Genomic DNA, 100,473 nt, shown 5'->3' with positions numbered 1-100,473 from the left:
GAGCCATTTGGGCGGCAGGGTGTGCGGGGGCCGTTTGGGGGTGGCAACCACGAACCCGGGGGGGGGGGGGGGGGGCGGGGGGGGGGGGGGCCCCCCCCCCCCCCCCCCCCCCCGCGGATTCGGATGCGGGGGCGCGGCCGCGCCCTCGCGGATTCGGATGCGCGCAACGGATTCGGATGCCGAGGGGCCGCGTGTCCGATGAGGGTGCGCCGATCCGCATCCGTTCGCTGCCGACGTGAGGGAGTTTCCGCACCCGATCCAGGAACCCCGGTAAGCTGGAAGCCCTCCCACAGAGATTCAGGGGTTTCTCCATGCCTTCTTCACTCTCGCGCCGCGCGCTCACCGCGGCCGCCGTCGCCACGGTCGCCGCTCTGTCCCTCTCGTCGTGCGCCGGGTCCGACCCCGCCGCGTCGGGTGACGGCGAGATCGTCTGGGCGATCGAGGGCGCCAACCTCTCGGCCGGCAAGATGGACCCGCAGACCAGCCAGCTCGACGTCACCGCGATGGTGCAGCGAGCCGTGCTCGACTCGCTCGTGTACCAGGAGGCCGACGGCTCGTTCTCGCCGTGGCTGGCCGAGTCGTGGGACGTCGAGGACGGCGGCGCCAGCTACCTCTTCCGCCTGCGCACCGGTGTGACCTTCCACGACGGCACCCCCTTCGACGCCCAGGCCGTCAAAGCCAACTTCGACCGCATCGTCGACCCCGACACGGCCTCGGCGCAAGCCGCGAGCATGCTCGGCGGCGAGCTGTACGCCGGCACCGACGTCGTCGACGAGCACACCGTCCGCGTGCGCTTCACCCAGCCGTACGCGCCCTTCCTGCAGGCCGCGAGTACGGCCCTGCTCGGCTTCTACTCGCCCGCGGTGCTCGAGACCCGGGCCGATCAGCTCGCCGCCGGCGGACCCGACGTGACCGTCGGCACCGGCCCGTTCGAGCTCACCGAGTACACGCCCGACCAGGACATCGTGTACACCCGTAACGACGACTACACCTGGGGCCCCGACGGCTCCGGCGCGCCGTCGTTCAAGACGCTGCGCGTCGACATCCTGCCCGAGGCCTCGGTGCGCGTGGGCGCCCTCGCGAGCGGACAGGCCGACGTCGTCACCAACCTGCCGCCGAACCTGGTGGAGCAGGTGCCCGCCGACGACACGGTCGAGTCGATCGCCTACCCGGGCCTGCCGTACTCGCTGTTCCTCAACGAGAAGTACGGCGTCTTCGCCGACGAGAAGGTGCGCCAGGCGTTCACCCGCGCGATCGACGTCGACACCGCCGTGCAGGAGATCTTCTTCGGCCAGTACCCCCGCGCGTGGAGCATCCTGGGCGCGACCACGCCCGGCTACGACGCGAGCCTCGAGAACAGCTGGCCCTTCGACCGAGCGGCCGCCGACGCCCTGCTCGACGAGGCCGGCTGGACGGGACGGGATGCCGACGGCATCCGCACCAAGGACGGCCAGCGCCTCACAGCCCGCTGGATTGCGTGGACCCCCGTGCCCGACGACCGCGCCGCGCTCGCCAACGCCGTCCAGAGCGACCTCAGGGCGGTCGGCTTCGACCTGCAGCGCGAGGTGCTGGAGCCCGGCGCCTACAACGAGCAGTACGGCCCCAAGACCTACGACGTCACCGACTGGGGTTTCTCGGGCGTCGACGCCGACCTGCTGCGCAGCCACCTGGCCACCGACGGCTTCCAGAACGCCTCGCAGGTGAGCGACCCGGCGATCGACGCGCTCCTGGAGCAGGGCGCCTCGACCACCGACGCCGCCGCGCGCAACGACGTCTACGCGCAGGTGCAGCAGTGGAACGCCGAGCACGCCGCGATCGTCCCGCTGTACAGCCCCACGCTCATCAGCGCCGTTCGTCCCGACGTCTCGGGACTGACGTTCGACCTGTACGGCCGCCCGCTGTTCGCCACCGCCTCGGTCGGCTGAGCACGGACCCCCGGATGCCACGCTCCCGCCCTCGCGCGATCCTTACGCGCCTCGGCGGGGTCGTGGCATCCGTCGTCCTCGTCCTGTGGGGGGCGGCGACCCTGGCGTTCGCGGCGTTCCGCATCATCCCGGGCGACCCGGTCGAGGTGATGCTCGGGCCGCAGGCGCAGGTGAGCGAGGCCGTCAAGGCCGGGATTCGCAGCGATCTCGGGCTGGATCGTCCGGTGCTGGAGCAGTACACCACGTTCCTCGCTCGGCTGCTCCGCGGCGACCTGGGGGAGTCCTACCAGCTGCGCCAGCCCGTGGTCGAGGTGATCGGTCGGCAGCTCGGGCCCACTCTGCAGCTCTCGGCGCTCGCCCTGGTGATCGCCGTGGTGCTGGCACTGGTGTCGGTGCTGGTCGTGCGCGGCCGGACCGGGCGGGCCGTGGCATCCGGGATCGAACTCGTCGTGCTGTCGTCGCCGGTGTTCTGGACGGGGCTGGTGCTGCTGAGTGTGTTTTCGTTCCAGCTCGGATGGTTCCCGGTGTCGGGCGGACGCGGTGCCGCGGCCATCGTCCTGCCCGCGGTGACCCTTTCGCTCCCGGTCGCGGCGCTGCTGTCGCAGGTGCTGCGCGACGGCGTCGAGGCGGCCGAGCGCGAACCGTTCCTGCTGACGGTCCGCGCCCGCGGCGCGGCGCCGCTGCGCGAGAGCGTGCACCACACGCTGCGCCACGCCGGAGTCGGCGGGCTGACGCTCGCCGCCTATCTCGTCGGGTCGCTCCTGGGCGGGGCGGTGCTCGTCGAGACCGTCTTCGCCCGGCCCGGGATCGGACGCGTGACCCTCACGGCCATCACCGATCGCGACCTGCCGGTCATCACGGGCGTGATCCTGCTGAGCGCCCTCGTGTTCGTCGTGGTCAACACGATCGTCGATTTGATCGTCCCCCTGATCGACCCCCGATTGCGCCGCGCGCGACCCGCCCTCGCGGCCCGGACGGGGGTGCCCGCGTGAGCACCGCCGTGGCCACGCGAGGACGTACCGGCCGGGTCGTCGCCCTGTCGGCCGCCGGAGCGGTGCTGTTCGCCGTGGCCCTGGCCGCCGTCGCCCCGGGACTGCTCGCCACCCACGACCCGCTGGTCACCGACGTGCGGGCGACATTGGAGCCGCCGAGCGCGGCGCACCTGTTCGGCACCGATCAGAGCGGACGCGACGTCTACTCGCGGGTCGTCCACGGTGCGGCTCGCTCGGTGGGGATCGGCCTGCTCGCGACCGGCCTGGCCCTCGTCGTCGGTGTCGTCGCCGGTTCGGTGTCGGCCGTCGCCCCCCGGTTCGTGGATGCCGCGGCCATGCGCGTCGTCGACGTGCTGCTGGCGTTTCCGGAGTTCCTCGTCGCCCTGCTGGTGGTGGCGGTGCTCGGCCCGGGACCGGTCAACGTGGCTCTCGCGGTGACAATCGCGGCGGTTCCGGTGTACGTGCGCTCGGCGAGGGCGCAGACCCGATCGCTGGCGGCCGCGGAGCACGTCGAGGCGACGCGGATCACCGGGGTGCCGGCGTTCGTGGTCCACCTTCGACACGCGCTGCCGGGGGTGGTCGGTGCGGTGAGCGTCCTGGCCACGATCGGCGTGGGCACGAGCATCCTCGCGGCCGCCGGGCTCAGCTTCCTCGGGCTCGGGCCCACCGAACCCACACCCGAGTGGGGCCTCATGCTCTCGGCCGGACGCAATCTGCTGCTCCAGGCGCCGTGGGTGGCGCTCTTCCCCGGCCTGGCCATCACGGCGACCGTGGTGAGCGTCAGCGTGGTCGGACGCATCCTGCGCGCGCGGTCCGAGGAGCGCGGCGCATGAGCGGCGAAAGGCCACCGCAGAGCGAGGGGACGACGTCGGGCGGTGGGAGCCGGGACGGCGTCCGCGTGCGCGGTCTGCGCATCGACGGACCCGACGGCCCGCTCGTGCGCGACCTCGACCTCGACGTCCGCCCGGGGGAGTGCGTCGCGATCGTCGGCGAGTCGGGCGCGGGCAAGTCCCTCACCGCCCGCGCGCTGCTGGGCCTGACCCCCGCGTCGACGCCGGTCACCGCCGAGGTCCTGCACATCGACGGCGTCGACGTCGGCCGACTCACCGCGCGACGCTGGCGCGCGCTCCGGGGGCGCCGGATCGCCCTCGTCTCGCAAGACGCCCTCGTCTCGCTGGACCCGCTGCGTCGGGTCGGCGCCGAGGTGGCGGAACCGATCCACATCCATGAACCGTCCGTGCGCGGTGCGACGCTCGCCGGCCGCGTGCGCGCGATCCTCGAGCGTGTCGCGCTGCCGGAACCCGACGCCCGCGCTCGTCAATACCCGCACGAGCTGTCGGGGGGACTCCGCCAGCGCGCGCTGATCGCCTCGGCGCTCGCGGCGGATCCGGCCGTCCTGGTCGCCGACGAACCGACGACGGCTCTGGATGCCACGGTCCAGGCGCGTGTGCTCGCGCTCCTGCGTCGCATCGCCGACGACGGCGTCGCGGTGCTCTTCATCAGCCACGACCTCGCCGCGGTCGCCCGCGTCGCGGACCGGGTGGTGGTGATGCGCGAGGGGCGGGTCGTCGAGACCGGACCCACGGCCGAGCTGCTGGCATCCCCCCGAGATCCGTACACGCGCGAGCTGGTCGCGGCGGTCTCGCACGAGCCCCTGCGGCGACCGCCGCGGTCGGGGCCGCCGTTGGTGACCGGTGAACGGCTCGTCAAGACGTTCGGCGAACGGCGCGCGGTCGACGCGGTGTCCTTCGCCGTGCATCGGGGCCGCACTCTCGCCGTGGTGGGGGAGTCGGGGTCGGGCAAGACCACCCTCGCCCGGATCATCGTGGGCGTCACCGCGCCCGACGAGGGCACCGTGACCTTCGACGGAGAGACATGGAGCCCCCGCACGGCGCGCGGCGCGGCGCGGCGACGGGTGCAGCTCGTGCAGCAGAACCCCTGGGGCGCGCTGGATCCGCGGTGGAGCGTGGGGCGAACGCTCTCCGAGGCGCTCGCGGCCGGGGGCGTCGGCCGCGCGGCTCGCCGCGACGCGGCCGTGGCCCTGCTCGATGAGGTGGGGCTGTCGCCCGCCTTCGCCCGGCGCCGCCCGGCCCAGTTGTCGGGCGGACAGCGTCAGCGGGTGGCGATCGCCCGGGCGTTGGCGGTCGCGCCCGACCTGCTCGTACTCGACGAGCCGGTGTCGGCCCTCGACGCCTCGGTGCGCGCGCGCATCCTCGACCGCCTGCGCGATCTTCAGCGACGCCGCGACCTGGCGATGGTGTTCGTCACCCACGACCTCGAGGTGGTCGCGGGCATCGCCGACGACGTGATCGTGATGAAGGACGGGCGCGTCGTGGACTCGGGCACCGTGTCGTGCGTGTTCGCCGCCCCGCGGCATCCGTTCACCCGGGAACTGCTGGCCGCGGCGGGCCTCGGTCCCGCCCGCGCCTGAGCCCCCGGGCCGCGTCCGCCCCTCCGCATCCGTCGAGTGTCCAGAACACGCCGCGCCCGCGCCGGAGCGCACGGCGTGTCGTGGACACTCGACGGCCCGCACGCGGTGCGCGCGCCGACGGCGTGTCCTGGACACTCGACGGCCCGCGCGCGGTGCGCGCGCCTCGCGTAGACTGGACCCATCAGCACCGATCCGGCCATCACCGGGGAGCTCGCAGAAGAACAGGGTCTCGGCCCCCAGTAGAACTGCGCGGGGCAGGCCCGTCACAGCCGCAGTGAGAGCGGTGTCTTCGCGAGAGGGCGCAATGCAGGGTGGTACCGCGGTCCGCATGGATCGTCCCGGCGAGTGAACCTCGACCCGCGGAGTGACATGACCTATCCACGCCCCTCATCCTTCGGCCCGGCCGCCGACGCCGGCGCTGCGGCATCCGTCGTCCCGAGCCCTCGCTTCCCGGCGATCGAGAACGACACCCTGGAGTTCTGGAAGACCGACGACACCTTCCGCGCGTCGATCGCCAACCGCGACGGCGCCGAGGAGTGGGTCTTCTACGACGGCCCGCCGTTCGCCAACGGCCTGCCGCACTACGGCCACCTTCTCACCGGCTACGCCAAGGACGTGTTCCCGCGCTTCCAGACCATGCGCGGCAAGAAGGTCGACCGCGTCTTCGGGTGGGACACCCACGGCCTGCCCGCCGAGCTCGAGGCGATGAAGCAGCTCGGGATCACCGAGAAGGACGAGATCGAGGCCATGGGGGTCGCGACCTTCAACGCCAAGGCCCGCGAGTCGGTGCTCGAGTACACCCGCGAGTGGCAGGACTACGTCACCCGCCAGGCCCGCTGGGTCGACTTCGAGCGCGGCTACAAGACCCTCGACACCACCTACATGGAGAGCGTCCTGTGGGCATTCAAGACCCTGCACGACAAGGGTCTCGCCTACGAGGGCTACCGCGTGCTGCCGTACTGCTGGCGTGACGAGACCCCCCTGTCGACCCACGAGCTGCGCATGGACGACGACGTCTACAAGATGCGCCAGGACCCCTCGGTCACCGTGACGTTCCCGCTGGTCGGCGCCAAAGCCGAGGCTCTCGGCCTCACCGGCGTCCGGGCGCTCGCGTGGACGACGACGCCGTGGACGCTGCCCACGAACCTCGCCCTCGCGGTGGGTCCCGGCATCCGGTACGCGGTCGTCGAGGGCGGACCGAACGGCGCGGCCGATGTGCACACGACCCCCGACGGCACGCCCGACGAGGCCTTCGAAGCCGTCGCGCATCGCTACCTGCTGGCCGAGGATCTGCTGCCCGGCTACGCCAAAGACCTCGGATACGAGAGCCCGGATGCCGCCCGCGCGGCCGTGCAGACCACGATCCTGGGCGCGGAGCTCGAGGGCGTGTCCTACGACCGCCTCTTCGACTACTACGCCGACGCCGAGGTGTGGGGCACGCAGGACGCCTGGAAGATCCTGGTCGACGACTACGTCACCGTCTCGGACGGCACGGGCATCGTGCACCAGGCCCCGGCCTACGGTGAGGACGACAAGCGTCTCGCGGATGCCGCAGGGCTGCCGACGATCATCTCGCTCGACGACGGCGGACGGTTCCTCTCGGCGGTCACCGATGTGGCGGGGGAGTTGTGGCTCGACGCGAACCGTCCGCTCATCCGCCTGCTGAAGCAGGCCGGGCGCCTCGTGCGTGAAGCGTCGTACGAGCACTCGTACCCGCACTGCTGGCGCTGCCGGAACCCTCTCATCTACAAGGCCGTGTCGAGCTGGTTCGTGCGCGTGACCGACATCAAAGACGACCTGCTGGCGAACAATCAGCAGATCACCTGGGTGCCCGAGAACGTCAAAGAGGGCCAGTTCGGCAAGTGGCTCGAGGGCGCACGCGACTGGTCGATCAGCCGCAACCGCTACTGGGGCTCGCCGATCCCAGTGTGGAAGAGCGACGATCCGGACCACCCGCGCGTCGACGTCTACGGCTCGCTCGCCGAGATGGAGGCCGATTTCGGTCGCCTGCCGCGGAACGCCGACGGCGAGGTCGACCTCCACCGCCCCTACATCGACGACCTCACCCGGCCGAACCCCGACGACCCGACGGGGAAGTCGACGATGCGCCGCATCGAAGACGTCCTCGACGTCTGGTTCGATTCGGGCTCGATGCCCTTCGCCCAGGTGCACTACCCGTTCGAGAACCACGAATGGTTCGACGAGCATGCGCCGGCGGACTTCATCGTCGAGTACATCGGACAGACGCGCGGCTGGTTCTACGTCATGCACGTGCTCTCGACCGCGCTGTTCGACCGCCCGGCGTACACCGGAGTGTCGTGCCACGGCATCGTGCTCGGCAACGACGGGCAGAAGATGTCGAAGTCGCTGCGCAACTACCCGGACGTCCGCGAGGTGTTCGATCGCGACGGCTCGGATGCCATGCGGTGGTTCCTCATGTCGAGCTCGGTGCTGCGCGGGGGCAACCTCGTCGTGACCGAAGAGGGCATCCGCTCGGGCGTGCGCGAGTTCCTCCTGCCGCTGTGGAACGCGTGGTACTTCTTCGCGACGTACGCGAACGCGTCCGGCGACGGCTACACCGCCGAGTGGCGCACCGACTCGACCGACGTGCTCGACCGGTACATCCTGGCGTTGACCGGCGACCTCGTGCGCAACGTCGCCGCCGATCTCGAGGGCCTCGACTCCACGACCGCGGCCGAGCGCCTGCGCGACTTCGCTGAGGTGCTGACCAACTGGTACATCCGGCGTTCGCGCGACCGCTTCTGGGTGGGCGTGACCGACGACCCGACCAGCCGCGAGGCCTTCGACACGCTCTACACGGTGCTCGAGACGCTCACGCGCGTCGCAGCTCCCCTGCTGCCGCTGGTCACCGAGCGCGTGTGGCAGGGCCTCACGGGTGGCCGCAGCGTCCACCTGACCGACTGGCCCGACGCCTCGGCGTTCCCCGCCGCCGCCGACATCCGCACCGCGATGGACACCGTCCGCGAGGTCTCGAGCGTCGCGAACGCCCTGCGCAAGCGCGAGGGCAAGCGTGTGCGCCTGCCCCTGCCGCGGCTGACGGTGGTTTCCCCGGATGCCGCGGGCCTGGCGCAGTTCGACGACATCGTCCGAGAAGAGCTCAACGTCAAGGGCGTCGAGCAGGTCGCCCTGCAGGACGGCACGGCCGCCGCGTTCGGCATCACCCACCGCCTGTCCGTCAACGCCCGTGCCGCGGGCCCGCGCCTCGGCAAGCAGGTGCAGCAGGCGATCAAGGCCGCGCGCGAGGGCGACTGGAGCGAGGTCGACGGACGCGTCGTCGCGGGCGGCATCTCCCTCGAACCCGCCGAGTACGACCTCGTCGTCGAAACCGCGGGTCGCCCCGAGGGCGAGGCGCTGGCCGTGCTCTCGTCGGGTGGCTTCGTCCTGCTCGACACGGTGACCACCCCCGAGCTCGAGGCCGAGGGCCTCGCGCGCGACATGATCCGCGGCATCCAGGACACCCGCAAGGCCGCCGGCTTCGACGTGAGCGACCGGATCGCCCTGACCCTCACGTTCGACGACGCCGCCGACGCGGCGGCGGTGGCCCAGGCGTTCGACGTCGCGGGCGTGGCATCCGAGACCCTCGCCGAAGGCGTCGTGCTCGCGAGCCGCACCGAGCGGCTCATCGAGCGCGGGACCGTCGGCGAGCCCGAGTACGAGAACGTCCTCACCGCCCAGACCTACGCGAACATCGGCGCCGTCACGGTGGCCGTCGCCCGGATCGGAGCCCGCGCATGAGCGACCGCAGCAGAGCGGATGCCGTCTACGCGGCGCTGCTGGAACGCCAGGGCGAGCAGTGGGTGCAGCCGCGGGTCGAGCGCACGCGCCGCGTGCTCGAGCTGCTCGCCGACCCGCAGCGCACCTATCGCGTCATCCACGTCACCGGCACCAACGGCAAGACCTCGACCAGCCGCATGATCGAAAGCCTGCTGCGGGCGATGGGGCTGCGGACGGGCCTGTTCACCAGCCCTCACCTCGAGCGCTTCACCGAGCGGATCCTCATCGACGGAGAACCCGTGGCCGATGCCGCGATCGCCGACGCGTGGGACGAGATCCAGCCGTTCGTCGACATGGTGGACGCTGAGCTGTCGGCATCCGGCGAAGCGTCTCTGACCTTCTTCGAGCTGCTCACGGTGCTCGCGTTCGTGGTCGCCGCGGATGCGCCGATCGACGTTCTCGTGCTCGAGGTCGGCATGGGCGGCGAGTGGGATTCCACGAACACCGCCGACGGGGACGTCGCGGTGTTCACACCCATCGACATCGACCACGCCGACCGCCTGGGCTCGACCATCGCCGAGATCGCGACGGTCAAGGCCGGCATCATCAAGCCGGGTGCCGCGGTCGTATCGGCCGCCCAGCCCGACGACGCCCTGCGCGCGATCCGCGCCCGCGCCGAGAAAGAGGGCGCAACCGTGGCCGTGGCCGGCGACGGTTTCGCCCTCGAGGCGCAGACCCTCGCGGTGGGCGGGCAGCAGCTCGACCTCCGCGGGGTCGCCGGGTCGTACCGCGAGGTGTACCTGCCGATGTACGGCGCCCACCAGGGCGCGAACGCCGCTCTCGCGGTCGCCGCGGTCGAGTCGCTCATCGGCGGGGGCACGCAGCCCCTCGCCGCCGACATCGTCGCCGACGGCCTCGGCAACGCCACCTCACCGGGACGCCTGCAGCTCGTCGGTACGGCTCCCACGGTGTTCGTGGATGCCGCGCACAATCCGCACGGTGCGCGGGCCCTCGTCGCCGCCCTCGACGAGTCGTTCGACATCGACGAGTGGGGCGCCGTGGTCGGCATCCTCGACGGGAAGGATGCCGCGGGCATCATGACCGAACTCGTCCCCGGCGTCGCCCGCGTGTTCGCCACCGCCCCTGACAGCGACCGGGCGACGGATCCCGATACGATCGCCGACGTCGCCGAGGCGGCCGAGCTGCCCGTGACGGTGCACCCGACCCTCGAGGACGCCGCCGACGCCGCACGATCGTGGGCGGCGGAATCCGACCGCCGTGCCGTGGTCATCGCCGGTTCCGTGGTGCTCGCCGGTGAGGCGCTGCGTCTGTCGGACCTCGAGGACTGGAAGTCGGGGTGGCAGGCGTGAGCCCCCGCGAGCCCCGGGCTCCCCGGCCCCGTCGCGCGCGCGGCGCGCAGGAGTCCCTCGGTGCCGTGGTGCTCGGCTTCGAGTCGATCGTCGTCTTCCTCGGCGGTCTCGTCGTCTACGGCCTCAAGGTGCTCCCCGCGGGGATCGAGCCGTGGTGGGGCATCGTCGGTGGCGTCGTGATGGCCGTGGCGATGGTCGCGGTGTCGGGGCTGTTGCGGCATCGCTGGGCGCTGTTCGCCGGATGGGCTCTGCAGGTCGTGCTGCTGCTCGGTGGACTCCTCGTCCCGGCGCTCGCGGTGGTCGCCGTCATTTTCGGTGGCATGTGGGCGTATGCGACGATCAAAGGAGCGGCGCTCGACCGACGCAACGCCCGGCTCGCCGCAGACCCCGACCTCTCGAACGGAGAATGACCCATGGCCACCGAAGAGACCCTCGTCCTGGTCAAGCCCGACGGCGTCGCCCGCGGACTGACCGGTACGATCCTGGCGCGCATCGAAGCGAAGGGGTATGCGCTCGTCGACATCCGCCTCGTCGAGCCCGACCGCGAGACCCTTGCTCGCCACTACGCCGAGCACGAGGGCAAGCCGTTCTACGAGCCGCTGCTGGAGTTCATGCTGTCGGGCCCGTCCGTCGCGATCCGCCTCGCGGGAAACCGCGTCATCGAGGGCTTCCGCTCCCTGGCGGGCACGACCGACCCGACCACCGCCGCCCCCGGCACGATCCGCGGCGACTTCGGCCGCGACTGGGGCGTCAAGGTGCAGCAGAACCTCGTCCACGGTTCGGACAGCGTCGAGTCGGCCGAGCGCGAGCTGGCCATCTGGTTCGCCTGATCCGGATCTTCCGAACAGGATGCCGTGAGGCCGTCGTCCCCTCGGGGGCGGCGGCCTTCATCGTCCGCGCCTGCGCGGCGGGGCGGTCGCGTGCGCAACCTCCGCGATGCGCGTAACCTCCGCGGCATCCGCCGTGATCGGGCTGCGGTTGTGCACATCGCGGAGTTCGTGCCCAGCGCGGGGAGGGCGGTCGCGTGCGCAACCTCTGTGATGTGCGTAACCTCCGCGGCATCCGCCGTGTTCGGGCTGAGGTTGTGCACATCGCGGAGTTCGTGCCCAGCGCGGGGAGGGCGGTCGCGTGCGCAACCTCTGTGATGTGCGTAACCTCCGCGGCAACCGCCGTGTTCGGGCTGCGGTTGTGCACATCGCGGAGCTTGTACGCAGCGCGGGGCGGCCGCGTAACAACCTCCGCGATGTGCGTAACCTCCGCGGTATCCGGCGTCATCGGGCGGAGGTGATGCACATCGCGGAGCCTGTGCCCGGCGCGGGGGAGAGGCAGTCGTGCGCGGGGCCTGCGCGGCATCCGCGGTGTGCGGATCGCTCGCGATGAACGGCTCAGAACTGCGCGAGCACGTCCAGACGCACCTGTGCGAGCACGGCGACGACGACGAAAGCCGCGAGGGTCATGAGCGGAACCCACACCATCAGACGGTCGGCGACTTCGCGTACGCGCGTTCCGGGGATGACGCCCTCACGCAGCACATGCAACGTCACGACGAAGAACGAGGGGATGACGACCGACCACGTCACCAAGCACCACGGGCACAGCGTGGCCAGGACGAAGATGCTCTGTGCGATCAACCAGATCACGAAGGTGAGCGCGCCCGCGAAGCCGAGCCAGAACAGGGCCCAGAACCACTTCGCGAACCGCGCGCCGGCCAGGAGGGCCATTCCGACCACGATGGGAGCGATCCAGGCTCCGAGGCCGATGATCGGGTTCGGGAAGCCGAACACGCTGCCCTGCGCCGACTGCAGATTCGTCGAGCACTGCACCAGCACGCTGAAGTCACAGGATGCCGCGGCCCCGGGGTTCTGCAACTGGTGGAAGCGCTCCATGGTCAGCGAGAACGCTGCGATCCACCCCACGACGCCCGCGAAGATCAACCAGATCGCGACGACGACCGGGCGGCGAGGTATGACGGTTTCGCTCATGCCTCGATTCTTTCACCGGGCTGCTATGCGGTCGCTCGATACGCGCTCGACGACATGTTCGACGTCCCTGCGACCGCGACGACAGTTCCAAGGCTCCGATTACCTCGCCGCCCGCTCGGAATTGCGGTGGCCAGGATGACGGAGGCTGCGCCGGAGTCCTATGACGAGTGTCCGACCCGGTTCATTCTCGTGTCGTGAAGACGCTGTGGTCGACGACATCCCCCATGAAGACTTCGGAGCCCGGCGGCGCACCTTTATGCGTCCGCACATACTGTGCCTCCCATTCAGCCACCGATTTTGTATACAGGGCGTTGTTGTGCGCATCTACAGGACTCGGCGTCCCCGGCAGAAGAACACGGTGCACGTTGGCGGGAGTTGAGTCGAACACATTGCCGTCGAGCGCAGGAACGAGATCTGTCACGTGCTGGAACGCATAGACCGGAATGTTCGAGGGAATGTCGAATGAGTCGATCGGGGAACCATTCGTCACGACACCGACTGTGTTGTACGGGAAAGTTCTGTCAGAAGCGAGGTTGGCCGCCATGATTCCGCCCTGGCTGAAGCCCGTGAGGACGACATCACTACCGCGTGGAATTCCGGCATCGCTCATGGCCTCGAGAACGGCGCGCTCGTAAACCGTACGGGCTGCGGCATTGTCCATCATCAACGCGACGTTGGAGTCGCGATCGTTTACCGCTCCCGTGTCTGGCCCCAGTTGCCAATCCTGTGTCGACGGGAGTGAAACGATCCACCGTTCACCTCCATCCGCGCCTCGAATCTTCTTGATGTCTATCGTGGTTGCGTCAGCTACCCCCATTGCATCCGTCGTTCCGTTCACCGAAACCAGATCGGAAAGCGAAGCGACCCTGGTCAGCGATTGCGACGTTGCCCATGCCTGCTGCTGCTCGATGGTGAGGCTCCCCGGATCTAATTCCTCGACGTCCGTCGAGCGTTGCAGGAAGTTCTGCGCCGCACCTCCGAGAACAAAACCTGCCGCGCCGCCCAGCGGACCGAGAACTGCGACGCCGAGGATCGCGTTACCGGCAGGCAGCACCTGCGCGACGAGGGTCTGCAACCGTCGGAGTACGGCATCGATCACGGGGATGAGCTGGGAGAGCAGCTCTGCGAGGCGGTACATGGCCTCGATGAGGTTCAGTACGAGGCGGCCGGCAGCCTCTACGACGTCGCTAGCTGTGCGGGCGAAGTCACGGACACGGTCGGCCATCTCGAAAGGATCGAGGGTGAAGGTGAGCACGTGCTCAGAGAGTCGACCGAGCTGCACCAAGGTGTCGCAGAGAAAGGAACGCGTCGCCTCGACAACTGCGGACCCGAGTCGGAGCGCTGCCCCCGTCGCGTCAGCCCACTGGGTGGCATCTTCAACGACGACGGCGAGGTCCTGGTGTCGCTCCCGTAGTGCACGAATCATCCGTCCGTCGAGATCGTGCAGGTTCGCACGCGCGTGAGTGATCGTCTCCGACAGAGCGCCGAGGGTGCGAGCCGCGTCCTCCCAGCGTTGAGCGGCGGCCAGCGTCGTCGCGGGCTCGCCTGTGAGTTGATTCAGCCAGTCGTGGAGCGGTTGTACGTACTGCATGAGGAGCCCGGCCATCCCCGGCATGCTCGTGCAGGGATGGGCGGTCGGCCCGACAGTCGGCAGGCCATCGGCCCAGGAGCCGCTGGCGAGTTGTGCGCTCGCTGACGAAAGAGCGGTCACTCGTCAGCCCCGGAGAAGAGGCTGGTCGCGTCCTCTTCGACGGTTGAAAAACTCGTGAGCGCCGTTTTTGTCCCCTCGGCGATGTGGTCCGTAAGCATCTGCGCCGTGGCCAGCATCTCGCGGGAGCCATCCGAGACTACGTTGGCGAGGGGGATGACGATAGCCCTATTGAGGACGCCCAACGCGTGCCCCGGCAGCTCCTGCGGTACGGTTCTGGCGGCCGCCGCGAAGTCTGCGGACGCCTCACGGAGGAGCGAAATTTGTTTGCGCAGCACCTCTCCGTTGATCTCGATGTGCTGGTTCGCTCCCGTCATTCGGAGTCCTCCCGAGCAATCTGTTCTGCCTCTCGCATAGTGATGCTCCCGTCGGAACGCGGATCCGCCCCGAGCCCCGCGAGAGCGCGGTCAGTGCTGATGAACTCGTACTGGCCGAATCCGAGCGCCAGCTTGAAATAGGCAGTGTTGACGGACCTGCCCTCCAACGCAACGGCGATGACTTTCTGTACGAACTGCGAAGACACGTCGTCGGTCGGCACCACGCTGTCTTCTACTCGCCCCCCGACGACGAGCGTCTCGGAGAAGCCGTCCAAGGTGGTGCCCGCGAACGCCTCCGTGATCCCCAGATCGGCCGCCTCCAGCGCGGCGGGAATCTCCGTCTCGTACGAATCATCGTGGAACGGCAACTGGCTGCAGCCCGAGACGACGCTCACGGCGACCGCGATGCCGATCACACCGGCGAAACGAGCACGCCGCATCATGCCGTCGCCCCCAATGCCCGCGCTCCGGCGAGGTCCGCCTCGCCGTATGCGGTGGCCATATCTTCCAGTGCGTCGCTCATGCGTGAAAGGAGCGCGGTTCGACGCACCAGGCGCTCGCCCAGCTGCGCCTGCGCCCGCGCAAAGCCTGCTGGGCGTCGCCGCTCCACTGCAAGCTGAGCGTCGCGGATTCGCGCACGAGAGTGCCGACCAGAGCCTCGATCTCGCCGCCTGCCGCCTTGATGCCGGCCGCTGCCGTCGAGAGTCGGTATGGCGTGACTTCGAGATGTTCGATCATTCGCTTCGCCTTCCTTGCCTGGAATGTGCGTACTCGTCGTCGAGACGCTGCCGGGTGGCGGCGACGAGAGGCGACGTTTCGCCGAGGCTTTGCGTCATCCGCCGCAACGCGACGTCAGCCGCATTACGCTGTGCCACTCGTACCGTGTCGGTCACGAGGCGGGACAGGGTCCGGGCGTCGTGGGAGAGTGCGGCTTGAGCGATCTCTACGCGTTCGACGCGTCCGCCCGCGGTGGCGATGACGCGAACCTCTTGCGCCGAGGACACGGCCGTCGCCGTCGCCGTCCTCACGTCGCCGGCCATCCGCGCGGCGTCTTCGGATCGCTCCCTGGCCTGCTCGACCTGCGCGCGCACGCGGGCTCGCGCCCCTTCGAGCGCGGTGAGCGCGTCATCGGACGAGGTCATGGGGCCCCCTTCGTCGTCAGCTCGACCCTACCGACACCCTCCGCACGCACCGCAGCGCCTGTGGATGACGAACGTGCGAGTGCCGCCGTGGCGTTCGCGGCGGTTCGTGCGATAATGAAGGCTGATGTGACCGCGGCCGCGCCGCAGGAACATCACCCAGAAGACTTCGGGCGATGACCGCCCTTCGCAGCCCGAGCCGCAGGCCGGCTGCAGACCGAATGAGTTCGCGGCCCCGCCGGGTGCGGCGCCGCATGAGATTTCGTCGGGCGACGCGCGGTGTCGCCCGCCAGGGAGTACCTGCAGATGGCCGAATCAACCGACGATCAGAATCAGACCGACGAGGCGACGACGTCTCCCGCGACCGAGGCCCCTTCCACCGAGGCCGCTCCCACGGTCGACGAAGAAGAAGAAGCGGTCCAGGATGCCGCTGACGCGGCCGCCGTCGACACGGAGACCCCCGCGGTTCTCGGCGTCGACGACACCTCCGCTTCGGACGAGCTCGGTACCGATGCCCAGGACGCGACAGCCCAGCCCGCCGAGGCCGCCCAGCCCGCAACGGGCGCCGAGGACGGCACCGCCGAGCAGCCCGCCGTCGTCGCGGAAGACGCCGCGACCCCGCCCGCCGTGGGCACGCAGGACGGCACCGCCGAGCAGACCGCCGCCGATGACCAGGCCACCGAGGCGGCGACCCCCGTCGCCGACGCCGAGGGGTCGGCATCCGCTGACTCTCCCGACGCCGCGATGCAGGGTGCTCCCCGCGACGCAGAGCCGGTGAAGCCGGAGCGGCCCACCGCGGTCTCGCTGGGCCTGCTGCCCGAGAACTTCGTGTCGGCCGTGTCGACGGCGCTGCACTTCTACGCCCCCGAGCTCCCGCCCCTGCCCGCCCGTGACGAGGCCTGGGACCGCGACGACCGCGATGACGAGGGGCCGGCCGAGCGCGGTTCGGTCAACGCCCGCCGACGCAATCGCCGCCGCGGCGCAGTCAACGCCCCCGCCGACGAGCCCGCCGAGACCCCCGCCGCGCCCGTGCGCCAGCGTGCGGTCGAGGTGATCACCGAGCCGCAGCGCATCAAGGGATCCACCCGCCTCGAGGCCAAGAAACAGCGTCGCCGCGACGGTCGCGAGGCCGGACGCCGTCGCCCCGTCGTGACCGAGGCCGAGTTCCTCGCGCGTCGCGAGGCCGTCGACCGGGTCATGGTCGTGCGCTCCAAGAGCGGTCGCATCCAGATCGCGGTGCTCGAGGACAACGTGCTCGTCGAGCACTACGTCGCCCGCAACCAGGACGCGTCGCTCATCGGCAACGTCTACCTCGGTCGCGTGCAGAACGTCCTGCCGAGCATGGAGGCCGCGTTCGTCGACATCGGTCGAGGCCGCAACGCCGTGCTGTACTCGGGCGAGGTCGACTGGGACGGCGTCGAGACGAACAACCAGCCGCGCCGCATCGAGCTGGCGCTGAAGTCGGGCGACCGCGTGCTGGTGCAGGTCACCAAGGACCCCGTGGGCCACAAGGGCGCGCGTCTGACCAGCCAGATCTCGCTGCCCGGCCGCTACCTGGTCTATGTGCCCAACGGCACCATGAACGGGATCTCGCGCAAGCTGCCCGACACCGAGCGCGCCCGCCTGAAGAAGATCCTCAAAGAGGTCCTGCCCGAGTCCTCCGGCGTCATCGTCCGCACGGCGGCCGAAGGGGCCACCGAGGAGCAGCTGACCCTCGACGTGCAGCGCCTCACCTCGCAGTGGGAGCACGTGTCGAGCCAGGTCAAGACCATCCAGGCCCCCGCACTGCTGCACTCCGAGCCCGACCTGCTGGTCAAGATCGTCCGCGACGTCTTCAACGAGGACTTCACGCGCATGCTCATCCAGGGCGACGAGGCGCTGCAGACCATCTCGAGCTACCTCAAGGGCGTCGCGCCCGACCTGCTCGAGCGCGTCGAGAAGTACGAGGGCGATCAGGATCCGTTCGACGCCTTCCGCGTCACCGAGCAGATCGAGAAGGCGCTGGACCGCAAGGTGTGGCTGCCCTCCGGCGGTTCGCTCGTCATCGACCGCACCGAGGCGATGACCGTCGTCGACGTCAACACCGGCAAGTTCGTCGGCTCGGGCGGCAACCTCGAAGAGACCGTCACCAAGAACAACCTCGAGGCCGCCGAAGAGATCGTCCGTCAGCTGCGTCTGCGCGACATCGGCGGCATCATCGTGGTCGACTTCATCGACATGGTGCTCGAATCCAACCGCGATCTCGTGCTGCGACGTCTGATCGAGTGCCTGAGCCGTGACCGGACGAAGCACCAGGTCGCCGAGGTGACCTCGCTCGGCCTCGTGCAGATGACGCGCAAGAAGCTCGGCCTGGGCCTGCTCGAGACGTTCAGCGAGGCGTGCGAGGTGTGCGCCGGTCGCGGTGTGATCGTGCACCACGACCCGGTCGTGCGTCACCGCACCACGGGCGCGTCGAACGGCAACGGCGGATCGAACGGCAACGGCTCGTCGAACCGGCGCGGTCGCGGCGGCAACGGCGGGTCCAACGGCAACGGCCCTGCGAACACCAACGGCGGATCGCCCGGGGCCGCGGGCGGCACCGGGGGAGCGGCGGCGCCGGCCGGCGGCACCCACGTGATCACCGAGGGCGTCAAATCCGCGCTGGCGCAGATCGCGGCATCCACCGTCAAGCCGACCCTCGACGACCCCGCCGTCGTCGAGGCCGCGGTCGCGGCGTCGGTGGAGGCCGTCCTCGAGGCGAAGTCCGAGGCGACCGAGACGCCGGCACCGGCGCGCGAGAAGCGTCCGCGCAAGAAGCGCGAGCCGAAGGCTCCGCGCACCGAGAAGGACGCCCTGCTCGAGTCCGTGCTCGAAGCGCTGCCCGAGCCCAAGGCTCCGGGTCAGGGACGATCGCGTCGACGCGTGACCACCGCCGCGCTCACCGGGACCCCGGTGAACGCGCAGCCCCCGACCGAGGCCTGAGCCCCGTCGTCATCCGTGAGGGGTCGTCTCTCGTCGCCGTGTACTGCTCCCGGCGACCGAGGACGACCCCTCGTGCGTGTCCGCGGTCAGCGGATGCCGGGGGCGGTCTCAGACGTCGGAGCGGGAGCGTCGTTGTCGAGCCGTGATGCGCAGTCCCGAGGCCCGCAGGCGTCGGACGAGCTCTTTGCCGCCCACGTGCTCGGCGCCGGCGGCCACGAGCTCGGCGTGCCGCTCGTCCGGGACGTCGTAGTGGTCGAGGTCGAAGGCGCGACGGGGGATGCCGGCTGCCGCGGCGAAGGCGTGGAGCTCGGCCAGATCGGTGTCGCTGACCAGGTGCGCCCACAGACGTCCGTGCGCGGGCCACTGCGGATCGTCGATGAGAATGGCCATGTCTCGATCGTACGGTCGACACGCGGGGCGAAGCTTTTGCCGGATGTCCGCCGGTGAGCTAAACTTGACCCTTGGTGCGTCGCGTCCGCTCGCTTTCGAGCGTGACCCCGCAGACGATTGTCCGCTGGATCGCACCGAGACTTGGGTCAACAGACCCTCCCGACGTCATCAGACAACCGGAGCCCCGCGCTCCCGAACGAAACAGGTGTGAAGTGGTTTACGCAGTTGTGCGCGCCGGCGGCCGCCAGGAGAAGGTCCAGGTCGGCACGATCGTCGTGCTCGACCGCCAGAAGGCGAAGATCGGCGAGAGCATTCAGCTGCCCGCCGTGCTGTTCGTCGACGGCGACGCGGTCACGACCGACGCCGACAAGCTCGCGAAGGTCTCGGTCACGGCCGAGGTGCTCGGCGAGGAGCGCGGTCCGAAGATCGTGATCCAGAAGTTCAAGAACAAGACCGGCTACAAGAAGCGCCAGGGCCACCGCCAGGACCTCACGCGCGTCAAGATCACCGGCATCAAGTAAGAGCCAGGAGACGCAGAGATGGCACACAAAAAGGGCGCAAGCTCCACCCGTAACGGTCGTGACTCCAACGCACAGCGCCTCGGCGTGAAGCGTTTCGGTGGCCAGGCCGTCCTCGCCGGCGAGATCATCGTCCGCCAGCGCGGCACGCACTTCCACCCCGGCGCCAACGTCGGTCGCGGTGGCGACGACACGCTGTTCGCCCTCGCCGCCGGCGCGGTCGAGTTCGGCAACAAGGGCGGCCGCAAGGTCGTCAACATCGTCGCCGCAGCAGCGGAGTAATCCACGGCGCTCCGGCGCTCTCGAGGGGGTGGGCACTGCCTGCCCCCTCTTTCTTTTCCCTCGTCGGTGCTCCCGACCCTTTCCGGAAGGACCCGTCATGGTCACCTTCGTCGACCGCGTGACCCTGCACCTGCGTGCAGGTAAGGGCGGCAACGGCTGCGTCTCGGTGCGCCGTGAGAAGTTCAAGCCCCTGGCCGGCCCCGACGGCGGGAACGGCGGCAGCGGCGGCGACGTGGTGCTCGTGGCGGACCCGCAGGTGACCACCCTGCTGTCCTACCACCACTCGCCGCACCGCTCCGCGGGCAACGGCGGCTTCGGCATGGGCGACCACCGCTCGGGTGCCCTCGGCGAGGACCAGGAGTTGCCCGTCCCGCTCGGGACGGTCGTGAAGGACGCCGACGGCAACGTCCTGGTCGACATGCTCACCCCCGGGATGCGATTCGTCGCGGCCCCGGGTGGGCTCGGCGGCCTGGGCAACGCGGCCCTGGCATCGCCCAAGCGCAAGGCCCCCGGTTTCGCGCTGCTGGGGACCCCCGGTTGGGAGGGCGACGTCGTCCTCGAGCTCAAGACCGTCGCCGATGTCGCGCTGGTCGGCTTCCCGTCCGCCGGGAAGTCGAGCCTCATCGCGGCGGTGTCCGCCGCGCGTCCCAAGATCGCCGACTACCCGTTCACGACGCTGCACCCGAACCTGGGCGTCGTCCAGGCCGGTGACGCGCGGTACACGATCGCCGACGTCCCCGGCCTGATCGAGGGGGCCAGCGAGGGCAAGGGCCTGGGGCTGGAGTTCCTGCGCCACGTTGAGCGCTGCACGGCGCTCGTCCACGTCCTGGACTGCGCGACCTTGGACCCGGGTCGCGATCCCGTGACCGACCTCGACGTGATCCTGGCCGAGCTGGCCGCCTATCCGGTGCCCGAGGGCCAGATCCCGCTCCTGGAGCGTCCCCAGATCATCGCCCTCAACAAGGTCGACGTCCCCGAGGCGCACGAACTCGCCGACTTCGTCCGTCCCGATCTCGAGGCACGGGGCTTCCGCGTCTTCGAGATCTCGACCGTCAGCCGCGCGGGGCTGCGAGAGCTCACCTTCGCGCTCGGCGAGATCGTCGAGCAGCACCGTCTCACCACGATCGACCAGGCGCCGGCCGAGAAGGTCGTCATCCGTCCGCGCGGCGCCGAGAAGGACTTCACGATCAAGGTCGAGGGCGGCACCTACGGCCCGGTCTACCGCGTCCTCGGCGACAAGCCGGTCAAGTGGGTGCAGCAGACCGACTTCCAGAACGAAGAGGCCGTGGGCTACCTGGCGGACCGCCTCGCTCGTCTGGGCGTCGAGAACGGCCTGTTCGCGGCCGGTGCGGTGGCCGGCGCCACCGTCGTGATCGGTCCCGGGGACGGCATCGTCTTCGACTGGGAGCCGACCCTCTCGTCCGCCGCCGAGCTCATGACCGCCCCGCGCGGAACAGACCCGCGCTTGCTGCAGAGCAACCGCCGCACGACGAACGAGCGTCGCGAGCGCTATCACGAGCGTATGGATGCCAAGGCCGACGCGCGCGCCGAGCTCGAGGCCGAGCGCCTCTCGGCGCGTGCCGCGGGGATCGGCGCCGACGGCGACTCGTCCGCCGCGGCCGGTGACGGTGCGGACACCGAGGAGGTCCGGTGACCGCGACGACGCGCGCCGACATCCCCGGCGCCGCCCGCGTCGTGGTGAAGGTCGGTTCGTCATCGATCAGCGGTGACGGCGCGCATCGCATCGACACCATCGTCGAAGCCCTGTCGCACGCGCGCGGAAGGGGCACCGAGGTGGTGCTGGTGTCATCCGGCGCCATCGCGACCGCCCTGCCCCTGCTCGATCTCGAGGGTCGCCCGCACGACCTCGCCACCCAGCAGGCCGCCGCCGCTGTGGGGCAGAACGTCCTGATGTGGCGGTATCAAACCTCGCTCGATCGGTTCGGTCTTCTCGCCGGCCAGGTGCTGCTGACGGCCGGCGACCTCGAGAACGCCACGCACCGCTCCAACGCGCGCCGTGCCATGGAGAGACTGCTGGGTCTCGGCATCCTGCCCATCGTCAACGAGAACGACACCGTCGCAACCCACGAGATCCGCTTCGGCGACAACGACCGGCTGGCGGCACTCGTGGCGCAACTGATCGGCGCCGACGCCCTGGTGCTCCTGAGCGACATCGAGACGCTCTTCACCCGTCCCCCGAGCGAGCCGGGTGCCCGCCCCATCCACGACGTGGCCTGGGGGGACGACCTGGGTGGCTTCCAGTTCGGTGCGGGTGTCGTCAACGGCGTGGGCACCGGGGGAGCGGCGACCAAGGCCTCGGCGGCCAAGCTCGCCTCGACCGCGGGCGTGGGCGTCCTGGTCACCAGCGCCGACCTCGTGGCATCCGCTCTGGACGGCGCGGCGGTGGGCACCTGGTTCGCCCCCCATCCCGACCCCGTCACCCTCACCACGGGCCCCGTGGGCGCCGTGGGCACGCCGGTACACTGAGCCCATGACCGTGATCGCCGCCTCCGTCGACGAGCGCCTGCGTCTGGCCAAGGACGCCGCCCGTGAGATCGCGCTGCTCGACGCCGCCCGCAAGGCCGAGGTCCTCGACGCGATCGCCGACGCGCTGGTCGCCCGCACCGACGAGATCGTCTTCGCCAACGCCGACGATCTCGAACGCGGTCGGACGGATGCCATCGGCGACGCGCTGCTGGACCGCCTGCGCCTCGACGCACCGCGTGTGGCGTCGCTGGCCGCGGCGGTCCGCGACGTCGCCCGACTGCCCGACCCAGTCGGTCGCGTGCTCGACGAGCGGACGCTGGCCAACGGACTGCGGATGCAGAAGATCGCCGTCCCGTTCGGGGTCGTCGGCTCGATCTACGAGGCGCGCCCCAACGTGACGGTCGACATCGCCTCGCTCGCGCTGCGCTCGGGAAACGCCGTCGTGCTGCGCGGCGGATCGGCGGCCCAGAGCACGAACGCGGTCCTCGTCGACGTCATGCGCGGGGCTCTCACGGCACAGGGCGTCGATTCCGAAGCCATCCAGACCGTCGACGACTTCGGCCGCGCCGGAGCGCGTGCGCTGATGAACGCGCGGGGACTCGTCGACGTCCTCGTCCCTCGCGGCAGCGCCGGGCTGATCGAGACGGTCGTCACCGAGTCCACGGTCCCCGTGATCGAGACGGGGGCCGGGGTCGTGCACGTCTTCCTCGACGCCTCGGCCCGGGCCGACTGGGCGCGCGACATCGTGCTGAACGCCAAGGTGCAGCGCCCGAGCGTGTGCAACGCCGTCGAGACTGTACTGGTCCACCGCGCCGCAGCCGACCGGCTGCTGCCGGAGCTGTTGGCATCCCTCGCCGACGCCGGTGTCACCGTCCACGGCGACGAGAGCACGCGCGCCCACGACGAGCGGGTGGTCGCGGCGACCGACGAGGACTGGGCGAGCGAGTACGGCACCCTCGACCTGGCCGTGCGGGTCGTCGACCATCTCGACGAGGCGCTGGCGCATATCCGCCGGTTCTCGACCCACCACACCGAGTCCATCGTGACGGCCGACCCGGTCGCCGCAGAACGCTTCCTCGCCGAAGTGGACTCCGCCGTCGTCCTCGTCAACGCCTCGACGCGCTTCACCGATGGAGGCGAGTTCGGCTTCGGCGCCGAGGTCGGCATCTCCACCCAGAAATTGCACGCCCGCGGACCCATGGGCCTCGCCGAGCTGACGAGCACCAAGTGGCTCGGGCGCGGCGACGGCCAGGTCCGCGCCTGACCGCCTAAAATGAAGATGCGCTCTGCGCACCCCTCTCGAACGGAGCACTGATGACTTTCGCCTCACTTCTCGCCCTCGCCGCCGAAGAAGGCGGACACCACGGCGGCAACGTGCAGGCCGAGACCTTCGTGTACGGCGTCATCGCGTTCGTGGTCTTCGTCGTGCTGAGCCTGGTGACCCTGTCGTACCGCAACGTGGCCAACCGCCACGCGCACAAGGCCGAGGCGTACACCCAGAAGCACGGGACGCCCACCCCCGAGGCGCACGGCCACTGAGGCCCACCGTATGTCGGTGACGCGCGCCCCTCGCATCGGGGTCATGGGTGGGACGTTCGATCCCATCCATCACGGTCACCTGGTCGCGGCGTCCGAGGTGGCGCAATCGTTCGATCTCGATGAGGTCGTCTTCGTTCCCACGGGACGCCCGTGGCAGAAGGATGACGTCACCGAGAGCGAGCACCGGTACCTCATGACGGTCGTGGCGACGGCATCCAATCCGCAGTTCACCGTGAGCCGCGTCGACATCGATCGCGCGGGACCCACGTACACGATCGACACCCTCCGCGACCTGCAGGAGCAGCGCCCCGATGCACAGCTGTTCTTCATCACCGGGGCCGACGCCGTCGCGCAGATCCTCGGGTGGCGCGATCATCAGGAGCTGTGGGACCTCGCGCACTTCGTCGCGGTGTCGCGCCCCGGACACGTGTTGACGACCGAAGGACTGCCGTCGAAGAACGTGAGCCAACTGGAGATCCCGGCGCTGTCGATCTCGTCCACAGACTGCCGCGCGCGCGTGCGCCGAGGACACCCCGTGTGGTACCTCGTGCCCGACGGCGTCGTGCAGTACATCGCGAAGCACCACCTCTACCGGAGCCAGGCATGAGCACTTCCGAGAACCCCGAGACCCCTCCGCTGACCCGGCGTCAGCTCCGTGAGCTGCGCCAGACCGGCTCGACCCCGATCATCACCCCGGAGCACGAGGCCGAGGCGCGGGACGCCGCGGCCCGATCCGAGGGGGAGGAAGCGCCCGCGGCCATCGAGCCCGAGTCCGCCGCACCCGAGGACGCTCCCACGGACTCGGCGCCCGAGCCGGCCGTCCGCGATGACGAGACCGTCGCCCCCGACGTCGAGCCTGCGATCGGCGGGCCGGCGATCGGCGAGCCCGAAGAGCCGGACGCGACCGCAGCCGGCGCCTCGACGGCCATCGAGCCCGCGGAACCGCAGAAGGCCGTCGCGGATGAGGCACCCCTCCCCGTGAGCGGCCCGCCCGCGGTGTCCGAGCCCGCGCTGCGGCCCTCGGTTTTCGATGACTACGACGCGAGCGCGGACTTCGGCGTGTCGGGCCTCACCCGGCGTCAGGTGCGCGCGCAGGAGAAGATCCGCACCGCCGCCGTGCCGATCATCAGCCCCGATCTGCTGCCGTCCTCGTCGCACACGGCGGCCCCCGCTCCGCGGAGCGCGGAAGCCGACGCCGAGAGCCTCCCTCCGATCTTCCGTCCCGCGGTGTCCGAGACGGCCGAGAACGCCGTCACCGACCGGGCCGAGACCCCCGCGCCGTCGGTGGTCAATCCCGCTCTGGGGTCCGAGCTGCTGGAGGGCGCCGCCCCCGAGGTGTCGCTGCCGGACTCCTTCGACCAGCTGCTGGCCCGTCAGACCGGATCCACCGGCGCCGTGACCACCCCCAACGCGCTCATCCTGTCGCAGACCCCCACCGGCGTCCCGCTCGTCGGACCGGTCACCGCGACGGGCGAGATCATGATCACCGGTACGTTCGAGCTCCCCGAGGGGCTCGGGTCGGTCGGTCACGCACCCGGCACCACCGACGGCCGCGACGCCGACGCGGTGCTCCTCGACGGCGAGCTCCCGCCCGCCTCGTCCCCCACGCCGATCGCCGCCAGCGCCGCGATCAGCACCGTCAAGCAACCGGGCGAGATCATCCGCCCGCCGGCGCCCGAGAAGGGGAGCAAGCTCCTCGTCGGCCTCATCATCACGACCGGCGCCCTCGCGCTGGCGGTGGCCGTCACCCTCGTGCTCGCCTTCACGACAGGAGTCTTCCGATGACAGCCACCGACAACGGCCGCGAGATGGCGCAGATCGCCGCGATCGCCGCCGACGCGAAGGGCGGCGACGACATCGTCGCCCTCGATGTGTCCGAGCCCCTTCCGCTCGTCGACATCTTCCTCCTCGTGACGGGGCGCAACGAGCGCAACGTCGCGGCGATCGCCGACGAGATCGAAGAGAAGCTGCTCGAGGCGGGTCACAAGCGCCTCCGCCGCGAGGGACGTCAGGAGTCTCGCTGGGTGCTGCTCGACTTCGGAGACCTCGTCGTGCACGTGTTCCACGAGGAGGAGCGCGTGTACTACGGTCTCGAGCGCCTGTGGAAGGACTGCCCGGTCGTCCCGATGGAGCTGCCCACCCCGGCCAACGCCGCGGAGTAGTCACCACGTATCCCCACCGCACCCTGTTCATCGCACAGGGGGCGGTTTCGTTCGTGCCCGCGGCGCCCGTGCCGCGCGCCGTCGGTGCGCCCGGTCGTCGTGCGGCTTGCGCGCCGACCGACGGTTCGCTTCGCGGCGGAGGCCAGGTCGATGTCCGCCCGTCAACATGAGGAGATTCTCATCATGTAAGCGCTTGCATCCGCTGCGCTTTCCCCGATACGGTCGGCCGAAGTCCCATCCGCACATCGCCGTGCCACCCCCCCCTCTGGAGCCCCGTGTCGAAGTCGACCTCCTCCCGTGTCCGCCGCGTCTTGGCCGCCTTCACCGGCGCCACGCTCGTCCTCATCGGGAGTGTCGCGCTGACGCCCGCCGCGACGGCCGCCGCATCGCCCGAGCAGGGACGGACCGTCGCCCTCGTCGGCTCGCTCCAGTCGGAGCTCGGCTGTGCTGACGACTGGCAGCCGGACTGCGCGGCCACCGAGCTGTCCCTCACCGACGCCGAGGGCGTGTACGTCGCCGAGTTCGAGGTCCCCGCGGGCACCTACGAGTACAAGGTCGCGTTCGACGACGCGTGGGACGAGGCCTACGGGCTGAACGGCGGCCCCGACAACATCCCCCTGACCGTCGCCGGCCCCGCCACCCTGCGTTTCACCTTCGACGACTCCGTCGACCGGGTGGGTCTCGAGGCGCTCAGCCTCCGCGGCGGCCACGAGGAAGCGGATGACGCGCTCGTGGCGTCGCCGGTGCGGCAGCCGGGCAGCGAAGAGCAGTTCTACTTCGTCATGACCGATCGGTTCGCCAACGGCGACGCCGCGAACGACAGCGGCGGATACACCGGAGATCGCATGGCAACGGGTTCGGACCCGACCGACAAGGGGTTCTTTCACGGCGGAGACATCGCAGGTCTCCGCTCGAACCTCGACTACATCGAGGGCCTCGGCACCAGTGCGATCTGGCTGACCCCGAGCTTCGCCAACCGCCCGGTACAGGGTGAGGGCGAAAACGCGAGCGCCGGCTACCACGGCTACTGGGTGACCGACTTCACCCGCATCGACCCGCATCTCGGCACGAACGAGGAGCTCGAGGCGCTCATCGCCGAGGCGCACGACCGTGGCATCAAGGTGTACTTCGACATCATCACCAACCACACCGCCGACGTCATCTCGTACGAGGAGGGCCGGTACTCGTACATCGATCAGGCCACCTCGCCCTATCTCGACGCCACCGGCACCGCCTTCACCCCCGATGATTACGCGGGCGGCGACACCTTTCCCGAGCTCGACCCCGCGACATCCTTCCCCTACATCCCTGTCATCGCTGAGGCGGATCAAGACGCCAAGACTCCCGCATGGCTCAACGACCCCACGCTCTACCACAACCGTGGCGACTCGACCTGGTCGGGTGAGTCGGTCACCTACGGGGACTTCTCGGGTCTCGACGACCTGATGACCGAGCACCCCACCGTCGTCGACGGCTTCGTGCAGGTGTACCAGGACTGGATCGATCTGGGCATCGACGGTTTCCGCATCGACACCGCCAAGCACGTCAACTTCGAGTTCTGGGAGACCTGGTCGACGCAGGTGCTCGACTACGCGCATGCGCAGGGTAAGCCCGACTTCTTCATGTTCGGCGAGGTGTACGACGCCGATCCGGTGAAGCTCTCGCCGTACGTCCGCGATACCGATATGAACAGCGTGCTCGACTTCGCCTTCCAGTCCTCGGCGATCAGCTTCGCCGCCGGCAACAGCGCGAAGGGCCTGCAGAACCTGTACGCCGGCGACGACCGGTACACCACGCCCGACAGCTCCGCGGCGGCCCTGCCGACCTTCCTCGGCAACCACGACATGGGCCGGGTCGGATATTTCCTGAAAGGCACGAATGACGCGCTGAAACGCGACTTCCTGGCCCACGAGCTGATGTTCCTCGGGCGAGGCCAGCCGGTGGTCTACTACGGTGACGAGCAGGGCTTCGCCGGCGCCGATCCCGGCAATGACAAGAGCGCCCGCCAGAGTCTGTTCGCCAGCCAGGTCGCCGAGTACCAGGAGCAGACGCTCCTCACCGGCGAGAAGGCGGGCTCGGTCGACCGCTTCGACACCGACGCTCCCCTCTACACCCATATCGCCGGCCTGTCGCAGCTGCGCGCCGACCACCCGGCGCTGGTGACCGGTGCGCAGATCGAGCGCCACGCCGACAGCGGCTCGGGCGTCTACGCCTTCTCACGCGTCGACCGCGAAGAGAAGATCGAGTACCTCGTGGCACTGAACAACACGGCGGCCGACAAGACGGTGGAACTGACGACCCTGACCGCGGATGCCTCGTTCACCCCGATCTACGGCGCCGACCAGGGGCTGTCCACCGATGCCGCCTCGGCGACCTCGGTCACCGTGCCCGCGCTGTCGGCTGTGGTGTACCGCGCCGACACGACCGTGACCGCCCCCGGCACGGCGACGGACATCTCGGTCTCGGCGCCGGCTCCGGGCGCGGCGCTCTCGGGTCAGGTGGCGATCGGAGCGGATGTCGCCGACGCGACCTGGCAGGAGACGAGTTTCTCGTGGCGCGTGGTCGGGTCGGAGGAGTGGACGGCGTTGGGCACGGCTGAGGACACCGAGCCCCGCGTCTTCCACGACGTCCGGGGCCTCGCCGCCGGCACGCTCGTGGAGTATCGCGCGGTCAGCGTCGATGCCGCCGGCCAGCGCGCTGCGGCCTCGACCTATGCTTCCGTCGGCAACGCCGTGACCCTCGAGGGAGAAGAGGAGCCCGAGTCGCCGATCGACATGGTGACCGTTCCCGGCAGCCTCAACTCCGAGATGGGATGCGCGGGCGACTGGGCGCCCGGATGCGAGGCGGCGAAGCTGACCCTCGGTGCCGACGGCATCTGGAGCGGCACCTTCGACATCCCCGCCGGCGAATACGAGTACAAGGCCGCCATCAACGGGGCGTGGGAGGTGAACTACGGCGCGAACGGCGTGCTCGACGGACCGAACATCGCCATCTCGCACGCCGGCGGACCGATCTCGTTCTACTTCGACCCGCGCTCGAACATCGTGCAGTCGACGGCCGAGGGGCCCATCGTGACCGTGCCGGGAGCGATGCAGGACGAGCTCGGGTGCGCCGGAGACTGGGCGCCGGACTGCCTGGCCACCCTGATGGCCGACGGCGACCGCGACGGCGTGTACGAGTTCGCGACCGACCAGATCCCCTCCGGCGCCTACGAGGCGAAGGTCGCCCACGGGCTCAGTTGGGACGAGAACTACGGTGTCGGCGGTGCACCCGGCGGCGGCAACTACAGCTTCAGCGCCGCCGACGACGAACTGATCGTCTTCCGCTACACGCTCGACACGCACGTGCTCGAGATCCAGGTGAGCAACCCGCCGATGGCGGGCACCGGTGAGCTCCGGGCGCACTGGATCGATGAGAACACTCTCGCCTGGCCTCGCGACCTCGGGACCGACCCCGAGGACGCGAGCTGGCAGCTGCACGCCTCACCCGAGGCATCCCTCGTCCTCGAAGACGAGGAGATCGTCGGCGGAGACGCGCTCGATCTCGCGGTCATCGCCGGCGGACTGACCGATGAGCAGCGGGCGCGGTTCCCGGCCCTGGCCGACTTCGTGGCACTCGAGGTGCCGGACGCCGACGCAGCAGCGCTGCTCCGGGGGCAGCTGATGGTGTCGCAGCGCGGTTCCGACGATCGTCTCACCGCCTTCACCGGCGTGCAGATCCCCGGCGTGCTCGACGACCTCTATGCGGCCGCCGTCGCCGACTTCGACCTCGGCGTCAGCTTCGACGCAGACCTGCCGACCTTCCGCCTCTGGGCGCCCACCGCCCAGCGCGCGGCACTTCTGACGTGGGAGGCCGGCGGTGACCCCGCCGGCGCGGAGCGCCACGAGGCGGTGTGGGACGCGGCATCCGGAATCTGGGCCGTCGAGGACGGCGGCGCCCTCGCCGGCGTCGAGTACCTCTGGGAGGTCCTCGTCTACGCCCCGTCGACCGGGGCGATCGAGACCAATCGGGTCACCGACCCCTATGCGGTCGCACTGACTTCGAACTCGACCGCATCGGTCGCCGTCGACCTGGGCGAGGAGCAGTGGCGTCCGGACGCGTGGGAAGAGACCTCGACACCCGTGATCGACCGCCCGGTCGACCGCACGATCTACGAACTGCACGTGCGCGACTTCTCGATCGGCGACGAGTCGGTTCCCGAGGAGGAACGCGGGACCTACCGGGCCTTCACGCGTGAGAGCGCGGGCACCGCCCAGTTGCGCGAGCTCGCCGACGCCGGTATCAACACCGTGCACCTCCTTCCGACCTTCGACATCGCCACCATCGAAGAGGACCGCTCCCTGCAGGCCCAGCCCGATTGCGACCTCGGGGCGTACGGACCGGCCGACACGGCGCAGCAGGCCTGCGTCCAGGCGGTTGCCGACGCGGACGGGTTCAACTGGGGCTACGACCCGTACCACTTCTCCAGCCCGGAAGGCTCGTACGCCGTCGACGCCGAGGGCGGCGCGCGCGTGCACGAGTTCCGCGAGATGGTCGGGGCGCTCCACGGAATGGGCCTGCAGGTCGTTCTCGACCAGGTGTTCAACCACACCGCTCAGGCAGGGCAGGGCGAGAAGTCGGTGCTCGACAAGGTCGTGCCCGGCTACTACCACCGCCTGAACCTGGCGGGGGGAGTGGAGACCTCCACCTGCTGCCAGAACGTCGCGACCGAGCACGAGCTCGCCGAGAAGCTGATGGTCGACTCGGTGGTGCTGTGGGCCACCGAGTACAAGGTCGACGGGTTCCGCTTCGACCTCATGGGTCACCACTCCAAGGCCACCATGCTCGCTGTGCGGGCCGCTCTCGATGAGCTGACCCTGGAGGAGGACGGCGTGGACGGCTCGGCCGTCTACCTGTACGGCGAGGGATGGAACTTCGGCGAGGTGGCGAACAACGCCCTGTTCGAGCAGGCGACGCAGGGGCAGCTCGGGGGCACCGGCATCGGCACCTTCAGCGACCGACTGCGCGACGCCGTCCACGGCGGCAGCCCCGTCGCGGGCGAAACGGTGCAGCAGCAGGGATTCGGCACGGGCCTCGGAACCGACCCGAACGGGGCTCCGATCAACGGCACGCCGGACGAGGCGCTCGCCGACCTGGGGCTGCAGACCGATCTCGTGAAGCTCGGACTCGCGGGAAACCTGCGCGACTTCACGTTCACCGACCACTCGGGTGCCGTGAAGGCCGGTGACGAACTCGACTACCGTGGCTCGCCCGCAGGCTACGCCGAACAGCCCGACGAGATCATCTCCTACGTCGACGCCCACGACAACGAGACCCTCTACGATCTGTCGGTGCTGAAGCTCCCTGCCGACACCGCGATGGCCGACCGCGTGCGCATGAACACCCTCTCGCTGGCGACCACCGCGTTCGCGCAGACGCCGTCGTTGTGGCACGCCGGCACCGAGCTGCTCCGCTCGAAGTCGCTCGACCGCAACAGCTACAACTCCGGTGACTGGTTCAACCGCATCGACTGGACCGGGCAGAAGTCGACCTTCGGCTCCGGCCTGCCGCCTGCGGCCGACAACGAGGACAAGTGGGCGATCATGACGCCGCTCCTCTCCGATCCGGCTCTGAAGCCTGCCGCGGCCGACATCGCCGCCGCCGAGGCATCCGCACTGGACCTGCTGCGGACGCGCGAGGATGTCGACCTGTTGCGCCTCGGATCGGCGGCGCTCATTCAGGAGAAGGTGTCGTTCCCGGGTAGTGGGCCGCAGGCGCCGGCCGGTCTGCTGGTGATGCTCATCGACGACCTGCTGGGCGAGGACGTCGATCCGGAGCTCAGTGGTGCGTTGGTGGTCTTCAACGTGTCACCGGACGCGGTCTCGCAGACGCTGCCCGAGCTCGAGGGGCGGTCGTTCGCCCTCGCGCCGACGTTGGCCGGCGGCGCCGACGAGGTGGTCAAGACCACGACCCTGGATGCCGCGACCGGCGCCTTGACCGTGCCGGCGCGGTCGGTGGCGGTGCTCGTCGAGGGGCAGGCGGGCGACGGCTCGGGGGAGGAGCCCCTCCCCGGCGACGGCTCGGGTGGTGGCTCGGGTGACGGCTCGGGCGGTGACTCGGGTGGTGGCTCGGGTGACGGCTCGAGTGGTGGCGCGGGTGAGCAACCGGGGAACGGTTCGGGCGGTCAGCCCGGTGCCGGCTCCGGCGACGGATCGGATGCCAGTGGCACGACGTCCGGCGGATCGTCGTCCGGCCGGGGTGTGCTCGGGGCGACCGGTGCGGAGCTGCCCATCGGTTTCGCCGTCACCGCGGGTCTTCTTCTGCTCGTCGGTGCGCTGCTGCTCGGTCTTCGCCGTCGGGCGGCGCGGCGAAGCTGATCCACGCTCGACGCCGACGTCGGGGTTGCGCAGCTTCTCTCGAGAAGCCCCGTGCAACCCCGACGGACGTCGCTGCGATGAGCGCGTGCAGACCGCGGCCACACGGTGATCGGGAGCATGAGGTCGATGACGAGGACGACAGTCCCCACAAGCCTGGGGCCTGGCATCTCGAAAGCTCCCGCGGTCTGATCCGGCGACCTCAGGGAGTGGCACGTCGTCCCCGTCCGACGGACACCCGGGAACGAAGAAAGCCCCCGCCGAAGCGGGGGCTTTCTGTCTGGGTGGACCTGAGGGGACTCGAACCCCTGACCCCCTGCATGCCATGCAGGTGCGCTACCAGCTGCGCCACAGGCCCGTATTCTTTTTCACCGCCCCGTTCGAGGCAACTCCATGAGCTTACAACACAGATCGCGGGGGTGAAAAATCGGCGCCCTCGGGCGTGTCGTCGACCGGTGTCACCGCGTCGATCAGGCGCCGTCGGAGAGTCTGTCCGCGCGCGCTCAACGCTCGCTGTCGGGCGACGTAGAGGGCTTTGCCCTCGGGGGTCTCGATGGGCACCGCGCCGTATCCCCACGCCGTGAGGTCGTAGGGCGAGGCCTCCATATCGAGCGTGCGGATGTCACGGGCCAGCTCGAACGCGTCGAGAAGCACCGGCCCTGGAACGAGCGGACCCAGCTTCACCGCCCACTTGTAGACGTCCATGCCCGCGTGCAGGCAGCCGGGCTGCTCACGCTCGACCTGGTCGTCGCGGCGCAACGGCAAGCGGTTGAGCGGCGCGGCCTCGGGTGTGAAGAAGCGGAACGCGTCGAAGTGGGTGCAGGTCAGCTGGTGGGCGTCGACGACGGCGTCGGTGCCGTCGCGGCCCAGCCGCAGCGGCACGGCATGGCGTACGTCGTCGACGCGATAGGCCATGGCCCACTCGTGCAGCCCGAAGCAGCCGAACTGCGCCGGTCGCGCGGCCGTGGCACGCAGCAGGTTCAGGATGCCGCGGAACATCGACCCCCGCTCACAGCGGAAGGCCGCGGCATCCACCGCCACCCCGTCGTCCGTGGCCCGGTACCAGCGCCAGGCGGCGCGCTCGGGGGCGTCACGCAGAAGGACCCCCGGGCCCGGATGCCAACGGCGCAGGATCGCGGGCTTGTACGAGTAGTAGGTGAAGAGGAAGTCCTCGACCGGATGCTTCTCGGCGCGGCTCGCGCGGGCGCGGTGAGCGGCCGTCAGCGCGTCTGCGCGTTCCGCGTGCGCGGTGGCCTGCGGCATCCATTCGCTCCGGTCGAGGGCGGCACCCTCGACGGTGAGGCTCACTCGACGGGCTCGATCAGGTCGGGGGAGTCGTTGCGCACGTTGCCCACCGCCGCCGAGACGACGTGGTCTTCGAGGGTCTCGGCGACGTCGGGGGCGGCATCGATCGCCGCGTCGAGCACATCGCCGACGTTCTCGGTGGTCGGATCGAGCCACGCGTCGGCGAAGTCGGGATCCATGAACAGCGGCATGCGGTCGTGGATCGAGCCGAGGCGGCCGATCGCGTCCCGCGTGAGGATGGTGCAGCTCAGCACCCAGCGGGACGGGTCGTCGTCGGCGCGGGCGGGATCCTTCCACCACTCGTAGAGCCCCGCGAAGAACAGCGGCGATCCGTCGGCGGGATGGATGTAGTGCGGTGTCTTGCCGGCGTCGGTGGTCTTCCACTCGTAGTACCCGGATGCCGGGATGACCGCCCGCCGCTTGATGAGGGCGTTGCGGAACATCGGCTTGTCCTCGATCTCTTCGGACCGCGCGTTGAAAGCGCGAGCGCCGATCTTGACGTCTTTCGCCCACCCGGGGATCAGGCCCCAGCGGGCGACCTCGAGACGGCGGACGGGCGGCTCGCTCTTGATCGAGTCGAGAACGATCCCCACCGAAGAGGTGGGCGCGATGTTGTACGAGGGCGGCGGCAGCTCGTCGGCCTCGACGTCGACGCGCAGCACCCCCACGAGCTCACTGGCCACGTTGGCTACGACGAATCGACCGCACATACCTCCACCGTACGCGTCACCTCCGACATCGGGCCGCGCGCCCGTCCGGCCGCGCACGACCTCCGTGATGTGCACAACCTCTGTCACCGGGCGCGGGATGCCCCTGACCCTGCGCCCATCGCGGAGGATACGCGCGGCGCCCGGCGTCCCGGCATCCGGATCAGACGTCAGTGGAGATGACGCCCGCGCCGCGCAGTCGCTCCAGGAGCCCCGCGCCGTCCGAGGCCGTGACCCACGGCACCTCGGCGGCGGAGTGATCGTCGACGACGGTGCGACCACCGGCCAGCACGGCCTCGGCCGGCAGCAGCCGACGGATGGCGACGGCTGCGACGCTCTCGGGGTGCTCGATGGCGAACCCGGTGTAGATCGCGTCGTCGTGCTGACCGTCGTCGCCGACCAGCAGCCACTTCACGCCCGGGAACTCGGCCGCGATGCGCCGTAGGTTCTGCTCCTTGTGGTCGCGGCCGCTGCGGAACCATCGATCGTGCGTCGGGCCCCAGTCGGTGAGCAGGAACGACCCCGCCGGGAAAAGGTGGCGGCGCATGAAGCGCGTGAGGGTGGGGGCGACGTTCCACGCACCCGTGGACAGGTAGATCACCGGGGTGCCCGGGTGCTCCCGCGTCAGCCGCTCGAGCATCACGGCCATGCCCGGTACGGGCTGTCGCGCGTGCTCGTCCACGACGAAGGAGTTCCACGCGGCCAGGAGCGGACGGGGGAGGGCGGTGACCATGACGGTGTCGTCGATGTCGCTGACGACACCGAAGCGCACGTCGGAGCCGACGACGAACACGCGCGTCTCGGCCGGCTCGCTGCCCTCGACCGACATGGTGATGCTCTGCCAGCCGGCAGCGAGGGATGCCGGGAGCGTGGCATCGATCACGCCACCGCGGTCCGCGGTGACACGGTGCGTGACCCCGTCGACGACGATGGTGACGTGCGCGAAACCCACCGGGACCGCGGCGAAACTGCGCCAGCCGCGCAGGCTTGCGAACTCGCCCGTGGAGGTGCGCTTGATGGGCGGGGCGATGAGGACGCGCCCGAGGACCCGCACCCACTCCTCGGTGCCGTACCCGGGGAAGCCGGTGACGACCGGGCGCAGCCCGCGGGCGCGCGCACGCTTCTCACGCCACCGATGGAAGCGTCGCTCCAGACGAGCGAACCAGAGGACTTTGGCGCGAGGTGAGCGAGGCATCCCGCTCAGTCTTTCACGTCACCGTCCGTGCGTTCGAGGGTGGGCGCGTCTTCGGTCAGATGACGGCGTTCCGCGCGCTCCAGCAGCTTCTTGCCCGCGAAGACCAAACCGAGGAAGACGACCAGGATCGCGACGAAGACGTACCCGGCGTAATGGATCTGATCCGCGAGCTCGCGATAGGTGCCCGCGGCGGTCGCGGCGACGGTGATGTACAGCCCCGCCCACACCAGGCACGCGGGAGTGGTCCACGCGATGAAACGCCGGTAGCGGTATCCGCTCATCCCGACGGTCAAGGGCACCAGCGAGTGCAGGACGGGCAGGAAACGCGAGAGGAAGATCGCCGGTCCGCCGCGCCGCCGCAGGTAGCGGTCCGCGCGCTCCCAGTTGCGCTCGCCCAGCTTCTGGCCCAGCCTCGAGGCGCGGATGCGCGGACCGAAGTAGCGCCCGAGCCAGAACCCCAGGCTCTCGCCCAGCAACGCCCCGACGACCACGGCCGCGCCGAGCACGACGCCCTCGAGCGGAGAGGCGATCGCCGTCCCCGCGACGATCACCATCGTGTCGCCCGGAACGATCAGCCCCACGAGGACGCTGGTCTCGAGCATGACCGCGATCCCCGCGATCACCGTGCGCAGCACGGGGTCGACGTTCTGGACGACGTCGAGCAGCCAGGTGAGGATCTCGTTCACCTCTGCAAGCCTAGGGGCGCGGGCCTCGGCCTAGCCTGGGAGCGTGCCGCACTCCGCCTCTCCGTTCACCCTGCCCCGGTGGATCGATCCCGAAGCGGCGTTCCTGCACCTGTTCGCCGACTCCCCGCATGCCTTCTGGCTCGACGCCGGAGTCGACGCGGACACCGGCTGGAGCTGGATCGGAGAGGGCCGTCCCGACGCGGCGGCGTCACCGCTGCACCGGGATGCCACCGCCCCGACGACCGCGCAGGAGGCCGGACCCTTCCGCGGCGGTTGGGTCGGCTGGCGCACGTACGAGAGCGAGACCACATTCCTCCGCGTCGAGCGCTTCCTCGCGTTCGACCACGCCTCGCGCCGGGTGTTCGCGTTCGGCGACGCCGCGCTGGCGGCACGTGCACTCGATGCCCCGTTCGCTCCCGCGGTGGCGGAGCCCGTCCGGCGGGGCACGGCATCCGCCCGCATCTCACCCGCGGGTTACACCGAATCGATCGCGGCGTGCCGGGACGCGATCCGCGAGGGCTTCGCCTATCAGCTGTGTCTGACCACGCGCTTCACCGTCGCGGGCGCCTTCGACGCGGTCGAGGTGTTCCGGCGCCTGCGGCGCGCGTCCGGCTCGCACCACGCCGGGTTCATCCGCACGGGCGACGTCGCGCTGGCCAGCGCGTCTCCCGAGCGCTTCCTCGAGGTGCGCGACGGGCGCGTGCACACCCACCCGATCAAGGGCACCCGCCCGCGCTCGCAGGATCCGGCCGTCGACGCCGCGCTCGTCGAGGACCTGCGGACGGATGCCAAGGAACGCGCCGAGAACGTCATGATCGTCGACCTGATGCGCAACGACCTCTCGCGCGTATGCGAACCGTCGAGCGTCGGCGTCGACCGTCTGCTCGAGGTGGAGACCTACCCGCACGTGCACCAGCTCGTCAGCGAGGTGTCGGGACGGTTGGTGCCGGGGACGACGGTGGGCGACCTGCTCGCGGCGACCTTTCCCGCGGGCAGCATGACCGGCGCGCCCAAGGAGTCGGCGATGCAGATCCTCGCGGAGCTCGAGGGCGAACCCCGTGGGGTGTACGCGGGCGCATTCGGCTGGGTCGGCGACGACGGCGCCGCGGATCTGGCGATGGTCATCCGCAGCGTCGTCATCGAGGCGGATGCCGCCTGGGTCGGCGCGGGCGGCGGCATCACCTGGCGGTCGGTCGCGGCATCCGAGGTCGCCGAGGTCGGTATCAAGGCGCGGGCGCCGCTGGCCGCCCTGGGCGCCGAGGTACCGCCCGGGTGGTGACGGCGGCGTCCGATAGCCTGGGAGACGGCCCTCGCGGCCTTCCCGACTTCACGATTGGCTTCATCCGTGTCTGAGAACACCGCATCAGACCCCCGCGAGGGGGGCTTCGACACCCACGCCATCCAGGCCAAGTGGCAGCAGGCGTGGGCCGAGAAAGACCCGTTCCGCGCCGGGGGAGACGACGACACGCGCCCCCGCAAGTACGTGCTCGCGATGTTCCCGTACCCCTCGGGCGACCTGCACATGGGCCACGCCGAGAACTACCTCTACTCCGACATCGTCGCGCGGTTCTGGCGCCACCGTGGCTACAACGTTCTGAACCCCATCGGCTGGGACTCGTTCGGCCTGCCCGCCGAGAACGCCGCCATCAAGCGCGGCGCCGACCCCGTGGCCTGGACCTACGCGAACATCGCCCAGCAGAAGGACAGCCTGAAGGACTACGGCGTCTCGTTCGACTGGAGCCGCGTGCTGCACACGAGCGACCCCGAGTACTACCACTGGAACCAGTGGCTGTTCCAGAAGCTGTACGAGAAGGGCCTGGCCTACCGCAAGGACGCCCTGGTCAACTGGGATCCGGTGGATCAGACCGTGCTCGCCAACGAGCAGGTGCTGCCCGACGGCACCAGCGAGCGCAGCGGCGCCGTCGTGGTCAAGAAGAAGCTGACCCAGTGGTTCCTGCGCATCACCGACTACGCCGACCGCCTGCTCGACGACCTCAACCAGCTCGAGGGCTTCTGGCCGAGCAAGGTCATCCAGATGCAGCGCAACTGGATCGGCCGCTCCGTCGGCGCCGACATCGAGTTCGAGATCGAGGGTCGGGCCGACAAGATCACGGTCTTCTCCACCCGCCCCGACACCCTGCACGGCGCGACGTTCTTCGTCGTCGCGCCCGAATCCGAGCTGGCGGGCGAGCTCGCGGCATCCGCGGATCCCGGGGTGCGCGAGAAGTTCGAGGCGTACCTCGCGCAGGTGCAGCGCGCCACCGACATCGAGCGTCAGTCCACCGACCGCCCCAAGACGGGCGTGTTCCTGGGCCACCACGCGATCAACCCGATCAACGGCGAGAAGCTGCCGATCTGGGCGGCCGACTACGTGCTGGCCGACTACGGTCACGGCGCCGTCATGGCCGTGCCCGCCCACGACCAGCGCGACCTCGACTTCGCCCGCGCCTTCGACCTGCCGGTCACGGTCGTCGTCGACACCAACGCTCCCATCACCGGCGCCATCCCTGTGATCGAACTGGATGCCGACGGCGTGCCGATCGACCCGCTGGGCGACGTCGACGACCTCGACCCCGCCAAGACGGGGATCGCGCTGACCGGCGACGGCCGCATGATCAACTCCGGTTCGCTGAACGGTCTGAGCAAGCGCCACGCCATCGCCCGCATGATCGAGGAGCTCGAGGCCAAGGGCGTCGGCCGCGCGGCCAAGACCTACCGCCTGCGCGACTGGCTGATCTCGCGCCAGCGCTACTGGGGCACGCCCATCCCCATGCTGCACGGCGAAGACGGCTCGATCACGCCGGTCCCCGCCGACCAGCTGCCCGTGCGTCTGCCGTCGGTCGACGGCCTCGACCTCAAGCCCAAGGGCACCTCGCCCCTGGGCGCGGCGACCGACTGGGTGCAGGTCACCGACCCCGAGACGGGCGAGACCCTGCGCCGCGACCCCGACACCATGGACACCTTCGTCGACAGCTCGTGGTACTGGCTGCGCTTCCTCTCGCCGAACAACGAGACCGAGGCGTTCCCGGCGCGCGAGGCGGCCAAGTGGGGTCCGGTCGACTTCTACATCGGCGGCGTCGAGCACGCGATCCTGCACCTGCTGTACGCGCGGTTCATCACCAAGGCGCTGTTCGACATGGGGCTGGTGGAGTTCACCGAACCTTTCTCGAGCCTCATCAACCAGGGCATGGTCATCCTCGACGGCGCGAAGATGTCGAAGAGCAAGGGCAACGTCGTGCTCTTCCAGGAAGAGCTCAACGCCCACGGGGCCGACGCCCTGCGCGTCGCCCTCGCGTTCGCCGGTCCGGTGGAGGACGACAAGGACTGGAGCGACGTCTCGACCACGGGGGCGGCGAAGTTCCTGGCCCGCGCCCTGCGCATCGCCCACGACGTCGACAGCGAGACCGACGTGGTGTGGGCCGAGGGCGACAAGAGCCTGCGCCGGGTGACGCACCGCCTGCTGGCCGAGGCGCCGAACCTCGTCGAGCAGACCAAGTTCAACGTCGTCGTCGCGCGCCTGATGGAGCTGGTCAACGCCACTCGCAAGGCCATCGACGGAAAGGCCGGGGCGAGCGACCCCGCCGTGCGCGAGGCGGCCGAGGTCATCGCGATGACCCTCGACCTGTTCGCCCCGCACACCGCCGAAGAGATGTGGCAGACGCTGGGGTACGACGGCTTCGTGGGCCTGGTCACCTGGCGTCAGGCCGACCCGACGCTGCTGGTCGAAGACAGCGTCACCGCGGTCGTGCAGATCGACGGCAAGGTGCGCGGCACCCTCGAGGTGTCGGCCAAGATCGGCGCCGACGAGCTCGAGGCCCTCGCCCGCGGCGACGAAAAGGTGCGCCGCGCGCTGGGCGATCGCGAGATTGTGCGCGCGGTCGTGCGGCCCCCGAAGGTGGTCAGCTTCTCGACGAAGTGATCGTCGATCCCGGATGCCACGTCCTCGCCCACTTCTGGAGCGGTGCGGCGTGGCATCCGGCGTTTCCGGACGCAGGGTCAGGCGACGGCGCGCGCGTAGGTCTTGCCGTCGGCCGTGCGGGTGAGCAGTCCGGCGTCGCCCAGGTAGCGGCGCAGGGCGGTGACGTCGTCGGTGACGGCCGAGAGATTGACGCTATTCCTCCCCACAGCGCGGGCGCTGCGCTCGATCCCCGGATCCGGGTGGCTCATCCTCGGTGGTCGCCGCAGGCTTCGTAGCGTGTCGGCGTGACCATCGAACCCGGCCCCGACCCTGCGGACGCCCGTTCCGCCCAGCCCGTGGTCGTGGCTCCGGACGCTCGTCGCCGACTCGGTGTCGGCGCCGTGATCGTTCTTGTCCTCGTGGCGTTCGCGGTGACGGTTGCAATCGGGATGCTCCGGGGCGCCACCGGAGCCCAGACGATCACGGCCGGGCCCACGGCATCCGCCCTCGCGAGCGCCCCCGTCGAGGCGGGACTCTACGTGCACGTCGCCGGAGCGGTGCGGCGAGCGGGGCTGTACCGGCTCGAGGTGGGGGATCGGGTGGCGGATGCCGTGGCCCTGGCCGGCGGGTTCGCCGACGACGCCGCGCGCGACGGCGTCAACCTCGCCCGTCCGGTGGCCGACGGCGAGCAGATCGTCGTGCCCGTCGTGGGTGCGACGCCCTCCGGCGCACCCGCGGCGGGCACGACCGGGGCCTCGGACGGGCTGATAGACCTGAACACGGCGACCCGGGAGCAGCTCGACACGCTGCCGCGCGTCGGACCGGCCATGGCGGACCGCATCATCGCGTGGAGGGACGAGAACGGCCGGTTCACCAGCGTCGACGATCTGCTGTCGGTGCCGGGGATCGGCGACAAGATGCTCGAGGGCCTGCGCGATCTGGTGCGGGTGTGAGCGAGAGAGGGGCTCTGCGCCGACGCGCCCTGCGGTCGGTGGTGGTCGCCGCGATCACGTGGGCCGCGGCCGGCACGGCGGTCTCGATGCCCGACCCACGACCGCTCACCGTCGTGCTGGGTGGGGCCGCCGTCATCTCACTCGCGGCGCTCGCCCGGCGGCGGAGCGTCGCCGTCACCGTTCTCACGGTGGCGCTCGCCTTCGCCGCCGCCGCTGCCGCGGGAGTGGCGGCGACCGTACCGACCCGTGCGACCCTCGATGAGGCGCGACTGACCGGCGGACGCGCGCTGACGGTGACCGCCACCGTGACCGGGCGCGTCGACGTCCGCCCCGACGGCAGCGCGTGGTTCGACGCGGTCGCCGAGGAGGTGACCGCGGGGGCGCACACGATGACCGGCGCGGTTCCCGCGCGCGTGGCCGTCACGGCGGACGCCCGTGACGCGCTGCGTCCGGTCGGTCTCGGCAGCACGGTCACCGTCACCGGTCGCGCCGTGCCCGCCGACCCGACAGCGCGCGCGCTGCTCTGGATACGGGCCGACACCGTGCAGCGGACGACGTCGCCGCCGGGCGTGTGGGGCGCCCTTGAAGACGTCCGCCGCGGGCTCGTACACTCCACCGCGGGGCTCCCGCAGCCCGGCGCAGGGCTCGTCCCCGGTCTGGCGGTGGGCGACACGAGCCTCCTCGACAGCGGCACCGAGGCGGCGATGAACGCGTCATCCCTCTCGCATCTCACCGCGGTCTCGGGCGCGAACTGCGCGATCGTCGTCGGCGCCGCCTTCGCGGTGCTCGCGCTGTGCGGTGCGTCGCGCGCCGTGCGCATCGCCGGGGCGGCGATCGTCCTCGCGGGTTTCGTGGCGCTCGTCACTCCCGAGCCGAGTGTGATCCGCGCCGCCGTGATGGCCCTCGTCGCGCTCTTGGCCCTGTCGCTGGGCAGACCCGCGGTCGGCGTCGCCGTCCTCTCGCTCGCGGTGACGGCCCTGCTCGTCATCGACCCGTGGCTGTCGCTGTCGATCGGGTTCGCCCTGTCGGCGGCGGCCACCGGCGCCCTGCTCACCCTGGCCCGCCCGCTCGCGCGAGGGCTGACCCGATGGATGCCGCGGGCCCTCGGCCTGGCGATCGCGGTGCCGCTGTCGGCGCAGCTGGTCTGCGGACCCCTCATCGTGCTCATCGACCCCCACGTGCCGCTTCTCGGCGTCGTGGCGAACATGCTCGCCGACCCCGCCGCGGCGCCCGCGACCATCGCCGGAGCCCTCGCGTGCATCGCACCGTTCCCGTGGCTGCGCGACGGACTCACCGCCCTGGTGTGGGTGCCCGCGACCTGGATCGCCGCCGTCGCACACGCCACCGCCGGGATCGCGGCGCAGAACCTGCCCTGGCCGGACGGCGCGTTCGGCGCGGCGCTGCTGTCCGCCGTGAGCGCGGCGACGGCCCTCGCGATCATCGCGCCCCCGCGATGGCGGCGGACGAGCGTCCTCGCCGCGCTGACCGTGGCCGTCGTGACGGGGCTCCTCGCGGGACTCACCGCGGTGCGGACGGTCGCCGGTCCCCTCACCCTCCCGGCATCCTGGCAAGTGGCGATGTGCGACGTCGGGCAGGGGGATGCCACTCTCTGGCGCTCGGGATCGGCGGTGGCGCTCGTCGACACCGGACCGGAGCCCGACGCGCTCGACGAATGCCTGACGCGCTTCGGCATCGACCGGCTCGATCTCGTCGTCCTGACGCACTTCGACCTCGACCACGTCGGCGGATCGCCGGCGATCCTCGGTCGGGCGACGACCGTGGTGCACGGACCCGTCGGGGAGCCGGCCGATCAGCGCCTGCTCGACGACTTCGCCCAGGCCGGGGCACGCCTCGTCTCGGCCACCCCGGGGATGAGCGGAACGGTGGGAGCGACACGATGGCAGGCCCTCGGGCCGCTCCCGCGCGTCGAGCCGGGCAATGACGCCAGTGTCGCTCTCGACGTCGTCGGAGCGGGCTTCCCCCGCACCGTGCTGCTCGGCGACCTCGGCGAAGAGCCGCAGGAGCAGCTCCTGCGCCGGGTCGATGTCCCACGGGTCGACGTCGTCAAGGTCTCGCACCACGGCAGTGCCGATCAGGATCCCGAGTTGTACCGGCGACTGCACGCGGCGATCGGGCTGATCGGCGTGGGAGCGGACAACCGCTACGGCCACCCCACCGCCTCGCTGCTCGAGATCCTGCGATCCACCGGCACCGTCGTGGGGCGCACCGACAGAGAGGGGGCCCTGGCTGTCTGGACGGGGGAGGACGGCGGCCTGCGACTGTGGCGGGAGCGCTCGCCGGTGCCCTTCGATCCGCCCGAGCCGACGGCATCCACCGCTCCCTCGGTCGGCCCGCGGGGTCCACGCGGATCCCGACGGAGCGCGAGGTGCCTAGGATCGCGCTGGGACCATCCACCCTCCAGGAGGCGATCCGTCATGCACCCGCACACCGAGCAACCCCTGACGGGGGTGAAAGTCATCGAGCTGGGGTCTCTGATCGCCGGCCCCATGGCCGGCCGGGTCTTCGCCGACTTCGGCGCCGACGTGATCAAGGTCGAGAACCCCCGCTCGCCGGACCCGATGCGCGTGTGGGGCCGGGTGCGCGACGGTGAACGCTCGCTGTGGTGGGCGGTGCAATCACGTGGCAAGCGATTCGTCGCCCTCGATCTGAAGGATGCCGAGGATCTGGCCACCGTCCGCGCGCTCCTCGACGAGGCCGACGTGCTCGTCGAGAATTTCCGTCCCGGAACCCTCGAACGCCTGGGACTGGGACCCGACACGCTCTGGCGGACCAACCCCGGTCTCGTGATCGCGCGCGTCTCCGGATACGGGCAGACCGGACCCATGGCGCACAAGGCGGGGTACGCCGCTGTCGCCGAGGCGACCGGAGGGCTGCGCCATCTCAACGGCTACCCGGGCCAGGCGCCGCCGCGAACGGGCATCTCGCTCGGTGATGCGCTGGCGTCGCTGTACGCGGTGCAGGGCGTGCTCACGGCGCTCTACTGGCGCGACGCGCGCGGGGGCGGACGCGGACAGATCGTCGACGTCTCTCTGGTGGAGTCCTGCTTCTCGATGCTCGAGGGCGCGGTCGCCGAATACGGCCACTCCGGAGTCGTCGGCCAGCCGAGTGGATCGCGCTTGGACGGCATCGCGCCCTCGAACATCTATCGGTCCTCCGATGACACCTGGGTGGTCATCGCCGCCAATCAGGACACGGTGTTCCGTCGTCTGTGCCACGTGATGGGGACCCCCGACTTGGCGGACGACGAACGCTTCGTCGATCACGCCTCTCGAGGCGCGCACCAGGACGACTTGGATGCCGTCATCGCGGCGTGGGCTGCGACCCTGCCCGCGGCCGAGCTCGAAAAGCGCCTCGAGACCGGGGGAGTGCCCGCGAGCCTGGTGAACTCGATCGCCGAGATCTACGACGCCGAACTCTTCCGTGCGCGCGAGATGATCGTTCCGGTCGTCGACGACGAAGGTGTCGTCCAGCAGCCCGGGATCGTGCCCAAACTATCGGTTACCCCGGGCCGGATCCGCCGCAACGGTTCCGCCGTCGTCGGCAAGGACGACGCGCAGGTCCTCGCCGAGCTGGGTGAGCAGTCGTGAGCGCGATCGAGATCGTGGAGGTCAGCCCGCGCGACGGTTTGCAGAACGAGGCGCGCGTGGCCCCCACCGCAGCGAAGCTCGCGCTCATCGAGTCGCTCGTCGCGAGCGGTCTGCGGCGGATCGAGGCGGTGTCGTTCGTGCATCCGCGGCTCGTGCCGACGATGGCCGACGCCGAGGCGGTCATGGCGGCCGTCCCGCGCCGAACGGATGTGCGCTACGCCGGTCTCGCTCTGAACGAGCGCGGTGTCCGCCGCGCGATCGACGCCGGGGTCGACGAGATCAACTTCGTCATCCCGGCGACCGAGGAATTCGCCCTCGCCAACCAGAACACCACGCGTGCACGCCTGCTCGACGACCTCGAGACCGCGTCCGCGCTGGCCGGCCACGCCGACATCCCGCTCACGCTGACGATCGCCGTCGCGTTCGGTTGTCCCTTCCGTGGCGCGGTCGCCGAGGCCGAGGTCGCGTGGGTGGCCGCCGAGGCCCGTCGCCGCGCGCACCTGGCGGAGCTGGCTCTCGCCGACACCATCGGCTGCGGCGTCCCCCGACAGGTGCGAAGCCTGTTCGCCCTTCCCGAGGTGCGGGATGCCGCCCGCCTCCGCGTCCACCTGCACGAGACCCGCCACACGGCGATCGCCAACGCCCTCGCGGCGGTATCGGTGGGCGTACAGGTGCTCGACGCCAGTGTCGGTGGACTCGGCGGGTGCCCGTTCGCCCCCGGGGCGGCGGGCAACGTCGCGACCGAGGACCTCGCGTGGGCCTTGCGCGCCGACGGGCATGAGCTGGAGATCGATCTGGATGCCGCGACGGCGGCCGGACGTGCGATCTGCGAGGTGGTGAACGTGACGCCGAGGTCGGGGCTCGCGGCCGCCGGCGTTTTTCCGCCCTCGGCGCCGCTCGCCGTGCCGCGCCAGGTGAGGTGAGTTCTGCCGTCACGCCCGGGTCGGGATCTCACGGCACGCTGGACGCCCCCGGGCGCATGCGGTGTCGGAACCCCTCGGTAGGCTGGGGGAGTGACCCCGGCCCCTCGACGCGCAGCCCCCGCGAAGGCGAAGTCGGCGATCCCGCAGGTGTCGTGGCGGGCTCCGCAGCCGGCGCCGATCGTGCTGGTCTCCGGTCCCGAAGAAGTGTGCGCCGAACGGGCGACCGCCGGCATCCGCTCGATGCTGAAGAGCGAAGACCCCAGCCTCGAGGTCACCGACATCCGCGCCGACGACTACGCGGCCGGCACCCTGCTCGCGGTCACCTCGCCGTCGCTGTTCGGCGAACCCCGCCTGGTGCGGGTCAGCGGCGTCGAGAAATGCAGCGACACCTTTCTCACCGAGGCCGTCTCGTACCTCTCGCAGACGCAAGAGGGAGCCACCGTCGTGCTGCGCCACACCGGCGCGAGCGTCCGCGGCAAGAAGCTGCTCGACGGCATCCGTTCCGGTCAGGGCGGCGGTATCGAGATCGCCTGTCCCGCCGTCAAGCGCGACTCCGACCGCTTCGACTTCGCCGTCGGCGAGTTCAAGGCCGCGAACAAGCGCATCGCCCCCGTCGCCCTGCGCTCGCTCGTCTCGGCCTTCGCCGACGACCTCACCGAACTCGCGGCGGCCTGCCAGCAGCTCATCGCCGACGTCCCCGGCGACATCGACGAGCGCATCGTCGAGCGCTACTACGGCGGCCGCGTCGAGACCTCGGCCTTCACCGTCGCCGACACCGCCATCGCCGGGCAGTACGGGCCGGCGCTCCTCGCGTTGCGCCACGCCCTGGCATCCGGAGCCGACCCCGTCCCCCTGGTCGCCGCCGTCGCCATGAAGCTGCGGACCATGGCCCGTGTCGCCGGCACCCGCGAGTCCTCGTCGATGCTCGCGTCACGCCTGGGGATGAAGGACTGGCAGGTCGACCGCGCGCGCCGCGACCTCGTCGGCTGGACCGGCAACACCCTGGGCATGGCCATCCACGCCACGGCCCGCGCCGACGCCGAGGTCAAGGGAGCATCGCGGGATGCCGTCTTCGCCCTCGAACGCATGGTCACGGTGATCGCGACCCGCGCGCCGTACGGCGACTGAGCACCCGCCGCGCGCCTGCGCCCACCCGCCCACGCGCCGGCGTCCACTCGCCCGCCCGCGCGCCTGCGCCCACCCGCCCACGCGCCGGCGTCCACCCGCCCGCCCGCGCGCCCACTTTCCCGCCGGCGCGCGTACACCACGGCGGGCCCGTCGGCCGACACGCCGCTACGCGCGCCCGTCACACGGCGTGTCGGCGACGACTCCCGCCGTTGTGTCTGCCCGAGGCCGGTCGACGCCCGCGCGTCCACCTCGCACCGCCCGGACCCGCCCCCAACGACGAAGCCCGCCCCGCGATGCGGGACGGGCTGTCGAAACGGCTGCGGCTCAGAGAGCGTTGACCTGCTTCGCGATGGCCGACTTGCGGTTCGCGGCCTGGTTCTGGTGGATGACACCCTTGCTCACGGCCTTGTCGAGCTTCTTGCCGGCCAGGGCGAGCGCCTTCTCGGCGGCTTCCTTGTCACCGGCCAGGACGGCCTGGCGGGCGCGACGCACGTGCGTCTTCAGCTCGCTCTTGACGGCCTTGTTGCGCTCGTGCGCCTTCTCGTTGGTCTTGTTGCGCTTGATCTGCGACTTGATGTTCGCCACGTCGACGGTCTTTCGTTTGAGTGAGTGTTGGAAGTGCCGGGCGAGCGGTAGAGGGGCGCTGCACCGGCGGTCGTGGAGGTCGGGAAAAACCCCACACGCAAGCCAAGGGCCGAGTCTATCAGGTCGATGCCTCGACGGTGGTGAGCGCCACCTCCAGCAGCGCGTTGAACACGCGGGGCCGCATCGCGGTGACGAGGTGCGTCGTGCGGGGCACGACGATGAGCTCGGCGCGGGCGGCGACGGTGGTGAAGAGCTTCTCGTTCGCGCGCAGCTGGTCCCATTGCCCGTTGACGAACCACAGCGGGATGTCGATCCGACGCAGCGCCGCCAGCAGGTCCAGCGTCGACAGCGACGCCAACGCGGTGTCCTGGGCGTCGAACGCGTACCCCCCGGCCCCGAAGTCCGATCGCGTCTCGGGCGGCAGCGTGCGATCGAGCACCCGATTGGTCAGTCCGAGTCCCCGGTCGGGCAGGCTGTCGAAACGGCGCGCCAAGAACCGGTACGCCGCCAGCCCCACGCCGCGGGGGAGAGAGGTGCAGGATGCCGCGACGAACGCCGCGACCGGCGGGGGCTTCTCACGCCCGACGTAGTCGATCGACAGCAGGCCGCCCATCGAGTGCCCGACGAGCAGCACGGGGCCGCGGGCGGCGGCATCCTGCACCGCCCGATCGATCGTGGCGAACGCCTCGTCGAGAGTGAACTCCTCGCCGCGGCGCGTGCCGTGGCCGGGCAGGTCGACGGCGGTGGCCGGATTGCCGCGCCGCGCGAGATGCGCGAGCTGCGCACGCCACATCGACGCCGACGTGCGGATGCCGTGCACGAGCACGACCTGGACCGTCATGGCATCCACTGTAAAAGAGCCGGAATGCCACGGAGTCGCCCCTCGGGGACGGCGATGTCGGCGCGCCACCGTAGAATCGACGGAACATGTCACCGCGCGCCCTGAAGCCCCTCGAGCCGTCCGCCACCCCGCCGGCGCAGATCCGCAACTTCTGCATCATCGCCCACATCGACCACGGCAAGTCGACGTTGGCCGACCGCATGCTGCAGATCACCGGCGTCGTCAGCGACCGCGACATGCGGGCGCAGTACCTCGACCGCATGGACATCGAGCGCGAGCGCGGCATCACGATCAAGTCGCAGGCGGTGCGGATGCCGTGGGCCACGGCCGACGGCACCTTCGCCCTCAACATGATCGACACGCCCGGTCACGTCGACTTCACGTACGAGGTCAGCCGCTCGCTCGCCGCGTGCGAGGGGGCGATCCTGCTCGTCGACGCCGCCCAGGGCATCGAGGCCCAGACGCTGGCCAACCTGTACCTCGCCCTCGAGAACGATCTGACGATCATCCCGGTGCTGAACAAGATCGACCTGCCCGCGGCCGACCCCGACAAGTACGCGGCCGAGCTCGCCGGCCTCATCGGCGGCGACCCCGCCGACGTGCTGCGCGTCAGCGGCAAGACGGGTATGGGCGTCGAAGAGCTGCTCGACCTCATCGTCGAGAAGATCCCCGCCCCGGTCGGCAATGCCGAAGCCCCCGCGCGCGCGATGATCTTCGACTCGGTGTACGACGCGTACCGCGGCGTGGTCACCTACGTGCGCATGATCGACGGGTCGCTCCAGCCGCGCGAGCGCCTGCAGATGATGTCGACGGGCGCGACCCACGAGGCCCTCGAGATCGGCGTCTCGAGCCCGGAGCCGGTGCCCACCAAGGGACTGGGCGTGGGCGAGGTGGGCTACCTCATCACCGGCGTGAAGGACGTGCGCCAGTCGAAGGTCGGCGACACGATCACCACGCACCGCAAGCCCGCGACCGACGCCCTGCCCGGGTACACCGACCCGAAGCCCATGGTCTTCTCGGGCATCTACCCGATCGACGGCAGCGATTACGCCGAACTGCGCGAAGCGCTCGACAAGCTCAAGCTGTCCGACGCCTCGCTGCAGTACGAGCCCGAGACCTCGGTCGCGCTCGGTTTCGGCTTCCGCTGCGGCTTCCTCGGCCTGCTGCACCTCGAGATCATCACCGAGCGCCTCTCGCGCGAATTCGGTCTCGACCTCATCACCACCGCGCCGTCGGTGACGTACGAGGTCACCACCGACACGGGTGACACCGTCTCGGTCACCAACCCCAGCGAGTACCCCGACGGGCGCGTCGCCTCGGTGTCGGAGCCGATCGTCAAGGTCGGCATCCTGTTGCCCAAGGACTACGTGGGCACCGTCATGGAGCTCTGCCAGTCGCGCCGCGGCACGCTGCTCGGCATGGACTACCTCAGCGAGGACCGCGTCGAGCTGCGCTACCACATGCCCCTCGGCGAGATCGTGTTCGATTTCTTCGACCACCTCAAGAGCCGCACGCAGGGGTACGCGAGCCTCGACTACGAACCGGCCGGCCAGCAGACCGCCGACCTGGTCAAGGTCGACATCCTGCTGCAGGGCGACAAGGTCGACGCGTTCAGCTCGATCGTGCACCGCGAGAAGGCCTACGCCTACGGCACCCTCATGGCCGAACGTCTGCGCAAGCTCATCCCGCGCCAGCAGTTCGAAGTGCCCATCCAGGCGGCCATCGGTGCCCGCATCATCGCGCGCGAGACCATCCGCGCGATCCGCAAGGACGTCCTCGCCAAGTGCTACGGCGGTGACATCACGCGAAAGCGCAAGCTGCTCGAGAAGCAGAAAGAGGGCAAGAAGCGCATGAAGATGGTGGGCCGCGTCGAGGTGCCGCAAGAGGCCTTCATCGCCGCCCTGTCCGGCGACGTCGAGACCAAGAAGTAGCGGCGCTCACCTCCCTCCCATCCGCTTCCCCGAGACTGGAGATCATGCGCCGGCAGAACTTCACGGACGACACGGTCGACTACGCGGCGGTCGGGGCCACCCAGGCCCACGACCTCATGCAGTATCCGCCCGAGAACTCCCTTCCCGCCGAAGACGCGTGGCGTATCGGCAGTGGCGAGGAGCGATTCGTCGCGGCCACCGAGCTGCTGCTGTCGTGGGCGCCGCTGCGTGCCGGCGAGCTGAGCATCACCGACGTGCGCCCGGCATCCAATTCCGGATACTCCGGTGTCGGGTTCGACGCCGAGGGCGCCCCCGTCGCGCCGAGCAGCCTCGAGGCCGAGCAGCGCTTCGCCGCCGACGGCACCCCGTTCGTCAGCCCCGGCACCGGGGTGCGCCTGCACGGCAAGGTCGACGGCCACCGCGCCGACGCCGAGCTGCGCGTGATCTCGGTCTTCGAGGAGCCCCGTCGCGTCGGATTCCTCCTCGGCACGGTCGGTCATTCGATCGTCAGCGGCGAGGAGCTCTTCGCGATCGAGTGGCGCGAGAACGACGAGGTCTGGTTCGTCGTCCGCGCGTTCGATCGTCCGACCGCCCCCACCTACCGGCTGTTCACGAGCCGGGTGCGCCGTCGCCGTAAGGCGCTGTTCACGCGATACCTGCGCGCGATCTCGCCGTTGTACGCCTCCTGATGGGCGGTCCTCTGCCGCTCGGCGACCCCGCCCCGGTCGACGGACGACTGCCCGACGACTTGGCGATCGAGGCGTCGACCGACTTCGGTGTGTACCTGCACGTCCCGTTCTGCCGGGTGCGCTGCGGCTACTGCGACTTCAACACCTACACCGCGAGCGAGTTGCGCGGCGCCCGTCAGGACGACTTCGCCGACACCCTCGCCGCCGAGGTGCGCCTGGCTGCCGGGGTGATGGATGCCGCGGGGGGCCGGCGGGCGGCATCCACCGTGTTCTTCGGCGGCGGCACGCCGACGCTGCTTCCCGCGGGGGATCTGGCCCGCATGCTGGATGCCGTGCGCGAGGGCTTCGGAATCGCCGACGGCGCCGAGGTCACGGTCGAAGCCAACCCCGACACCGTCGACGACCGCGTCGTCGATACGCTCGCGGCGGCGGGGGTCACCCGGCTGTCGATCGGCATGCAGTCCGCCCGGCCGCATGTGCTCGCCGCCCTCGACCGCACGCACGATCCGAAGAACGTCGCGACCGCCGTGTCCGCGGCCCGGGGAGCGGGCCTGGACGTCTCGGTCGACCTCATCTACGGGGCGCCGGGGGAGTCGCTCGAGGACTGGCGCGCCTCGCTCGAGACCGCCACGGCGCTCGAGCCCGACCACGTCTCGGCCTATGCGCTGATCGTCGAGGACGGGACCAAGCTCGCCCGTCAGATCCGCTCGGGCGCCGTCGCCATGCCCGACGACGATCTGCAGGCCGACATGTACGAACTGGCCGACGATCTGCTCGGCGCGGCCGGCTACGACTGGTACGAGGTGTCCAACTGGTCGCGGGGCGTCGCCCACCGCTCCCGGCACAACCTCGCCTACTGGCGCGGGACGGATTGGTGGGGGTTCGGGCCCGGCGCGCACAGCCATGTCGCGGGCCTGCGCTGGTGGAACGTCAAGCACCCCGCCGCCTACGCGCAGCGCCTCGCCGCCTCCGAGTCGCCCGCGGCGGCCCGCGAGCGCCCCGACGAGACCGCGCGGCGGCTCGAGTCGGTGCTCCTGCGCAGCCGCATCCGCGAGGGCCTGGCCGTGTCCGAGCTCCTCGGCGAGGGCCGCAAGGCCGTGGCATCCCTCATCGCCGACGGCCTGATCGAGGGGACGGATGCCGTGCGCGGCCGCGTCGTGCTCACCCGCCGCGGACGCCTGCTGGCCGATGCCGTCGTGAGAGCGCTGACGGCCTGATCGGCGGCCTCTCGCCATCGCGTGGGCGCCGCGCGGCGCGCCCCCGCCGACCCTCGATAAACGCCGTTCGTGCTGATAAACGGTGCGAGGCCGCGTTTCTCGCCACAAATCGCGTTTATCGCGGGGGAGCACGGCCCGCAGGGGACCGCGGCCAGCAGACGAGCGCGGCCAGCAGAGGAGCGCGGCTCGCGGGGGAGCGCGGCGCGCAGGGCACCGCCGCCGCCCGCGAGCCGCTCGACGCACCTGACAGGCGTTCGTCGTAGAATTGGCACTCAGTCGAGCCGAGTGCCAAACGGGAGGAGCAGCACATGGTGTCCGAACGCGGTCTTCAAGTGCTGCGCGCGATCGTGCAGGACTACGTCGACACCCGTGAGCCGGTCGGCAGCAAGGCGATCGTCGAGCGTCACGCCTTCGGGGTGTCGGCCGCCACCATCCGCAACGACATGGCACTGCTCGAGGACGAAGACCTCATCGTCGCCCCGCACACCTCGTCGGGGCGCGTCCCCACCGACAAGGGCTACCGCGTCTTCGTCGACCACCTCGCCGAGCTGCGCCCGCTCTCGACCGCGCAGCGCAGTGCGATCACGTCGTTCCTCGACGAGGCCGGCGACCTCGACGACCTGCTCGCGCGCACGGTCCGTGCCCTGACGCAGCTCACCGGTCAGGTCGCGATCGTGCAATACCCCTCGTTCGCGCGCGCGAACGTCACGCATGTCGAGCTGGTCGCCCTCGGCGGCCCGCGGGTGCTCGTCATCCTGGTCACCGACACCGGCCGCGTCTCTCAGCGCATCGCCTTCGCCCCCGTCGAACCGGGCGAGGCCGACATCGCGCAGCTGCGCGCCCGCGTGGGCACCGTCGTCGTGGGCCGCGGGGTCGCCGAGAGCGCGCAGCGTGTGGCCGAAGCCCTGGCCGACGGTCCGCGCCCGGGAGTCGTGCTGGACGCGATCGCCGACGCCGTGCTGCGCGTCGTGGGCGAGGAGCTCGAGGAGTTCCGCCAGGACCGCCTCGTCATGGCGGGGGCGGCGACCCTCGCCAAGCGCGAGTCCGACTTCCGCGGCAGCATCTATCCTCTGCTCGAAGCCATCGAGGAGCAGGTGACTCTGCTGCGGCTCATGAGCGAGATGGTGGCCGACGAGAAGGGGCTGTCGGCGAGCATCGGTCGCGAGAACGAGCCGTTCGGTCTCATCGAGGCCTCGGTGCTCGCGAGTCGGTACGACGGCTCGACCGGCGGCGCCCGCGTGGGGCTGCTCGGACCGACCCGCATGGATTACTCCTCCAACCTCGCGGCGGTCCGCGCCGTCGCGCACTATCTGACCCGGATGCTCGAAGACGACGACAGCGCGCGGTGACGGCATCCCCGAAGAGAATCAACCCCGCGTGAGCGGGCAGGAAGGCGATTGTGGCTGACCACTACGAGGTCCTGGGCGTCGAGCGCGACGCCAGCCCCGAAGACATCAAGAAGGCCTACCGGCGTCTGGCACGCCAGTTGCACCCCGATGTCAACCCGGGCGAGGACGCGTCCGAGCGCTTCAAGCTCGTGACGCACGCGTACGACGTGCTGAGCGACCCCGAACAGCGACGCCGTTACGACATGGGGGGCGACCAGAGCCCGTTCGGCGGCGGGGGAGCGGCCGGCTTCGGCGGCTTCAGCGACATCTTCGAGACGTTCTTCGGCGGGGGAGCGCAGGGCGGTGGGGGTCGCGGCCCACGTCCGCGCTCGCGTCGCGAACGCGGCCAGGACGCTCTCGTGCGCGTCACCCTGCAGCTCGGCGACGTCGTCTTCGGCACGCACCGCGACCTCGAGGTCGACACAGCGGTGCTGTGCGAGACCTGCCAGGGCTCGTGCACGCAGCCCGGCACGAGCGAGGTCACCTGCGACATCTGCCACGGTTCGGGTCACGTGCAGCGCACCGTGCGCAGCCTGCTGGGCAACGTCGTGACGAGCCAGCCCTGCACCGTCTGCCACGGGCACGGCACGACCATCCCCTACCCGTGCGGCACGTGCCAGGGTCAGGGCCGCGTCCGCGCCCGTCGCACCGTCTCGGTGGACATCCCCGCCGGCGTCGAGTCGGGTCTGCGCCTGCAGCTCCCGGGCTCGGGCGAGGTCGGACCCGCCGGCGGCCCCAACGGCGACCTCTACCTCGAGATCACCGTCGAGGCGCACGACGCGTTCAGCCGCGACGGCGACGACCTCGTGGCCACGCTCGAAGTGTCGATGCCGGATGCCATCCTCGGCGCCACCACGACGATCGAGTCCCTCGACGGCGGTGTCGACCTCGACGTGCGTCCGGGCGTGCAATCCGGCGATGTGCTGACCATCAAGGGCCGCGGCATCACGCCGTTGCGCGGCAGCCAGCGCGGCGACCTCAAGGTCGGGGTGCACGTGGTCACGCCCACGCGGCTCGACCACAAGGAACGTGCCCTCATCGAGGAGTTCGCCAAGCGCACCAAGGCTCCCAAGCCCCGTCTGGCGGAGCACCAGCAGGGGATGTTCAGCAAGTTCCGCGACCGCTTCCGGCACTGATCGTGGCTCTGCACTTCGTCACCGACGCGGCGGGATCCGCTCGTCCGGGCGAGACCGTGGTCCTCGAAGGGGCTGAAGCGCATCACGCCGCCGCCGTCCGGCGCGTGCGCGTCGACGAGGCCGTCACCCTGGGCGACGGCCGCGGCGCGTGGCTGTCGGGGACCGTCGTCGCTGCGACCCCCAAACGGGTCGACGTCCGGGTGACGGCGCGCGAGGAGCGACCCGGATCGGCGCCGCGCTTCGTGCTGGTGCAGGCCCTCGCGAAGGGCGACCGCGACGAGCTCGCGGTGCAGGCGGCGACCGAGCTCGGTGTCGATGCGATCGTGCCGTGGCAGGCCGCCCGCAGCGTGTCGCGGTGGGATGCCAAGGCCGAGAAGGGTCTCGCGCGCTGGCGCACCATCGTGCGCGAGGCGGCCAAGCAGGCGCATCGCGCGTGGATCCCCGAGGTCGAGACCCTCGCCCGGACCGCCGATCTCGTTCGACGCGCGGGGACGTCCACCGTGCTGGTGCTGGAACCGTCGGCATCCGCCCGTCTGACCGAGGTGACCCCGCCGGCAGATCGAGATGTCGTGCTCGTGGTGGGCCCCGAGGGCGGGATCGCCCCCGAGGAGCTCGAGGCGTTGCAGAAAGCCGGCGCGCACCTCGTGCGCCTGGGTGACACCGTGCTGCGCACGTCCACCGCGGGGGCCGCGGCCATCTCGGTGCTGTCGGCGGCGCACGGCCGCTGGTGAGCGTCGCCGTGACGCCGGTCGCCCGCGCCCGTCCCTCTGTCTCGGGGCGGATCGCACGCCCTGGGGCACGACTGTTCCGCCCCGAACAGGATGTCGAGCGGCGCCCCGACACGGCACCGGGCCTGGGTGTTGGGGGCCGTCACTAGACTGGATGCCATGAGCGAACCGTCGATCTTCACCCGCATCCTGCAGGGCGAGATCCCCGCCGAGATCGTGGCCGAGACCGGCAACGCCTTCGCGATCCGCGACATCGCCCCGCAGGCACCGGTGCACCTGCTCGTGATCCCCAAGACCGCTCAGTACCGCGACGTCGCCGAGCTGGCCGCCGCGGATCCGGAGCTGCTCGCCGAGGTCATCGGTCTCGCCCGCACGGTCGCGGCCGAACACGCCGACGGCGACTTCCGTCTCATCTTCAACACCGGCGAGGGCGCCGGTCAGTCCGTCTTCCATGTGCACGCCCATGTCCTCGCGGGCGGCCTGAACGAAAAGAGCCTCGGTGGCTGAATCCCCCGAAGAGACCGTCGTCGAACAGATCGCCGTCGACGGAGTGGCGATGGTGCAGCTGCTCGGTCCCCAGGACCGCCTGCTGCGCGTGGTCGAGAAGGAGCACCCCGACGTCGACGTCCACGTGCGCGGCAACGAGATCACGCTCTCGGGTCGGCCCGCGGAGGTCCGCGCGGCGCGCGGGCTCGTCGACGAGCTGCTCAGCATGACCCGCTCCGGGCACGGGCTCGACCCGGCCGACGTGTCGAGTTCGAACCGCATGCTGCGCTCCGACGGCGGGCCCCGTCCGTCCGAGGTCATGGGCGAGGCGATCCTGTCGTCCCGCGGCAAGACCATCCGGCCCAAGACCGCCGGGCAGAAGGAGTACGTCGACGCCATCGACGAGAACACCATCGTGTTCGGCATCGGTCCCGCCGGCACCGGCAAGACGTACCTCGCTATGGCCAAAGCGGTTCAGGCGCTGCAGCGCAAAGAGGTCAATCGCATCATCCTGACGCGCCCGGCCGTCGAGGCGGGGGAGCGGCTCGGGTTCCTGCCGGGAACCCTCACCGACAAGATCGACCCGTATCTGCGCCCGCTGTACGACGCGCTCAACGAGATGATGGACCCCGACATCGTCCCGAAGCTCATGGCGACGGGGACCATCGAGGTCGCGCCCCTGGCCTACATGCGCGGTCGCACGCTGAACGACTCGTTCGTGGTGCTCGACGAAGCCCAGAACACCACCCCCGAGCAGATGAAGATGTTCCTCACGCGCCTCGGATTCGGCACGCGCATGGTCGTCACCGGCGACATCACGCAGGTCGACCTGCCGCAGGGTGCGTCCGGGCTGCGGCTCGTGACCCGTGTGCTCGACGACATCGACGACATCCACTTCTCCCGCCTCACCAGCGACGACGTCGTCCGCCACAACCTCGTGGGTCGCATCGTCGACGCGTACAGCGAATACGACGAGAAGCGCCTCGCCGCCCGTCGCGAACGCGACGAGGCATCCGAATTCGCCGCCCGTGCGGAGCGACGCGGCCCCGGTGCCGCCGGTCCCCGCGATCACCTCCCGAGACGAAACCGCTCATGACGATCGAGATCAACAACGAGTCCGACCACAAGGTCGACGAGCAGGTGCTGCTGCGCCTGATGGAGTACAACCTGGCCGAGCTGCACGTCAGCGCCGACGCCGATGTCGCCATCGTGCTCGTCGACGAGGGCGCGATGGAATCCCTCCACGTGCAGTGGATGGACGAGCCCGGACCCACCGACGTGCTGAGTTTCCCGATGGATGAGCTGCGACCCGGGTCCGAGGACGCCCCCACCCCGGCGGGTCTCCTCGGCGACATCGTGCTGTGCCCGGCCGTCGCCGAGACCCAAGCGGTCGCGGCGAAGCACTCGACGCAGGACGAATTGATCCTGCTCACCACGCACGGGCTGCTGCACCTGCTGGGGTTCGACCACGCCGAGCCCGACGAGGAGCGCGAGATGTTCGGGCTGCAGCGGGAGCTGATCGCAGGGTTCCAGGCCGTCGAGCGTCACCGCCGGGCATGACCGAAGCCCTCCTCCTCGTCGCCGCCTTCCTGCTCGTCGCCTTCGGCGGGTTGATGGCGGCGTCCGAGGCGGCTCTCGGCGTGACCTCGCGCACCGACCTGGTCGAGCTCGGCTCCTCGGGTCGCAACGCGCGCGCCCTCCGGCGCATCGCCGACGACACGAGCGCGCACGTCACCGCCGTGGTGTTCATCCGCGTCCTGGCCGAGACGACCGCCGCGGTGCTGGTCGCGGCATCGTTCATGCTCATCTTCGACGACATCTGGCTGGCGGTCGTCGCCGCGGCGGTCCTGATGACCGGGATCTCGTTCGTCGCCGTCGGCGCGAGCCCGCGCTCGGTGGGTCGCCAGCACGCGCGGGGCCTGTTGCGCGGGGGCGCGGCGATCATCCGCGGCATGCGGATCCTTCTCGGTCCCCTCGCGCACGGCCTGGTCGCGGTGGGCAATCGGGTCACCCCCGGCGTACCTCACTCGACCTCGTTCGCCTCGGAGGAGCAGCTGCTCAGCATCATCGACGAGGCCGCCGAGAACGAGCTCATCGAAGAGGACGACCGCGAGCTCATCCACTCCGTCTTCGACTTCACCGACACTTACGTGCGCGAGGTCATGGTCCCGCGCACCGACATGGTGAGCGTGAACGCGGCGGCCACGTCGCGCGAAGCGCTCGCGCTCTTCCTCGACAAGGGCGTCTCGCGTGTCCCCCTGGCCGATGACGACGCCGACGACATCGTGGGCATGCTCTATCTGAAGGATCTCGTGCAGTTCGGGTTCCGCGACGAGGCCGGGTGGCGCGACGCCCCGATCCGGCGCATCGCGCGGCCGGCGGTCTTCGTACCCGAATCGATGAAGGCCGAGACCCTCCTGCAGCAGATGAAGAAAGATGCCGTGCACGTGTGCCTCGTCGTCGACGAGTACGGCGGCGTCGCGGGCCTGGTGACCCTCGAGGATCTCATCGAGGAGCTCGTAGGCGAGATCGCCGACGAGTACGACGCCCCGTCGACCGAGATCGTCGAACTGCCCGAGGGGCGGTTCCGCGTCAATGCCCGGCTCGGTCTCGACGAGGTCGGCGACCTCTTCGGCCTCGAGCTCGACGACGAGGACGTCGACTCGATCGGCGGCCTGCTCGGCAAGGCCCTGGGCCGCATCCCCCAGCCCGGCGCGACCGCCGAGCACTCCGGCCTCGTGATGACCGGCGGCGCCTCGCGCGGCCGGAATCGAGGCATCGCCACCGTGATCGTCGAGCGCAGCGAACAAGCCGCCGACGACGACGCCGAGGACGAGGTCCCGGCGCGTGAAAGGAACGACAGATGACCGACACCCGATCCGGTTTCGTGACCTTCGTGGGCCGGCCGAACGTCGGCAAGTCCACGCTGACCAACGCCCTCGTGGGCGAGAAGGTGGCGATCACCAGCGAGAAGCCGCAGACCACGCGTCGCGCGATCCGCGGCATCGTCAACCGCCCCGGCGGTCAGCTCGTGGTGGTCGACACCCCCGGCATCCATCGTCCCCGCACCCTGCTCGGCCAGCGTCTGAACGACCTCGTCGAGCAGGTGCTGGGCGACGTCGACGTGATCGCGTTCTGCGCCCCCGCGACCGAGAAGGTCGGTCCCGGCGACCGCCGCATCGCCGAGTCGCTGTCCGGGTACCCGCGCGCCAAGAAGGTCGCTCTGGTCACCAAGACCGACGCGGCCACGCGCGATCAGATCACCGAGCGTCTCGTCGAGGTCGACGCGCTGCGCGAGGACTGGGCGGCGGTGATCCCGCTCTCGGCCGTCACCCACGATCAGCTCGACGTGCTCAGCGACGAGCTGCTCGCGCTCATGCCGGTGGGCCCGGCCCTGTACGCCGACGACGTGGTCACCGATGAGACGCTCGAGGACCGCATCGCCGAGATCATCCGCGAGGCGGCGCTGCACGGCGTGCGCGACGAACTGCCGCACTCGATCGCCGTGACCGTCGACGACGTCGCCGACCGCGAGGACAGCGACCTCACCGACGTGTGGGCCAACATCGTCGTCGAGCGCGACAGCCAGAAGGCCATCATCATCGGCAAGAAGGGCTCGCGCCTCGCCGATGTCGGCGCCCGCGCGCGTGCCGGCATCGAACCCCTCGTCGGCGGCCGCGTCTACCTCTCGCTCCACGTGCGCGTGGCGAAAGAATGGCAGCGCGACCCCAAGCAGCTCGGCCGCCTCGGCTTCTGAGCGAGGATCCGCCCGTCACCGACGGCCCGTCCGGATCATCACCCCACCGCGAGCACTCCGGCGATCGAGAACCACGAAAGGTGCAGTCATGGCGAAGAGGTGGACGGCCCCCGCTCCCGGTCCGATCGACGGGTGGAGCTTCGACGAGGTCGATGTGCCGGCTCCCGGTGCCGGCGAGGTCACGATCCGCGTGCGCGCCGCGGGGATCAACCCCGCCGACGCCAAGCACGTGGCGCACGCGCGCCCCGGCGCACGGTTCCCGGTGCCGATCGGCTACGAGCTCTCGGGAGAAGTGATCGCCGTCGGTCCCGACGCCCGCGGCGGCTCGGGCGAGGTGTCGGTGGGCGACGAGGTGGTGGCCTTCCGCGTGCAGGGCGCGTACGCGACCGAGATCACGGTCGCCGCCTGCGACGTCTTCGCCAAACCCGCGCGCCTGTCTCACCCCGAGGCTGCCAACCTCCTGCTGGCCGGGACGACCGCCGCCGAGATGATCCAGGTCACGCGTGCGGTCGAGGGCGACACGGTGCTGCTGCACGCGGCGTCCGGCGCCGTCGGCGTCAGCCTGCTGCAGCAGGCGCGCGACCTCGGGATCCGGGTGATCGGCACGGTGAACCCGGATGCCGAGGACTCGGCCGAACGCGTCCGTCGCTACGGCGGCCTCCCGGTGGCGTACGGCGACGGCTTGCGCGGCCGGGTCGAAGACGTCGCAGGGGACGCGCCGATCGTGGCGGCGTGGGACGCGGTGGGCACCGACGAGGCGTTCGACGTCTCACTCGCCCTCGTCGCGGAACGCGACCGCATCGTCACGATCGTCGACCCCGAGCGGGCGAAGAGCGAGGGCGTGCTGTGGATCGCGGGCGCGCGCCCCGAGAGCGCTCGATTCCGCGACATCGCGCGTGCGCGGGTGCTCGAACTCGCGGCATCCGGTGCCCTCGAGGTGCCCGTCGCCCGCACGTATCCGCTCGCCGATGCGATCGAGGCCGTGCGGTTCGTGATGGAGGGGCATCCCGGCGGCAAGGTCGCGTTGCTGCCGTGACCACGTCGCCCTTCGCCCTGAAGCCGGAACCCGAGACGCTCGAGGTCGTGCGCGAGCGGGTGCGGTTGCGGCCGTTCCACGAGGACGACCTCACGGCGATGGCGGCGTATCGCGGCGACGCCGCGGTGTGCCGCTTCCTTCCGTTCGAGCCGCAGACGCCCGGCGACATCCGGGCCCGCATCGGTCACCTCTTCGGCCGGACGAGCCTCGCGGGAGAAAGCGGCGGGGTCGTGCTGGTCGTCGAGAACGAGGGCGCGGTGATCGGCGATCTCGTGCTGTTCCATCTGGATGCCGCTGCCGGGTCCGCCGAGATCGGGTGGGTGCTTCACCCCGCGGCGACCGGTCGGGGCCTCGCCACCGAAGCGGTCGCCGCGCTCGTCGACACGGCGTTCGAGGTGTACGGACTGCGCCGTCTGACCGCGCAGATCGACGCCGACAACCTGCGCTCGATCGCCCTCGCCGAACGGATCGGTATGCGCCGCGAAGCGCACTTCGTCGAGAACGCCTGGTTCAAGGGGCGTTGGAGCGACCTGCTCGTCTACGCCGTCCTCGACCGGGAGTGGGCGGCCGCTCGACGGGGCGCGTCGTGAGGGACTGCTACGATCGCTGCATGCGCTTCGGTGGCCTGCTTCTTCTTAGCTGCCGCGACGAGTCCTCGTTCTAAGGGCCTTCCTCGTCGCGGAGATCGTCGTCGGCCCCACCGAACGAATCTAAAGAAGCGACACATCATGAAGAACACGCAGAAGCCCACGTCCGCTCCGGTGCACAAGTACCGTCCCTTCCACGAGCAGATCCGGGTCGACCTCCCCGATCGCACGTGGCCGTCCCGTCGCATCGAGACCGCGCCCCGCTGGTGCGCCGTCGACCTGCGCGACGGCAACCAGGCACTCATCGACCCGATGAGCCCGGAGCGCAAGCGCGTGATGTTCGACCTGCTCGTGAAGATGGGCTATAAAGAGATCGAGGTCGGTTTCCCCAGCGCCAGCCAGACCGACTTCGATTTCGTCCGCCAGCTCATCGAAGAGGACCTGATCCCGGACGACGTCACGATCCAGGTGCTGACCCAGGCGCGCGAGCACCTCATCGCCCGCACGTACGAGGCGATCGCCGGCGCGAAGCAGGCGATCGTGCACCTGTACAACTCCACGTCCGTGCTGCAGCGCGAGGTCGTGTTCCGCACCGATGAGCAGGGCATCGTCGACATCGCCCTCGAGGGCGCGCGCCTGTGCAAGAAGTACGAGGCGACGATCCCGCAGACCCAGGTGTTCTACGAGTACTCGCCCGAGAGCTACACCGGCACCGAGCTGGAGTTCGCGCTGCGCATCTGCAATGAGGTGCTCGAGGTCTTCCAGCCGACGCCCGAGCGCAAAGTCATCCTGAACCTGCCCGCCACCGTCGAGATGGCCACGCCCAACGTCTACGCCGACTCGATCGAGTGGATGTCGCGCCACCTGAACCACCGCGAGAACGTCATCCTGTCGCTGCACCCCCACAACGACCGCGGCACCGCCGTCGCCGCTGCGGAGCTGGGATACATGGCCGGTGCCGACCGCATCGAGGGATGCCTCTTCGGCAACGGAGAGCGCACCGGCAACGTCGACCTGATCGCCCTGGGCATCAACCTGCTGACGCAGGGTATCGACCCGCAGATCGATTTCAGCGACATCGACCAGGTCAAGCGCACGGTGGAGTACTGCAACCAGCTGCCCGTGCCCGAGCGCAGCCCGTGGGCCGGTGACCTGGTCTTCACCGCGTTCAGCGGATCGCACCAGGACGCGATCAAGAAGGGCTTCGAAGCGATGGAGGCCCGCGCCGCGGCCTCGGGCAGGACCGTCGACGACATCGAATGGGCGGTTCCGTACCTGCCGATCGACCCGAAGGATCTGGGACGCTCGTACGAGGCCGTCATCCGCGTCAACTCTCAGTCGGGCAAGGGCGGGGTGGCCTACCTGCTGAAGGCCGACCACGCGATCGACCTGCCGCGCAAGCTCCAGATCGAATTCTCGGGGGTGGTCCAGGCCCGCACGGACGCCGAGGGCGGCGAGGTCTCGAGCGCCCAGATCTGGGACATCTTCACCGACGAATACCTGCCGTCGACTGTGGACGACCAGCGGTGGGGCCGCTTCGAGCTGCTGTCGACGCGCTCGTCGAGCGATATGTCCGGAGACGTGCACCTCGATGTCTCGCTGCGTGACGGCGATGCCGCGCACCCGGCCTCGGCTGTGGGCAACGGCCCCGTCGCAGCGTTCCTCGAGATCATCCGCGCGCAGGGCTTCGACGTGACGCTCTACGACTACGTCGAGCACGCGCTCAGCTCCGGCGGCGACGCGCAGGCCGCGGCCTACGTCGAACTGCAGGTCGACGACCAGCGACTGTGGGGTGTCGGTATCGACGGCGACATCTCGACCGCGTCGCTGAAGGCGATCGTGTCGGGTGTGAACCGAGCGATCCGCACCCGTCAGGCCGCGGGCGCCCTCGCCGGCGTCTGATCCCGCGCGACGCGCCGCCGTCCCCGTCGGACGGCGGCGCGTCGGCGCGTCCGGGTCCCGCGTCTGACCGATGCGAGGATGAACGTCGTGATCCGCGTCGACGCCCTCTACCGCTACCCCGTCAAAGGTTTCACGCCCGAAAGGCGCGAGAGCCTCGTCATCCAGCCCGACGGCCGGGTCGCGGGGGACCGCGCCCTCGTCTTCCGCTTCGCCGATGCGGTCGCGCCCGAAGACGCGACCTTTCCGAAGAGCCGCGGACTGGCGCTCATGACCTTTCCCTCGCTCGCCCGCGTGAATCTGACCTTCGACGACCAGGCGGACACGATCCGCCTGCGGGTCGACGACGTCGACGTCACGGCGGACCTGAGCGATGAGGGACGAGCCCTTCTCGCCGAGGCGGTCACCGCCTACCTGCGCACGACCGGTGATGCGCCGCTGCTCGACGCCGACGGCATCCTGCCCCTCGGTCTTCTCGGCGACGGTCGCACCGCGCGGTTCCAGGACCGCCCGCAGGGCTTCGTCTCGCTGCACGGCGCCGCGTCGGTCGCCGAAGTGGATGCCGCTGTTCCTGCGCCCGTCGACGACCGCCGGTTCCGTTCGAACATCGTCGTCTCGGGAGCCGCGCCGTGGTCCGAGCTCTCGTGGACCGGACGGGTGCGGATCGGCGAGGTGCTCTTCGAGGTGCAGAAGCCGATCGAGCGCTGCGCGGCGATCACCGCGAACCCCGACACCGGGGCGCGCGACGCGCGTCTGCTGCGCGTGCTGACGGGGGTGTTCGGTCAGGACGAGGCGACGCTCGGTATCCTGCTGCTCCCGGTCGACGGCGGCGGCACGATCCGTGTCGGCGACGAGGTTCACCCCACCCCCTGACCCGGGCCGCCTGCGGGCCGCGCCGCCCGGCCGCCACCCCCGCGCGAGCCGCCAGAAACTGTCGCCACGGCCGCATCCCGGGCGACACGGCCTGGCACCTCACGCGCGGGTGGCGCCGATCGGGGCGGGCGCGCCGGTCACTCCGCGGCGTCGGTGCGGATGATCGGGATGCCGGTGGTCTCGACCGCGACCTTGCGGCGATACAGCTTGCGCTGCTCGGGCAGCGACAGGTCGAACAGCACGGCGAGCACGCGGATGACCGTCGTCACGGCGACGCCGATCACCGCCGCGATCGGCAGCGGGACAGCGAACGCGGCGGTCGTGGCCAGCACGGCGCACCCGCCGCCGGCCGCCACCGCGTACAGCGAGCCGACGTGCATGATGGCCACCGGCAGTCCCATCAGCACGTCGCGCAGCACGCTACCGCCCGCGGCGGCGAGCACCCCGACGAACACGGCCGGGACGGCCGGCATCCCGAGCGCGAGGGCCTTGGACGTGCCGAACGCGCCGAACAGACCGATCACCACGGCATCGAGCATGACGATCGCGCGGTTCAGTCGCTGGAAGATCCCCGACAGCAGCATGCCGACGATCGAGGCGAGCGTCGCGGTGATCAGGTACCAGTTGCTCTGCAGCGTCGCGGGGGTGAGCCCCAGCAGCAGGTCGCGGATGAGACCTCCGCCCATTCCGAGCAGGATGCCGATGATTGCGACCCCGAGCAGGTCGAGGCGCCGCTGCCCCTGGAATCCCGAGGCGAAGAGCGCGCCCTGCACCCCGCCGAGGGCGACGGCGGTGAGGTCCGCCCACAGGGGGATGACGAAGGTCGGGGTGTCCACGGCATCCATTGTCCCGTTCCGCGCGGGCGGCGACGGGCGCGGCGCGCAGGCCGCTCACGGCGACGCGGGCCGATAATGGATTGTGCCCACCTACCGCGACGAGGTCGTGGTCCTGCGTACCCACAAGCTCGGGGAGGCGGACCGTATCCTCACCCTGCTCAGCCGCCGCAACGGCAAGATCCGCGCGGTCGCCAAGGGGGTGCGGCGGACCTCGTCGAAATTCGGCTCGCGCCTAGAGCCGTTCATGGTCGCCGACGTGCAGCTGTTCAAGGGGCGCAACCTCGACATCGTGCAGCAGGCCGAGTCGCTCGGCTCGTACGGGGCCGAGATCGTGGCGAACTACGACGTGTACACCACCGCCAGCGCGATGGTCGAGACCGCCGACCGCCTCAACGAGGCCGAGGCCACGCCTCAGCAGTACCTGCTTCTGGTCGGGGGACTGCGTTCACTGGCCCGCGGTGAGCACTCCGAGCGCAGCGTGCTCGACTCGTACCTCCTGCGCGCGATGGCGCTGTCGGGCTGGGCGCCCGGCCTGACCGAGTGCGCCCGCTGCGGCACCGTCGGCGACCATGACTACTTCCTCCCGCAGCTGGGCGGCGTGGTCTGCTCCACCTGCGCCCCGGCGGGCTCGCCGCGTGTCGCGCGTGAGACGGTCGACATGCTCCGCGCCCTCATGGCGGGGGAGTGGGACACCATCGACACGGCCCCCGGGCGCACGACCGCGGCCGCCTCGGGTCTCGTCGCCGCGTACGCGCAGTTCCACCTGGAGCGCGGCATCCGCTCCCTCTCGCACCTGGAGTCGCATCGATGACACCCAAGCCCTTCACGCACCGCGACGCCGTCGCCTACCGGCCCCTCGACTGGACGGGGGAGTACCCGCCGGCCTACCCCAAAGGGGCCGTGCCGGAACACGTCGCGATCGTGATGGACGGCAACGGCCGCTGGGCCAATCGTCAGGGGCTGACCCGCGTCGAGGGGCATCGCGCGGGAGAGGCCGCACTGCTCGATGTCGTCGCCGGCGCCATTCAGGCGGGCGTGAGACATCTCTCGGTCTACGCCTTCTCCACCGAGAACTGGTCGCGCTCACCCGACGAGGTGCGCTTTCTGATGGGGTTCAACCGCGAGGTCCTGCACCGCCGCCGCGATCAGCTCAACGAGTGGGGCGTCCGCATCCGCTGGTCGGGTCGCAAGCCGCGCCTCTGGGGATCGGTCATCAAGGAGCTGCAGCACGCAGAGAAGCTCACCGAGACGAACTCCACGCTGACCTTGACGATGTGCGTCAACTACGGGGGTCGGGTCGAGATCGTGGATGCCATGCGTCGCATCGGCGACGACATCGCCGCCGGCAAGCTCAAGCCGTCCGCCGTCACCGAGAAGCTGATCCGCAAGAACCTGTATCAGCCCGACATGCCCGACGTCGATCTGTTCGTCCGCTCGAGCGGCGAGCAGCGCACCTCCAACTTCCTGCTGTGGGAGTCGGCGTACGCCGAGATGGTCTTCCTCGACACGCTGTGGCCCGACTTCCGTCGGACGCACCTATGGGACGCGATCGGGCTGTACCTCTCGCGCGACCGTCGCTTCGGCGGCGCGATCGACACCCCCACCGCCTGACGGATGCCGTCAGCGGAATAGATCACGGACCGGAAGGGTTGCACGCGATATGACGGATGCCATCAAGATCGACGTGTGGAGTGACATCGCCTGCCCCTGGTGCTACATCGGCAAGCGCAACCTCGAGAACGGTCTGGCCGCCACGGCCGCCGACGACGACGCCCCGGTCGTCGAGATCGAGTACCACTCGTTCGAGCTGTCTCCCGACACCCCCGAGGACTTTGACGGGGGAGAGGTCGACTACCTCTCGCAGCACAAGGGCATCTCGCCCGAGTCCGCGCGAGAGATGCTCGACCGCGTCACCGGCGTCGCCGCCGACGCCGGTCTCGCCTATCGGTTCGACATCCTCAAGCACACGAACACCGTGAAGGCGCACGAACTGCTGCACTTCGCGAAAGAGAACGGCAAGCAGCTCGAGCTCGCCGAGATCCTCATGTCCGCGTACTTCCTCGAGGGAAAGCACGTCGGCCGTGATGACGACCTCGTCGCCCTGGCGGTCGAGGCCGGTCTCGACGAGGATGCCGCTCGCGAGGCGCTCTCGTCGCAGCGCTTCCGCGCCGCCGTCCGGGCCGATCAGGAACAGGCCCGTCAGTTCGGCATCTCGGGCGTGCCCTTCTTCGTCATCGACGGCAAGTACGGCGTCAGCGGCGCCCAGCCGGTCGAAGCCTTCACCCAGATCGCCCGTCAGGTCTGGGGCGAGAGGCGCGAGTCCGTGGAGACCGCCGACGCGTGACCTCTCCTGCACACCCGGTGCCCGTCCTCGATCCGTCGATGGCGGGCACCGCCGCGTACGACCGTCTGGGAGAATGAGACAGTGAACACGGCAACGGCTCCGGCGCGGACGCTCCGCATCGGCAACATCGAACTCGACGCTCCCGTCGTGCTCGCCCCCATGGCCGGCATCACGAACACGGCGTTCCGACGGCTGTGTCGCGAATACGGTGCCGGACTCTACGTGAGCGAGATGATCACGACACGTGCTCTGGTGGAGCGAAACGACACCACGATGCGGTTGATCCGGCATCACGAGTCCGAGACCCCGCGCTCGATCCAGCTCTACGGCGTCGACCCCGCGACCGTCGAGGCGGCCGTGCAGATGATCGTCGACGAAGACCACGCCGACCACATCGACCTCAACTTCGGTTGCCCGGTCCCCAAAGTGACCCGGCGCGGCGGCGGCGCGGCCCTGCCGTGGAAGACGTCGTTGTTCCGCGAGATCGTGGAACGCGCCGTGAACGCCGCGGGCGACAAGCCCCTGACGATCAAGATGCGCAAGGGCATCGACGCCGATCACCTGACCTACCTCGAGGCCGGTCGCATCGCCGAGGGGGCGGGGGTGGCATCCATCGCCCTGCACGCCCGGACGGCGGGCGAGTTCTACTCGGGCCACGCCGACTGGGCCGCGATCACGAAGCTGAAAGAGACCGTCACGAGTGTGCCGGTGCTCGGCAACGGCGACATCTGGTCGGCCGACGACGCCGTCCGCATGATGGACGAGACCGGCTGCGACGGCGTCGTCGTCGGTCGCGGCTGTCTCGGGCGCCCGTGGCTCTTCGGCGACCTGGCGCGTGCGCTCGGCGGCCCGGGTGCCGCCCATGGCGAGCCCGTCGACGCCACGCTCGGTTTCGTGGCGCGCGCCTTCCGCCGGCACGCCGAGCTGCTCGTGGAGTTCTTCGACGACGAGGGCCGCGGATGCCGTGACATCCGCAAGCACGTCGCCTGGTACTTCAAGGGGTATCCGGTCGGCGGCGAGCTGCGGGCGAGCCTCGCGACCGCCTCGACGCTCGACGAGATCGACGAGCTCCTGGCCACCATGGAGCTGGAGGCCCCCTATCCCGGCGCTGCCGCCGAGGGTCAGCGCGGCCGCGCCGGCACGCCCAAGCGCCCGGCGCTGCCCGACGGCTGGCTCGACTCCCGCGAGATCGGCCACGACGCCGGTCGTGCCCTCGCCGACGCGGAGCTGCACCACAGTGGTGGGTGAGGCGTCGGCGTCGGCCGCCCGCCCGGCCGGCTACGACGACGAGGACGCCGGCCGTTTCCACGTCGAGCGCCACCGTTCCCAGCGCGACGATTTCGCGCGCGACCGCGCCCGTGTGCTGCACTCGGCCGCCCTGCGTCGCCTGGCGGCCAAGACGCAGGTGCTCAGCCCGGCCAGCCCCGCCGACTTCGCCCGCAACCGTCTGACGCACTCCCTCGAGGTCGCGCAGGTCGGACGCGAGCTCGCGACCGCGTTGCAGCTGTCGCCGGACGTCGTCGACACCGCGTGCCTGAGCCACGACCTGGGTCACCCGCCGTTTGGGCACAACGGGGAACGGGCGCTCAACGAGTGGGCGGACGACATCGGCGGGTTCGAGGGCAACGCGCAGACGCTGCGCATCCTCACGCGTCTCGAGCCGAAGACCTTCGGAGCCGACGGTGCTCCGTTCGGGCTCAATCTCACCCGCGCGAGCCTGGACGCCACGTGCAAGTACCCGTGGACCGTCGACGAGCCGGTCCCCGATCCGGGCGGCCGCCTGAAGTTCGGCGTGTACCCCGACGACGAGCCGGTCTTCCACTGGATGCGCGGGGAAGCCCCGGCCCGCCAGCGCTGCATCGAGGCGGAGGTCATGGACCTCTCGGACGACATCGCCTACTCGGTGCACGACTTCGAGGACGCGGTGGTCAACCGCTACGTCGATCCGGCCCGCCTCGCCTCCCGCGTCGGTCGTGAGGGGCTGCTCGACGCGATCCAGCGCTGGGTCGGCTACGACTTCGTGCGCGACGACCTCGCCGCCGGTCTCGAGCGGCTCATGGCGATGCCCGAGTGGATCCACTCCTTCGACGGCACGCGACCCGCTCTCGCCCGACTGAAGAACCTCACGTCCGACCTGATCGGTCGCTTCGCCCGCGCCGCCACGGCCGCGACCCGAGAGGCACATCCCGCCGACGCGCTCACGCGCTATCGCGCCCACGTGATCGTCCCGGCCGAGGTCGAGGTCGAGATGGCGGTGCTGAAGGGCATCATCGGCGCGACGGTGGTGTCGATCGACGGCCGCAAGGTGCTCTACCGCGAGCAGCGGCACGTGCTGAAGCGGTTGGCATCCGCCCTGTGGGAGAACCCGGGAGCGCTCGATGACCTGCACGGCCCCGATTTCGCCGCCGCCGTCGATGACACCGCGCGTCGCCGCGTCGTGGTCGACCAGGTCGCCAGCCTCACCGACCAACTCGCCATCGCCTGGCACGGTCGTCTGGTCGGCGAGGTGGATGCCGCCGAGCTCGGCGTCTGGGCTCCCGGGGCGCGGTCGTCGCGCGGGGCGGATGCCTGATGGCGGGACGCATCCGTCAGGCCGACGTCGACGAGGTCAAGGCCCGGGTGAACATCGCCGACGTCATCGGTGAGCGCGTCGCGCTGAAACCCGCCGGCGTGGGGTCGATGAAGGGACTGTGCCCCTTCCACGACGAGCGCAGCCCGAGCTTCAACGTGCGGCCGCAGGTCGGGTACTACCACTGCTTCGGCTGCGGGGAATCCGGAGACGTGTACTCGTTCCTGCGCGCGATGGACCACGTCTCGTTCACCGAGGCGGTGGAGCGCATGGCGGCGCGGGTGGGCTACACCCTGCACTATGAGGACGGGGGAGCAGCTCCCGAGACGTCGGGACGTTCGCGCCTGTACGCTGCGAACGCCGCCGCCGCCGAGTTCTTCCGCGCGCAGCTGATGACCCCCGAGGCCGAGACGGGCCGGCGCTTCCTGGGCGATCGGGGATTCGACGCCGGGGCGGCGGCGCACTTCGGCGTCGGATACGCCCCCAAAGGGTGGTCGCACCTGCTCGACCACCTGACCGCGCAGAAGTTCTCGCGAGAGGAGCTGCTGCAGTCCGGGCTGGTCTCCCAGGGCCAGCGCGGCGTCTACGACCGTTTCCGCGGTCGCCTGGTGTGGCCCATCCGCGACATCACCGGGCAGGTCATCGGCTTCGGCGCGCGCAAGCTCTACGACGACGACCAGGGCCCCAAGTACCTCAACACCCCCGAGACGCCGCTCTACAAGAAGACGCAGGTGCTCTACGGACTCGATCTGGCCAAGCGCGACATCTCACGCTCGCACCGCGTCGTCGTGGTCGAGGGGTACACCGACGTCATGGCGTGCCACCTGGCGGGGATCACCACGGCGATCGCGTCGTGCGGCACGGCTTTCGGCAGCGATCACATCACGGTCCTGCGTCGCGTGATGGGCGACGACAGTGCCTCGGGAGAGGTCGTCTTCACCTTCGACCCCGACGCGGCGGGGCAGAAGGCGGCCCTGCGCGCCTTCGCCGACGAGAAGCGCTTCGCCGCCCAGACCTATGTCGCCGTCGCCCCCGAGGGCCTCGACCCCTGCGACCTGCGGCTGCAGCGCGGCGACGGCGCCGTCCGGGCGCTGATGGATGCCAAGGCCCCGATGTTCGAGTTCGTCATCGACCAGCGGCTGAAGGACTTCAACCTGTCCAGTGTCGAAGGTCGCGCCGGCGCACTGCACGCGGCCGCGCCCATCGTCGCCGACATCCGCGACCCTGCCCTGCGACCCGGCTACGTCCGGGTGCTCGCGCGGCGCCTCGGGCTCGACATCCCCGAGGTGCAGTCCGCCGTCGAGCGCGCCGCGCGCGGCGCCGACCGCGCCGAGAGGCGCGAGGCCCAGCGCTCGGCCGAGCCGGCCCCGATCGCCGTATCGGTCACCATGGCATCCCTTCCCCACAACCGCGACGTGGCGCTCGAGCGGGGGGCGATGATGGCCTTCCTGCAGTACGGGCACCGCATCGACCCCGACATCTTCCTGCGGGCCCTGCAGACGCCGTTCGGCCATCCGGCCCTCGAGGCGGTGCGCAGTGCCCTGGCCGCGACCGACCTGTCGCAGGCCGGCTGGGCGGTGACCGCCGTCGAGGCGGTGCGCGAGCCCTTCCGATCGTTGGCGGCCGAGCTGCTGACGGCCGAGTTCCCCGCGCGTACCGAAGAGGGCGCCGTCGCCTCGGCGAACGATCTCGCCCGCGGCCTGCTCGTGCGCGAACTGCAACGTGAGAAGGACGAATTGCTGCGCGGCATCCAGCGGGTTCCGCCCGAGAGCGAAGAGGGGCGCCGACTGCGCCTGCGGCTGCGCGAACTGGATGCCGACCGCCAGCGTCTCGTCGTCAGCTGAGCCCGGTCGACTGGTGCGAGAGCGCGCGGTGGGTGAGGATGAGGGAATGCCCCGGCCCCTCGACACCGACGTCGCCCTCCGCACCGACGACCTCTCGCTCGCCCGCAACGGCGTGCGGGTCATCGACGGGATCACCGTCACGCTCCCGGCGGGACGGACCCTGGTGGTCCGCGGGGCGACCGGGTCGGGCAAGACCTCGCTGGTGTCGCTGCTGGCCGGTCATCCCGATGACGGTCTGACCGTGGTCGGCGGCGATGCACGGGTGCACGGCATCTCGGCACGGCGCCCGGGCCGCGCCCGACGCGAATGGCTGTTCCACACGGGCTACCTGCCGCAGGGGGCCGGCGCGTCGCTGCCGTCGCGCCTGACCGTGCACGATGTGATCTCGGAGCCCATCACCAGCCGCGATCGCAAGGTCAACCCGCGTGCGCTCGCGGTGCGGGTCGCCACGCTGCTCGACGAGATGGAACTGCCGCTGGGCACGGCTCCGAAGTACCCCTACGAGCTCAGCGCCGGTATGCGGCAGCGCGTCGCGCTGGCGCGCGCGCTCGTGCTCGAGCCGCGCCTGCTCGTCGCCGACGACCTCTATGCCAATCTCGACCTCGAGGTGCGGGCCGCGGCGAGAGCGGCCCTGACCCGCCGACGTGACGAGCGGGGGATGGCCGCGCTCATCGTCACGAACGACGCCGACGCGGCACGGGAGTTGGATGCCGATGTACTCGTGCTGCACGCGGGGCACGCCATCGGACTCGGCCACGGCGATCGTGCGGTGCAGTGGACGCCCGACGGCACGCCCGAGCGTCGCCTTTCGGCGCCCTGATTTCTTCGTGACGCGCGCATCCTGTTAGTATCGTGGGGTTGCCCGCCGCGAGGTGAGCATGATCCTCGGTAGCTCAATTGGCAGAGCAATCGGCTGTTAACCGATAGGTTCTTGGTTCGAGTCCAAGCCGGGGAGCCGCAGAAGGCCCGTCTCGTTCGAGACGGGCCTTCGTCGTTGTCGGATGAAGCGCGGTGTCGAGGCCGTCCGCCGGGACGCGACGTGGTCGCGGCCGTCCGTGCCCGCGCCCGGACCGATCAGCGTCCGCTCGCGCTCGTCCCCGGCCGCAGCACCGGCCCCTCGCCGCGGATGGCCCCCGGCATCGTCGGCTCCGGGGCCGACCCGCCCTCACCCGGGAGCACTCCGTCGTCCGGACGGGGATCGGGGTCGGGATCGGCATCGGTATCCGGCGTCGGAGACGGGGTGATCGAGGGTTCGACGACAGGAGTGGGTCCGGGGGTGACGTCGACCGCGGGATCGGACGGGCGGCCCGATGCGGGCTGCGGTTCGCCGACCGGGGGCGTGGCGCGCGCGGACAGAGTGGGCGCCGCCGGCGTCGAGGGCACGGGCCCCTCGTCGACCCGACCCCGCGGAGACGGGGCGGGATCGGCATCCGTCGACGAGACCGGCGCCACGGCGGACGTCGGAGCCGGGGCGGGCGTGGAACGCTCGGCGAGGGCCGGCGACGGGCTCGACGCGGGGAGGGGCGGGCGGTCCGTGGTCGCGCCCCCCGCCGCGCCCAACGAGAACGCCAGCAGGTGACCGCCGACCACCACAACGGCGGCCGAAGCCGCGGTCGCCCAGATGACGCGGCGGCCGCGCAGAGTCCTGCGCCGCGATTTTCCCGCGCGCGAGACGGATGCGGCGGCTCTTGTCGTCTCGCCTCGCGAGCCGCCGGGTTCCGCGACGCCGCGACCCGCGCCGCCCTCTTCCGGGGTCGTCACCGGGGGCTGTGCGGGCGAACCGCCGACCACCGCTGCCCCGCCCGGCGTCGGGGCGGACACCGCGACGCGCGCCCGGACCCGGTCGTCCGCCCAGGGGGTCGTCCGCAGCGGGCGGGTTTCGAGCTCCTCGGAGCCCGGGACGAGGGTCGACGCCCTCCGGGCGACCTCGGAGGCCGACGGGCGGGCATCGGGATCGGGCGCGGTCATCGCCGTCAACAGCGACCGCCATCCGTCGCCGAGGTCGGCGGGAACCTCGGGTCGGCGGGCCGGACGCGACGGCACCCCCTCCCGTGGCGAGTCGGCCCCGAACGAGGGCCGTCGCGTGAGCGCCTCGAGGGCGAGCCGGCCGAGCGCGTAGACGTCGGAGGCCGGACGGGGCGGCTCGCCGCGCAGCTGCTCGGGAGCGAGAGAGGCGGCCGTTCCGACGACCGGGCCCGGCGGGGTCGACTGTGCCGCGTCGACGAGGTGCGCCACGCCGAAGTCGACGAGCACCGCCTCGAACGGCACATCGCGACCGCGGACGGGACGCAGCAGCACGTTCGACGGTTTCACATCACGATGCACGATGCCGGCGGCGTGGACGACGGCGAGGGCACCGGCCAGATCGCCCAGCAGGGCCGCCACCTCACGAGCCGGGACCGGGGCCTCGTCGAGGCGTCGGCGCAGCGAGGGGCCGTCGACCAGTTCCATCACGAGGTAGACGTGATCGCCGGCACCCAGACGCGCGTCGTAGAGGGTGACGAGCGAGGGGTGATCCAGGACCGCCAGATCGCGCGCCTCGGACATCCGCCGGGTCGACGCGGGTTCATCCGCGCCGCCGACCGGGAACACCTTGATCGCCACATCCCGCGCGAGCACCTCGTCGCGGGCGCGGAAGACACGGCCCCTGCCACCGGCACCGATACGCTCGCGCAGGATGTAGCGCCCGCCGAGGATGTCGCCCGTGCGAGGCATCGGCAGGTCGGGAGCGTGGCTCATCGGGTCCTCGGGGGAACAGGCGCCGCCGGGGGCGAGCAGCGGGAGGGATGCCGAGCGGCCACCCCTCTGTCAGAACAGTACGGCGCGGCGGTGCGCGCCGGACCGGGGTGGCGACCGAAGCGCCCGACGCGCATAATGCCCACCGGTCGGCGACACCGCTCCGGCGGTGTCACGCCATCGCACCGAAGCGTCGGACCGAGCGCCGGAAGACGCAATCGCCGGTGGACCCGCCGAGATTCCTGACAGGCTGAGCGGGTGACCCCGCACGCGGCGCCCCCGCACCCCGATCCCTCCCGCTACGACGTCGAGGAGCTGCGCGAACGCGTGCGGCACCACCGGGACGGCCGGGTCGACGACAGCATCCCCGCGCTCGCCGCCGCCGACCCCGACCTCTGCGCGATCGCGATCGCTTTGCCGGACGGCACCGTGCTCGGCAGCACCGAGTCCGACGTGCCCGTGAGCGTGCAGTCGGCGGTCAAACCGTTCCTGTTCGCCCTCGCACTGCTGGACACCGACGGCGCGGCCCTCGACCGGGTCGGCATCGAGCCCACGGGGGAGTCCTTCGACGCGATCGTGCTCGAGAGCGGCACCGGGCGCCCCCCGAACCCCATGGTCAACGCCGGCGCCATCGTCACCGCGTCGCTCGTGGAGGGCGCCGGTCCCCGACAGCGGATGGACCGGATCGCCGCCGGCCTCTCGGCCTTCGCCGGACGCGATCTCGACGTCGACGACGAGGTCGCCCATGACGAGCATCTGCTCGGCGACCGCAACCACGCGCTCGCGCACCTGCTGCGCGCCGAGGGGCAGCTCAGGGCCTCGGCCGACGACGCCGTCGCCGTCTACGCACGGGCCTGCGCCACCCTGGTGGATGCCGAGACCCTCGCGGTCATGGGGGCCACCCTCGCGGGGGGCGGGGTCAACCCCCGGACGGGCGTCCGCGTGGTCCCCGAGCGCGTCGCCCGCGACGTCGTGTCGGTCATGGCGACCTGCGGGATGTACGACGGATCGGGGCGGTGGATGCGGGCGGTCGGCGTCCCGGCCAAGTCGAGCGTTTCGGGCGGTATCGTCCTGGCCGCGCGGGGACGCCTCGGCGCTGCGGTCGTCAGCCCGCCGCTGGACGAGCAGGGCACGAGCGTCCGGGGACGCGTCGCGAGCGAGGCCCTCAGCGACGACCTTGGCCTTCACGCCTTCGCGCGCTGACCCGACGCGGACCGGCTCCCGACGCCCGCGGCCACCGGGGTGTGAGAGCATCGCCGAGGAGCCGACGAACCGGCATCCCCGAGGAGAACCCCCATGCATCCGCACGCGCGCCGCCGCGCCTCCCGCACCGTCACCGTCGGCGTGGTCGCCGCGCTCGCCGCGACGCTCACCGGCTGCGGGCAGGGGACGAACGTCTCCGAGGACTACGCGCAGATCTGCCGCGACAACGCCACCGAGAAGCGTCTGCCCGACGACGACTGCAACAACCACGGCGGGGGAGCCGGGTGGTACTTCCTCCCCCTGGGTACGAGCAGCCGGACGGTCCCCGCCGTCGGTCAGCCCGTATCGGGTGGAACCGACACGCTGCCGTCCGGTCGCACCGCGGCGAAGGGCATCTCGAGCAGCGGCGACAGCGTGTCGCGCGGCGGCTTCGGCGGGTCGGGTTCGGGCGGAGGCTTCGGCGGCTGATGCACCGGATCGAGATGGACCCGCGCCCCGACTGGGAGCGCACGATCAAGCAGTCGGGTCTGATCTACTCGCGTTCCGTTCGCGACGACGGCTCGGCGGTGGAGTACTGGAACGACGGCGCCGCCTACGTCTTCACCCTGCCCGAGGTCGAGCAGCTCGAGCGCGAGACCGAAGAGCTGCACCGCATGAGTCGCGAAGCGGCGCGATACCTCGCCACGGGCGAACTCGGCACCCTCGGACTGCCCCCGCGGGCGTTCGAGTTCGCGCAGTGGTCGCTCGAGCAGGCCGAACCCGACGTCTACGCGCGCTTCGACCTGGCCTACGCCGGAGACGGCTCACCGGCCAAGATGCTCGAGTACAACGCCGACACCCCCACCGGTCTCATCGAGGCGTCGGTGACGCAGTGGATGTGGCTGCAGGACCGTATCGCGAGCGGTGCCGTGCCGGCCGGCACCGACCAGTGGAACGGCCTGCACGAGGCCCTGGTGGCCCGGTGGCGCGCCCTGCTGCACCGCTCGCTGAACGAGGGCGAGGGCGGGCGGTTGTTCGTGGCCCACTCGGATGCCGACACCTACGGCGAGGACTGGGACACCGTCGCCTACATGCGCGACCTCGCCGCCGAGGCCGGGTGGGAGCACACCGGCATCGAGATGAAGGACATCGGTTGGCACCACGGGGCCCGTCAATTCGTGGGCGTCCCCGAGCCGTGGGGCTCGTCCCGCAGCATCGCCGCCCTGCCCGGCGACGAACCCGGCACGCAGTTCCCCGTCATCCGCAACCTCTTCAAGCTCTACCCCTGGGAGGACCTCGTCTCGGGAGAGGACAGGGTCACCGGCGACCAGGAGTTCGGCGCGCTGCTCATCGCCGGCCGCGGACTCTTCGGCCACTGGTACGAGCCGGCGTGGAAGATGCTGCTGTCCAACAAACTCCTGCTCGTCGCCCTGTGGCGCCTGTACCCCGGGCACCCCAACCTGCTGCCGGCCTACGCCGACGGGCCGAACGGCATGAACGACTTCGTCGTCAAGCCCGTCTTCGGCCGCGAGGGCGACGGCATCCGCGTCCACCGCGCCGACGGCACGGTCACCTCGAACGGGCAGGAGTACCGCCGCGAGGGACTCGGACGCGAACGCGTCTGGCAGCAGTACCACGAGCTGCCCGACTTCCTCGGCGCGCGGGGGAGCAACCACCCCGTCCTGGGGTCCTGGATCGTCGACGACGAGGCGTACGGGGTCGGCATCCGCGAGTCCGACGGACCCATCACCGACTACTACTGCCGCTTCACCCCCAACATCATCGAGGGCTGAGCCGGAACGGTTCCGGATGCCGCGCCCCGGCGCCGCACCCGTGACGACGCTCACGCGTCGGTATCGTCGACCCCCGGCATCCACGAGGCTCCGGGCTTGCCCCACTTGCGCTTCTTCGCGATCTTGGCGACGACCCGCGCGTCCTCGTCGTCCAGACGGTCGACGTACAGCACGCCGTCGAGGTGGTCGAACTCGTGCTGCAGGATGCGCGCGCGCCACCCCGTCACCTCGATGCGCACCGCGTGACCGTCGAGGTCGGTGCCGGTGAGCAGCGCCGCCTCGGAACGACGCAGCGGAAAACGCTCGCCGGGGAAGGACAGGCACCCCTCGCTCTCTTCGTCGGGGTCGGGGTAGCCCGGCTCGACCGGGCGGATCCACAGCTCAGGGTTGAGGACGACGCCGCGCCACGGCTGACCCTCGTCGTCCTCGTAGGTGTACGTGAAGATGCGCAGCCCCACACCCACCTGGGGGGCGGCGAGACCGACGCCGGGGGCGGCATCCATCGTCTCGAACATGTCGGCGACGAGCTGACGCACCTCGTCGGTGATCTCATCGACACGGGCGGCGGGGGCGTGCAGCACGGGATCGCCCATGATGCGGATCGGGAGTACGGCCACGCCTCCAGCCTATCCAGCAGCCGTGCGGTTATCGTCGAGGGGTGACTCCGCTCGATGCCACCCTCAGCGACGGAATCGACCAGCTCGTTGGCGTCTTCCGCGACCCGCGCATCCTGCTCGGCATCCCGCTGGCACTGCTCGGTGCCGTGTTCATGTCGTTCGGCGCGCAGTATCAGCACCGCGGCGTGCAGAAGGTCGAACGCCTTTCGGGCGGCAAGACCACCGGCGGCCTCTCGCGCTCGCAGCTGACGTCGCTGCTCACCCGCCCGTCGTGGGTCGCGGGCACGATCATGCTGGGTCTGGCGATCGTGTGCCAGCTGTCGGCGCTGTCAGTGGCTCCGCTCATCCTCGTGCAGCCGCTGGGCGCCATCGCCCTGGTCATCACGACCGTGCTGAACGCCCGGGTCTCGCGGCACAGGCCGACGCGGCAGTCGCTCGTCGCTATCGGTTTGTGCGTGGGCGGCATCCTGGTGTTCGTCACGATCGCGGCGTTCTTCGCCACCGAGCACGTCGTCACCGAACGCGAACTGCTGATCATCCTCGGCATCCTGGTCGCGGTCGTGATCGTGTTCGGCGTGTTCTGGGTCCTCGTCCGCCGTCGCGCACAGGCGCTGTTCTACATCATGGCCGCGGGCGTCATCTACGGCTTCGTCGCGACCCTGGCGAAGGTCGTCATCAGCCGCGCCCAGGCGGGCAACTTCGAGTGGCTGACGCTGCTGTGCCTGGTGGCGCTGCTGGCGGCGGTCGCGGTGGGCGCGTACTTCGTGCAGACCGCGTACTCGGTCGGCCCGCCCGACCTCGTCATCGCCGGGCTCACCGTGATCGACCCGATCGTCGCGGTGCTGATCGGCCTGCTGGTTCTCGGCGAGGCGTCGACGGCCCCCGCGTGGGCGCTCATCGGCTTCGTCATCGCCGGCGCGATCGCGACGTGGGGCGTGGTCCAGTTGACCAAGCACCACCCGCAGATCACCGCTGACGGCAAGCCGGCGAAGCCTCGGGTCCACTGATCGTCCGACCGATGGTCACGCCCGGCGGGGAACGGCTCGCACGCGCGTACTTCGCGCTGCAGGCGGCGGGCGGCGCCGCCTGGTGGGTCGCCGTCTTCGTCGCGGAGCCGGTCCGCGAGGCGACGCTGGGCGAGCTCGATCCAGTCGTGGTCGCCGTCCTCGACATCCCGCTGTTCGTCGTCGCCTCCGCCCTCGCCGCAGCACTCCCGCTCCGCGCGGCGCGCGCATCCGCGACGATCGCGTCGGTGTGGACGCTGATCGTGACGGTCATGCTGGGGCTCTACGCCACCGTGTCGACGCTGGCCGGGGCGGGAGTGGTCCTGATGGTCGCCGCGACCGCGAGTTCGGTCCTCGCCTGGTGCGTGCTGACGTGGGGGCGCGTGCCGACCGCGTGGCTGCTGGTGGGTCCCTTCGCCTTCCGCCCGGCTCGTCCGCGCCGCACGCCGACGGCGCACATCGTGGCGACCGCCGCGCAGATCGTGGTGTTCTGGGGCCTTTTCCTCGTCGTGCTGCCCGTGGTCATCCGGGCTCTGGAGCTGCGATGGCGGGTGGCGCTCGACCTTCCTCCCGGGGTCGTCGTCGCGGGCGCCGTGCTCGTGCTCGCCGCGAGCGCCCTCGGCGTATGGTCGGCGGCGTCGCTCACGACGAAGGGCGACGGCACCCCTCTGCCCTCGGCGATGCCCAATCGTCTCGTCGTCGCCGGTCCGTATCGGTTCGTGCGCAACCCCATGGCGATGGCCGGGATCGCCCAGGGCGTGGGAGTCGGGATGCTGCTGTCGTCGTGGATGGTCGTGGCGTACGCGCTGACCGGTTCGCTGGTGTGGAACTACGCCATCCGCCCGCACGAGGAGGCGGATCTCGCCGCCGCATTCGGCGACGACTATCGTGCCTACGCCCGCGGGGTGCGCTGCTGGGTGCCCCGCCTGCCGGCGCCCCACTGAACGACCGGCCCCAGTGCGGGGCGTTTCCGACAGATCCCGGATGCCGTTGGACCTGCCTTCGCCGGGTGCGATGGCCGCGTCCGCCTACCCTTCGGCGAAAGAGGTCCACTCCTCCGCCACAAGCGTCAACGAATCGCCGTTGAGGGACTTCTGCAGCCTCAGATCCGCCGCCGCGTCGGTGAACGAGACATCGGAGCCCTCTTCGTCGTCGGCGTAGAGGTGGAGGGTGGTCACCCGCATGTCCGCCGCGTTGTCGGCCGTCACCTCGAGAATGCGCTCCAGGGTGTCGGTTCTCACCTCGCGGCCTGCAGGGTCGAGGCCGTCGGCCGTCACCGTCACCGTCACCGTCAGGCTCCCCGCGGAGGAGGGCGTTCTGGCCACGTCCGCGCTGCGTATGCCTCCTTCGGCGGACGGGAGCGCCGCGGACAGCTGGTCCACCTTCTGTTCCGCGCTCGGTCCACTGACACACGCTGATAGGCACAGGATCACGGCACAGGCCACGGTCCCCGCGCTCACCCTCCGCCTGCGGCCATGCCGCCAGCTTCGGCTAGAAGGGAGCACGCGCCGCTCACCGCTTTGCAAGAGTGTCGAGGCGTTCACCGATGAGGGAGAGCGAATCCCCGCGGACAGCCTCGGCAATGCCGAAATCGTCCGCCGCCATGGCGGCAATGCAGGAATTACCATCCCCTGATGGCCCGCAAATCAGATTGCAGCAAGGTGAGAGACGTCCCGTGCACCGCGTCCGTGAGACCGAGCTCGCTTGCTGCTGCAGCGAGCGATACGTCCTGACCCTCCGGGTCTCTCGCGTATAAATCCATGGATCCCAGGCGCATTTCGTCCGTGCCGCGGCCGATGGTTGTGAGGATTGGCCGAAGAGCATCCTGAGACACACTTCTGGATTCCGCAATTGAGGGGTCCAGGGTGATGCGCACGATCATCGTGCTCGAGATCGACGCTGTGTAATCCGCAGTCACCTCACTGATGCCGAGATCCTGGGACTCGAGCTGCGCGGCAAGCTGGTCGGCGCGCTCCTGGCCCGAAGGCCCAAAGCTGACGCAACCGGGGAGCAAACAGATTGCCGCCGCGAGGAGAACCGCTGTTGTCGTCATCCGGGTGTGAGTGCGCATCATTGTCCTAGTGCCCTCGCACCAGCCAGGTCGCAGGTGTCGTAGACCTCGCACAGGTTGCGGATGACATTCGCATTCCTGCCCAGCCGGTCCCTGCGCTGCCTCACCTCAGCGATCGACCGATCGCTCGCGGCCAGTGCTGCCACAGACGCGTCTCCGGATGTGTTCGAGCGAAGCATTTCTACATCCACCGCCAGTTGGCGCAGTACCTCGTCAAGACGGGCGGCCTGCGCCTCAAGGGTCACAGCATGGTCAAGGAGCGGACCAAGTCGCACATCAAGTCTGGGAGCCATCGACGTCAGGCCCCCGTCCGATGAGCCGCGCGCAAGTGTGCGCCAGGAAACGATGTATCTCCAAGCAAACGCGCTGCCTTCTGCGATGCCGCATCGCGCGCAGACCTCTGTGCTTTCGCGATCGTTTCGACCAGAAGATTCTCAAGCGCGCGTATGTCGCTAAGACGTGACGCAAGCTGCACCCTCAAAACGACGCCGTCCGCGTCAGCAGTGACCTCGCACTCTCCGTTGGCGCTTCGGGACGTCGACTCAACGGAACGCAACTCCTCTGCGTCAGCGGCGACTGCGTCCCTCGCTGCCCTGGCCGCTTCGATTTGCGTATCCAAGCGCGATCGAATGGCATCTAGGCGCGCCTCGAGCTCGTCCGTCATGATTTCATTCCCCCGTTCTCGCGACGTAGACCTCTTCGACTTGGCCGTCCAGGAAATTCCAATCATTCTTCAGTCGACCGCCCGAATCGAGGTACCTCCCGAAATCGCGCTCATACGTCGCCGCATTGTGTGTCTGATTCACGTCGGAATCACCGCCCGGATCGGGGAGCACGACCCAGTCAACGTTGGAAGGGACCGTTGCCGTGAGACCGACCGCTGGAGCCCACGGAGTGCCCTTCATGCGCGGATGAAATTCATACGGGGTCTTGTCCAGCTTCGCAACGGGGTCGGAAGCGTGCTCTACCTGCAGCAGGGGCACGCTCGGAGGGATGTTGAAATTGTCTATGGGCGCACCGTTCGTCACCACACCAACGGTCTTGTATGGGAGTGACGTATCCGCTCCGAGATTGCCAGCCATGATCCCGCCCTGACTGAATCCTGACCAAACGACGTCCGAGCCAGGCGGCACCCCGGCATCAGATAGTGCCTGCATAACGGCACGCTCGTATTGCGTTCGAAAGAGCGGGTTGTCCATCAACATCAGTGCGATGTTGCTGTCGAGATCGTTCACCGGCCCCGCATCCGTGAAAGTGTCGGCCCAGTCGCCATCGCTCAGCACGGCCTTGAGTGCGCCCCAGTCGAGAGTCGACGGAAGGTTCACGAGGGTGTAGGTAGTCCCATCTTCGCGGCGAACTCTCGCGACGCTGAGGGCCGTGGACTCAGTACTGCCAATCCCGTCGATGAACTTGTTCCTCGAGATAAGGTCACGCGGTGAGGTAATTTCACCTTGATCCATCAGGTTCTGATACTCCTCTACATTGACTGCGTTGGCAGAGTCGAATTCCGTCACACGCGGTGTGAATCGCAGCAAATCGCCAAGGCCTGTCCCGAGCAGATACCCCGCCACCCCACCGCCGTACATTGCGATGCCCGGCGTGATGCGCCCCAAAATATCCCGCACGAGGGTCAACCCCTCCGCGACGATAGGCGCAAGCTCCTCGAGCAAGCGCCCAAGCTCTCCGAGGGCGTCAAGCAACTGCTCGATCAGATCCCGAGCGAGCACGACGACATCCCACGACGCGTCCGCGAACTCGCGGATTGCGTCGAGCTTGTCGAATGGGTTCAGGGTAAAGCTCGTCAGGGAGTCGGATAGACGTGCGAGGGCGTTGAGCAAGCCGCAGATCGCGTCGCGGCAGGCTGTGACGAGGGTCGAGGCCAGGGTTAAGGCAGATGCTGCAGCTCCCGCCCAGTCCTGCACCTCCGTCAACACTCGAGAGACTTCTTCGTACCGCTGACGCAGTGCTCGAACTGTGCGACCGTCGAGGTCGTCGAGAGCCCGCGCGGCGGACGCGAGGTCGAGTGTCAATTCCGACACCGACGACTCGACCGTTCTCCACTCGGACGACCGCATGGCTATGGCGCCCGGATCGCCCTGCAGCTCATCCATCCACTGAGGCAGCGGCTGTACGTAGGCCACCAACCATCCCGCGAACCCGGGAATGCCATCACACCCCCCACCGGACGAGCGCGACGCACCGGCGGCCCAGGACTCACTGCGCAACTGCGCAGCGACGGCGGCTGCGCTGCTCACGATTCGAACTCCCGCATCACCGCGACAGCTTGCTCCTCGACGTCCTCGAACGACTCTCGTGCGACCTGAACGCCCTTTTGCATCGTCACGATGAGTTCATGCGCATTCGACAGCAGCTGCGCGGTGGTGTTCGCAAGACCGTTTGCTGCCCCGATCACGATGCCCGACGCCAGAAGGCCGAACGCCGTGCTCGGCAGCGGTGCTGCGGCGGCGGAGGCGGCGGCATCCAGGGAATCGCTCACGCGTCCCAGCGTCGACGCCTGTTCCGCCAGGACATCGGTATCGATGATGATGTGCGTTCTTCCCGCCACGCGGCCCCCTCGTGTCAGCTCGGCAACACCCTAACGAATCCCGTGGGCGGCTTCGCGAACCTGGAGCGCGGTGGGGATAACCGGTGAAGGTCGCAAGGAGTGCACGGCGTCAGCGAGCTGATTCGGCGGCGTTCATCGCGGACTCGTACACCTCGAGCACCGGGGCGAGTCGCTGCTCGACCTGCGCGCGTCCACGGATCATGGCCGCGCTGGCGGTCGCGATCGCCGCCGGCTCCCGCAGGAGTCGGTCCACGAGTGCGGTGATCCCCGCGGCATCCGGTGTGTCGGCGAGAAGACCACCGCCCGGAGGCACGACCTCGCTGAGGTCCGGGTCGCAGAAGAGCACGGGAAGACCGGATGCCGCCGCCTCGAGCATCACCATCGGCTGATTGTCGAAGTCGAACGAGCTCGAGACCAGCACGTGGCTGGCCCGCATCGCGTCGAGCACCTCGTGCTGCGACACCGACCCGTGCAGGGTGAGGGGGGCGCCCATCTTCTCGATTGACCGTCGCGAGAGGCCGTCGCCGTAGACGTCCACCGAGACGCCGGGAGCGAAGGATCGCGCTGCATCGGCGAGGACTGCGGGGCGCTTCTCGGGTGACAGTCGACCGACCCACAGCAGACGAAGGGTGTCCCCGGGGGTGAATTGACGTTCGAGCGGCGTGCCGATGCGGTCGAGCACACTCTGCTCGAGCCCGTTCGGAACGACCGAGATGGGCGTCTGCACCCCCTGCTCGAAGAGCTTTCGCGCGAAGTGCGTCGACGGGACGATCACCTGGTCGCTCGCGCGGGACTGAGCGAGCATGAGCCGCCACATGCTCCGCGCCTGCGGGGTGGCGGTGTACGGCGAGTCGGCGCGCACACGAAGACCGCGATGGCTGATATGGCGCGCGTGCAGGGCAGCAAGCAAGGGAACGGTGACCTGGGGGAGGGGAAGGACACTCGCCGTGTAGACATCCACGCGACCGTGCATGGTGTGGACGATGGGAAGCCCCACCTCGCGCGCTGCGCGCACTCCCGCGAGGGCGGCGAACATCTCGGAGTGCGTGTGCACCACGTCGATGCGCCGCTCGGCGAGCTCCCGACGCAGCAGTGCCGCCACGTCGCGCGGCGGCCAGGCGAACGGGTAGCCGTCGGGCCGGAACGTCCGCGACGTCGGCAGCGCGACGATCGACGGATCGTCGCTCGGCCGAGCGAGCGGGCAGAACACCGTCACCTCGACGCCCGCCCGGGTGAGTGCTTCGCGGAGGGACTTGACCGCGGTCTGCACGCCGCCGAGTGTGGGGAGGTAGTAGTCGGTCACCAGGGCGATCCGCATAACCCGAAGCATAGGGGCCGGCGGCCCTAGACTCGGCCGGATGAGGGCTCGCGAAACCGAGGGTGCGACGCCTGACGTGGCGCCTCGAGGAGAGACGGCGCTCGTCACCGGCGCGAGTGGATTCCTCGGCGGGCACGTCGTGCGCGACCTGCGCGCCCACGGTTACGACGTGATCGCGTCGGGCCGGAACGCCGCCGCCCTCCCCGCCGGAGAAACCTTCGTCGGCGACCTCGACCACCTCGCCCGGGTCGATCTCGGCCGCCCCGTGGACGTCGTCGTCCACTGCGCGGCGCTCTCGTCACCGTGGGGTCGCTGGGCCGAGTTCGAGCATGCCAACGTGACCGGCACCGCGCGGGTCCTGGAGTTCGCCCGAAGCGCGGGGGCGCGCCGGCTCGTGCACATCTCGTCGCCGGGGATCTACGCCGCCCCCCGCGACCGGCTCGGCATCCGGGAGGACGACGTCGATCCGCGGCATCCGATGAACGGCTACATCCGCTCGAAGCTCGAAGCGGAGGCCCTGCTGCAGGCGGCGTCCGCGGAGAGCGCGGGGCCCGAGATCGTGATCCTCCGTCCCCGCGGCATCATCGGTCGCGGCGACCCCAGCCTGGTGCCCCGGATCCTGCGCGTGCGCGAGCGGTTCGGCATCCCTCTGATGCGCGGCGGACGAGGAGTCGTCGACCTCACCGCGGTCGAGAACGTCGCGCTGGCGGTGCGGCTCGCGGCCGAGGTGCCGGGCGTGCACGGACAGGCGATCAACATCACGAACGGCGATCCTCGCCCGTTCCGCGCGGTGCTCGAGCAGTTGCTCGGGGAGCTGGGTCTCGAGCCGCGGTACCGGCGGGTACCGACCAGGGTCGTCTACGCGGCGGCGGGATTCCTCGAGGTGGTGTGCGGCCTTCTCCCCGGACATCCGGAGCCGCCCGTCACGCGCTACACCGTCACGACGATCGCCCATTCGCAGACCCTCGACATCTCGCGCGCACGCGATCTTCTCGGGTATCGGCCGATCGTTTCGCTCGACCAGAGTCTCGCGGGGTATGCGCGTGTCTGACCTCACGTACTTCGCCTGCGGCGAGACCTCCCACGACATGAGTCGACTGCTGCGCGGCGCCCGCCGGGAGCGGCGCGTTTTTCCCGCCGGCGCGTTCCTGTACCGATCCGGCTCACGCCGCGTGCTCTTCGACACCGGCTACGCGCCCCCGCCGTGGCGAGCCGGCCCCACCGGGTGGGCGTACCGCAAGATGCTCCCGCCGCGCGTCGGGGCGGGCGACACGATCGCCGAGCAGCTCGACCCCTCCTCGATCACGCACGTCGTCCTGTCGCACCTGCACCCCGACCACATCGGGGGCGTGAGGTTCTTCCCCCATGCGGAATTCATCCTGAGCGAGGGAGTGCGTCGCACTCTCGAGCGACCACGGCTTCGAGACGGGCTTCTCCGTCGGCTGCTGCCGGCGTGGTTCCGGACGGCGACGGTCCTGCCCCTGCCCGAGTTCGAGATCGGTGCGCACGGGCTCCGAACGGCGGACCTCTTCGGCGATGGGACGTACCTGCTCGTGGACCTGCCCGGTCACGCTCGAGGTCATCTCGGTGCCCTCGTCGAGCACGAGGTTCTGCTCGCCGGGGACGCCGCCTGGGGGCGCGACCTTCTCGGCGCGGAGCGCCGCATCCGTCCCCTCCCTCGACTCGTCAGTCACGACATGACCCGGCAGCGCGAAACCGCGCAGAGGCTGCTGGCGGCGGAGCAGGCCGGGCTGCGACTTCTTTTCAGCCATGATCACCATCCGGCCGGGCGGAATCTGCTGTGACGACGAGGGAGACGGCGATGCGGCATCGATCCATCGAGCGGAAGAGTCCCGTGCGGCCGTGCCGGCTGACGGGGTGGGGGACCTACCTCCCCGATCAGATGCTCACGTTCGGAAACCAGACGCGTCACCGCATACCCGACGGCATGTCGCAGCTCGACATGCTCGCCGCCGCAGCCGAGAACGCCCTTCGACGAGCCGGGCTGCGCGCTGACGACATCGACTGCGTGATCGCCGCGTGTGCGGCCGGCGTACAGCCGATCCCCTGCACGGCGGCACTCGTCATGGAACGCGTCGCGCCTCACGCCGGCGCCGCCGCCTTCGACGTCAACTCGACCTGCACGAGCTTCATCACGGCGGTGGACATCGCGTCCCGGTACCTCGCCGCGGGCGACTACGAGCGAGTGCTCATCGTCTCGGGCGACGTCGGCTCCCGATTCCTCGACGCCGGTCACCGTGAGAGCTTCGAGCTCTTCTCCGACGCCGCCGCCGCGATCGTGCTGACGCGAGCAACCGCCGAAGAGGGCGCTGATGACACGCCCGGAGTGCTGGGCAGTCTGCAACGGACGTGGCCCGAGCACGCGCACGACACCGAGCTCCGGGGCGGGCTGTCGCTGCATCCGGCCCAGTCCTACGCCGACGGCGACCCCGCGGACTACGTGTTCTCGATGGACGGGAGGCGTGCGCTGCTGGGCATGCTCGCCGTCCTGCCCGACTTCTTCGCCCGGTTCTTCGACCAGGCGGGGCTCGGTCTCGGGGAGATCGACCTGGTCGTCCCGCATCAGGCGAGCAGGGCGCTCGGCCTCGCGATGCGTCGGATCGGCATCCCGAAAGACGCGTACATCGACCGCGTCGAAGAGTTCGGCAACATGGTGTCTTCTTCGGTGCCGTTCATGCTGGCGACCAGTCTCGACGAGGGACGAATCGGCCCCGGCGACACCGTCCTGCTGTGCGGCACGGCCGCGGGCCTGACGGCGAACGCTCTCGCTCTGCGGCTGTGAAGCCGTCGCGGTCGGCTTGGGATCGTGCCGATCCCGGCTGATGTCGACTTCGCGAAGGGTCGGGTGAACAGAGGCGATCTCCCCTCGCCACCCGTGGTGCCGGATCGCCGCCGTGACTCCGACGTGTGCCCGGGCAGCATGCCGGTGGAGGAGGGCGCACTGCCGGTAAGCTCGACGTCGCACGGGGCGGTGGCCAAGCTGGTCAAGGCAGCGGGCTCATAACCCGACGATCGTGGGTTCAAGTCCCACCCGCCCTACGCGAGACCCCCGACCGGACCACGTCGGCCGGGGGTCCTTCATCAGAGATGCGAGTGACGCGCCGTGGATGTCGGAGGTCGACGTTAGCTTCGTCGCCATGGCGGAACGCGTACAGACCTGGTGGGCTCGACGACAGTGGTCGAAGGGTCGGGACGTGCCTTACGCCGTGGGGGCGTATCGCGCATCGTGGGCGGCGTACCCCGCGCTCGTGCGCCAGTACCACCCCGAGCTGAACGCGGGCATCGCCTTGAGCCAGGTCCCCCCAGCAGCCGACGTTCTGCTGCTCTGGCAGTGCGACACCGGACACCTCTTCGCGGCGACGCCCGAAGAGCAGCGACTCCGCCCCGGCCGGGAGCGCCGCCGCAGCGCGTGGTGCCCCGAGTGCACCGATCAGGCCCGTCCTCGGCGCACGATGGCGCTGCCGATGCGCGCATCGGTCGAGGGACCGTCCGTCGCGGCGGCGGGGATCCTGCGTCCGCGTCACCGGCCGATGGTGCAGCCGCTCTGCGAGAAGACCCCTGAGGTGCCGGTGGGTACCGCCTTCACCTCCTCATGCGCGCCCGCACCCGCCTCCGCCGTCGAGGAACGCATCCGCTCGGATCTTCACGAGCGATTGTCCGTGAGTCGGGGGCTGAATGCCGTGCGGGTCGCGAAGCCGTTCTTCCGACATCTAGAGGTGTGGCCGGACTTCGTCTTCGCCGAGCTCCGCGTGGTCGTCGAGTACGACACCATCGGCCGGCACGGGCTGGAGCATGTCGGTCGGCGCGAGCAAGCGGACCGTCGCAAGGATCGCGCTTTGCGCCTGGCGCGGTGGGAGGTCATCCGGCTGCGCACGGGCGCGCTCGAACCGCTGGGAGCGCACGACCTGCAGATCTCGGCGTGGAGTTCCCGGACGCTGGACCGGCTGGTCGAGACGATGAGGGGCATTCGCGGGCCGCTGCTCGTGGACGCCTACGTTCGTTGAATTCACGGCAAGGCGGAGCTCCGTCGAGCCGCTGCTCTGCCCGGGTGCGCTCGTGCGTCGCGGCGTCAGCGGCGACCCGCCTGGCGGTCCCACTCCAAGGACCGGAACTGCAGGTACGTGCACAGACGCGCCGCGTCCAGCACAACCGAGGCCAGAGCCCCCAGTTCCTGTGCGCTCATCACCACGTCGTCTCCCCGCGCCGGGATCGTCAATTCCCAGAGGGGGTCGTTCCACGAACGCGGTTGCATGTAGACCGAAAGCCTCGACCCCTGTGGTCGCATGATCACCAGACCGGTGTCAGTGCTGTCGTCGCCGTCCTGCGGGGCGACGTCGACGCGGGCCCCGTGCAGACCGGCGGTTCCGGCGTAGTCGTCGACCCACCGTTGGAGGAGGTCCTGGCTGCGCCGCGGGGGAAAGCCGGGTCCGGTGCTCACTCGCTCATCATCCCATCGACGGGCCCGCGCGGGGTGCGGGGGCCCCTTCCCGGCCGCGCTTCGGGTCCGAAGCCGGGAAGGGGCGGGACGACGTGTCGTCCGCTTCGCCAGGTTAGGCGTCGGATCGGCGGTCTTGCGGTGATTGCGCCAATCTTCAGCCCACGTTGCGCTTGCGCGCCTTCGTCACGAGCCGTGCGCTTCCTCCGACACCGGCTGCCACTCGCGCCAAGTCTTCAGACGCGACTCGTAGTCGCGCTCAGCGATGCCGAGAGGCGCCTTGCCGAAGAAGATGCGCAGTGGCGGGTTCTCGGCATCCACCACCTTCAGGATCGCGGAGCGGGTGGCCTCGGGCTTTCCCGGGTCGGCCGCGGAGGGCCGCTTCGACGCGGCCTCGCGCACCTCGGCGTACGCCTCGATCTCGTCGCTGCGCTTCGCCGAGGGGCCCGACCAGTCGGTCGAGTATCCGCCGGGCTCGACGAGGGTGACATGGATGCCGAATCCCTCGACCTCCTGAGCGAGCGACTGCGACAGGCCCTCGAGGGCCCACTTCGAGGCGTGGTAGACGCCCACGGTCGGGAACGCGCTGATGCCGCCGATGCTCGAGACCTGGATGATGTGGCCCGAGCCCTGCGCGCGCATGATGGGCAGCGCCGCCTGGGTGACCCACAGGGCACCGAAGAAGTTGGTCTCGAGCTGCGCTCGCACCTCGTCCTCGGAGAGCTCCTCGACCATGCCGAAGTGGCCGAAGCCGGCGTTGTTGATCACGACGTCGAGGCGCCCGAACCGCTCGTGCGCGGCCTCGACCGCGGCCGTGTCGGCGGCGTGGTCGGTCACGTCGAGCTGCAGGGGCAAGAAGGTGTCGGGGTAGCGGTCCTCGAGCTCCTTGACGTCGTCGAGGTTGCGGGCGGTGCCGGCGACGCTGTCGCCGCGCTCGAGGGCCGCTTCGGCCCACTCACGGCCGAAGCCCTTGGACGCGCCGGTGATGAACCAGATCTTGCTCATGGATGTCCTCCGAAGAGATGAGGGGGGGTGAACAGCGGCGACGGTACGCCGCGCCGTTCCTCCGATCGGACGGCTTGACAGCGCGGAGTCCGACCAGCACCGGCGGGGAAAGCCGCGCTCCACGGGGACGCCCGATACGGCGTCCCCGTGGAGCGGGCGATGCGCGGCCGGCAGCCGCCGCTATCGCGTCGCGTCGACCCGCTCACCCGGCCCGGGCAGGATCTCGCGCAGCAAGTCGTCCAGGGTGACCACGCCGACGAGGCGCTCACCCGCGACGACCGTCGCCAGCTGCACGCGGCCGCGGCGCATGCGGGCCAGGGCGTCGTAGGCGGAGGCGTCCGGCGCGAGCACGAGCGGCTCCCGCGCGATGTCCCGTGCGGGGGTCGCCGGGTCGACGGCGAGGGTGTCGCGCACGTGGGCGACGCGCGAGCGTGCGCCCGCACCCACGAGGATGCGCAGATGCGTCGACGAGGCGGCGACCGCTTGAATGTCGGCGACCGTGGCGTCTTCCGCGACGGCGGTGGGGGAGCGATCGGCCCGGACGATGTCACCGACGGTCAGCGTTCCCAGCGCGATCGCCTGGGCGATGGGCTCGGAGTACTGACGCTCCAGGGTGCCGGCCTGCCGGGAATGCGCGACGAGCTCGCGGATCGTGTCGGCATCCTGGCCACCGGCGGCGGCCTTCTCGACGGGTTCGACCCCTGAGGCCTTCACCAGGCGGTTTGCGATGTGGTTGATCCAGAGCAGGAACGGGCGCAGCGGCCAGGTGAGGGCGCGGGCCAGGATGCCGGTGGCTTTGGCGGCCGTCTCGGGATGCGCGATGGCCCACGACTTCGGCGCCATCTCGCCGATCACCAGGTGGAGGAAGGTCACCACGATGAGCGCGAGCATGAACGCGATGATGTCGGCCAGGACGTACGGCAGGCCCCACGCCTCGAACGCGGGCGCGAGGGCGTAGTCGATCGCGGGCTTGGTGATCGCGCCCAGCAGGAAGGTGCACGCGGTGATTCCGAGCTGAGCGAAGGCGAGCATGACGGTCAGCTCGTTCACGCCGCGAAGGGCGGCGCGCGCGGAGGCGCTCGTTGCAGCCTCTTCTTCGAGCCGGTGTCGACGGGCGGCGAGCAGGGCGAACTCGACGATCACGAAGAACGCGCTCGCGACGATCAGACCGGTGGTGATGAGCGCGACGGTCCAGCCGTTCATCGGGCCACCTCCTCGGCGGGTTCGTCTTCGTCGCCGGCGGGGTCGGCGTCCCGGTCCATCTCGTTGAGCTGGACCTTCAGAGCGGACGGCACATGACGGTCGACCTCGCGCACCTCGATGAGCAGCCACCGTTCGATGTCGAGACCCTGCACGCTCTCGCTCGCGCGCTCGGGCAGGGCGATGCGAACGATCGTGCCGACGGCGGGCAGGTCGCCGTGCGCGTCGATGACGAGCCCCGCGACGGTCTCGACGTCGGTGTCGGCGAGGTCGTGCCCGATCAAGCGCTCCAGTTCATCGAGGTGCAGATCTCCGGGCACGGTCCAGGCGTCGTCACCGACCGCGGCGACCTCGGCCACCTCGGCGTCGTGCTCGTCGGACAACTCGCCGATGACCTCTTCGGTCAGGTCCTCGATGGTCAGGATGCCGTCGAAGTTGCCGTACTCGTCGACGACGCACGCGAGCTCGTTACGCGATTTGCGCATGCGATCCAGCGCGACCGGCAGCAGCATCGACGTGGGGATCACGACGGCGGCGCGCATCACGGATGCCACGGGCGCGGCATCCGTCGGCTGCTCGCGCAGGATGTCGATGAGCTCGACCACACCGACGGGGGAATCCTCTTCGCCGATGACGGGGTAGCGGGTGTGGCCGGTGGCCATGAGAGCGCGCACCTCGCCGATGGTCGTCTGGGGTGTCACCGAGTCGACCTGCGAGCGGGGCACCATGGCGTGTTCGACGTCACGCTGGGGGAAGTCCAGGATGCGGTCGATGATCATCGACAGGTCGTCGGGCAGGTCGCCGCTGACGCGGGACTCTTCGATGATCGCCTCGAGATCCCGCGCGGTGGCGCTTTCGTCGACGTCCTCGAGCGGCTCGATGCGCAGCAGACGGAGCAGGGCGTTCGCGGCCACGTCGAACACCGTGATCAGCCAGCCGAACAGCAGCAGGTAGATGCGCGTGGGCACCGCCAACGCCCGGGCCAGCGGCTCGGGACTCGCGATGGCGAGGTTCTTGGGGTACAGCTCGCCGAAGATCATCGTCACGACGGTCGCCAGCAGCAGCGCGCCCACGGTACCGATGAGCACCGACACCGCCGGGTCGACGCCGACGCCGCCGAGCAGGATCCCGATGGACTCGCCGATGAGCGGCTCGGCGACGTAGCCGATGAGCAGTCCCGTCACGGTGATGCCCAGCTGAGCGCCGGACAGCATGAACGACGTCCGCTTGGTGATGGCCAGAACGCGCTTCGCCTGCGCGTCGCCCTTCTCGGCCCGCGCGGACAGGCGCGCGCGGTCCACGGACATGTAGGCGAACTCCTGCGCGACGAAGAATCCGCAGGCGACGATGATCGCCAGGGTCACGATGATCCCCAACAGAAGCGTCAGGGCCGCAGCCAGCATCAGATCTCACCCCCTCTCACACGGAGAGGGCTCGAAGATCGGCCCTCCTGATCGGTGGAGGCAGAGGTGCGGTGGGGGCTCACGGGTGTTCTCTCTCGTGGGTCGGTGATCGCAGATCCCCTTGACGATATCGCCCGGAAAGCCGCGCAAACTGAGCATTCGCCCCGCTCCACCGATATATCGGTGAGTGCCCCGCCGGCGCCGTCGAGGTGCGATACTGGAGATCCCCGCATTGCCTCGCCTCCCAGCGTGGTCCCGCCCTTGCTCTACCGGTACGCTTCAACGCGCCAGAAAAGGACCCGCCGTGGGACGCCTCATCTATCGAGACCGCGCATCGTTCGACATCGACGACCGCATCCTCGCCCATCTCCGCATCGTCGTGATGAACAAGCTGCGCCGCAACGAGGGCTTCATGCTCCAGCTGCCCGTCAACGAGGGGGTGCGTCAGGCGAGCCTGTGGATCCACGCGTCCAACGCCCTCGTGATGCAGTTCTACGGGGGCCGCGAGCCGGTCATCGATCGCGCGCTGGTGGATCAGATGATGCACGACGCCAGCGGGGCGGACGGTCTCACCCTCACCGCCGCGGGGATCGCGCCGCCGCCGACTCCGGCTCGTCAGCCGATGAGCGGACGCACCGCTTCCTGACGACCGGCGGTCATCGTGCCGCCCCGGGCAGGGTGACGTCGAACCGCGCGCCGACGTCGACCGCGACGCACCGGACATCCCCGCCGTGCGCGCGGGCGATCCCTCGCGCGATGGGCAGGCCGAGCCCGACACCGCCCGAGGCGTCGCGGTCCTCGTCGAGGCGCACCAGGCGGTCGAAGATGCGGTTGCGGTCGGCGGCGGGAACCCCCGGTCCGTCGTCGATCACGCGCACGCGCGCCATCCCGGCGTCCCCGCGTCCGTCCACGACGAGGACGACGGCGCCGCGCCCGCCAGTGGCCCGCGCCGCGTTCTCGACCAGGTTCGACAGCACCTGCGCGATGCGGTCGACGTCGACGTCCACGGGCACTTCGGCGTCGGGCACGTCGACCCGCACCCGCAACGACGGGTGCACGAGCGGCACGCGCGTCGCCTCGGCGCGCACGAGGTCGCGCAGGTCCGCCCGGGCGCGCGCGAGCTCCAAGCCACGGTCGATCCGCGCCATGGTCAGCAGGTCGTCGACCAGACGTGACGCCCGCGCCGCCTCACGGGCGACGTGCGCCGCGAGCATTTCACGATCCGGCCCGTCCAGGTCGGCGCGCACGAGCGTCTCGGCCGCTGCGCGGATGCCCGCCACGGGCGTGCGCAGCTCGTGCGCGGCGTCGGAGAGGAACGCACGCAGGCGCCGCTCGGCCTCTCGGGCGGCCTGCTCGGCCCCCACGACGTCGTCGAGCATGTCGTCCAGCGCCGTCGCCACGCGGCCGATCTCGGTGTCGGCGCGCGTCGGGCGCAGCCGCCGGCCGCGCTCGCCCGCCCCGATCGCCCGGGCCACCTGCGACACCTGGTCGAGAGGCTGAAGGCTGCGCCGCACGGCGAACGTCACCGCCCCGGCCGCGAGCACCAGGACGCCGACCGAGGACACCGCCACGATCCACCTCACCTGGGCCAGGGTGTCGCCGATCCCCACGGCCGATGCCGTCAGCGTCACCGTCGATCCGTCGCTCAACGTCGAGCGCAGGGTCACGAGCTGGTCGTCGCCCGAGACGGCGGATGCCACCACCTCGACGCCGCTTGCCGTGGCGCTCGCCGACGGCTCGACACGGTCGGCGGGACCGGTGCCGGGCCCCGCCGGACCGGGCGGGCCGTCGCGCAGCTGCTCCGGACTGGGACCCGCGACCGCCGATTCACCGCCGGCGCTGTCGATGCGCACCGCCAGACCCTGGTCGGACAGACGCTCGGCGAGGTCGGCGTCGTCGACCGTGCCGACCAACGACGCGGCCGCCGCCGCGCGATCGCGCAGTCGCTCCTCGATCTGCCCGCGCAGACGTGCCCCCAACGCCAGGTCGACGACCACCGCGAGAACGACCAGCAACAGCGCCACCACGGCGAGCACCGCGACGATCGTGCGCCGCCGGAGCGATCCGGAACGCAGGGGAGCGGCCGCCGGGCGAGCGCTCACGGCGCGACACTCAGACGGTACCCGAGGCCGCGCACGGTGTGGATGAGACGCGGGCCGTTGTGCTCCATCTTCCGACGCAGGGCGCTCAGGTGCACTTCGACCAGGTTGGGGTCGTAGTCCTCGTACCCCCAGACCTGCGTGAGGATCTGCGCCTTCGACAAGGTGCGCCCCCGACCCTCGGCCAACAGCTGCAGCAGCCGGAACTCCGTCGCGGTCAAGTCCAGCGTCGCCCCACCGCGGCGCGCGGTCGCGGCATCCGGGTCGACCACCAGATCACCCACCGAGATCGTCTGCGGCAGACGCCCGCGTCGGCGCAGAACGGCGCCCGACCGCGCGACCAGCTCCGCCATGGTGAAGGGTTTCACGACGTAGTCGTCCGCGCCCTCGGCGAACCCGCGCAGCCGATCCTCGACGTCGTCTCGCGCGGTCAGCATGATGACCGCCGCGTCGCCCGCTTCGCGCACGACCGGCAGCAACCGGATGCCGTGTGGTCCCGGCATCATCCAGTCCAGGATCACCAGGTCGGGGCGGAACGCCCCCAGGCGTTCCGTCAGATCGGTGCCGTCGGGCGCCGCCTCGGCGACGAAGCCGTCGGCGCGTAGCGCCGTCGTGACGGCGAGGCGGATGGTCTCGTCGTCGTCGAGCACGAGCACGCGTGCGGGGGAGGACATCCGCCCGACAATACGGATGAGTGCTGGACGGGGGTTATGGCTTGCGTATGCGATCGCCGGGGGACGACCGACTTCAGGTTCGCTTCAGTCCCGGCTCGGAAAGTGGTCGCAGAGCCGGTGACCGTCACCGGCACGGGAAGAAAACATGAACGACGACAACCCCACCCTGCCGATCCCGCGTCACGACGACGCCCCCGAACCCCGACGGCGCGCCTGGCGTGGGCCGGCCCTGATCGCGGGCGCCGTGATCGTCGCCGCGGGGCTGACGGGCGGCACGGCGGCGCTCGCGGCACAGAGCGGCGCGACGCCGCTCACCGCTGCGACGTCGGCCTCCAGCGCCGACGGAGGCGCGACCGGCCCCGGCGCGGTCCCCACCCCCGGGTCGACTCCGACCGGTGCCCCCGCCGACGGCACGACGCCCGGTGCTCCCACCGATGGGGCGACCCCGCCCGCAGCACCCGCGGACGGATCAGCGTCCGGTGAGTGCGGCCCCGGGGGCGGACCCGCCGGCCCGGGCCCGAGGGGACCGCTCGCGGACGGCGAGAAGCCCACCCCGCCCACCGAGGGAGAGAAGCCCACCCCGCCCAGCGACGGCTCGGCCCCCACCCCGCCCAGCGACGGCTCGGCCCCCACCCCGCCCACCGACGGCTCGGCCCCCACCCCGCCCACCGACGGCTCGGCCCCCACCCCGCCCACCGACGGCTCGGCCCCCACTCCCCGCCCCGGCAGCTGACCGACGCAGGGGTGACCGGCTCTCGCCGCGCTGACCGACGCGCCACGTTCCCGACGTGCAGCGCGCGGTCAGCGCGATGGGGCACGATCGACGGGTGGCGAAGACTCGACCGCGGCGCCGCCGCACCGCGCGCCAACGCCAGCTGCGTCGACGACGGTGGGCCTTCGGCCTCGTCGCGACCGTCCTGGTGGGCCTGGTCGCCCTGGCCGTGATGCCGCTGTTCTCCCTGGTCGCGGGGTGGAACACCGAGCTGCGCCGCGAGGCCGTGGATCTCTCGGGCTTCGACCCGGGCACCCTGATCAGCGATGAGGCGTTCTACGACGGCGACGCGATGGACGCCGACGAGATCCAGCGCTTCCTCGACGATCAGGTCGGCCAGTGCCGCTCCGACAGATGCCTGGCCGACTTGCGTCTCACGGTCGCGGCCCGCGAACCGGTGGTCTCGACCGCCACGGGGCAGACGGTCTGCGAGGGCGTCGACGGGGGAGATCTGACAGCGGCCGCGCTCATCGACCGCGTGCAGCGCGCCTGCGGCATCTCGGCGAAGGTACTGCTGGTCACCCTGCAGAAGGAGCAGAGTCTCGTGTCGGGACGGATCGCCCGCGCTCCCACCGACGAGCAGCTGGGGGCGGCGATGGGGGCGCGTTGTCCCGATGACGCCCCGTGCGACCGGGGCGTGGCCGGCTTCGCCGAGCAGGTCGCCCAGGGCGCCACCGATCTCGCGTCCTACCGGGCGTCGAACTTCATGCGTCAACCGGGGACGCACTTCATCGCCTTCTCGCCGGATCCCGCGTGCGGCGGCTCCGACGTCACCATCACCAATGACGCCACGGCGGCGCTGTACAACTACACGCCCTATCAGCCGAATGCCGCCGCCCTGGCCGCGCGATGGGGGACCGGCGACCCCTGCTCGGCCTACGGCAACCGCAACTTCGCCCTGTACTGGGCACTGTGGTTCGGCTGAGCATCTCACCGGCACGAACCACAGTGTTGTGATTTCGTTATGCGCGGGCGATAATGGCCGGGACAACCGAACACTCGCCGTGCTCCATCACAGGTCGTAGGGGAAGACGTACCTGACGAAGGAGAAACCATGGCGATCACGTCTTCGCGCGGAGTGATCCTGATCCACTCCGCGCCCCGCGCGTTGTGCCCCCACCTCGAGTGGGCGGTGGGACGCGCTCTCGGTCGTGCCGTCAATTTCGACTGGACCGACCAGCCTGTCCTGACGGGCAGCCGCCGCGCCGAGTTCTATTGGGAGGGCCCGGTCGGTTCCGGCGCTGCCCTCGCGAGCGCCATCCGCGGCTGGGAGCACCTGCGTTTCGAGGTGAGCGAGGATCCCACCCCGCGCAGTGACGGCGGCCGCTGGATGCACACGCCGGGCCTCGGCATCCACTTTGCCCAGACCGACGCGTCGGGCAACGTCGTCATCGGCGAGGACCGGGTGCGTTACGCCATGGAGGTCGCTGCCGGAGACGCTTTCGAGCTGCAGCGCGAGCTCGACGTCGCCCTCGGCTCGGCCTGGGACGAGGAGCTCGAGCCGTTCCGTCACGCCGGCGACGACCAGCAGATCGTCTGGCTGCACAAAGTGGGGTGAGCAGCCCGTCAGAGCCGTCGGACGCGCGAGGCGCCATTACCGGAGGTCGGTGATCGCCCCCGGCACCGGAACCGCGTATCGCCCGTCCGACAACACCGACGCCCCCTGGCATCCCCGATCGCAGTCGGAGGGATGCCAGGGGGCGTCGGTGCGTTCGAGGGCGCTCAGACCGAGGCGATCGCGACGACGGCGTTGTGCCCGCCGAAGCCGAAGGAGTTGCTGATCGCGAGCTGATCGCCCGCGCCGAGCTCGACGGCCGAGCCGGACAGGGCGAAGGGCACCTCGGGGTCCTGCTCGGTGAGGTTGATGGTCGGCGGGGCGACCCGGTTCTGCAGGGCCAGGACCGTGAAGATCGCCTCGAGCGCTCCGGTTCCGCCGAGCAAGTGACCGGTGGAGGCCTTGGTGGCCGAGACGGGGATCTCGTCGACGCGGTCACCGAACACGGCGCGCAGCGCCTGATACTCGTTCGGGTCGCCGACGGGGGTCGAGGTCGCGTGCGCATTGATGTGGGTGACGTCGTCGGGCGACGCGCCCGCCATCTCGAGCGCCATGCGCACGGCGCGGGCGGCGCCACGGCCCTCGGGGTCGTTTGCGGTGATGTGGTACGAGTCCGCGGTGACGCCGCCACCGACGATCGAAGCGTAGATCTTGGCGCCGCGCGCCTTGGCGTGCTCCTCGGTCTCGAGGATCAGCACGCCCGCCCCCTCACCCATGACGAAGCCGTCGCGGTCGATGCTGGCCGGCCGGGAGGCGGTCTCGGGGGAGTCGTTGCGCTTGGACAGCGCCTGCATCGACGCGAACGACGCGATCGTGATCGGGTGGATCGCCGATTCGGTGCCGCCGGCGATCACCACGTCGGCGAGGCCGTCGCGGATGTGCTGCACGGCGTTGACGATCGACTCGGTGCTCGACGCGCACGCCGAGGCCACGGTGCGCGCGAACGCCCGGGCGTTGAAGTGCAGAGAGAGATTGCCCGCGGCGGCGTTGGGCATGAGCATCGGCACCGTCATGGGCATGACGCGGCGCGGGCCCTTCTCGCGCAGGGCGTCCCACGCGTCCAGCAGCGTCCAGACGCCGCCGATGCCGGTGGCGAAGTCGACGCCGAGGCGCTCTGGGTCGATGTCGGGCGAGCCGGCGTCTTCCCAGGCCTCTTTGGCCGCGACCATCGCGAGCTGCGACGAGGGGTCGAGCCGCTTGGCGACGGGACGCTCGAGCACGGTCTCGGGGCGCACGAGCGCCTCGGCGGCGAAGGTGACGGGCAGGTTGTACTGCTCGACCCATTCGTGTTCGAGGGAACGGGCGCCGGAGGTACCGGCGAGCAGGGCGGACCAGCTCTCGGGTGCCGTTCCGCCGATGGGGGACGTGGCTCCGATGCCGGTGACGACGATGCGGGGTGTGCTCATGAGCGAGGGATCCTTGGTGCGGCCGACAGGTCGTGACCGGTGGGGGCCGCAGCCCCCACCGGGAGGTGTCAGGACTGGTTCGACGTGATGAAGGTCACGGCGTCGCCGACGGTCTTGAGGTTCTTGACCTCGTCGTCGGGGATGGTGACGCCGAACTTCTCTTCAGCGTTGACGACGATCGTCATCATCGAGATGGAGTCGATGTCGAGGTCGTCCGTGAACGACTTCTCCATCGCGACCTCGTCGGCCGAGATGCCGGTCTCGTCGGTGATGAGCTCGGCAAGTCCGGCGAGGACCTCGTCGTTGGTGAATGCCATGATGTCTCCTGTTTGTTGAGGGCGGGCCTGTCAGGCCCCGATCAGTCTAGGGTTCGACGCGAGCGCGTCAGGGAAGGACGACGACCTGCGCGCCGAACACCAGTCCGGCGCCGAAGCCGATCTGCAGCGCGAGGCCGCCGCTGAGCTCGGGGTGCTCCTCGAGCAGTCGGTGGGTGGCGAGGGGGATGGATGCGGCCGAGGTGTTGCCCGTGGTCTCGATGTCGCGGCCGATGACCACCGTCTCGGGCAGACCGAGCTGCTTGGCGAACTCGTCGATGATGCGCATGTTGGCCTGGTGGGGAACGAACGCGGCGAGGTCGGCGGGCTCGATGCCGGCGGCCTCGATGGCCTGGCGCGCGACCTTGACCATCTCCCACACGGCCCAACGGAAGACCGTGGGACCCTCCTGCCGCAGCGTCGGCCAGGGGGCCGTGCCGTCGCGGAACTCGTTGAGGGTCGCGTTCATGCCCACGGCATCGGCCTTCGAGCCGTCCGAGCCCCAGATGGTCGGACCGATGCCGGGGGTGTCGCTCGGACCGACGACCACGGCGCCGGCGCCGTCGCCGAGCAAGAACGAGATGCTGCGATCGGTGGGGTCGACGATGTCGCTCAGCTTCTCGGCACCGACCACGACGACGTGCGTCGCCAGCCCCGCGCGCACCAGTGCGTCGGCCTGGCCGACGCCGTAGGCGAACCCCGCGCACGCGGCGTTGACGTCGTAGGCGGCGGCGGGGTTCGCGCCGATGCGGTCGGCGACGATGGCGGATGCCGAGGGCGTCTGCTTCGGATTGCTGATGGTCGCCACGATCACGGCGTCGATGTCGGCCGGGGCGATCCCGGACTTCTCGACGGCCTCGCG

Annotated in this window: 92 protein-coding genes and 3 tRNA genes (1 of these 95 only partly in view); 62 read left to right on the top strand and 33 right to left on the bottom strand. The window is 70.4% G+C overall.

Annotation, left to right across the window (positions count from 1 at the left end; translation table 11 throughout):
- Positions 1-311: 311 nt before the first annotated feature.
- From ACIPVB_RS13050 to ndk, 8 genes are all read left to right on the top strand, one after another.
- A complete protein-coding gene (locus ACIPVB_RS13050; protein WP_400369444.1) occupies positions 312-1,925 on the top strand; it encodes an ABC transporter substrate-binding protein in 1,614 nt (537 codons plus the stop codon).
- A gap of 62 nt (positions 1,926-1,987) precedes the next feature.
- On the top strand, positions 1,988-2,917 hold the full coding sequence (locus ACIPVB_RS13045; protein ID WP_400369443.1) for an ABC transporter permease: 930 nt from the start codon (positions 1,988-1,990) through the stop codon (positions 2,915-2,917).
- Complete coding sequence (locus ACIPVB_RS13040) at positions 2,914-3,750, top strand: ABC transporter permease (protein ID WP_400369442.1); 837 nt, start codon at positions 2,914-2,916, stop codon at positions 3,748-3,750. The genes ACIPVB_RS13045 and ACIPVB_RS13040 overlap by 4 nt, the downstream gene beginning before the upstream one ends.
- Positions 3,747-5,348, top strand: a complete 1,602-nt coding sequence (locus ACIPVB_RS13035; RefSeq protein ID WP_400369441.1) for a dipeptide ABC transporter ATP-binding protein — start codon at positions 3,747-3,749, stop codon at positions 5,346-5,348. The genes ACIPVB_RS13040 and ACIPVB_RS13035 overlap by 4 nt, the downstream gene beginning before the upstream one ends.
- Before the next feature lie 369 nt (positions 5,349-5,717).
- The gene (gene ileS / locus ACIPVB_RS13030) at positions 5,718-9,104 is read left to right on the top strand and encodes an isoleucine--tRNA ligase (protein WP_400369439.1); all 3,387 of its coding nucleotides are present in this window, start codon (positions 5,718-5,720) and stop codon (positions 9,102-9,104) included.
- Entirely contained in the window at positions 9,101-10,453 is a 1,353-nt protein-coding gene (locus ACIPVB_RS13025; RefSeq protein WP_400369438.1) for a bifunctional folylpolyglutamate synthase/dihydrofolate synthase, read from the top strand. Before ileS ends, ACIPVB_RS13025 begins: the two co-directional genes overlap by 4 nt.
- A complete protein-coding gene (locus ACIPVB_RS13020; RefSeq protein WP_400369437.1) occupies positions 10,450-10,863 on the top strand; it encodes a DUF4233 domain-containing protein in 414 nt (137 codons plus the stop codon). Before ACIPVB_RS13025 ends, ACIPVB_RS13020 begins: the two co-directional genes overlap by 4 nt.
- Before the next feature lie 3 nt (positions 10,864-10,866).
- A complete protein-coding gene (ndk, locus tag ACIPVB_RS13015; protein WP_400369435.1) occupies positions 10,867-11,283 on the top strand; it encodes a nucleoside-diphosphate kinase in 417 nt (138 codons plus the stop codon).
- Positions 11,284-11,838: 555 nt separating this feature from the next.
- Here ndk and ACIPVB_RS13010 read toward each other — a convergent pair.
- The 6 genes from ACIPVB_RS13010 to ACIPVB_RS12985 all read right to left on the bottom strand — a co-directional run bounded on the left by ACIPVB_RS13010 (position 11,839) and on the right by ACIPVB_RS12985 (position 15,602).
- The gene (locus tag ACIPVB_RS13010) at positions 11,839-12,435 is read right to left on the bottom strand and encodes a vitamin K epoxide reductase family protein (protein WP_400369433.1); all 597 of its coding nucleotides are present in this window, start codon (positions 12,433-12,435) and stop codon (positions 11,839-11,841) included.
- A gap of 181 nt (positions 12,436-12,616) precedes the next feature.
- Positions 12,617-14,041, bottom strand: a complete 1,425-nt coding sequence (locus tag ACIPVB_RS13005; protein WP_400369431.1) for a hypothetical protein — start codon at positions 14,039-14,041, stop codon at positions 12,617-12,619.
- A gap of 101 nt (positions 14,042-14,142) precedes the next feature.
- On the bottom strand, positions 14,143-14,460 hold the full coding sequence (locus ACIPVB_RS13000; RefSeq protein ID WP_400369429.1) for a hypothetical protein: 318 nt from the start codon (positions 14,458-14,460) through the stop codon (positions 14,143-14,145).
- Positions 14,457-14,903: a hypothetical protein gene (locus tag ACIPVB_RS12995; protein ID WP_400369427.1), complete on the bottom strand. Its 447-nt coding sequence runs from the start codon at positions 14,901-14,903 to the stop codon at positions 14,457-14,459. The genes ACIPVB_RS13000 and ACIPVB_RS12995 overlap by 4 nt, the downstream gene beginning before the upstream one ends.
- A gap of 76 nt (positions 14,904-14,979) precedes the next feature.
- A complete protein-coding gene (locus tag ACIPVB_RS12990; RefSeq protein ID WP_400369425.1) occupies positions 14,980-15,198 on the bottom strand; it encodes a hypothetical protein in 219 nt (72 codons plus the stop codon).
- Entirely contained in the window at positions 15,195-15,602 is a 408-nt protein-coding gene (locus ACIPVB_RS12985; RefSeq protein WP_400369424.1) for a YbaB/EbfC family nucleoid-associated protein, read from the bottom strand. The genes ACIPVB_RS12990 and ACIPVB_RS12985 overlap by 4 nt, the downstream gene beginning before the upstream one ends.
- Before the next feature lie 303 nt (positions 15,603-15,905).
- Here ACIPVB_RS12985 and ACIPVB_RS12980 point away from each other — a divergent pair, with 303 nt between their 5' ends.
- On the top strand, positions 15,906-18,560 hold the full coding sequence (locus ACIPVB_RS12980; protein WP_400369423.1) for an Rne/Rng family ribonuclease: 2,655 nt from the start codon (positions 15,906-15,908) through the stop codon (positions 18,558-18,560).
- A 108-nt stretch (positions 18,561-18,668) separates the two neighbouring features.
- Here the strand turns inward: ACIPVB_RS12980 and ACIPVB_RS12975 are convergent, their stop codons facing one another.
- Entirely contained in the window at positions 18,669-18,950 is a 282-nt protein-coding gene (locus ACIPVB_RS12975; protein ID WP_400369422.1) for a DUF4031 domain-containing protein, read from the bottom strand.
- Between the two features lie 212 nt (positions 18,951-19,162).
- Between ACIPVB_RS12975 and rplU the strand changes: the two genes are divergently transcribed.
- The 10 genes from rplU to pulA all read left to right on the top strand — a co-directional run bounded on the left by rplU (position 19,163) and on the right by pulA (position 32,294).
- A complete protein-coding gene (gene rplU, locus ACIPVB_RS12970) occupies positions 19,163-19,471 on the top strand; it encodes a 50S ribosomal protein L21 (protein WP_138172328.1) in 309 nt (102 codons plus the stop codon).
- An 18-nt stretch (positions 19,472-19,489) separates the two neighbouring features.
- Complete coding sequence (gene rpmA / locus ACIPVB_RS12965) at positions 19,490-19,750, top strand: 50S ribosomal protein L27 (RefSeq protein WP_400369421.1); 261 nt, start codon at positions 19,490-19,492, stop codon at positions 19,748-19,750.
- 97 nt (positions 19,751-19,847) lie between these two features.
- Positions 19,848-21,404 (top strand): GTPase ObgE, encoded by a 1,557-nt coding sequence (gene obgE, locus ACIPVB_RS12960; protein WP_400369419.1) that lies wholly within the window; start codon positions 19,848-19,850, stop codon positions 21,402-21,404.
- Positions 21,401-22,237: a glutamate 5-kinase gene (gene proB, locus ACIPVB_RS12955; RefSeq protein WP_400369418.1), complete on the top strand. Its 837-nt coding sequence runs from the start codon at positions 21,401-21,403 to the stop codon at positions 22,235-22,237. Before obgE ends, proB begins: the two co-directional genes overlap by 4 nt.
- A gap of 4 nt (positions 22,238-22,241) precedes the next feature.
- A complete protein-coding gene (locus tag ACIPVB_RS12950; protein WP_400369416.1) occupies positions 22,242-23,501 on the top strand; it encodes a glutamate-5-semialdehyde dehydrogenase in 1,260 nt (419 codons plus the stop codon).
- Positions 23,502-23,551: 50 nt separating this feature from the next.
- Positions 23,552-23,776 (top strand): hypothetical protein, encoded by a 225-nt coding sequence (locus tag ACIPVB_RS12945; RefSeq protein ID WP_400369415.1) that lies wholly within the window; start codon positions 23,552-23,554, stop codon positions 23,774-23,776.
- 10 nt (positions 23,777-23,786) lie between these two features.
- Positions 23,787-24,383 carry a nicotinate-nucleotide adenylyltransferase gene (nadD, locus tag ACIPVB_RS12940; RefSeq protein ID WP_400369413.1) on the top strand — a complete coding sequence of 199 codons (597 nt, stop codon included), beginning with the start codon at positions 23,787-23,789 and terminating at the stop codon, positions 24,381-24,383.
- A complete protein-coding gene (locus tag ACIPVB_RS12935) occupies positions 24,380-25,561 on the top strand; it encodes a hypothetical protein (protein ID WP_400369412.1) in 1,182 nt (393 codons plus the stop codon). The genes nadD and ACIPVB_RS12935 overlap by 4 nt, the downstream gene beginning before the upstream one ends.
- On the top strand, positions 25,558-25,938 hold the full coding sequence (rsfS, locus tag ACIPVB_RS12930; RefSeq protein ID WP_400369411.1) for a ribosome silencing factor: 381 nt from the start codon (positions 25,558-25,560) through the stop codon (positions 25,936-25,938). Before ACIPVB_RS12935 ends, rsfS begins: the two co-directional genes overlap by 4 nt.
- A gap of 275 nt (positions 25,939-26,213) precedes the next feature.
- On the top strand, positions 26,214-32,294 hold the full coding sequence (gene pulA / locus ACIPVB_RS12925; protein WP_400369409.1) for a pullulanase-type alpha-1,6-glucosidase: 6,081 nt from the start codon (positions 26,214-26,216) through the stop codon (positions 32,292-32,294).
- Positions 32,295-32,576: 282 nt separating this feature from the next.
- On the opposite strand, the gene ACIPVB_RS12920 is transcribed toward pulA, so the two are convergent.
- From ACIPVB_RS12920 to ACIPVB_RS12900, 5 genes are all read right to left on the bottom strand, one after another.
- Positions 32,577-32,649 (bottom strand) — tRNA-Ala (locus tag ACIPVB_RS12920).
- Between the two features lie 41 nt (positions 32,650-32,690).
- Positions 32,691-33,599, bottom strand: coding sequence for a 3-methyladenine DNA glycosylase (locus ACIPVB_RS12915; RefSeq protein WP_400369408.1), 909 nt, complete (start codon positions 33,597-33,599; stop codon positions 32,691-32,693).
- Positions 33,596-34,306 (bottom strand): SOS response-associated peptidase, encoded by a 711-nt coding sequence (locus ACIPVB_RS12910; RefSeq protein WP_400369406.1) that lies wholly within the window; start codon positions 34,304-34,306, stop codon positions 33,596-33,598. Before ACIPVB_RS12910 ends, ACIPVB_RS12915 begins: the two co-directional genes overlap by 4 nt.
- A gap of 160 nt (positions 34,307-34,466) precedes the next feature.
- Positions 34,467-35,498, bottom strand: coding sequence for an App1 family protein (locus tag ACIPVB_RS12905; protein WP_400369405.1), 1,032 nt, complete (start codon positions 35,496-35,498; stop codon positions 34,467-34,469).
- 5 nt (positions 35,499-35,503) lie between these two features.
- Complete coding sequence (locus ACIPVB_RS12900) at positions 35,504-36,184, bottom strand: DedA family protein (protein ID WP_400369403.1); 681 nt, start codon at positions 36,182-36,184, stop codon at positions 35,504-35,506.
- 43 nt (positions 36,185-36,227) lie between these two features.
- Here ACIPVB_RS12900 and ACIPVB_RS12895 point away from each other — a divergent pair, with 43 nt between their 5' ends.
- Positions 36,228-37,463 (top strand): anthranilate synthase component I family protein, encoded by a 1,236-nt coding sequence (locus ACIPVB_RS12895; RefSeq protein ID WP_400369402.1) that lies wholly within the window; start codon positions 36,228-36,230, stop codon positions 37,461-37,463.
- 66 nt (positions 37,464-37,529) lie between these two features.
- The gene (leuS, locus tag ACIPVB_RS12890; protein ID WP_400369401.1) at positions 37,530-40,103 is read left to right on the top strand and encodes a leucine--tRNA ligase; all 2,574 of its coding nucleotides are present in this window, start codon (positions 37,530-37,532) and stop codon (positions 40,101-40,103) included.
- A 77-nt stretch (positions 40,104-40,180) separates the two neighbouring features.
- Here leuS and ACIPVB_RS12885 read toward each other — a convergent pair whose 3' ends face one another.
- Entirely contained in the window at positions 40,181-40,351 is a 171-nt protein-coding gene (locus tag ACIPVB_RS12885) for a DUF2087 domain-containing protein (protein ID WP_400369399.1), read from the bottom strand.
- 36 nt (positions 40,352-40,387) lie between these two features.
- Here ACIPVB_RS12885 and ACIPVB_RS12880 point away from each other — a divergent pair, with 36 nt between their 5' ends.
- The 4 genes from ACIPVB_RS12880 to holA all read left to right on the top strand — a co-directional run bounded on the left by ACIPVB_RS12880 (position 40,388) and on the right by holA (position 46,694).
- Positions 40,388-41,035 carry a helix-hairpin-helix domain-containing protein gene (locus ACIPVB_RS12880; RefSeq protein WP_400369397.1) on the top strand — a complete coding sequence of 216 codons (648 nt, stop codon included), beginning with the start codon at positions 40,388-40,390 and terminating at the stop codon, positions 41,033-41,035.
- Positions 41,032-44,643, top strand: coding sequence for a ComEC/Rec2 family competence protein (locus ACIPVB_RS12875; protein WP_400369396.1), 3,612 nt, complete (start codon positions 41,032-41,034; stop codon positions 44,641-44,643). Before ACIPVB_RS12880 ends, ACIPVB_RS12875 begins: the two co-directional genes overlap by 4 nt.
- Positions 44,640-45,566 (top strand): hydroxymethylglutaryl-CoA lyase, encoded by a 927-nt coding sequence (locus tag ACIPVB_RS12870; RefSeq protein WP_400369395.1) that lies wholly within the window; start codon positions 44,640-44,642, stop codon positions 45,564-45,566. Before ACIPVB_RS12875 ends, ACIPVB_RS12870 begins: the two co-directional genes overlap by 4 nt.
- Positions 45,567-45,656: 90 nt before the next feature.
- On the top strand, positions 45,657-46,694 hold the full coding sequence (gene holA / locus ACIPVB_RS12865; RefSeq protein ID WP_400369394.1) for a DNA polymerase III subunit delta: 1,038 nt from the start codon (positions 45,657-45,659) through the stop codon (positions 46,692-46,694).
- A 324-nt stretch (positions 46,695-47,018) separates the two neighbouring features.
- On the opposite strand, the gene rpsT is transcribed toward holA, so the two are convergent.
- Positions 47,019-47,279, bottom strand: a complete 261-nt coding sequence (gene rpsT, locus ACIPVB_RS12860) for a 30S ribosomal protein S20 (protein WP_400369393.1) — start codon at positions 47,277-47,279, stop codon at positions 47,019-47,021.
- Positions 47,280-47,397: 118 nt separating this feature from the next.
- A complete protein-coding gene (locus ACIPVB_RS12855; protein WP_400369391.1) occupies positions 47,398-48,120 on the bottom strand; it encodes an alpha/beta fold hydrolase in 723 nt (240 codons plus the stop codon).
- 86 nt (positions 48,121-48,206) lie between these two features.
- Between ACIPVB_RS12855 and lepA the strand changes: the two genes are divergently transcribed.
- From lepA to ACIPVB_RS12780, 15 genes are all read left to right on the top strand, one after another.
- Complete coding sequence (gene lepA, locus ACIPVB_RS12850; RefSeq protein WP_400369390.1) at positions 48,207-50,051, top strand: translation elongation factor 4; 1,845 nt, start codon at positions 48,207-48,209, stop codon at positions 50,049-50,051.
- Positions 50,052-50,095: 44 nt separating this feature from the next.
- The gene (locus ACIPVB_RS12845) at positions 50,096-50,740 is read left to right on the top strand and encodes a DUF1990 family protein (RefSeq protein ID WP_400369389.1); all 645 of its coding nucleotides are present in this window, start codon (positions 50,096-50,098) and stop codon (positions 50,738-50,740) included.
- A complete protein-coding gene (gene hemW, locus ACIPVB_RS12840; RefSeq protein WP_400369388.1) occupies positions 50,740-51,957 on the top strand; it encodes a radical SAM family heme chaperone HemW in 1,218 nt (405 codons plus the stop codon). The genes ACIPVB_RS12845 and hemW overlap by 1 nt, the downstream gene beginning before the upstream one ends.
- 308 nt (positions 51,958-52,265) lie before the next feature.
- Complete coding sequence (gene hrcA, locus ACIPVB_RS12835; RefSeq protein WP_400369386.1) at positions 52,266-53,306, top strand: heat-inducible transcriptional repressor HrcA; 1,041 nt, start codon at positions 52,266-52,268, stop codon at positions 53,304-53,306.
- Positions 53,307-53,356: 50 nt separating this feature from the next.
- Complete coding sequence (dnaJ, locus tag ACIPVB_RS12830; protein ID WP_400369385.1) at positions 53,357-54,481, top strand: molecular chaperone DnaJ; 1,125 nt, start codon at positions 53,357-53,359, stop codon at positions 54,479-54,481.
- A 2-nt stretch (positions 54,482-54,483) separates the two neighbouring features.
- Positions 54,484-55,212, top strand: coding sequence for a 16S rRNA (uracil(1498)-N(3))-methyltransferase (locus tag ACIPVB_RS12825; protein ID WP_400369383.1), 729 nt, complete (start codon positions 54,484-54,486; stop codon positions 55,210-55,212).
- 156 nt (positions 55,213-55,368) lie between these two features.
- Complete coding sequence (locus ACIPVB_RS12820; RefSeq protein WP_400369382.1) at positions 55,369-55,716, top strand: HIT domain-containing protein; 348 nt, start codon at positions 55,369-55,371, stop codon at positions 55,714-55,716.
- Between the two features lie 49 nt (positions 55,717-55,765).
- Complete coding sequence (locus ACIPVB_RS12815; RefSeq protein ID WP_400369454.1) at positions 55,766-56,791, top strand: PhoH family protein; 1,026 nt, start codon at positions 55,766-55,768, stop codon at positions 56,789-56,791.
- Entirely contained in the window at positions 56,788-57,255 is a 468-nt protein-coding gene (gene ybeY / locus ACIPVB_RS12810) for an rRNA maturation RNase YbeY (RefSeq protein WP_400369381.1), read from the top strand. Before ACIPVB_RS12815 ends, ybeY begins: the two co-directional genes overlap by 4 nt.
- Positions 57,252-58,562: a hemolysin family protein gene (locus ACIPVB_RS12805; RefSeq protein ID WP_400369379.1), complete on the top strand. Its 1,311-nt coding sequence runs from the start codon at positions 57,252-57,254 to the stop codon at positions 58,560-58,562. Before ybeY ends, ACIPVB_RS12805 begins: the two co-directional genes overlap by 4 nt.
- Complete coding sequence (gene era / locus ACIPVB_RS12800; protein WP_400369377.1) at positions 58,559-59,452, top strand: GTPase Era; 894 nt, start codon at positions 58,559-58,561, stop codon at positions 59,450-59,452. The genes ACIPVB_RS12805 and era overlap by 4 nt, the downstream gene beginning before the upstream one ends.
- An 88-nt stretch (positions 59,453-59,540) precedes the next feature.
- Positions 59,541-60,488, top strand: coding sequence for a zinc-binding alcohol dehydrogenase family protein (locus tag ACIPVB_RS12795; protein WP_400369376.1), 948 nt, complete (start codon positions 59,541-59,543; stop codon positions 60,486-60,488).
- Positions 60,485-61,078, top strand: coding sequence for a GNAT family N-acetyltransferase (locus ACIPVB_RS12790; protein ID WP_400369374.1), 594 nt, complete (start codon positions 60,485-60,487; stop codon positions 61,076-61,078). Before ACIPVB_RS12795 ends, ACIPVB_RS12790 begins: the two co-directional genes overlap by 4 nt.
- A gap of 138 nt (positions 61,079-61,216) precedes the next feature.
- The gene (leuA, locus tag ACIPVB_RS12785; RefSeq protein ID WP_400369373.1) at positions 61,217-62,977 is read left to right on the top strand and encodes a 2-isopropylmalate synthase; all 1,761 of its coding nucleotides are present in this window, start codon (positions 61,217-61,219) and stop codon (positions 62,975-62,977) included.
- 78 nt (positions 62,978-63,055) lie between these two features.
- Positions 63,056-63,847 carry an MOSC domain-containing protein gene (locus ACIPVB_RS12780; RefSeq protein WP_400369372.1) on the top strand — a complete coding sequence of 264 codons (792 nt, stop codon included), beginning with the start codon at positions 63,056-63,058 and terminating at the stop codon, positions 63,845-63,847.
- Between the two features lie 137 nt (positions 63,848-63,984).
- Here ACIPVB_RS12780 and ACIPVB_RS12775 read toward each other — a convergent pair whose 3' ends face one another.
- Positions 63,985-64,683: a trimeric intracellular cation channel family protein gene (locus ACIPVB_RS12775; protein ID WP_400369370.1), complete on the bottom strand. Its 699-nt coding sequence runs from the start codon at positions 64,681-64,683 to the stop codon at positions 63,985-63,987.
- A gap of 82 nt (positions 64,684-64,765) precedes the next feature.
- Between ACIPVB_RS12775 and recO the strand changes: the two genes are divergently transcribed.
- From recO to ACIPVB_RS12735, 8 genes are all read left to right on the top strand, one after another.
- Positions 64,766-65,494, top strand: a complete 729-nt coding sequence (recO, locus tag ACIPVB_RS12770) for a DNA repair protein RecO (protein ID WP_400369369.1) — start codon at positions 64,766-64,768, stop codon at positions 65,492-65,494.
- Positions 65,491-66,294 carry an isoprenyl transferase gene (locus ACIPVB_RS12765; RefSeq protein WP_400369368.1) on the top strand — a complete coding sequence of 268 codons (804 nt, stop codon included), beginning with the start codon at positions 65,491-65,493 and terminating at the stop codon, positions 66,292-66,294. The genes recO and ACIPVB_RS12765 overlap by 4 nt, the downstream gene beginning before the upstream one ends.
- A gap of 49 nt (positions 66,295-66,343) precedes the next feature.
- Positions 66,344-67,027 (top strand): DsbA family protein, encoded by a 684-nt coding sequence (locus ACIPVB_RS12760; protein WP_400369367.1) that lies wholly within the window; start codon positions 66,344-66,346, stop codon positions 67,025-67,027.
- 81 nt (positions 67,028-67,108) lie between these two features.
- On the top strand, positions 67,109-68,275 hold the full coding sequence (dusB, locus tag ACIPVB_RS12755) for a tRNA dihydrouridine synthase DusB (protein ID WP_400369365.1): 1,167 nt from the start codon (positions 67,109-67,111) through the stop codon (positions 68,273-68,275).
- Positions 68,268-69,599 carry a deoxyguanosinetriphosphate triphosphohydrolase gene (locus tag ACIPVB_RS12750; protein ID WP_400369363.1) on the top strand — a complete coding sequence of 444 codons (1,332 nt, stop codon included), beginning with the start codon at positions 68,268-68,270 and terminating at the stop codon, positions 69,597-69,599. The genes dusB and ACIPVB_RS12750 overlap by 8 nt, the downstream gene beginning before the upstream one ends.
- Complete coding sequence (gene dnaG / locus ACIPVB_RS12745) at positions 69,599-71,440, top strand: DNA primase (RefSeq protein WP_400369362.1); 1,842 nt, start codon at positions 69,599-69,601, stop codon at positions 71,438-71,440. Before ACIPVB_RS12750 ends, dnaG begins: the two co-directional genes overlap by 1 nt.
- A gap of 46 nt (positions 71,441-71,486) precedes the next feature.
- Positions 71,487-72,260 (top strand): ATP-binding cassette domain-containing protein, encoded by a 774-nt coding sequence (locus tag ACIPVB_RS12740; protein ID WP_400369361.1) that lies wholly within the window; start codon positions 71,487-71,489, stop codon positions 72,258-72,260.
- A gap of 62 nt (positions 72,261-72,322) precedes the next feature.
- Positions 72,323-72,395: transfer RNA gene (locus ACIPVB_RS12735), tRNA-Asn, on the top strand.
- 119 nt (positions 72,396-72,514) lie between these two features.
- Here the strand turns inward: ACIPVB_RS12735 and ACIPVB_RS12730 are convergent.
- The gene (locus ACIPVB_RS12730) at positions 72,515-74,179 is read right to left on the bottom strand and encodes a protein kinase (RefSeq protein ID WP_400369360.1); all 1,665 of its coding nucleotides are present in this window, start codon (positions 74,177-74,179) and stop codon (positions 72,515-72,517) included.
- Between the two features lie 255 nt (positions 74,180-74,434).
- Here ACIPVB_RS12730 and glsA point away from each other — a divergent pair, with 255 nt between their 5' ends.
- From glsA to ACIPVB_RS12715, 3 genes are all read left to right on the top strand, one after another.
- Positions 74,435-75,379, top strand: coding sequence for a glutaminase A (gene glsA, locus ACIPVB_RS12725; RefSeq protein ID WP_400369359.1), 945 nt, complete (start codon positions 74,435-74,437; stop codon positions 75,377-75,379).
- 93 nt (positions 75,380-75,472) lie between these two features.
- Positions 75,473-75,847: a tRNA-dihydrouridine synthase gene (locus ACIPVB_RS12720; RefSeq protein ID WP_108320536.1), complete on the top strand. Its 375-nt coding sequence runs from the start codon at positions 75,473-75,475 to the stop codon at positions 75,845-75,847.
- On the top strand, positions 75,847-77,151 hold the full coding sequence (locus ACIPVB_RS12715; RefSeq protein ID WP_400369357.1) for a glutathionylspermidine synthase family protein: 1,305 nt from the start codon (positions 75,847-75,849) through the stop codon (positions 77,149-77,151). Before ACIPVB_RS12720 ends, ACIPVB_RS12715 begins: the two co-directional genes overlap by 1 nt.
- Before the next feature lie 50 nt (positions 77,152-77,201).
- Here the strand turns inward: ACIPVB_RS12715 and def are convergent, their stop codons facing one another.
- Entirely contained in the window at positions 77,202-77,768 is a 567-nt protein-coding gene (def, locus tag ACIPVB_RS12710) for a peptide deformylase (protein ID WP_400369356.1), read from the bottom strand.
- A 41-nt stretch (positions 77,769-77,809) separates the two neighbouring features.
- Here def and ACIPVB_RS12705 point away from each other — a divergent pair, with 41 nt between their 5' ends.
- Together ACIPVB_RS12705 and ACIPVB_RS12700 are read left to right on the top strand one after the other, a co-directional pair.
- A complete protein-coding gene (locus ACIPVB_RS12705; RefSeq protein ID WP_400369355.1) occupies positions 77,810-78,775 on the top strand; it encodes a DMT family transporter in 966 nt (321 codons plus the stop codon).
- A gap of 11 nt (positions 78,776-78,786) precedes the next feature.
- Complete coding sequence (locus ACIPVB_RS12700; protein WP_400369354.1) at positions 78,787-79,716, top strand: methyltransferase family protein; 930 nt, start codon at positions 78,787-78,789, stop codon at positions 79,714-79,716.
- A gap of 84 nt (positions 79,717-79,800) precedes the next feature.
- Here ACIPVB_RS12700 and ACIPVB_RS12695 read toward each other — a convergent pair whose 3' ends face one another.
- The 6 genes from ACIPVB_RS12695 to ACIPVB_RS12670 form a co-directional block, all read right to left on the bottom strand.
- Entirely contained in the window at positions 79,801-80,154 is a 354-nt protein-coding gene (locus ACIPVB_RS12695) for a hypothetical protein (protein ID WP_400369353.1), read from the bottom strand.
- Between the two features lie 239 nt (positions 80,155-80,393).
- Positions 80,394-80,843 carry a hypothetical protein gene (locus tag ACIPVB_RS12690; protein ID WP_400369352.1) on the bottom strand — a complete coding sequence of 150 codons (450 nt, stop codon included), beginning with the start codon at positions 80,841-80,843 and terminating at the stop codon, positions 80,394-80,396.
- Positions 80,844-81,141: 298 nt separating this feature from the next.
- Positions 81,142-81,507, bottom strand: coding sequence for a YbaB/EbfC family nucleoid-associated protein (locus tag ACIPVB_RS12685; RefSeq protein WP_400369351.1), 366 nt, complete (start codon positions 81,505-81,507; stop codon positions 81,142-81,144).
- Positions 81,508-81,511: 4 nt separating this feature from the next.
- On the bottom strand, positions 81,512-82,954 hold the full coding sequence (locus tag ACIPVB_RS12680) for a hypothetical protein (RefSeq protein ID WP_400369349.1): 1,443 nt from the start codon (positions 82,952-82,954) through the stop codon (positions 81,512-81,514).
- 140 nt (positions 82,955-83,094) lie between these two features.
- Positions 83,095-83,409: a hypothetical protein gene (locus tag ACIPVB_RS12675; protein ID WP_400369347.1), complete on the bottom strand. Its 315-nt coding sequence runs from the start codon at positions 83,407-83,409 to the stop codon at positions 83,095-83,097.
- Positions 83,410-83,518: 109 nt separating this feature from the next.
- Positions 83,519-84,727, bottom strand: a complete 1,209-nt coding sequence (locus ACIPVB_RS12670; protein ID WP_400369346.1) for a glycosyltransferase — start codon at positions 84,725-84,727, stop codon at positions 83,519-83,521.
- A 40-nt stretch (positions 84,728-84,767) separates the two neighbouring features.
- On the opposite strand from ACIPVB_RS12670, the gene ACIPVB_RS12665 reads away from it, so the two are divergent.
- From ACIPVB_RS12665 to ACIPVB_RS12645, 5 genes are all read left to right on the top strand, one after another.
- Positions 84,768-85,778, top strand: a complete 1,011-nt coding sequence (locus ACIPVB_RS12665) for an NAD-dependent epimerase/dehydratase family protein (protein ID WP_400369345.1) — start codon at positions 84,768-84,770, stop codon at positions 85,776-85,778.
- A complete protein-coding gene (locus ACIPVB_RS12660) occupies positions 85,771-86,532 on the top strand; it encodes an MBL fold metallo-hydrolase (protein WP_400369343.1) in 762 nt (253 codons plus the stop codon). The genes ACIPVB_RS12665 and ACIPVB_RS12660 overlap by 8 nt, the downstream gene beginning before the upstream one ends.
- 17 nt (positions 86,533-86,549) lie before the next feature.
- Entirely contained in the window at positions 86,550-87,530 is a 981-nt protein-coding gene (locus ACIPVB_RS12655) for a 3-oxoacyl-ACP synthase III family protein (RefSeq protein WP_400369342.1), read from the top strand.
- Between the two features lie 183 nt (positions 87,531-87,713).
- Positions 87,714-87,787: transfer RNA gene (locus ACIPVB_RS12650), tRNA-Ile, on the top strand.
- 98 nt (positions 87,788-87,885) lie between these two features.
- Positions 87,886-88,752 (top strand): zinc-ribbon domain-containing protein, encoded by an 867-nt coding sequence (locus ACIPVB_RS12645; protein ID WP_400369340.1) that lies wholly within the window; start codon positions 87,886-87,888, stop codon positions 88,750-88,752.
- A gap of 65 nt (positions 88,753-88,817) precedes the next feature.
- Here the strand turns inward: ACIPVB_RS12645 and ACIPVB_RS12640 are convergent, their stop codons facing one another.
- The 4 genes from ACIPVB_RS12640 to ACIPVB_RS12625 form a co-directional block, all read right to left on the bottom strand.
- Entirely contained in the window at positions 88,818-89,186 is a 369-nt protein-coding gene (locus ACIPVB_RS12640) for a hypothetical protein (RefSeq protein ID WP_400369339.1), read from the bottom strand.
- A 183-nt stretch (positions 89,187-89,369) separates the two neighbouring features.
- Positions 89,370-90,188 carry an SDR family oxidoreductase gene (locus tag ACIPVB_RS12635; RefSeq protein ID WP_400369338.1) on the bottom strand — a complete coding sequence of 273 codons (819 nt, stop codon included), beginning with the start codon at positions 90,186-90,188 and terminating at the stop codon, positions 89,370-89,372.
- A 180-nt stretch (positions 90,189-90,368) separates the two neighbouring features.
- On the bottom strand, positions 90,369-91,391 hold the full coding sequence (locus tag ACIPVB_RS12630; protein ID WP_400369337.1) for a CNNM domain-containing protein: 1,023 nt from the start codon (positions 91,389-91,391) through the stop codon (positions 90,369-90,371).
- Entirely contained in the window at positions 91,388-92,791 is a 1,404-nt protein-coding gene (locus ACIPVB_RS12625) for a hemolysin family protein (RefSeq protein WP_400369336.1), read from the bottom strand. The genes ACIPVB_RS12630 and ACIPVB_RS12625 overlap by 4 nt, the downstream gene beginning before the upstream one ends.
- Before the next feature lie 304 nt (positions 92,792-93,095).
- Between ACIPVB_RS12625 and ACIPVB_RS12620 the strand changes: the two genes are divergently transcribed.
- On the top strand, positions 93,096-93,437 hold the full coding sequence (locus tag ACIPVB_RS12620) for an ATP-dependent DNA ligase (protein ID WP_400369335.1): 342 nt from the start codon (positions 93,096-93,098) through the stop codon (positions 93,435-93,437).
- 10 nt (positions 93,438-93,447) lie between these two features.
- On the opposite strand, the gene ACIPVB_RS12615 is transcribed toward ACIPVB_RS12620, so the two are convergent.
- Both ACIPVB_RS12615 and ACIPVB_RS12610 read right to left on the bottom strand, forming a co-directional pair.
- A complete protein-coding gene (locus tag ACIPVB_RS12615; protein ID WP_400369334.1) occupies positions 93,448-94,893 on the bottom strand; it encodes an ATP-binding protein in 1,446 nt (481 codons plus the stop codon).
- On the bottom strand, positions 94,890-95,564 hold the full coding sequence (locus ACIPVB_RS12610) for a response regulator transcription factor (protein WP_400369333.1): 675 nt from the start codon (positions 95,562-95,564) through the stop codon (positions 94,890-94,892). The genes ACIPVB_RS12615 and ACIPVB_RS12610 overlap by 4 nt, the downstream gene beginning before the upstream one ends.
- A gap of 145 nt (positions 95,565-95,709) precedes the next feature.
- Here ACIPVB_RS12610 and ACIPVB_RS12605 point away from each other — a divergent pair, with 145 nt between their 5' ends.
- From ACIPVB_RS12605 to ACIPVB_RS12595, 3 genes are all read left to right on the top strand, one after another.
- Positions 95,710-96,297, top strand: coding sequence for a hypothetical protein (locus ACIPVB_RS12605; RefSeq protein WP_400369332.1), 588 nt, complete (start codon positions 95,710-95,712; stop codon positions 96,295-96,297).
- 94 nt (positions 96,298-96,391) lie between these two features.
- Positions 96,392-97,261 carry a hypothetical protein gene (locus ACIPVB_RS12600; RefSeq protein ID WP_400369331.1) on the top strand — a complete coding sequence of 290 codons (870 nt, stop codon included), beginning with the start codon at positions 96,392-96,394 and terminating at the stop codon, positions 97,259-97,261.
- Between the two features lie 129 nt (positions 97,262-97,390).
- On the top strand, positions 97,391-97,894 hold the full coding sequence (locus ACIPVB_RS12595; protein ID WP_400369330.1) for a DUF3145 domain-containing protein: 504 nt from the start codon (positions 97,391-97,393) through the stop codon (positions 97,892-97,894).
- A gap of 164 nt (positions 97,895-98,058) precedes the next feature.
- Here the strand turns inward: ACIPVB_RS12595 and ACIPVB_RS12590 are convergent, their stop codons facing one another.
- The 3 genes from ACIPVB_RS12590 to ACIPVB_RS12580 form a co-directional block, all read right to left on the bottom strand.
- Positions 98,059-99,297, bottom strand: a complete 1,239-nt coding sequence (locus ACIPVB_RS12590) for a beta-ketoacyl-[acyl-carrier-protein] synthase family protein (RefSeq protein WP_400369329.1) — start codon at positions 99,295-99,297, stop codon at positions 98,059-98,061.
- Between the two features lie 68 nt (positions 99,298-99,365).
- Positions 99,366-99,614, bottom strand: coding sequence for an acyl carrier protein (locus tag ACIPVB_RS12585; RefSeq protein ID WP_108320051.1), 249 nt, complete (start codon positions 99,612-99,614; stop codon positions 99,366-99,368).
- A gap of 67 nt (positions 99,615-99,681) precedes the next feature.
- Positions 99,682-100,473, bottom strand: partial view of a beta-ketoacyl-ACP synthase III gene (locus ACIPVB_RS12580; protein ID WP_400369328.1) — the 3' portion only. The gene runs 213 nt beyond the window's last position; only the last 792 of its 1,005 coding nucleotides appear in the window; its start codon lies beyond the right edge, outside the window — the gene reads right to left on this strand; its stop codon occupies positions 99,682-99,684.

It is taken from the genome of Microbacterium sp. NPDC090007, assembly GCF_044748345.1.
GTDB lineage: Bacteria > Actinomycetota > Actinomycetes > Actinomycetales > Microbacteriaceae > Microbacterium.
Note: the sequence above shows the minus strand (reverse complement) of the source record. Positions and strands in the feature narration are given on the sequence as shown.

Excerpts from the sequence above, each read along its gene's own strand:
- ACIPVB_RS12740 (WP_400369361.1), top strand. The coding sequence starts at position 71,487 with ATGCCCCGGCCCCTCGACACCGACGTCGCCCTCCGCACCGACGACCTC.
- ileS (WP_400369439.1), top strand. The coding sequence starts at position 5,718 with ATGACCTATCCACGCCCCTCATCCTTCGGCCCGGCCGCCGACGCCGGC.
- ACIPVB_RS13035 (WP_400369441.1), top strand. The coding sequence starts at position 3,747 with ATGAGCGGCGAAAGGCCACCGCAGAGCGAGGGGACGACGTCGGGCGGT.
- ACIPVB_RS12855 (WP_400369391.1), bottom strand. The coding sequence starts at position 48,120 with ATGACGGTCCAGGTCGTGCTCGTGCACGGCATCCGCACGTCGGCGTCG.
- ACIPVB_RS12685 (WP_400369351.1), bottom strand. The coding sequence starts at position 81,507 with ATGACGGACGAGCTCGAGGCGCGCCTAGATGCCATTCGATCGCGCTTG.
- ACIPVB_RS12910 (WP_400369406.1), bottom strand. The coding sequence starts at position 34,306 with ATGTGCGGTCGATTCGTCGTAGCCAACGTGGCCAGTGAGCTCGTGGGG.
- ACIPVB_RS12645 (WP_400369340.1), top strand. The coding sequence starts at position 87,886 with ATGGCGGAACGCGTACAGACCTGGTGGGCTCGACGACAGTGGTCGAAG.
- ACIPVB_RS12630 (WP_400369337.1), bottom strand. The coding sequence starts at position 91,391 with ATGAACGGCTGGACCGTCGCGCTCATCACCACCGGTCTGATCGTCGCG.
- ACIPVB_RS12820 (WP_400369382.1), top strand. The coding sequence starts at position 55,369 with ATGAGCGAACCGTCGATCTTCACCCGCATCCTGCAGGGCGAGATCCCC.
- ACIPVB_RS12990 (WP_400369425.1), bottom strand. The coding sequence starts at position 15,198 with ATGATCGAACATCTCGAAGTCACGCCATACCGACTCTCGACGGCAGCG.
- ACIPVB_RS12950 (WP_400369416.1), top strand. The coding sequence starts at position 22,242 with ATGACCGTGATCGCCGCCTCCGTCGACGAGCGCCTGCGTCTGGCCAAG.
- hrcA (WP_400369386.1), top strand. The coding sequence starts at position 52,266 with ATGGTGTCCGAACGCGGTCTTCAAGTGCTGCGCGCGATCGTGCAGGAC.
- nadD (WP_400369413.1), top strand. The coding sequence starts at position 23,787 with ATGTCGGTGACGCGCGCCCCTCGCATCGGGGTCATGGGTGGGACGTTC.
- lepA (WP_400369390.1), top strand. The coding sequence starts at position 48,207 with ATGTCACCGCGCGCCCTGAAGCCCCTCGAGCCGTCCGCCACCCCGCCG.
- ACIPVB_RS12730 (WP_400369360.1), bottom strand. The coding sequence starts at position 74,179 with ATGAGCCACGCTCCCGACCTGCCGATGCCTCGCACGGGCGACATCCTC.
- ACIPVB_RS12635 (WP_400369338.1), bottom strand. The coding sequence starts at position 90,188 with ATGAGCAAGATCTGGTTCATCACCGGCGCGTCCAAGGGCTTCGGCCGT.
- rsfS (WP_400369411.1), top strand. The coding sequence starts at position 25,558 with ATGACAGCCACCGACAACGGCCGCGAGATGGCGCAGATCGCCGCGATC.
- ACIPVB_RS13005 (WP_400369431.1), bottom strand. The coding sequence starts at position 14,041 with ATGGCCGGGCTCCTCATGCAGTACGTACAACCGCTCCACGACTGGCTG.
- ACIPVB_RS12715 (WP_400369357.1), top strand. The coding sequence starts at position 75,847 with ATGCACCGGATCGAGATGGACCCGCGCCCCGACTGGGAGCGCACGATC.
- ACIPVB_RS12760 (WP_400369367.1), top strand. The coding sequence starts at position 66,344 with ATGACGGATGCCATCAAGATCGACGTGTGGAGTGACATCGCCTGCCCC.
- ACIPVB_RS12815 (WP_400369454.1), top strand. The coding sequence starts at position 55,766 with ATGGTGCAGCTGCTCGGTCCCCAGGACCGCCTGCTGCGCGTGGTCGAG.
- ACIPVB_RS12665 (WP_400369345.1), top strand. The coding sequence starts at position 84,768 with ATGAGGGCTCGCGAAACCGAGGGTGCGACGCCTGACGTGGCGCCTCGA.
- ACIPVB_RS12720 (WP_108320536.1), top strand. The coding sequence starts at position 75,473 with ATGCATCCGCACGCGCGCCGCCGCGCCTCCCGCACCGTCACCGTCGGC.
- rpmA (WP_400369421.1), top strand. The coding sequence starts at position 19,490 with ATGGCACACAAAAAGGGCGCAAGCTCCACCCGTAACGGTCGTGACTCC.
- era (WP_400369377.1), top strand. The coding sequence starts at position 58,559 with ATGACCGACACCCGATCCGGTTTCGTGACCTTCGTGGGCCGGCCGAAC.
- ACIPVB_RS12605 (WP_400369332.1), top strand. The coding sequence starts at position 95,710 with ATGAACGACGACAACCCCACCCTGCCGATCCCGCGTCACGACGACGCC.
- ndk (WP_400369435.1), top strand. The coding sequence starts at position 10,867 with ATGGCCACCGAAGAGACCCTCGTCCTGGTCAAGCCCGACGGCGTCGCC.
- ACIPVB_RS12595 (WP_400369330.1), top strand. The coding sequence starts at position 97,391 with ATGGCGATCACGTCTTCGCGCGGAGTGATCCTGATCCACTCCGCGCCC.
- ybeY (WP_400369381.1), top strand. The coding sequence starts at position 56,788 with ATGACGATCGAGATCAACAACGAGTCCGACCACAAGGTCGACGAGCAG.
- ACIPVB_RS12985 (WP_400369424.1), bottom strand. The coding sequence starts at position 15,602 with ATGACCTCGTCCGATGACGCGCTCACCGCGCTCGAAGGGGCGCGAGCC.
- ACIPVB_RS12945 (WP_400369415.1), top strand. The coding sequence starts at position 23,552 with ATGACTTTCGCCTCACTTCTCGCCCTCGCCGCCGAAGAAGGCGGACAC.
- ACIPVB_RS12885 (WP_400369399.1), bottom strand. The coding sequence starts at position 40,351 with ATGAGCCACCCGGATCCGGGGATCGAGCGCAGCGCCCGCGCTGTGGGG.
- ACIPVB_RS12590 (WP_400369329.1), bottom strand. The coding sequence starts at position 99,297 with ATGAGCACACCCCGCATCGTCGTCACCGGCATCGGAGCCACGTCCCCC.
- ACIPVB_RS12905 (WP_400369405.1), bottom strand. The coding sequence starts at position 35,498 with ATGCCTCGCTCACCTCGCGCCAAAGTCCTCTGGTTCGCTCGTCTGGAG.
- ACIPVB_RS12765 (WP_400369368.1), top strand. The coding sequence starts at position 65,491 with ATGACACCCAAGCCCTTCACGCACCGCGACGCCGTCGCCTACCGGCCC.
- dnaG (WP_400369362.1), top strand. The coding sequence starts at position 69,599 with ATGGCGGGACGCATCCGTCAGGCCGACGTCGACGAGGTCAAGGCCCGG.
- ACIPVB_RS12690 (WP_400369352.1), bottom strand. The coding sequence starts at position 80,843 with ATGCGCACTCACACCCGGATGACGACAACAGCGGTTCTCCTCGCGGCG.
- obgE (WP_400369419.1), top strand. The coding sequence starts at position 19,848 with ATGGTCACCTTCGTCGACCGCGTGACCCTGCACCTGCGTGCAGGTAAG.
- ACIPVB_RS12670 (WP_400369346.1), bottom strand. The coding sequence starts at position 84,727 with ATGCGGATCGCCCTGGTGACCGACTACTACCTCCCCACACTCGGCGGC.
- ACIPVB_RS12780 (WP_400369372.1), top strand. The coding sequence starts at position 63,056 with ATGAACGTCGTGATCCGCGTCGACGCCCTCTACCGCTACCCCGTCAAA.
- ACIPVB_RS12585 (WP_108320051.1), bottom strand. The coding sequence starts at position 99,614 with ATGGCATTCACCAACGACGAGGTCCTCGCCGGACTTGCCGAGCTCATC.
- ACIPVB_RS13000 (WP_400369429.1), bottom strand. The coding sequence starts at position 14,460 with ATGACGGGAGCGAACCAGCACATCGAGATCAACGGAGAGGTGCTGCGC.
- ACIPVB_RS12845 (WP_400369389.1), top strand. The coding sequence starts at position 50,096 with ATGCGCCGGCAGAACTTCACGGACGACACGGTCGACTACGCGGCGGTC.
- ACIPVB_RS12805 (WP_400369379.1), top strand. The coding sequence starts at position 57,252 with ATGACCGAAGCCCTCCTCCTCGTCGCCGCCTTCCTGCTCGTCGCCTTC.
- hemW (WP_400369388.1), top strand. The coding sequence starts at position 50,740 with ATGGGCGGTCCTCTGCCGCTCGGCGACCCCGCCCCGGTCGACGGACGA.
- ACIPVB_RS12680 (WP_400369349.1), bottom strand. The coding sequence starts at position 82,954 with ATGGATGAGCTGCAGGGCGATCCGGGCGCCATAGCCATGCGGTCGTCC.
- ACIPVB_RS12995 (WP_400369427.1), bottom strand. The coding sequence starts at position 14,903 with ATGATGCGGCGTGCTCGTTTCGCCGGTGTGATCGGCATCGCGGTCGCC.
- ACIPVB_RS12980 (WP_400369423.1), top strand. The coding sequence starts at position 15,906 with ATGGCCGAATCAACCGACGATCAGAATCAGACCGACGAGGCGACGACG.
- ACIPVB_RS12935 (WP_400369412.1), top strand. The coding sequence starts at position 24,380 with ATGAGCACTTCCGAGAACCCCGAGACCCCTCCGCTGACCCGGCGTCAG.
- ACIPVB_RS12700 (WP_400369354.1), top strand. The coding sequence starts at position 78,787 with ATGGTCACGCCCGGCGGGGAACGGCTCGCACGCGCGTACTTCGCGCTG.
- ACIPVB_RS12795 (WP_400369376.1), top strand. The coding sequence starts at position 59,541 with ATGGCGAAGAGGTGGACGGCCCCCGCTCCCGGTCCGATCGACGGGTGG.
- ACIPVB_RS12975 (WP_400369422.1), bottom strand. The coding sequence starts at position 18,950 with ATGGCCATTCTCATCGACGATCCGCAGTGGCCCGCGCACGGACGTCTG.
- ACIPVB_RS13025 (WP_400369438.1), top strand. The coding sequence starts at position 9,101 with ATGAGCGACCGCAGCAGAGCGGATGCCGTCTACGCGGCGCTGCTGGAA.
- ACIPVB_RS13010 (WP_400369433.1), bottom strand. The coding sequence starts at position 12,435 with ATGAGCGAAACCGTCATACCTCGCCGCCCGGTCGTCGTCGCGATCTGG.
- ACIPVB_RS13050 (WP_400369444.1), top strand. The coding sequence starts at position 312 with ATGCCTTCTTCACTCTCGCGCCGCGCGCTCACCGCGGCCGCCGTCGCC.
- ACIPVB_RS12655 (WP_400369342.1), top strand. The coding sequence starts at position 86,550 with ATGCGGCATCGATCCATCGAGCGGAAGAGTCCCGTGCGGCCGTGCCGG.
- ACIPVB_RS12625 (WP_400369336.1), bottom strand. The coding sequence starts at position 92,791 with ATGCTGGCTGCGGCCCTGACGCTTCTGTTGGGGATCATCGTGACCCTG.
- ACIPVB_RS12610 (WP_400369333.1), bottom strand. The coding sequence starts at position 95,564 with ATGTCCTCCCCCGCACGCGTGCTCGTGCTCGACGACGACGAGACCATC.
- leuA (WP_400369373.1), top strand. The coding sequence starts at position 61,217 with ATGAAGAACACGCAGAAGCCCACGTCCGCTCCGGTGCACAAGTACCGT.